General features: G+C 66.3%; 85 protein-coding genes and 1 pseudogene (1 of these 86 only partly in view). 38 read left to right on the top strand and 48 right to left on the bottom strand.

The annotated features are described in order from the left end of the window. From BW991_RS17645 to paaG, 12 genes and pseudogenes are all read right to left on the bottom strand, one after another. Window positions 1-543: pseudogene (locus tag BW991_RS17645) on the bottom strand (branched-chain amino acid ABC transporter permease); the annotation flags it as partial. Between the two features lie 136 nt (window positions 544-679). Then, the gene (locus BW991_RS17640) at window positions 680-1,828 is read right to left on the bottom strand and encodes an ABC transporter substrate-binding protein (protein WP_076603419.1); all 1,149 of its coding nucleotides are present in this window, start codon (window positions 1,826-1,828) and stop codon (window positions 680-682) included. 208 nt (window positions 1,829-2,036) lie between these two features. Next, on the bottom strand, window positions 2,037-2,678 hold the full coding sequence (locus tag BW991_RS17635) for a TetR/AcrR family transcriptional regulator (protein WP_076603418.1): 642 nt from the start codon (window positions 2,676-2,678) through the stop codon (window positions 2,037-2,039). A 38-nt stretch (window positions 2,679-2,716) separates the two neighbouring features. After that, a complete protein-coding gene (paaE, locus tag BW991_RS17630; RefSeq protein WP_076603417.1) occupies window positions 2,717-3,799 on the bottom strand; it encodes a 1,2-phenylacetyl-CoA epoxidase subunit PaaE in 1,083 nt (360 codons plus the stop codon). 40 nt (window positions 3,800-3,839) lie between these two features. Continuing rightward, window positions 3,840-4,328 (bottom strand): 1,2-phenylacetyl-CoA epoxidase subunit PaaD, encoded by a 489-nt coding sequence (paaD, locus tag BW991_RS17625; protein WP_076603416.1) that lies wholly within the window; start codon window positions 4,326-4,328, stop codon window positions 3,840-3,842. A gap of 7 nt (window positions 4,329-4,335) precedes the next feature. Beyond that, window positions 4,336-5,103, bottom strand: coding sequence for a 1,2-phenylacetyl-CoA epoxidase subunit PaaC (gene paaC / locus BW991_RS17620; protein ID WP_076603415.1), 768 nt, complete (start codon window positions 5,101-5,103; stop codon window positions 4,336-4,338). A 13-nt stretch (window positions 5,104-5,116) separates the two neighbouring features. Continuing rightward, complete coding sequence (gene paaB / locus BW991_RS17615) at window positions 5,117-5,404, bottom strand: 1,2-phenylacetyl-CoA epoxidase subunit PaaB (RefSeq protein ID WP_018989543.1); 288 nt, start codon at window positions 5,402-5,404, stop codon at window positions 5,117-5,119. A gap of 67 nt (window positions 5,405-5,471) precedes the next feature. Next, entirely contained in the window at window positions 5,472-6,473 is a 1,002-nt protein-coding gene (gene paaA / locus BW991_RS17610; RefSeq protein WP_076603414.1) for a 1,2-phenylacetyl-CoA epoxidase subunit PaaA, read from the bottom strand. A gap of 71 nt (window positions 6,474-6,544) precedes the next feature. Further along, complete coding sequence (gene paaK, locus BW991_RS17605; RefSeq protein ID WP_076603413.1) at window positions 6,545-7,867, bottom strand: phenylacetate--CoA ligase PaaK; 1,323 nt, start codon at window positions 7,865-7,867, stop codon at window positions 6,545-6,547. A gap of 124 nt (window positions 7,868-7,991) precedes the next feature. Next, the gene (gene paaI, locus BW991_RS17600; protein WP_076603412.1) at window positions 7,992-8,456 is read right to left on the bottom strand and encodes a hydroxyphenylacetyl-CoA thioesterase PaaI; all 465 of its coding nucleotides are present in this window, start codon (window positions 8,454-8,456) and stop codon (window positions 7,992-7,994) included. Further along, window positions 8,449-9,981, bottom strand: coding sequence for a 3-hydroxyacyl-CoA dehydrogenase PaaH (gene paaH, locus BW991_RS17595; protein WP_076603411.1), 1,533 nt, complete (start codon window positions 9,979-9,981; stop codon window positions 8,449-8,451). Before paaH ends, paaI begins: the two co-directional genes overlap by 8 nt. Further along, window positions 9,982-10,815, bottom strand: a complete 834-nt coding sequence (gene paaG, locus BW991_RS17590; RefSeq protein ID WP_212566918.1) for a 2-(1,2-epoxy-1,2-dihydrophenyl)acetyl-CoA isomerase PaaG — start codon at window positions 10,813-10,815, stop codon at window positions 9,982-9,984. It abuts the gene before it with no gap. A gap of 433 nt (window positions 10,816-11,248) precedes the next feature. Between paaG and paaN the strand changes: the two genes are divergently transcribed. Continuing rightward, complete coding sequence (gene paaN / locus BW991_RS17585) at window positions 11,249-12,937, top strand: phenylacetic acid degradation protein PaaN (protein WP_076603409.1); 1,689 nt, start codon at window positions 11,249-11,251, stop codon at window positions 12,935-12,937. A 71-nt stretch (window positions 12,938-13,008) separates the two neighbouring features. Here the strand turns inward: paaN and BW991_RS17580 are convergent, their stop codons facing one another. The 11 genes from BW991_RS17580 to BW991_RS17530 all read right to left on the bottom strand — a co-directional run bounded on the left by BW991_RS17580 (window position 13,009) and on the right by BW991_RS17530 (window position 30,008). After that, window positions 13,009-13,491, bottom strand: a complete 483-nt coding sequence (locus BW991_RS17580) for an oxidoreductase (protein WP_076603408.1) — start codon at window positions 13,489-13,491, stop codon at window positions 13,009-13,011. A gap of 61 nt (window positions 13,492-13,552) precedes the next feature. Beyond that, the gene (locus BW991_RS17575; RefSeq protein WP_076603407.1) at window positions 13,553-16,483 is read right to left on the bottom strand and encodes an EAL domain-containing protein; all 2,931 of its coding nucleotides are present in this window, start codon (window positions 16,481-16,483) and stop codon (window positions 13,553-13,555) included. Next, window positions 16,480-17,886, bottom strand: coding sequence for a hybrid sensor histidine kinase/response regulator (locus BW991_RS17570; RefSeq protein ID WP_076603406.1), 1,407 nt, complete (start codon window positions 17,884-17,886; stop codon window positions 16,480-16,482). The genes BW991_RS17575 and BW991_RS17570 overlap by 4 nt, the downstream gene beginning before the upstream one ends. Further along, window positions 17,883-18,989, bottom strand: coding sequence for a chemotaxis-specific protein-glutamate methyltransferase CheB (cheB, locus tag BW991_RS17565; protein WP_076603405.1), 1,107 nt, complete (start codon window positions 18,987-18,989; stop codon window positions 17,883-17,885). The genes BW991_RS17570 and cheB overlap by 4 nt, the downstream gene beginning before the upstream one ends. 22 nt (window positions 18,990-19,011) lie before the next feature. Further along, complete coding sequence (locus tag BW991_RS17560) at window positions 19,012-21,105, bottom strand: hybrid sensor histidine kinase/response regulator (RefSeq protein ID WP_076603404.1); 2,094 nt, start codon at window positions 21,103-21,105, stop codon at window positions 19,012-19,014. Between the two features lie 28 nt (window positions 21,106-21,133). Continuing rightward, a complete protein-coding gene (locus BW991_RS17555; protein ID WP_076603403.1) occupies window positions 21,134-22,585 on the bottom strand; it encodes a methyl-accepting chemotaxis protein in 1,452 nt (483 codons plus the stop codon). Beyond that, window positions 22,582-23,640 carry a chemotaxis protein CheW gene (locus BW991_RS17550; RefSeq protein WP_076603402.1) on the bottom strand — a complete coding sequence of 353 codons (1,059 nt, stop codon included), beginning with the start codon at window positions 23,638-23,640 and terminating at the stop codon, window positions 22,582-22,584. Before BW991_RS17550 ends, BW991_RS17555 begins: the two co-directional genes overlap by 4 nt. Beyond that, window positions 23,633-25,111 carry a CheR family methyltransferase gene (locus BW991_RS17545; RefSeq protein ID WP_076603401.1) on the bottom strand — a complete coding sequence of 493 codons (1,479 nt, stop codon included), beginning with the start codon at window positions 25,109-25,111 and terminating at the stop codon, window positions 23,633-23,635. Before BW991_RS17545 ends, BW991_RS17550 begins: the two co-directional genes overlap by 8 nt. Window positions 25,112-25,195: 84 nt before the next feature. After that, on the bottom strand, window positions 25,196-28,387 hold the full coding sequence (locus BW991_RS17540; RefSeq protein WP_170879129.1) for an EAL domain-containing protein: 3,192 nt from the start codon (window positions 28,385-28,387) through the stop codon (window positions 25,196-25,198). 313 nt (window positions 28,388-28,700) lie between these two features. Further along, a complete protein-coding gene (locus BW991_RS17535) occupies window positions 28,701-29,114 on the bottom strand; it encodes a hypothetical protein (RefSeq protein ID WP_139335953.1) in 414 nt (137 codons plus the stop codon). 276 nt (window positions 29,115-29,390) lie between these two features. Next, entirely contained in the window at window positions 29,391-30,008 is a 618-nt protein-coding gene (locus BW991_RS17530) for a response regulator transcription factor (RefSeq protein ID WP_084205135.1), read from the bottom strand. 360 nt (window positions 30,009-30,368) lie between these two features. Between BW991_RS17530 and BW991_RS17525 the strand changes: the two genes are divergently transcribed. Beyond that, the gene (locus tag BW991_RS17525) at window positions 30,369-32,426 is read left to right on the top strand and encodes a two-component system sensor histidine kinase NtrB (protein ID WP_076603398.1); all 2,058 of its coding nucleotides are present in this window, start codon (window positions 30,369-30,371) and stop codon (window positions 32,424-32,426) included. Between the two features lie 15 nt (window positions 32,427-32,441). On the opposite strand, the gene BW991_RS17520 is transcribed toward BW991_RS17525, so the two are convergent. The 7 genes from BW991_RS17520 to nosR form a co-directional block, all read right to left on the bottom strand. After that, window positions 32,442-34,565, bottom strand: a complete 2,124-nt coding sequence (locus BW991_RS17520; protein WP_076603397.1) for an EAL domain-containing protein — start codon at window positions 34,563-34,565, stop codon at window positions 32,442-32,444. Then, the gene (locus BW991_RS17515) at window positions 34,562-35,551 is read right to left on the bottom strand and encodes an ATP-binding protein (protein ID WP_244551751.1); all 990 of its coding nucleotides are present in this window, start codon (window positions 35,549-35,551) and stop codon (window positions 34,562-34,564) included. The genes BW991_RS17520 and BW991_RS17515 overlap by 4 nt, the downstream gene beginning before the upstream one ends. Window positions 35,552-35,583: 32 nt before the next feature. Continuing rightward, window positions 35,584-37,824, bottom strand: a complete 2,241-nt coding sequence (locus tag BW991_RS17510; RefSeq protein WP_076603395.1) for an ATPase, T2SS/T4P/T4SS family — start codon at window positions 37,822-37,824, stop codon at window positions 35,584-35,586. A 7-nt stretch (window positions 37,825-37,831) separates the two neighbouring features. Beyond that, a complete protein-coding gene (locus BW991_RS17505) occupies window positions 37,832-39,019 on the bottom strand; it encodes a sensor histidine kinase (RefSeq protein WP_076603394.1) in 1,188 nt (395 codons plus the stop codon). Next, window positions 39,016-39,669, bottom strand: a complete 654-nt coding sequence (locus BW991_RS17500) for a GTP-binding protein (protein ID WP_076603393.1) — start codon at window positions 39,667-39,669, stop codon at window positions 39,016-39,018. Before BW991_RS17500 ends, BW991_RS17505 begins: the two co-directional genes overlap by 4 nt. Further along, window positions 39,669-40,250 (bottom strand): response regulator, encoded by a 582-nt coding sequence (locus BW991_RS17495; protein WP_076603392.1) that lies wholly within the window; start codon window positions 40,248-40,250, stop codon window positions 39,669-39,671. The genes BW991_RS17500 and BW991_RS17495 overlap by 1 nt, the downstream gene beginning before the upstream one ends. Window positions 40,251-40,317: 67 nt before the next feature. Continuing rightward, complete coding sequence (nosR, locus tag BW991_RS17490; RefSeq protein WP_076603391.1) at window positions 40,318-41,625, bottom strand: response regulator c-di-GMP phosphodiesterase, NosR family; 1,308 nt, start codon at window positions 41,623-41,625, stop codon at window positions 40,318-40,320. A gap of 273 nt (window positions 41,626-41,898) precedes the next feature. On the opposite strand from nosR, the gene BW991_RS17485 reads away from it, so the two are divergent. Continuing rightward, window positions 41,899-42,219, top strand: coding sequence for a cupin domain-containing protein (locus tag BW991_RS17485; protein ID WP_076603390.1), 321 nt, complete (start codon window positions 41,899-41,901; stop codon window positions 42,217-42,219). Window positions 42,220-42,243: 24 nt separating this feature from the next. After that, window positions 42,244-43,230 (top strand): CDF family Co(II)/Ni(II) efflux transporter DmeF, encoded by a 987-nt coding sequence (gene dmeF, locus BW991_RS17480; protein ID WP_076603389.1) that lies wholly within the window; start codon window positions 42,244-42,246, stop codon window positions 43,228-43,230. 90 nt (window positions 43,231-43,320) lie between these two features. Here the strand turns inward: dmeF and BW991_RS17475 are convergent, their stop codons facing one another. From BW991_RS17475 to BW991_RS17460, 4 genes are all read right to left on the bottom strand, one after another. Beyond that, window positions 43,321-44,967, bottom strand: coding sequence for a sulfatase-like hydrolase/transferase (locus BW991_RS17475; RefSeq protein WP_076603388.1), 1,647 nt, complete (start codon window positions 44,965-44,967; stop codon window positions 43,321-43,323). Between the two features lie 123 nt (window positions 44,968-45,090). Next, window positions 45,091-47,517, bottom strand: a complete 2,427-nt coding sequence (locus BW991_RS17470; protein WP_076603387.1) for a putative bifunctional diguanylate cyclase/phosphodiesterase — start codon at window positions 47,515-47,517, stop codon at window positions 45,091-45,093. 169 nt (window positions 47,518-47,686) lie between these two features. Continuing rightward, complete coding sequence (locus BW991_RS17465) at window positions 47,687-48,091, bottom strand: tellurite resistance TerB family protein (protein ID WP_076603386.1); 405 nt, start codon at window positions 48,089-48,091, stop codon at window positions 47,687-47,689. Between the two features lie 112 nt (window positions 48,092-48,203). Beyond that, entirely contained in the window at window positions 48,204-48,950 is a 747-nt protein-coding gene (locus tag BW991_RS17460) for a TorF family putative porin (protein WP_076603385.1), read from the bottom strand. Between the two features lie 341 nt (window positions 48,951-49,291). Between BW991_RS17460 and BW991_RS17455 the strand changes: the two genes are divergently transcribed. Next, a complete protein-coding gene (locus BW991_RS17455) occupies window positions 49,292-51,952 on the top strand; it encodes a molybdopterin-dependent oxidoreductase (RefSeq protein WP_076603384.1) in 2,661 nt (886 codons plus the stop codon). A 67-nt stretch (window positions 51,953-52,019) separates the two neighbouring features. On the opposite strand, the gene torT is transcribed toward BW991_RS17455, so the two are convergent. Next, window positions 52,020-53,105 (bottom strand): TMAO reductase system periplasmic protein TorT, encoded by a 1,086-nt coding sequence (gene torT / locus BW991_RS17450; protein WP_076603383.1) that lies wholly within the window; start codon window positions 53,103-53,105, stop codon window positions 52,020-52,022. Window positions 53,106-53,296: 191 nt separating this feature from the next. On the opposite strand from torT, the gene torS reads away from it, so the two are divergent. Then, window positions 53,297-56,248 (top strand): TMAO reductase system sensor histidine kinase/response regulator TorS, encoded by a 2,952-nt coding sequence (torS, locus tag BW991_RS17445; protein WP_076603382.1) that lies wholly within the window; start codon window positions 53,297-53,299, stop codon window positions 56,246-56,248. Here the strand turns inward: torS and torR are convergent. Further along, on the bottom strand, window positions 56,245-56,964 hold the full coding sequence (gene torR / locus BW991_RS17440) for a two-component system response regulator TorR (RefSeq protein WP_212566917.1): 720 nt from the start codon (window positions 56,962-56,964) through the stop codon (window positions 56,245-56,247). The two genes, torS and torR, sit on opposite strands and share 4 nt — an antisense overlap. A gap of 193 nt (window positions 56,965-57,157) precedes the next feature. Beyond that, window positions 57,158-58,336: a porin gene (locus tag BW991_RS17435; protein ID WP_076603381.1), complete on the bottom strand. Its 1,179-nt coding sequence runs from the start codon at window positions 58,334-58,336 to the stop codon at window positions 57,158-57,160. A gap of 403 nt (window positions 58,337-58,739) precedes the next feature. On the opposite strand from BW991_RS17435, the gene BW991_RS17430 reads away from it, so the two are divergent. Further along, window positions 58,740-59,060, top strand: coding sequence for a hypothetical protein (locus BW991_RS17430; protein ID WP_076603380.1), 321 nt, complete (start codon window positions 58,740-58,742; stop codon window positions 59,058-59,060). 4 nt (window positions 59,061-59,064) lie between these two features. Continuing rightward, window positions 59,065-59,790, top strand: a complete 726-nt coding sequence (locus BW991_RS17425; protein WP_076603379.1) for a hypothetical protein — start codon at window positions 59,065-59,067, stop codon at window positions 59,788-59,790. Window positions 59,791-59,797: 7 nt separating this feature from the next. Here BW991_RS17425 and BW991_RS17420 read toward each other — a convergent pair whose 3' ends face one another. After that, on the bottom strand, window positions 59,798-60,262 hold the full coding sequence (locus BW991_RS17420) for a winged helix-turn-helix transcriptional regulator (RefSeq protein WP_076603378.1): 465 nt from the start codon (window positions 60,260-60,262) through the stop codon (window positions 59,798-59,800). A gap of 134 nt (window positions 60,263-60,396) precedes the next feature. Here BW991_RS17420 and BW991_RS17415 point away from each other — a divergent pair, with 134 nt between their 5' ends. Both BW991_RS17415 and alr read left to right on the top strand, forming a co-directional pair. Beyond that, window positions 60,397-61,698: a D-amino acid dehydrogenase gene (locus tag BW991_RS17415; RefSeq protein ID WP_076603377.1), complete on the top strand. Its 1,302-nt coding sequence runs from the start codon at window positions 60,397-60,399 to the stop codon at window positions 61,696-61,698. Then, a complete protein-coding gene (gene alr / locus BW991_RS17410; protein WP_076603376.1) occupies window positions 61,695-62,756 on the top strand; it encodes an alanine racemase in 1,062 nt (353 codons plus the stop codon). The genes BW991_RS17415 and alr overlap by 4 nt, the downstream gene beginning before the upstream one ends. 28 nt (window positions 62,757-62,784) lie before the next feature. Here alr and BW991_RS17405 read toward each other — a convergent pair whose 3' ends face one another. Then, window positions 62,785-65,925, bottom strand: coding sequence for a bifunctional diguanylate cyclase/phosphodiesterase (locus BW991_RS17405; protein WP_244551749.1), 3,141 nt, complete (start codon window positions 65,923-65,925; stop codon window positions 62,785-62,787). Between the two features lie 373 nt (window positions 65,926-66,298). Between BW991_RS17405 and BW991_RS17400 the strand changes: the two genes are divergently transcribed. Then, window positions 66,299-66,655 carry a DUF2249 domain-containing protein gene (locus BW991_RS17400; RefSeq protein ID WP_076603375.1) on the top strand — a complete coding sequence of 119 codons (357 nt, stop codon included), beginning with the start codon at window positions 66,299-66,301 and terminating at the stop codon, window positions 66,653-66,655. Between the two features lie 48 nt (window positions 66,656-66,703). Here BW991_RS17400 and BW991_RS17395 read toward each other — a convergent pair whose 3' ends face one another. Further along, complete coding sequence (locus BW991_RS17395; RefSeq protein WP_244551748.1) at window positions 66,704-67,921, bottom strand: glycosyltransferase family 9 protein; 1,218 nt, start codon at window positions 67,919-67,921, stop codon at window positions 66,704-66,706. Between the two features lie 307 nt (window positions 67,922-68,228). On the opposite strand from BW991_RS17395, the gene BW991_RS17390 reads away from it, so the two are divergent. The 6 genes from BW991_RS17390 (at window position 68,229) to BW991_RS17365 (ending at window position 78,084) form a co-directional block, all read left to right on the top strand. Then, window positions 68,229-69,635: a diguanylate cyclase gene (locus tag BW991_RS17390; RefSeq protein ID WP_076603373.1), complete on the top strand. Its 1,407-nt coding sequence runs from the start codon at window positions 68,229-68,231 to the stop codon at window positions 69,633-69,635. Between the two features lie 247 nt (window positions 69,636-69,882). Continuing rightward, window positions 69,883-72,459 (top strand): multiheme c-type cytochrome, encoded by a 2,577-nt coding sequence (locus BW991_RS17385; protein WP_076603372.1) that lies wholly within the window; start codon window positions 69,883-69,885, stop codon window positions 72,457-72,459. Between the two features lie 186 nt (window positions 72,460-72,645). After that, a complete protein-coding gene (locus BW991_RS17380; RefSeq protein WP_244551747.1) occupies window positions 72,646-73,881 on the top strand; it encodes a glycosyltransferase family 87 protein in 1,236 nt (411 codons plus the stop codon). 53 nt (window positions 73,882-73,934) lie between these two features. Further along, complete coding sequence (locus tag BW991_RS17375) at window positions 73,935-75,104, top strand: glycosyltransferase (RefSeq protein ID WP_076603370.1); 1,170 nt, start codon at window positions 73,935-73,937, stop codon at window positions 75,102-75,104. Continuing rightward, entirely contained in the window at window positions 75,104-76,957 is a 1,854-nt protein-coding gene (gene asnB, locus BW991_RS17370; protein ID WP_076603369.1) for an asparagine synthase (glutamine-hydrolyzing), read from the top strand. The genes BW991_RS17375 and asnB overlap by 1 nt, the downstream gene beginning before the upstream one ends. Further along, window positions 76,954-78,084: a glycosyltransferase gene (locus BW991_RS17365; protein WP_076603368.1), complete on the top strand. Its 1,131-nt coding sequence runs from the start codon at window positions 76,954-76,956 to the stop codon at window positions 78,082-78,084. The genes asnB and BW991_RS17365 overlap by 4 nt, the downstream gene beginning before the upstream one ends. Here the strand turns inward: BW991_RS17365 and BW991_RS17360 are convergent. From BW991_RS17360 to BW991_RS17335, 6 genes are all read right to left on the bottom strand, one after another. Next, window positions 78,030-79,163 (bottom strand): glycosyltransferase family 4 protein, encoded by a 1,134-nt coding sequence (locus tag BW991_RS17360; RefSeq protein WP_084205132.1) that lies wholly within the window; start codon window positions 79,161-79,163, stop codon window positions 78,030-78,032. The two genes, BW991_RS17365 and BW991_RS17360, sit on opposite strands and share 55 nt — an antisense overlap. Beyond that, window positions 79,141-80,388 (bottom strand): lipid II flippase MurJ, encoded by a 1,248-nt coding sequence (locus BW991_RS17355; RefSeq protein ID WP_076603366.1) that lies wholly within the window; start codon window positions 80,386-80,388, stop codon window positions 79,141-79,143. The genes BW991_RS17360 and BW991_RS17355 overlap by 23 nt, the downstream gene beginning before the upstream one ends. Further along, window positions 80,367-81,134: a class I SAM-dependent methyltransferase gene (locus tag BW991_RS17350; RefSeq protein ID WP_084205131.1), complete on the bottom strand. Its 768-nt coding sequence runs from the start codon at window positions 81,132-81,134 to the stop codon at window positions 80,367-80,369. The genes BW991_RS17355 and BW991_RS17350 overlap by 22 nt, the downstream gene beginning before the upstream one ends. A gap of 95 nt (window positions 81,135-81,229) precedes the next feature. Further along, on the bottom strand, window positions 81,230-81,898 hold the full coding sequence (locus tag BW991_RS17345) for a class I SAM-dependent methyltransferase (RefSeq protein ID WP_170879128.1): 669 nt from the start codon (window positions 81,896-81,898) through the stop codon (window positions 81,230-81,232). A gap of 104 nt (window positions 81,899-82,002) precedes the next feature. Continuing rightward, complete coding sequence (locus BW991_RS17340; protein ID WP_084205130.1) at window positions 82,003-82,932, bottom strand: class I SAM-dependent methyltransferase; 930 nt, start codon at window positions 82,930-82,932, stop codon at window positions 82,003-82,005. Next, a complete protein-coding gene (locus tag BW991_RS17335) occupies window positions 82,929-83,795 on the bottom strand; it encodes a glycosyltransferase family 2 protein (protein WP_076603363.1) in 867 nt (288 codons plus the stop codon). The genes BW991_RS17340 and BW991_RS17335 overlap by 4 nt, the downstream gene beginning before the upstream one ends. A gap of 227 nt (window positions 83,796-84,022) precedes the next feature. On the opposite strand from BW991_RS17335, the gene BW991_RS17330 reads away from it, so the two are divergent. Genes BW991_RS17330 through BW991_RS17320 form a run of 3 tightly spaced genes read left to right on the top strand, consistent with a single transcriptional unit; the run spans window position 84,023 to window position 89,648 of the window. Then, the gene (locus tag BW991_RS17330) at window positions 84,023-85,870 is read left to right on the top strand and encodes a tetratricopeptide repeat protein (protein ID WP_244551745.1); all 1,848 of its coding nucleotides are present in this window, start codon (window positions 84,023-84,025) and stop codon (window positions 85,868-85,870) included. After that, window positions 85,867-87,543 carry a tetratricopeptide repeat protein gene (locus BW991_RS17325; protein WP_076603362.1) on the top strand — a complete coding sequence of 559 codons (1,677 nt, stop codon included), beginning with the start codon at window positions 85,867-85,869 and terminating at the stop codon, window positions 87,541-87,543. The genes BW991_RS17330 and BW991_RS17325 overlap by 4 nt, the downstream gene beginning before the upstream one ends. 23 nt (window positions 87,544-87,566) lie before the next feature. Continuing rightward, window positions 87,567-89,648: a tetratricopeptide repeat protein gene (locus BW991_RS17320; RefSeq protein WP_076603361.1), complete on the top strand. Its 2,082-nt coding sequence runs from the start codon at window positions 87,567-87,569 to the stop codon at window positions 89,646-89,648. A 58-nt stretch (window positions 89,649-89,706) separates the two neighbouring features. On the opposite strand, the gene BW991_RS17315 is transcribed toward BW991_RS17320, so the two are convergent. Continuing rightward, the gene (locus BW991_RS17315; protein ID WP_076603360.1) at window positions 89,707-90,714 is read right to left on the bottom strand and encodes a c-type cytochrome; all 1,008 of its coding nucleotides are present in this window, start codon (window positions 90,712-90,714) and stop codon (window positions 89,707-89,709) included. Continuing rightward, entirely contained in the window at window positions 90,711-91,565 is an 855-nt protein-coding gene (locus BW991_RS17310) for a c-type cytochrome (protein ID WP_076603359.1), read from the bottom strand. The genes BW991_RS17315 and BW991_RS17310 overlap by 4 nt, the downstream gene beginning before the upstream one ends. Before the next feature lie 146 nt (window positions 91,566-91,711). Between BW991_RS17310 and BW991_RS17305 the strand changes: the two genes are divergently transcribed. From BW991_RS17305 to ccsA (BW991_RS17220), 18 genes are all read left to right on the top strand, one after another. Next, the gene (locus BW991_RS17305; protein ID WP_076603358.1) at window positions 91,712-92,014 is read left to right on the top strand and encodes a c-type cytochrome; all 303 of its coding nucleotides are present in this window, start codon (window positions 91,712-91,714) and stop codon (window positions 92,012-92,014) included. A 134-nt stretch (window positions 92,015-92,148) separates the two neighbouring features. Beyond that, window positions 92,149-92,850, top strand: coding sequence for a cytochrome c3 family protein (locus tag BW991_RS17300; RefSeq protein ID WP_076603433.1), 702 nt, complete (start codon window positions 92,149-92,151; stop codon window positions 92,848-92,850). Between the two features lie 174 nt (window positions 92,851-93,024). Beyond that, entirely contained in the window at window positions 93,025-94,086 is a 1,062-nt protein-coding gene (locus BW991_RS17295; protein ID WP_244551744.1) for a 6-bladed beta-propeller, read from the top strand. A gap of 294 nt (window positions 94,087-94,380) precedes the next feature. Next, window positions 94,381-95,217, top strand: coding sequence for a cytochrome c3 family protein (locus tag BW991_RS17290; RefSeq protein WP_076603356.1), 837 nt, complete (start codon window positions 94,381-94,383; stop codon window positions 95,215-95,217). Window positions 95,218-95,394: 177 nt separating this feature from the next. Continuing rightward, window positions 95,395-96,462 (top strand): peptidylprolyl isomerase, encoded by a 1,068-nt coding sequence (locus BW991_RS17285; RefSeq protein ID WP_076603355.1) that lies wholly within the window; start codon window positions 95,395-95,397, stop codon window positions 96,460-96,462. 136 nt (window positions 96,463-96,598) lie between these two features. Further along, a complete protein-coding gene (locus BW991_RS17280; RefSeq protein WP_244551743.1) occupies window positions 96,599-98,908 on the top strand; it encodes a TonB-dependent receptor in 2,310 nt (769 codons plus the stop codon). Between the two features lie 108 nt (window positions 98,909-99,016). Next, complete coding sequence (locus tag BW991_RS17275) at window positions 99,017-99,667, top strand: c(7)-type cytochrome triheme domain-containing protein (RefSeq protein WP_076603430.1); 651 nt, start codon at window positions 99,017-99,019, stop codon at window positions 99,665-99,667. Next, window positions 99,664-100,062 (top strand): c(7)-type cytochrome triheme domain-containing protein, encoded by a 399-nt coding sequence (locus BW991_RS17270; protein WP_076603354.1) that lies wholly within the window; start codon window positions 99,664-99,666, stop codon window positions 100,060-100,062. Before BW991_RS17275 ends, BW991_RS17270 begins: the two co-directional genes overlap by 4 nt. Then, window positions 100,034-101,020, top strand: coding sequence for an NHL repeat-containing protein (locus BW991_RS17265; protein ID WP_244551742.1), 987 nt, complete (start codon window positions 100,034-100,036; stop codon window positions 101,018-101,020). Before BW991_RS17270 ends, BW991_RS17265 begins: the two co-directional genes overlap by 29 nt. Further along, on the top strand, window positions 101,017-102,108 hold the full coding sequence (locus BW991_RS17260; protein ID WP_244551741.1) for a 6-bladed beta-propeller: 1,092 nt from the start codon (window positions 101,017-101,019) through the stop codon (window positions 102,106-102,108). The genes BW991_RS17265 and BW991_RS17260 overlap by 4 nt, the downstream gene beginning before the upstream one ends. Beyond that, complete coding sequence (locus tag BW991_RS17255) at window positions 102,105-103,181, top strand: cytochrome c biogenesis ResB family protein (protein ID WP_244551740.1); 1,077 nt, start codon at window positions 102,105-102,107, stop codon at window positions 103,179-103,181. Before BW991_RS17260 ends, BW991_RS17255 begins: the two co-directional genes overlap by 4 nt. 1 nt (window position 103,182) lies before the next feature. Continuing rightward, window positions 103,183-103,995, top strand: coding sequence for a cytochrome c biogenesis protein CcsA (ccsA, locus tag BW991_RS17250; RefSeq protein WP_076603353.1), 813 nt, complete (start codon window positions 103,183-103,185; stop codon window positions 103,993-103,995). Then, on the top strand, window positions 103,995-105,308 hold the full coding sequence (locus tag BW991_RS17245) for a hypothetical protein (RefSeq protein ID WP_076603352.1): 1,314 nt from the start codon (window positions 103,995-103,997) through the stop codon (window positions 105,306-105,308). The genes ccsA (BW991_RS17250) and BW991_RS17245 overlap by 1 nt, the downstream gene beginning before the upstream one ends. Before the next feature lie 182 nt (window positions 105,309-105,490). Continuing rightward, window positions 105,491-105,856, top strand: a complete 366-nt coding sequence (locus tag BW991_RS23730) for a tetratricopeptide repeat protein (RefSeq protein WP_139335952.1) — start codon at window positions 105,491-105,493, stop codon at window positions 105,854-105,856. Between the two features lie 393 nt (window positions 105,857-106,249). Continuing rightward, window positions 106,250-106,681, top strand: coding sequence for a c(7)-type cytochrome triheme domain-containing protein (locus BW991_RS17235; RefSeq protein WP_040394715.1), 432 nt, complete (start codon window positions 106,250-106,252; stop codon window positions 106,679-106,681). Beyond that, window positions 106,678-107,346 (top strand): c(7)-type cytochrome triheme domain-containing protein, encoded by a 669-nt coding sequence (locus BW991_RS17230; protein WP_076603350.1) that lies wholly within the window; start codon window positions 106,678-106,680, stop codon window positions 107,344-107,346. The genes BW991_RS17235 and BW991_RS17230 overlap by 4 nt, the downstream gene beginning before the upstream one ends. Before the next feature lie 21 nt (window positions 107,347-107,367). After that, complete coding sequence (locus tag BW991_RS17225) at window positions 107,368-108,321, top strand: hypothetical protein (RefSeq protein ID WP_244551739.1); 954 nt, start codon at window positions 107,368-107,370, stop codon at window positions 108,319-108,321. A gap of 227 nt (window positions 108,322-108,548) precedes the next feature. Continuing rightward, on the top strand, window positions 108,549-108,836 hold the beginning of the coding sequence (ccsA, locus tag BW991_RS17220) for a cytochrome c biogenesis protein CcsA (protein ID WP_084205127.1). Its footprint extends 486 nt past the window's final position; the window shows 288 of its 774 coding nt (coding positions 1-288); it begins with the start codon at window positions 108,549-108,551; its stop codon lies off the right edge, out of view.

Raw genomic sequence — 108,836 nt, 5'->3', positions numbered from 1 at the left:
GGGCGGGGTGCGCGAGCCTTCGGCGCCGAAGAACAGCAGCCCGAGGCCGACCATGCCCACGTGCACGGCGACCGACACGATCAAGAGGATCAGCACCGGCGCGGCGGCGATCGGCTGGTAGATCAGGCGGTACATCAGCGGGCCCATCGGCACCACCACGAGCAGCGCCAGCAGCACCTGCAGCGGCAGCGCGAGGGTGGTGAGCGGCAGCAGGTAGAGCAGCGCCGCGAGCACCACCGGGTAGCCGACGTTCCACGCCAGCACGCCCGCGAGGCGCCCCTTCTGGCCGCTATGCAGCGCGCCGCGCGCATCGACCGCCGCGGCGAGCACGCCCGCGCCGAGCAACAGCCACAGCGTCGCCGGCACCGTGCCGGCCTGGATCATGACGAGAGTGAGCGCGCCATAGGCGACGAACTCCCCCTGCGGAATGAAGATCACCCGCGTCACGGCAAACACCAGCACCAGCGCGAGCGCGAGCAGCGCGTAGATCGCACCGTTGGTGATGCCGTCCTGTGCGAGCAACAGCGCTATCTGGAAATCCATGGACGAACCCCGCTATCGGGAACGGCGCAGACCGCTCCCGACTCTTTCAGCAACGAATGAAAGCCCCGCGCGGCGCGGGGCGAAGCCCGGCCGTCACGGTTTCAGCTCAGGAACTCACTTGCCACTCATTTGACACTTACTTGACGAGTTTCCATGCGCCGTTCTGGATCTGCACCATCACGCGCGCGCGCTGGTCCAAGCCGAGGTGGTCGTTGGGGCTCATGCTGAAGATGCCGTGCGCGGCGGGCACTTCCTTCAGGCCTTCGAGCGCGTCGCGCAACGCGGCACGGAACTCCTTGGTGCCGGGCTTGGCCTTCTTCAGTGCCGTCGGCACCGCGGCGGCGAGCAGCACGCCGCTGTCCCAGCCGTGCGCGCCGAAGGTCGACACGCTGCCCTTGCCATGCGCGGCTTCGTACTTGGTGATGTACTCGGTCGCGCTCTTCTTCACCGGATTGGTGTCGGGCAGCTGCGCCGCGACCAGCACGGGGCCGGCCGGCAGGAAGGTGCCCTCACAGTCCTTGCCGCACACGCGCAGGAAGTCGTTGTTGGCGACGCCGTGGGTCTGGTAGATCTTGCCGGTGAAACCGCGCTCCTTGAAGGCCTTCTGCGGCAGCGCGGCCGGCGTGCCGGAACCGGCGATCAGCACCGCGTCGGGCTTCGCCGCCATGATCTTGAGCACCTGGCCGGTCACCGAGGTGTCGGTGCGGGCGAAACGTTCGTTGGCGACCAGCTTGAGCTTGCGCGCATCGGCCACGGCGGCGAACTGCTCGTACCAGCCTTCGCCGTAGGCGTCGGAGAAGCCGATGAAGGCGACCGTCTTCACGCCGCTGTTGGTCATGTGCTCGATGATCGCGGTCGACATCTGCGCGTCGTTCTGCGGCGTCTTGAACACCCAGCGCTTCTTCTCATCCACCGGATCGACGATGCGCGCAGAGGCGGCCATCGAGATCATCGGCGTCGCCGCCTCGGCAACCACGTCGATCATCGCCAGCGAGTTCGGCGTGATCGTCGATCCGAGGATGACGTCGACCTTGTCTTCCGAGATCAGCTTGCGGACGTTCTTCACCGCCGAGGTCGTGTCGGAGGCGTCGTCGAGGACGATGTAGTTGACCTTCTCGCCGGCAATCGTCGTCGGCAGCAACGCGATCGTGTTCTTTTCCGGGATGCCCAGCGAGGCGGCCGGTCCGGTCGCCGACACGGTCACGCCAACATTGATGTCGGCGTGCGCGACCGTCGCAGCGAAGGCCAGACCGATGGCAGCCATCAGGGAAGTGCGCAGTTTCATGGTGTGTCTCCTCCTCTTGGTTTATTGGCGACCGAACCTGAGGGAAGTCGCGGTCGCGTCCGGCGATTATTGCTTACGATACAAACTATTGCTAGTCCAACTATTGATCTGAATCACGTTTTCGCCACACCGGCGCCATGCCGCGCCCGAAATCCCGTCCACGCGGCCTCGCGAGCATGGTGCGCGCCGCGTGCGTCCGGCCGACGTGCTAAGCACCGGCCGCCACCCGCGACGCTGCCGCGCTGCCGTCCTCGTCGCGCATCAGGCCGCGCACGCCGTTGAGGAAGATCCCGGTGACGATGGGCGCCATGTCGTGGAAGGTGAGCGGGCCGTCGGCACGCAACCAGGTGAAGGTCCAGTTGATCATGCCGAACAGGATCATCGTGACCGCCTTGTCGAGCTTGCGCCCCTTGAGGCCCGGTTCGACCCGCGCCAGCGCGTCGGCAAAGGCCGCGACGACGCCGCGCTGCTTGGCGGCGACGCTTTCCGCCTGCTCCTCCTTGAGGAACTTCACGTCCTGCACCAGCACCATGTGATGGTCCTGCGCATGCTCGTATTCCTCCATGAAGCGCGTCACGAGCTCGGTGAAATGGGCCTCGGGGCCGAGCTTGCGCGCCTCCACGGACGCGACGATCGCCAACAGCTCGTCGATGTAGCTGTCGGCGATGTCGAACAGCAGGTGTTCCTTGTCGCGGTAGTAGTGGTACAGCAGCGGCTTGGACACGCCGCAGGCCTGCGCGATCGCCGACATCGAGGCGTTGTGGAAGCCCTTTTCCGCGAACAGCCCCGCCGCCGCGCGCAGCATCGCCGCGCGCTGCAGTTCGAAAGTGGGTGCCTTGCCTCGTGCCATGCCGGATGTCGTGCCTGTTTCGGGGCCAGCCGCGCCCCTCAACGCTCGTCGAAACTGATGACGACGCGATCGGTGAGGGGGTGCGCCTGGCAGGTGAGAATGTAGCCGGCATCGACGTCCGGCTGTTCGAGGGTGAAATTCTTGTCCATGCGCACCTTGCCCTCAAGCAGTTTCGCGCGGCAGGTGCAGCACACGCCGCCCTTGCACGAGTATGGCAGGTCCATGCCGGCGCGCAGCGCGACGTCGAGGATGGACGGGTCCTCGGCGCGGAACTCCATCTCGCGCTTGAGGCCGTCGGCGATCACGGTGACCCGCGCCTGCGTCGCGTCGCCCGGTTCGACATGATGCTCGGGGGCCGTCGCCGGCACGCCGAAGCGCTCGAGGTGGATGTGGTCGTGCGCGACGCCGGCCGCCTGCAGCGCGGCCTCGACCTCGTCGATCATCCCGCCGGGACCGCAGATGAAGGCCTCGTCGATGGTGTCGACGGGGATCAGCGTGTCGAGGAACATGCGCACGCGCTCGCCGTCGAGCCGCCCGTTGAACAGCGGCACTTCCTGCTCCTCGCGCGAGAACAGGTTGTACAGCGTGAAGCGCGACATGTAGCGGTTCTTCAGGTCCTCGAGGGTCTCGGCGAACATCACGCTCGCCTGGCGGCGGTTGCTGTACACCAGCGTGAAGCGGCTGTGCGGCTCGGCGCGCAGCGTGGTCTTCACCAGCGACAGGATCGGCGTGATGCCGCTGCCGGCGGCGAAGGCGACGTAGTGCTTGGCGTGCGCGGGGTCGAGCGGGGTGTGGAAGCGCCCTTCCGGCGTCATGATCTCCAGCACGTCGCCGTCCTTGATGCCGCCGTCGTTGGCCCAGGTCGAAAATGCGCCGCCGTTGATCTTCTTGATCGCGACGCACAGTTCGCCGTCGTCGACACCGGAGCAGATCGAGTAGGAGCGGCGCAGCTCCTCGCCGTTGACCTTGACCTTGAGGTTGAGGTGCTGGCCCTGCTCGAAGCGGTAGTCCTCGGCGAGTTCGGCCGGGATCTCGAAGCGCAGGCTCACCGCCTCGGGCGTCTCGCGCCGCACCTCGGCGACTTTCAGCGGATGGAATTTCGGCGTTCTGTGCGTCGTCATGTGGTTGTCTCCTCGATCGCTTCTCGTGGCGATTCGATTCTTAAATGGGCTTGAAATACTCGAAAGGTTCGAGGCAGCTCTGGCAGCGGTACAGCGCCTTGCACGCGGTCGAGCCGAACTGCGACAGCCGCGTCGTGTCGGTCGAGCCGCAGCGCGGGCAGGCGAGCTTGCGCGGGACGAAGCGGAGCGGCTGCGGGCCGACCGGTGCGTCACCGCCCGGGGGTGCGATGCCATAGGCGCGCAGCTTCTCCTTCGCCGGCTCGGTGATCCAGTCGGTGGTCCATGCGGGCGCAAGGCGCGTCTCGACCGAAACCTCGCCGGCACCGGCGGCGACCAGCGCGTCGTGGATGCTCTGCGAGATCACCTCGGTCGCGGGGCAGCCGGAATAGGTCGGCGTGACGACGACGTGCAGGCCGCCCTCGCGCGCGAGGACTTCGCGCACGATGCCGAGCTCGGTCACCGAGATCACCGGGATCTCGGGATCGGGCACGCCGTGGAGGACCTCCCAGGCCCGGGCTTCGGTGATCATCGCTGCATCACCACTGCGCGCCCGGATAGGTGCGCTGCAGGTACTGCATCTCGGACAGCAGGTGCCCCAGATGCTCGCTGTGGCGGCCGAACTTGCCGTAGGACTTGAACGGCGTGCGCGCGGGCACGGTCAGCGTCGCCTCGTTCAGGACCGGCACCACCGCCGCTTCCCACGCGGCTTCGAGCTCGCTCCACGCCGGGCCGATGCCGGCGGCGGCAATCGCCTCGTCGGTCGGATTCGCGGCGAAGAACTCGGCGGTGTAGGGCCACAGGTAGTCGAGCGCGGCCTGCGTGCGTTCGTGCGATTCGGCCGTGCCGTCGCCCAGACGCACGACCCAGTCGCCGGCGTGCTGCGCGTGGTAGCGCGCTTCCTTGAGGCTCTTCGCGGCGATCGCGGCGAGCTCGGTGTCACTGGAAGCCAGCAGGCGTTCCCACAGCAGCACCTGGAAGCTCGCGAAGAGGAAGTTGCGCACCATCGTGCGGCCGAAATCCGCGTTCGGCAGCTCGCACAGCGTCAGGTTGCGGTAGTGCATCTCGGTGCGCAGGAAGGCGAGCTGGTCCTCGTCGCGGCCCTTGCCTTCGAGCTGGCCGGCGCGGGTGAGCAGCATGCGCGCCTGGCCGATGAGATCCAGCGACATGTTCGCGAGCGCCATGTCCTCTTCGAGCACCGGTGCGTGGCCGCACCATTCGGACATGCGCTGGCCGAGGATGAGCGCGTTGTCGCCGATGCGGGTGACGTATTCGATGTGTGCGGGGTTGGGAGTCTGTTGCGTCATCTGTGCAGCCCTCTCACATGTGGTTAACTTCGTCGGGCAGCTGGTAGAAGGTCGGATGCCGGTAGATCTTGTCCTCGGCCGGGTCGAACAGCTCGGGCTTGGCGTCCGGGTCGGAGGCGACGATGTGGTCGGCCTGCACCACCCAGATGCTCACGCCTTCCTGGCGGCGGGTGTAGACGTCGCGCGCGACCTGCAGCGCGAGCTTCGCGTCGGGCGCATGCACGCTGCCGCAGTGCTTGTGATCGAGCCCGTTGCGGCTGCGCACGAAGACTTCCCACAGCGGCCATTCCTTGCGTTCCATGTCTCTTCTCCTCTCGTGAGGGCTGGCCGGGGCCGCCCTTTCTGTCGGTGTGTTGCGGATATTCCTGTCAGGCGGCCTGGTGTTCGCGCGCCGCGCGCTTGCGCTCGTGCTCGAGCGCGGCTTCGCGCACCCAGGCGCCGTCGTCCCACGCCTTGACGCGCGCGGCCAGCCGATCGACGTTGCCCTGGCCGTGGCCATTGACGACGTTCCAGAACTCGTCCCAGTCGATCGCGCCGAAATCGTGGTGGCCGCGTTCGGCGTTCCACTTCAGCTCCGGGTCGGGCATCGTCACGCCCAGCACCTTGGCCTGCTCGACGGTCGCATCGACAAACTTCTGGCGCAGGTCGTCGTTGGAGATGCGCTTGATGCCCCAGCGCGCGCTCTGGCCCGAATGCACGGAGTCCTTGTCGTGCGGGCCGAACATCATGATCGACGGCCACCACCAGCGATTGACGGCGTCCTGCACCATCTCGCGCTGCTCTTCGGTGCCCTTCATCATCTGCAGCAGCAGGTCGTAGCCTTGGCGCTGGTGGAAGGATTCCTCCTTGCAGATCCTCACCATCGCCCGCGCATAGGGGCCGTAGCTGCACTTGCACAGCGGGATCTGGTTCATGATCGCGGCACCGTCCACGAGCCAGCCGATCACGCCGATGTCCGCCCAGGTGAGCGTCGGGTAGTTGAAGATCGAGCTGTACTTCGCCTTGCCGGTGTGCAGGGCCTCCAGCAGCTCGTCGCGCGACACGCCCAGCGTCTCAGCCGCGGCGTACAGGTAGAGGCCGTGGCCGCCCTCGTCCTGCACCTTGGCGAGCAGGATCGCCTTGCGCTTCAAGGTCGGCGCGCGCGTGATCCAGTTGCCTTCGGGCAACATGCCGACGATCTCGGAATGCGCGTGCTGGCTGATCTGGCGGATGAGCGTCTTGCGGTAGGCCTCGGGCATCCAGTCCTTGGCCTCGATGTAGCCGCCGGCGTCGATCTTGGTGTCGAACTCGACCTGGTACGCGGGATTCTCGACCACGCGCGGGCCCTTGTCGGCGCTCTGCTGCGGGATGTCCAGTGCTTGGGTATACATTGTGTTGTCTCCTCCTCTCTCATTCCTGGCTGGGGCGAGTGCGAGGCCGCCGCAGCGGCCTCTTCAGACACTCACTCCTTGGGGCGGCGGTCGATGACGCGCTTCGCCTTGCCGATGGTCACGCGCTCGATCGAGAACGGCTCGCCGACGACGACCTTCGCCGAGACGCCGATGAAGGTCTTGATGCGATGCGCGAGCTCCTCGCCGACCGCCTCCTTCTGCTCGGGATGCCGGCCGACGACCGCATCCGGGTCCAGCTCGACCTTCACCGTCAGCGTGTCCATGTGGCCCTTCTTGTCGACCTCCAGCAGGTATTGCGAAGCGAGCTGGGGCATGTGGCAGATCAGCTCCTCGATCTGCGTCGGGAAGAGGTTCACGCCACGGATGATCAGCATGTCGTCGGAACGGCCGGTGATCTTGGCCATGCGCCGCATGGCGCGCGAGGTCGGCGGCAGCAGGCGCGTGAGGTCGCGCGTGCGGTAGCGGATCACCGGCATCGCTTCCTTGGTCAGCGTCGTGAACACCAGCTCGCCTTCCTCGCCGTCCGGCAGCACTTCGCCGGTCTTCGGGTCGATGATCTCGGGGTAGAAATGGTCTTCCCACACCACCGGGCCGTCCTTGCTCTCGACGCACTCGCTGGCGACACCCGGCCCCATCACTTCCGACAGGCCGTAGATGTCGACCGCATCGAGCCCGGAGCGCGCCTCCATCGCCTCGCGCATGCCCTGCGTCCACGGCTCGGCGCCGAAGATGCCGACCTTCAGCGAGGTCGATTTCGGGTCGATGCCCATGCGCTCCATCTCGTCGAGGATGGTCAGCATGTAGGACGGCGTCACCATGATGATGTCGGGTCTGAAGTCCTGGATCACCTGGATCTGCTTCTCGGTCTGCCCGCCGGACATCGGCACCACCGTGCACCCCAGCCGCTCGGCGCCGTAATGCGCGCCCAGCCCGCCGGTGAACAGGCCGTAGCCGTAGGACACATGCACCATGTCGCCAGCGCGGCCGCCCGCGGCGCGGATCGAGCGCGCGACGACGGTGGCCCAGGTGTCGATGTCCTTCAGCGTGTAGCCGACCACCGTCGGCTTGCCGGTCGTGCCGGAGGACGCATGCACGCGCGCGACCTTCTCACGCGGCACCGCGAACATGCCGAAGGGGTAGTTGTCGCGCAGGTCGCTCTTCGCGGTGAAGGGAAACTTCGCCAGATCCGCGAGCGTCTTCAGGTCGTCCGGATGCACGCCCTTGGCGTCGAAGGCCTGGCGGTAGTGCGGCACGTTCTCGTAGGCGTGGCGCACGCTCCACTGCATGCGTTCCAGCTGCAGCGCGCGCAGCTCGTCCTGGCTGGCTGTCTCGATCGCTTCCAGGTCGCCGGGCGACGGGGTCTTTACGGGCATTCTCTCTCCTCCTGGTTTCTTCGGTTTGCGCGGATTTCATATGAGGCCGGGATTATTCCCCGCATCCGGGGAATCCCGGGTGACCCGCGTCAAACGCCATTCACAATTCCGCTCATGATTCCATTCACAACTCGGCGACGGCCCTGCCTTTCAGCCGGTAGGACCTGCCGCGCATGACCGCGATCAGCTCGCCCTTGGGGTTGGTGACGCTGATGTCGTACACGCCGGTGCGGCCGGCGGCGAACACTTCCTTCGCCTCGGCGCACAGGACGTCCCCGGGACGGCCGGGGGCCATGAAGTCGAGGCTGATGCCGGACGCCACGGTCTGCTCGTTGTAGCTGTTGCACGCGTAGGCGAAGGCCGTGTCGGCGAGCACCGTGATGAAGCCGCCGTGGCAGATGCGAAAACCGTTGAGCATCTCCTCGCGCACCGTCATCGTCACCTTCGCGTAGCCCGGGCCGACCGCCTCGAAGCGGATGCCGTTGGCACGCAGCACGCGGTCGTTCTCCGCCATGCAGTCGCGCACGCGCTCGGCGACGACCTGGGGATCGAGCCCGTTGGTGAGATCGCGATAGCCCGCCTCAGTCATACATCGCCTCCCCGTTGCAGGCCTTGCGGCGCAGCAGCGGCGACACGCGGTAGCGTTCCTCGCCGTAGTGATCCTTGAGATTCGCGAGCACCTCGACGATGAAACCCGCGCCGAGCTGGTCGGCCCACGCGAGCGGGCCGCCCTTGGGGTAGTTGGTGCCGTAGCGCATCGCGGTATCGACGTCGCGCGCGCTCGCCACGCCCTGCAGCACCGCGTCGGCGGCCTCGTTCGCGAGCATCGCGACGGTGCGCAGCGCGATCAACCCGGCGACGTCGTCGATCACGCTGACCTTGAAGCCGGCCTTCTGGAAGGTGCCGGCGACCACGCGCAGCGCGCCCAGGCCGCACTGGTCGGCGCGCGTGAGCGCGATGCGGGTGCTGGTCGAGTAGTCGAGGCACAGGTCGAAGAGCACCAGGTTCGGCACGCGCTCCTCGGCCGCGCGCAGCGTCGCGGGGCGGCCGTCGGTGAGCGCGACGCGCGCGGCGCCGATCTGCATCCAGCCGCGCTTGCCGTGCATGCCCGCCTCGCGCCGCACCTCGATGCCGGCCGCTTCGAGGCGCGCCAGGAGCGGCGCCGCCGCGCCGATGTCACCGACCACGGTGATGCGCGGCTCGCCGTCCTGCGCCGGTTCGTCCTGCGGCACCGCCTTCGCGGCGAGTTCGCCGTATTCGTAGATGCCGCGCCCGGTCTTGCGCCCCAGTCGGCCGGCAGCGACAAGTTCCTGCTGGAACTGGCTCGGCGCGAAGCGGCGGTCGCAGAAGAAGGACTCGAACACCGACTTCGTCACCGCGAAGTTCACGTCGTGGCCGATCAGGTCCATCAGTTCGAACGGCCCCATCGCGAAGCCGCAGCCTTCGCGCAGGATCGCGTCCAGCGTCGCGGGCTCCGCCTCGTGCTCGGCGAGCACGCGCAGCGCCTCGGCGTAGTACGGACGCGCGACGCGGTTCACGATGAAGCCCGGCGTCGAGGCCGCATGCACGGGGACTTTGCTCCAGTCGCGCGCCGTCGCATACAGGCACTCGGCGACCTCGCGCTCGGTGTTGAGTCCCGACACCACCTCGACCAGCGCCATGCGCGGCGCGGGGTTGAAGAAGTGCAGACCGGCGAGCCGGCCGGGACGCGCCAGCCCGGCCGCCATCGCGTTGATCGACAGCGACGAGGTGTTGCTCGCGATGATCGCGTCCACGCCCAGCGTGCTTTCCAGCTCGGCGAAGAGCTTGCGCTTGACGTCGAGGTTCTCGACGATCGCCTCGATCGCGAGGCCGGCATCCGCCGCCTCGGCCAGCGCCGCGACCGGCACGACGCGCTCGAGCGTCGCCGCGGCCTCGGCCTGGTCGAGCCGGTTCTTCGACACGAGGAACTTCAGGTCCTTCTCGATCGCCGCGCGTCCGGCGGCGATCGCCTCGGTGCGGCCGTCGAACAGGTACACGGTGTGGCCCGCGCGCGCGGCGACCTGGGCGATGCCGCTGCCCATTGCGCCGGCGCCGATCACGACGACCTTCACATCCTTGCCGAGGGCACTCATTCAATCACCCTTGAAGTTCGGGTTGCGCTTCTCGATGAACGCGGCGACCCCTTCGCGGTAGTCGTTCGAGTTGCCGCACACGGTCATCAGGTCGCGCTCGAGGTTGAGCTGGGTCTCGAAGTCGTTGGTCGAGCTCGCCCAGATCGCCTGCTTGGTCTTCGCGTAGCCAAAGGTCGGCCCCTGCGCGAGGCCTGCCGCCACCTGCTGCACGGTCGGCATCAGCGCCTCGTCGTCCACGCATTTCCAGATCAGGCCCCAGGCCTCGGCCTGCTCGGCCGACAGCTTCTCGCCCAGCAGCGCCATGCCCATCGCACGCGCCGGCCCGACGAGGCGCGGCAGGATCCAGCTGCCGCCGGTGTCCGGCACGACGCCGAGCTTGCTGAAGGACTGGATGAAGCTCGCCGAGCGCGCCGCGAACACGAGGTCGCACGCCAGTGCGATGCTCGCGCCGGCACCGGCCGCGACGCCATTCACCGCCGCGATCACCGGCAGCTCCAGGCTGCGCAGCGCGAGCACGAGCGGCTTGTAGTTCTTCTCGACCGATTCGCCCAGATCCACCGGTGCAGCCCCCGGCGCCACGGCGCGGTCCGACAGGTCCTGTCCGGCGCAGAAGCCGCGCCCGGCACCGGTCAGCACCAGCACGCGCACGACGCCCGCACCGCGGCCTTCCTTCACCTTCGCCAGCGCCGCACGCACCTCCTCGTGCATCCGGCTCGTGAACGAGTTCAGCCGCTCCGGCCGGTTCAACGTCAGCGTCGCGATGCCTTCGGCCACATCGAGGCGGATCGTCTCGCCCTGCATGCTCCAATCCGTTCTGCCCAACTCGCTGCTCATGTCTCCTCCTGTCGTCCCTCTGCACAAACGCCCACCGATGCCCTCAGGCGGCGCTTCTGCAGAGTCTCCTTTTTCGGATCGCCCGGAAGGCTTCGAGGCCTCCCGTCGGCGGGGGTCGGTGCCCGGTACTCCGAGCTCTCTTTCTAGTCCGGCCTTTGTTTGACCGACCGGTCAATCAATAGTAAGCTTGATCCAGATCAAAAGACAACAGTTTTTTGCTTGACAAGTTTCACCGCAGCGCAGCAACCGCCCTGGCTCTATTATTAAGGCGGCAATCAACTACCCCCGTTCGCCCTGAGCTTGTCGAAGGGCAATCGCAGGGCTTCGACAGGCTCAGCCCGAACGGTATTTGGTTACCGGGTTAATAAGGGATCAACGCCACTCACACGCAGGGGCCGCAGAAGCCCCGCCCCACCACCAGAGGAGACCCTCGATGTCCCACGCCGCGTCCACCACCACGCCCGCCCAGCTGTTCGACAAGCACCACGCGACCCTCGAAGCCGCCGTCCAGGCGATCCACGCCCGCGGCTACTGGACGCCCTACCCCGAGATGCCCAGCCCCAAGGTGTATGGGGAGACGGCACAGGAGGACGGGCGCCGCGCCGTCGAGGCCACCTTCGGCCAGGATTTCGAACTCGACCAGCCCGGCCGCAGCGGTTGGATGGCGACCGAGCGCTCGCCCTACGGCGTCGAGCTGGGCGTGCGCTATCCGGTGTGCGACGCCGACGCGCTGATCGCCGCCGCGCATGCCGCGATGCCGGGCTGGCAGCGCATCGGCGCGCAGGGCCGCGCCGGCGTGTGCCTGGAGATCCTCGAGCGCATCAACAAGCGCAGCTTCGAGATCGCCCACGCCGTGATGCTCACCACCGGCCAGGGCTGGATGATGGCCTTCCAGGCCGGCGGCCCGCACGCGCAGGACCGCGGCCTCGAGGCCGTCGCCTATGCGTACCGCGAGATGAAGTTCGTGCCGCACGAGACGGTATGGGAGAAGCCGCAGGGCAAGAACCCGCCGCTGAAGATGAAGAAGCACTTCGAGATCGTCGGCCGCGGCGTCGCGCTGGTGATCGGCTGCGGCACCTTCCCGACCTGGAACACCTACCCGGGCCTCTTCGCCGCGCTCGCGACCGGCAACCCGGTCATCGTCAAGCCGCACCAGAACGCGATCCTGCCGGCCGCGATCACCGTGCGCATCGCGCGCGAAGTGCTCGCCGAGGCCGGCCTCGACCCCAACCTCGTCACGCTCGCCGCCTTCGACAAGCGCGAGGCCACGCAGGCGCTGGCGACCCACCCGGCGGTGAAGTCGATCGATTTCACCGGCGGCAACAGCTTCGGCCAGTGGCTGATCAGCAATGCGAAGCAGGCGCAGGTGTATGCCGAACTCGCCGGCGTGAACAACGTCGTCATCGAATCCACCGACCAGTACAAGGCGATGCTGCGCAACCTCGCCTTCACGCTGTGCCTGTACTCGGGGCAGATGTGCACGACGACGCAGGCGATCCTCGTGCCGGCCGGCGGCATCGCCACCGACCAGGGGCACAAGAGCTACGACGAGGTGTGCGCCGATCTCGCCGCTTCGATCGACAAGTTCCTCGCCGACCCGGCGGTCGCGACCGCCGTGCTGGGCGCGATCCAGTCGCCCGACACGCTCGCCCGCATCGCGGAGGCGCCTGAGCACGGCCGCGTCGTGCTCGCCTCCAGGAAGATCGAGCACGCCGAGTTCCCCGGCGCCGAAGTGCGCTCGCCGGTGCTGCTCGCGTGCGACGCCGCCGACGAGAAGGCCTACATGGAAGAGCGCTTCGGCCCGATCGCGTTCATCGTGAAGGTCGCCGACGGTGCCGCCGCGGTCGCGCTGTCCGAGCGCATCGTGCGCGAGCACGGCGCACTCACGGTCGGCATCTACTCGACCAGGGCGGAAGTCGTCGACGCGATGACCGAGGCGAGCTGGCACGCCGGCGTCGCGCTGTCGATCAACCTCACCGGCGGCGTGTTCGTGAACCAGTCGGCGGGCTTCTCCGACTACCACGGCGTCGGCATGAACCCGGCTGCCAACGCGAGCCTGTCGGACAGCGCCTTCGTCGCGAACCGCTTCCGCGTCGTGCAGCGCCGCTACCACGTCGAGTAAGCGGGTCCGACGGTCGAATACCTCCGTTCGCCCTGGGCCTGTCGAAGGGCTCTGTCAGGGCTTCGACAGGCTCAGCCCGAACGGTCTTTGGCTGCAGCGTCAATAAGCGACGGGAGCGCCACGCTGCGCGGACGCGCCTTCAGGATCGTGCTGGGCTCCCCGCGCAGCACCTTCAGCAATTCGGCGTGCGCCCGCTCCCGCTCGAGCCCCTGGGCCACGAGCGCCGCGATCAGTTCGCCGAAGCGCGCGCGACGCCGCAGTCCCGCCTCGCTGGTATCGCGGCGGTCGCGGAAACAGTCCATCAGGGTCGAGCCGCACACGCAGTTGCGGAACAGCTCGACGATCACCTGTCCGTCGTCGTCCACTGCCTGCTTGAGGCCGCTGCGGCCGCTGCCCACCCGCTGCGTCTGCGCAATGTAGTCATCGGCGTCGCGATAACTGCGGCCGCAGGTGGGGCAGCGCTTGGGGAACGCACCGGCGGCAAGCTCCCTCAAGCCGGCGTAAAGCTCCGCATCGATACCGAATTCCTGTCCGCCCGGGACCGTGTCCGCCATGACCTGTGCCCTGAAGGCACGCAGCCTTCCCGCGCGTGCCTTATCCGTGTCCATTCACGGATTATATTCGCGCCTCGTCGGCGCATACGCGCGCAAACGCGTCACGGATCGTGCTGCGCAGCTCCTCGTCGTCCCACGGCTTGAGCAGGAACTTGCTCACCGCCCCGTTGTTGATCGCGCGCGTTATCGCATCGACGTTGGCGTACCCCGAAAGCACCATGCGCACCGTCCCGGGGTGCAGGTCCTTCACGCGCATCAGAAACTCGCTGCCGGTCATGCCCGGCATGCGCTCGTCGGACAACAGGACGTGCACCGGGTGTCTGGCCAGGATCTCGAGCCCCTCCTGGGCCGATCCCGCGGTCAGGATGCGGTAGCCGTCGCCGCGCAGCAGGCGTTTGAGCGCATTCAGGACATTCGGCTCGTCGTCGACCAGCAGCAGGGTCGGCTCCGGCGTGCCCACGGCCACGGCCGCGCGGTTCATGCGCACCCCGCCGCGCAGCATGGCCGCGATCGCCTCGCCGGCCACCGGCCGGCTGAAATAGTAACCCTGCAGCTCGTCGCACCCGCGCCGCCGCAGATATTCCATCTGGAATTCGTCCTCGACCCCCTCGGCGATCACCTTGAGCCGCAGGCTGTGCGCGAGCTGGATCGTCGCGATGCAGATCGCGGCATCCCCGGGGTCGGTCGTCACGTCGCTCACGAAGGCGCGGTCGATCTTCAGGTAGTCGAGGGGGAAGCGCTTGAGGCAGGCAAGACTCGAATAGCCGGTGCCGAAATCGTCGAGCGCGAGCGACACGCCCAGCGCCTTCAGCTTCTGCATCGTGGCCACCGCGTCGTCGACGTCGACCATCGCCGTGCTCTCGGTGATCTCGAGTTCGAGCCGCGACGCGTCCAGCCCCTCCGCCGCCAGCGCCTCGGCGATCATGCGATCGAGGTGGCCCGAATGGAACTGACGCGCCGAGAGGTTGATCGCCACCGGCGGGACCGCGATCCCGTCGTCGAGCCAGCCCCGGATCTGGCGGCATGCGGCCCGCAGCACCCATTCGCCGATGGGGACGATCAGGCCGGTCTCCTCGGCAAGCGGAATGAACTCCATCGGCGGCACCAGTCCGAGTTCCGGATGCTGCCAGCGCAGCAGCGCCTCCATGCCGACGATGGCGCCATCGTGCAGGCTCACGCGCGGCTGGTAGTGCAGCACGAACTCGCCGCGCTCGAGCGCACCGCGCAGCGCGTGCTCGAGCGCCTGGCGCTGCAGCATGGCCGCATTCATGGCCGGGGTATCGAAGCAGTACCGGTTGCCGCCCGCGCCACGTGCCTCGAGCCGCGCGATGTTGGCATGCTGCAGCAAGACTTCCGGACTGTCGCCGTCGCCCGGATAGATGCACACGCCCATGCTTGCCGTCACGGCGAGCTCATGGCCCTCGACGGCGAAGGGCGTGGCAATGTCGTCGACAATCCTGCGCACGATCAGCGCCGCCGCATCGACGCTGGCCAGATCGCCCAGCACCACGACAAAGTCGTCCATGCCGACGCGCGCGACGGTGTCGCCCTCGCGCACCAATGCCGTGAGGCGGGCGGCGACATGCCGCAGGATGCCGTCGCCCACCACATGGCCGAACGAGCCGACGATGCCGCCGAAGCGGTCGATATCGATCGACAGCACGCCCACCGAGCGCCGGTGGCGATTGGCATTCGCCAGCGCCTGCGCAAGCCGGTCGTCGAGCAGGTTGCGGTTTGCGACCCCCGTGACGGTGTCGAAATTGGCATGTCGCTCCAGCTCCGCCTGGTAGCGGAGGCGGTCCGTCACGTCATACTGGATGCCGACGAAGTGGGTGCAGCGGCCGGTGTCGTCGCACACCGGCGCAATGTGGAGATCCGCCCAATAGATCCGCCCGTCCTTGCAGTGGTTGCGGAAGATCGCGTGCCCCTGGCGCCGCTCGCGGATCGCCGCCCGGATCTCATGGAGGCCGGGCTGGTCGTGATCATTTCCGTGCAGGAAGCGCGGATTGCGCCCCACGGCTTCTTCCGCGCGATAGCCGGTGATGCGTTCGAACGCGGGGTTCACATACACGATGGGGAGGTCCGGCTGCTGGCAGTCGACGATGGTGACCGAGTTCACGCTCGCCTCGATCGCCCTTTCGCGCAGCCGCAGGGCCTCGAGCACGCCGAGACGGTCGGTGACGTCGCGCGAGATGCCGACCACGCCGACCACCTCGTCGCGCTCGTCGCGGATCGGCGCGCGCGTCGTCGAATACCAGCGCCATTCGCCCGTACCGGGCAGGCGGACGCGGACGCATTGTTCGGATGAGGGCTCGCCGCTGCACAGCACGCGCTCGTGCTCGGCCGGATCCCACAGCCCGCCCGGCTCCGCATCCGGAAGCAGCTCCGCGACGGTGCGGCCGGTGAGCGCCTCCGGCGCATCGCAGCCGAGCAGCTGCGCATACCGGCGGTTGGCGCGGATGAAGCGCTGCCTGCCGTCCTGATAGGAGACCAGATCGGTGGTGTTGTCCATGAACTCGCGCAGCAGGCGCTGCTCGGCGAGCAGCTCGCGCTGCAGGCGGTAATGCGCATGCGCCGACTGCACCATCAGGCGCAACTGGTCCTGGTTCCACGGCTTGGTGATGTAGCCGAAGATGCGCCCCTGGTTCACCGCCCGCACCACCGCATCCAGATCGGCATAGCCGGTGACCATGACGGCCGCGGCGCGCGACATCTCCCGCGCGCGCGCGAGCAGCTCGTCACCGCACATGCCCGGCATGCGCTGGTCCGACAGCAACACCGACAGGTCCGGCAGCGCGGGAATGAGGGCCATCGCCGCTTCGGCCGAGGACACGGTGTGGACGATGCAGTCGTCCTCGAGCGTATCGACGATCGCCGCCAGGATCTGCGGCTCGTCGTCCACGGCCAGCACCACCGGGCGCTCGCTGACGTGCGCGAAGGACGCCTCCGGCGTCGTCGTGCGCCGGCCTCCAGGGGGTGTCGTATCGGTCATGTTTGCGCTCCCGTGTTCGTCGCCGCGGTGGGCACCGTCTGCCGCAGCGGCAGACGGACGACCATGCGCGTGCCGACGCCTTCCTCGCTGAACGCCTCGAGCGTTCCGCCGTGCTGACGGACGATGCCGAAGGAGATCGACAGCCCCAGCCCGGTGCCTTCGCCGACCGCCTTGGTCGTGAAGAAGGGCTCGAAGATCCGTTCGCGAACCGCGTCCGGCATGCCCTTGCCATTGTCGGCGATCTCGATGCGCATCATCGCTTGGTCCTGCATGGTGGTGATGGTGATTTCCCCGTCGCGCGCGGCGGCGTCGATCGCATCGACCGCATTGGCGAGCAGGTTCATCACGACCTGGTTGAACGGTCCCGGATAGCAGTCCAGGCTGCACTGCGCCCCGAAGCGCCGCGTCACGCGGATGCGGTCCCGCAGCCGGTGCTGCAGCAGCGTCAGCACCGACTCGATCGCCTCCTCGACGTCGATCGTGCGGATCTCGCCCGCGTCCAGCCGCGAGAAAGTGCGCAGCTTGACCACCAGGTCGCGGATGCGCTCGAGCCCCCCCGCCATGTCGGCGAGACGCTCGCCCGCCTTGTCCAGCAGGCGCGCGCGCTCGGGCGTCAGATGCGGCCGCGCCTCCTCCTCGACCTGGACGAGTGCCCGCGACACCGTCGCGTGGTGATTCAGCACGAAGGCCAGCGGGTTGTTGATCTCGTGCGCCACCCCGGCCACCAGTTCGCCGAGCGACGCCATCTTCGCCGCCTGCACGAGGCGCGATTGCGTCTCGCGCAGTTCGGCATAGGCCGCTTCGAGGGTGCGGTTCGAGTCCTCCAGCTCGCGGTTCGCCGCGAGCAGCCGGTCCTGCATGTTGCGCAGCAGGCGGTTCTGGTACACCGCGCTTTCGTACGTCGACACGAGCAGGCCGACCAGCTGGCGTGCATCGCGCGGCGTCACCGGGTGCACGTCGTCGCCGATGCGCAGCTGCATCGGGCCGTGCCCGCCGTCGCCGGGCACGGCCTGCGGCGCTTCGATCTGCGACCGCAGGCTCGCGAGCAGCAGGGCTTCGTCGAAGGGCTTGGTGACATAGCAGTCGGCGCCCGCGTTCAGGCCGCGGATGACATCGCCGGTGTCGGCCAGCGAAGTCAGCAGGATCACCGGGACATCGGCGAGGCCCGCCTCGGCGTGCAGGCGCCGGCACAGCTCGTAACCGTCCATCACCGGCATGTTGACGTCGCTCACGACCGCCACGGGGCGGCGCAGGCGAGCCAGCGCCAGCGCCGCCGCACCGTCACCGGCCAGCAGCACCTCGTAGCCGGCCCCTTCGACGATGCGCCGCAGCATCTCGGCCTGCACCGGGCTGTCCTCGACGATCAGTACCGGGCCGGGCGCTACGGGAGCGTTGCGTATCATCGTGCGGGCCCTCCTCCGCTTGCCGCCGGCGACGACGGCGATTCGCCGTTCGCCAGCCTTACCAGTGCCGGTGCGACCTGCCCGAGCGGCAGCACGAGCCTGGCGGCACCGTTCGCGATCGCCGCGCCGGGCATGCCGAAGACCACGCTCGTCTCCTCGTCCTGGGCGATCGTCGCGCCGCCCGCGGCAGCGATCTCCGCGAGCCCGGCCGCACCGTCGCGCCCCATGCCCGTCAGCACCACACCGACGGCGTCGCGTCCATGCATGCGCGCGAGCGACGCGAGCGCGAGGTCCGCCGACGGGCGATGCAGCTGGCCGCGCAGTTCCGGCGAGCAGCGCAGGCGGCCGTGCGCGTCGAGTTCCAGGTGCATGCCGTCGGGCGCAAAATACGCCGTCCCCGGCAAGGGCAGATGGCCGTCCTGCGCGATGCACACCGGAATCGGCGTCGAGCGCGCCAGCCACTGGACCAGCCCTTCCATGAAACCCTCGGCGATGTGCTGGATGCACAGCACGGGCAGCGGAAAATTGCGCGGCAGGTGGCGCAGGACGGTTTCGATCGCCTGCGGGCCGCCGGTCGAGGCGGCGATGCCGACGATGCGCGGCCGCAGTCCGGAGCGCCCCCCGACAAGCTGCGGCAGCGCGACGGGCTCGGCCGCGGGGCGGCGACGGCGGCGCAGGGCGACCACACCCGCCACCACCTTGATCTTGCTCACGAGCTCGCCGGCCAGGCCGGCGGACGCTTCGCACAGGCCGCCGCGCGGCTTTGCGACGATGTCCACCGCGCCGGCTTCGAGCATCTCGAAGATCGTGTCCGTGTGCTCGCGCTGGACAGCGATGCTGAGCACGAGGATGGGCACGGGATGGAGCGCCATCACTTCGCGGATGAATTCGAGCCCGCTCATCCCCGGCATGTGCAGGTCGGTGCACACGACGTCGGGCGTGAGCCGCGGAATCAGCGCCAGCGCCTCGGCGCCGTCACCGGCGGTGCCGCACACGCTGATCGCCGGCTCGTGTTCGAGCATGCGCCGGACGATCTCGAGCGCGAGCGGCGAATCGTCGACCAGGAGCACGCGGATCGGCCGCCGCGGCGACGCGCCTTTCATGGCCGGGACTTCCGTGTGGAGCTCAGATCAGGCGCGCGAGGCATTCGATGAGCTCCCTCTGGTCGAAACCGGGCTTCGTGATGTAGGCGTTCGCGCCGGCCTCCAGCCCCCGCATGCGATCCTCATCCGACGCGAGCGAGGTGACGAGGATGACGGGCAGGTGGGCGTGGCGGACTTCGCAGCGGATGCGCCGGGCGAGTTCAAGGCCGTCGACGTTGGGCATGTTGACGTCGGTGACCACCGCATCGAATTCGCCGCGCGCGAGCTTGCGCAGCGCATCGAGGCCATCGACCGCGGTGACGACCTCGTAGCCCGCAGCTTCGAGGATGCGGCTTTCCTGCGTGCGCGTGGTGATGCTGTCCTCGGCCAGCAGCACCCGGTTCCGCCGTTGCGCGGCCGGAGCGGGCATGGCCGTGCCCGCGGACCGTCGCCGGATCGCCGCGAACAGATCCGGCGGATCGAGCACGAAGCAGATTTCCCCGCTGTCGAGGACCGTTGCGCCGGCAACGTTGCGTACCCGCTCGAGCAGGCTGCCGGGGGCCTTGAGCACGACTTCCTGCTCGTCGACCAGCGCTTCGACCGATACCGCGAAACACCCGGCCGCCACCTCCAGGATCACGGCCATGCGGCCGCTCGCGCCCTCGTCCGCCGCGGCCGGCGCCGCGGGCCGTTCCAGCAGATCGGCGAGCGCCACCAGCGGCACCGGCCGGTCGTCGAACAGGATGGCGTCGCGCCCGTCGAGCAGCAGGATGTCGTCGGCCGCGAGCCGGCGCGATCCCCGCACGTGCTCGACCGGCAGGCCGTAGGGGCAGCGGTCGGCCTCGACGATCAGGATGCGTGCCGTGACCAGCGTCACCGGCAGGCGCAGCGTGAGCGCCAGGCCGCGCCCCGGCGCGGAATCGAGCGCGAGCGAGCCCTTCATGCGTTCGACCGCCTCGCGCACGACATCCAGCCCGATGCCGCGCCCCGAGACGTCGGTCACCTGCCGCGTGGTCGTCAGGCCCGCACGCAGCACCAGCGCACGCTGCTGCGCCGGCGTCATCGCGGCGAGGGCGGCAGCGCTTTCCAGCCCGCACTCGAGTGCCGCCTGCCGGATCGCCGCCTCGTCGAGGCCGCGTCCGTCGTCGTCCACAACGATCTCGATGGCGCTTTCGGTCCGCCGTGCCCGCAGGCCGATGCGGCCGACCGCCGGCTTTCCCGCACGCGCGCGCTCTTCCGCCGGCTCGATGCCGTGGTCGATCGCATTGCGCAGCAGGTGCATCAGCGGATCGCGGATTTCCTCGAGGATACGGCGGTCGGCGGCGACGTCCTCCCCTTCGATCACCAGCTCGACCGGCTTGCCCTGGGTACGCGCGAGTTCCTGCACCATGCGCGGAAACTGGCGGAAGATGTTCGCCAGCGGCAGCAGGCGGATCGCGCGGATGCCTTCGCCGAGCTCGCCGCTGACGCGCTGCAGCTGCGCATGGTCGTCGTCCATTGCGGCGCGCAGGCGCGCCAGCATCGCCTCGACCGGCGCCAGCCGCTCGAGCAGCGCGAGCGCGCCCGGCACGGCGGAACCCGACCCGTGCGCAACCGCCCGCCGCAACTCCTCGCACCGCTCGACGATCGCGTCGACGTCCGCGAGCCTGCGGACCATGCGCGCGCACCCGGTCGCCAGCTCGCCGGATGCGTTCAGCAGGGCATCGAGTCGGCGGGCGTCGACCCGCACCGCATCGAGCGCGGGCGATCGGGCGGGCGGGCGGGGCGACACCGGTGCCGGCACCCCCGGCGCGGTGCCCAGGCCCGTACCCGCCGAGGCGACCAGCGCATCGCCCACTGCCACGCGGATGTCGCCCAGCTGCCGCAGCATTTCCTGGACGTGTTCGGGGCCGCGCGCCTCGACATCACGGCGCGCCGCGTTGAGCATGTCCTCGAGACTGTGCGCGAGCAGTTCGACCGCGTGCAGACCGAGCATGTGCGCGGCGCCCTTCAGGCTGTGGGCATCGCGGAACAGCGCCTCGACGGCCGCGTCCTCGCCGGCGTTGCGCTCCAGCCGCAGCAGGCCGTCGTCGAGCCGCTGCAGGTAGTCGCTGCTCTCCTGCCTGAACAGATCCTGCAGGCGTTCGTCTGCAATCATGCCGCAGCGCTCCGCGTCGTCGCCACCGTCACACCATCGCCTTCAGCCCGTGCGCGACCTGCTTCAGGTTCTCGATACCCGCCTTCGTCTGCTCGGTACCCGCCGCCATCTGGCGTGAGCCCGCGGCGAGACTCAGCATCGCGTCGGTCACCTGGCTCAGCGCCGCCGCCTGCTGCTTGCTGTTGAGCATCACCTGCTGCGCGTTTTCCGAAACGTTGTTGGCCGCACCGGCGATCGCATCGAAGGCCTCGGCCACGCGGCTGGCCGTCGCCATCACCTCGTCGGCGCTGCGCGAGCCGTCTTCGGTGACCATCACCGCACTGTTGGTCGCATTCTGGATCTCGGTGACCAGTGCGTCGGCGCGCTCGGCGGATTTCTTGCTCTGCACCGCGAGCTTGCGGATCTCGCTGGCGACCACGGCAAAACCCTTGCCCTGCTCGCCGGCGCGCGCCGCTTCCACGGCCGCGTTGAGCGCCAGCATGTTCGTCTCGCTCGCGAGTTCGCCGACCAGCTTGGCGATGCCGCCGATCTGCCCCGCCTGTTCCGACAGGCTGAGAATGCGATGGGCCAGCGAGTCGATCTTCTCCTTCATCCCCGCCGTGCTCTGCGCGGCCTCGTCCGCCGCGCGGGTGCCGTGGCGGGCGAGTTCGAGCGCCTGCAGCGCGGCCGCAGCGGACGATTCGGCCTGGCTCGCCGACTGGCGGGCCGACATCCCCAGCTCCTCCACCGTCGCCGACACCTCGCTGACCGCCGCCACTTGTTGCGTGACCGTGCGTTCATGCTCGTCCACCGTCGCCGCCATCTCGGTCGACGCCGTGCTCACGTGCGCCACCGATTCGCTGATCGTGCGCGTGCTGCGCACCGCCAGCGCACGGCCGATGCCGATCGCCAGCAGGATCGCGGCCACCGTCGCGCCCAGCGTCACCGACACCAGGGTGGCCGAGGCCTCCGTCTGCTCGGCGTCCCGCTGCGCCAGTATTTCGAGCTCGTGCGCCTCGATCTGGTCGATCAGGGCATCGACGCGGACACTGAGTTCGGTGAGATTCGACTGGCGGAAGAACTGCAGCGCCTTCGCGGCGCTGCCGGCATCGACCAGTTCGCGGTACTTGCCGGTGACGCCGGCGATCTCATCGATGGTCTTCAACAGGCGGGCCAGGACCTCGCGCTGCTCGGCGCTCGTCAGGAGCTTCGCCAGCGCGTCGAGGTTCTCGGTCGCGCGCGCCATGCTCTGCGCCGCGGTCTCCAGCGCATTGCGGTCATGGGCGATCAGGTAGCCGCGCATGTCGCGCTGGTACTGCGCCAGCCCCACGTGGGCCTCCTTCCCGAGCGCGACGGCACGGCCTGCCGCGACGGCGTCCGCAGACAGCGCCTGCAGGCGTTGCGTCTGCAAATACACGGCAAACGCGACACCGACCATCAGGAGCAGCGGCACCACATAGCCCGCCAGGATGCGTTGCCGCAGATTCAGTGTTCCGATCATGGTTGTTCCCCTGCGTCTGGAGCCGCATTGCGGGGCTCCGGTCTGTCCCGGTCAGGCTCGGCGGCGACGTGCAGCACGCGCGACGCAAGCATGGCCTCGATGTCGATGATGCTGAAAATCCGTTCGTCCGCCCGCATGGGGCCGCGGCAAAACGGCAGGTCGTTGTCGCCGGGCGCGGGCACGGCGGAATCGCCCGCACCGGTCGCGACGACGTCATGCACCTCGCTGACCGCCAACCCGACCGTCAGATCGCCTGCCTGCACGACGACGACCTCGGCGAGCGGCAGCCTCGCCGGCAGGCCGAGTACCGGCCGCAGGTCGACCACGGTCAGGATGTCGCAGCGCAGGTTCATGCTGCCGAGGATGTGCGCCGGACAACACGGCACCGGCCGGACGCCGCTCAGGTGCACGAACTCGTGCACCACCCGCGCCGGAATGCCGAAGAGCCCTCCATCGAGGCCGACCAGCGCGAACGACGCACTGCCCGCCGCGGCGGGCGCTTCCTGCGGACGGGCCATCCTGCCGGCACGCGCGCGGAAGGTCTCGGCCACGCCATCCGGGCACGCCGTGCCGCCCGATGCGGCGCCGGCGGGCGGCGAGCCCGGCGCTGCCGCGCCGGCCGCCGCGCCGGCCGCGGCGAGCAGCGCGCGGGCGTCGAGCACCATTGCGAGCTCCGCACCGCTCATCGCGACACCGGACACCAGCGACGCCGCGTTGCCCAACAGGCGGTGATGATCGCGCACGTCCTCGATGTCGGCGGACGCGATCGTCGCCGCATCGAGCACCTCGCCGGCGAGAATGCCGAAGCGTTCGCCATCGACGGTCAGGACGATCACCGCATCGCCGATTCCCAGCTCCGACCGCTCCCGGCCGAAACACGGCGCCAGGTCGATCACGGAAATCACGTGCCCGCGCAGGTTGAACGCACCGATCACGCACGGCAATGCCTCGGCCACCGGCGACAGCTCGGGCAGCCAGACGACCTCCTGCACCAGCGCGGCATCCAGCGCATAGCGCACGCCGCGGTGCCGGAACAGGAGGTGCAGATCAGCCATGCGAGCCGCCCTCCGCTGCGCCGCGGGCCGCGGCCTCCCCTGCCCTGAGGCTCCGCAACAGCGTGCCCGCCGTGGTATGCGGCGGCACGGGTAGCGGCGTCTCCGACGGCATCTTTTCCAGCTCGCGCAGCGCCTGCGCACGCATCTGCCGGGCGCGCCGTGCATCGCCCGTGCGTACGCACAGATCGGCCAGCTCCAGGTGTGCGACGACGAAACCCGGATCGAGATAAAGCACCTTGCGCAGCAGTGTCCGCGCCTCGTCGATCGCGCCGCGTTCCTCGGCCAGTTGTGCGAGCAGGAAATACGGGCGCGGATCGAGGGGAGACACGGCAATCACCCGCTCGCATGCGGCCCGCGCCGCCTGCGCCGCACCGCGGTCGGCGTCGCGCCAGGCCCGGGCGAGCACCTCGTCCGGCGCGGCCTCCGGCCCCGCATCGGGCCTGGGCGCGGAGCCGCGCTGCCGCGGGGGCTGGCCGGCCGCGGGGGTTGCCGCCGGTGCCGCCGGTGCCGTCCGTGACGGAACGGAGGGCGCGGAGGGTGCGCAGGCCGGAACGGCCGGCGCCGGGCGCACGGCAGACGCAGTTGCCGGCCTGCGGTACAGCGTCGCGTCGGGCCAGGTCAGGGCCTCCAGCCCGGACGGGACGCAGCCCAGCAGCTCGCCGTGCCCCGGAACGAAGTAACCGCCGTCCGACAAGGCCGCGACCAGTTTTCCGGCAATGTGCGTCACTGCCGGGGGCGTCAGATAGATGAACACGTTGCGGCACAGGATCAGGTCGAACCCGCCGGCGTCGGCGCCTCCGCCGCCGGCTTCGTCCAGCAGCAGGTCGCGCCGCTCGAAGTCGACCATCGCCCGCAAACGCTCTTCGATCTGCCATTCGCGGCCGCATTTGCGGAAATAGCGCGCCGTGCGCGCCTCATCCAGCACGCGGAAGGACCATTGGCCATACGTGCCGCCGCCGGCACGGGCGATCGCATCGCCATTGATGTCGGTTCCGAGGATCCGCACGTCCCAGCCGGCGAGCGCCGGCGACATCTCGTCGATCAGCATCGCCAGGGTATAGGCCTCCTCCCCGCTCGCGCAGCCCGCACTCCAGAGCCGCAACGACCGCTGCGCCGAACGGCGCGCGACGATCTCGGGCAGGATGCGGGCCGCGAGCAGCCCGAACAGGCCCTGGTCGCGGAAAAAGTAGGTTTCGCCGGTGGAGAAGTGCTCCATCAGCAGTTCGCGCTCGCGGCGGCCCGGATCGCCGCCCGCCGCGAGCAGATCCGCATAGGCATCGGCGGAGGGCAGGCCCAGCTCGCGCAGCCGCGGCCGCAGCCAGCCGCACAGCTTCGCCTCGTCGCCCGCGCGCCGGCGCAGACCGATCGCATCGAGGATGCGCTGGCACGGATCGCCTGCCGCCCCCCCCGATGACGCCGCCCCCTCGCCCGTCACGGACTCCCCGATGTTTGCAACATCATGTCCGCTCATTCCGATGAACTTCCCGCAGTTCAGGACAAACGCATTGTAACAGCAGGTTACAGCAGCCGACGGAGATTTCCGGGAGGCATGGCTTCATGCTGCGACCGCGATCATCTGCAGTTCAAAACGCTCGAACGCGTCGCGCACCGCCTCCAGCAGCTCGCGGTCGTCCCACGGTTTGTGCAGGAAGCGGAAGACCGCGCCGCGGTTGATCGCGCCGGTGATCATGCCGACGTCGGCGTAGCCCGACAGGATCATGCGCACCGCCTGCGGATGCAGGGACCGCACCTGGTCGAGAAACTGGACGCCATCCATCCCCGGCATGCGCAGATCCGAGATCACCACGCCGACCGAATGCCGCGACAGCAGCTCCAGCGCCTCCACGGCACTGCCGGCGAACAGCAGCGTATAGCCCTCCCGCCGCAGGATGCGACGCAATGCCGACTGGATCGACGGTTCGTCATCGACCAACAGCAGGGTGCGTGCGGGAAGGTCCTTCTGCACCGGCAGCGCCAACCCCCGCCCGCCGGCAAGCAGGTCCGCGAACGCCGCGGGCATGATCGGCGGCGAGAAATGGTAACCCTGCATCTCGTCACAGCCGCGCCCGCGCAGGAACAGCAACTGCCCCTCGGTCTCGACCCCCTCGGCGGTCACGCGCAGGTTGAGGCTGTGGGCCAGCGAGATGACGGACACCGCGATCGCCGCATCGCTCGCGTTGGTCGTCAGGTCGGTGACGAAGGCGCGATCGATCTTCAGGTAATCGATCGGGAAGCGCTTGAGCGTGCCGAGCGAGGAATAGCCGGTGCCGAAGTCGTCGATCGCCAGCCTGACGCCAATGGCCTTCAGTCGCCGCATCATCGCGATCGCCCGTTCCGGATCGCGCATCAGGGTGCTTTCGGTGATCTCCAGCATCAGCGCGCCGGCATCGAGGCGGTAGCGCGACAGCAGGGCCGACACGTCCGCGACCAGATCGTCGCGCAGGAACTGCAGCGGCGACACATTCACCGCCACATGCGGGCAGGCAACGCCGGCATCGAGCCACTCGCGCATCTGCGCACAAGCGGATTCCAGCACCCAGCGCCCGATCGGCAGGATCAGCCCGCTTTCCTCGGCAACGGGGATGAACTCGCCCGGCGGGACCATGCCCAGTTCCGCATGGCGCCAGCGGCACAAGGCTTCGCAGCCGCTCACCTCGCCGGTGAGCAGATCGGCCTTGGGCTGGTACACCAGATACAGCTCCTGCCGCTCGACGGCACGCCGCAACTCGAGTTCGAGACGCAGGCGCGGGGCCGCACGGGCGTTCATGTTCGCATCGTAGAAGCAGAAGGTGTCGCGCCCGGTCTCCTTGGCACGGTACATCGCCACGCCGGCGTTGCGCAGCAGCGCGTCGGCGTCCTGCCCGGCGCCCCCGCTCTCGGCCACACCGATGCTGGCGGTCAGGCGCAGCTCCTCGCCGCCGACCGCGATCGGCTGCCGCACCGCTTCGAGCAGGCGGTTGGCCAGCGACACCACGGCCTGCTGGCCCGGCAGCTGATCGGCGATCAGCACGAACTCATCGCTCGCCACCCGCGCAACGGTGCTGCAAGCTTCCGCGGCAGCGGCGAGGCGGCGGGCGATGTCCGCGATCGTCGCATCGGCGGCCCCGCGACCGAAACTGTCATGCACGACCTTGAAGCGGTCCAGGTCCAACCACAGGACGAAGCAGCGATCGTCGCGCGCCGGACGCGAGAGCACCTGCTGCAGCCGGTCGGCCAGCAGGTTGCGGTTGGGCAGGCCGGTCAGCGTATCGTGGTTCGCCTGGTGGGCGAGCTGCTCCTCGTGGCGATGCCGCTCCGTGACATCGCGGAATTCGACCACCGCGTGGTCGGCGTCCTGCCCTCCGCCTGCAACCAGGCTCACGCCGGCATCGAGCCAGACCACCTCCCCCGCCGCACGCGTCAGGCGCAGCGCGACCTCGCCTTCGCGCTGCGCCGCGAGCAGCCCCGCCAGCAGCTCCCAGCCGCCCGCATCGAAACCCCGCCGCCCGAGGCCGGGCAGGTCGGCCGCGAGGAGCTCCCCCGGCGTGATCGCCAGCAATGCGAGCAGCGCGGGATTCGCACTGACGATGCCGGCCGCGCGGCCATAGCGGTAGATCATCACGCCGTTGCGGCTGGCGTCGATGGCACGGTCGCGCAGGCGCACCTCCTCCGCAGCCGTCTGCAGTCGCGTCATCGCCCGCTCGATGCGCTCCGCCATGTCGTCCAGCGTCCGCGCGAAATCCCCGAGTTCCCCGCCCTCGGGCGGCAGGGTGCAGCGGGCGTGCAAATCCCCGGCGCCGAGCCGCCGAGCCGTTTCCGCGAGGTCGCGCACCCGCCGCAACACCAGATGCTGCGCCGCCGCCCAGCCGAGAATCGTCATCAACGCCGCCATCCCGACCAGCAGCAGGACGTTGTGCCGCACCACCGTCGCGGCGGCGGTCTGCGCCGTGGCCGCCGGAATGCCCACGCGCACGTACAGATCCCCGTACATGCTGAGCACCGGCACGATCGCCGATACGCGCGAAACCTGATCGAGCCACACCGATTCGATCACCACTTCGCGGGCATCGACGATCGCCGCCTTGAACTCCTCCAGCTCCGGAATCGTGCGCCCCGCCAGCCCTTCCGGATCGGGCAGGCGGGCGAGGATCGCGCCCCGGCTGTCGAGGATCGTCACCACCGACCCGTCGGGCAGCGACAACTCGCGCAACAGCGCTTCAAATGCCATGGGCTCCGCCGCGAGCCCGACGATTGCGGTGATGTCGTCGCGCTCGTCGAACACCGGATGGGCGAACACGACGACAGGCTTGCCGGTGATGCGGCCGACGATGAAATCGCCGATCGCAAAGTCGCGGCGCTCGACGGCGCGGCGGAAATAGGCGCGATCGGACACGTAGATCTCGCCACGGTAGGATTTCGCGCTGCACAGCATCCTGCCGTCGCGGCCGGCGACGAAGAGATCGGAATAGAGTTCGCCCAGCGTCGCCACCTGTGCCAGCCAGCGGCCGCAATCGCGCGTGGAGTGCAGTCGCCGGATCTCCGGCGCGTCGGCGAGCCCCTGCAAGGCCTCGTGAGCATGCTTGAGCATGTCCCGCTGCCGCGCGGCCAGCTGGCGCGCCGTGGACAGCGCGAGCCGCTCCGAAGCGGCCATGGCCTCCCGCCGCTGATCGACCCCCGTACTGACGATGATCGCGAGGGACGGCAGGACCGCGACGAGAACCAGCAGCAGCAGGCGGACGTGCATCCGGGCAAGCCACTTGCGAATCATGATGCGCTCATTCTTATTGTCGTGGCCAACCGCCGCGAAGCGGAGCCCTCCCCGGGCCGGGCTCCCGGGCCCGGCGCACGCCTCGACGGGCGCGGGGAGACAGAAGCCGGCGATCATGTGCGTGAGCAACCGCGTAACATCATAAGACAGCCTTCCCCGCCTGCAAACACCGGAAACGGCAAGTTCCGGCACCTCGGTGGTCGCATACCGCCTGATGACTCCGCCCGGTTCGATCGGCCAGCCTGTCGATGCCCCCCGGGATCACACCCGATGTCGTTCACGCCGCCCCTCCCCCGCGGCTGCCCGCCCCGCGTCAATTCAGCGCGGGGTCATCGAGCGTGTCGAGTGCCAGGGCAATTTCAGTCGAAGAACCGAGGAAGAGCACGCGGCACAGCCTGCGCGTCCCGCACATCACGGCTTCTGCAAGCTCGTGGACGAAATCCGCGTCGCGGGCTTCCGTGAACAACGGAATCGAAATCGTACTGCCGACGAGGGTTTCGGGCTGCTGCAGGATGGTGCGAACGATTTCCGGCAAGGGCCGCTTTCCTGCCGGAAGCACGGCGCCGGCATCGGACGTCGGCGACGACAGATCGGCGCCGGAAGGCACGAATGCATCCGGGGCCCCCAACCGGCAGGCGACGGACGCCGCGCCGGCGTACCAGCACACCCAGCTGACGGGGCGCGCGACAGCCTCCTCCGCATGGGCGCAGGTGGCGTACAGTGCCATCAGCAGGCTACCGGCGACGTGCCGGCGGCAGGCAGCTCGCACGGCGGCACGCACGCGCATCAGCGATGCGGCAAGACGGCAGGCAAAATGAATATGCATAACGGCACCCTCCTCGAGTGACGAAGCATAATTTGCGAAGCATATTCGGGAAATTCGCAAGATTGCGCGACCGTCTACGTATAAGCACGTAGGCGGCACGCAGCGGGATCCGCGGCGAGGAAGGCTGTGATGTGGACGCGCCTGGCAGCCCAGGCAGCGCAGAGCGGCAAGTGCGGCTTATCCGTCGCCCAGGTCAGCCCACAGCACGAGTTGGGCAACGGTTGCGATCGATGTGACGTCGAGTTTGCGGAACAGATTGGCGCGATGGGCTTCGACGGTCCGTGCGCTGATTCCCAGCTGGGCTCCGATCTGGGGCGCCGAAAACCCTTCGGCAAGACAGCGGGCGATCTCCCGCTCACGTTCGGTCAGGCCCGCGAGTTTGGCCCGCGCCTCCGCGATCGTTGCGTTGCGGGCGCGCCGCATGCGGCTGCTGGTGATCGCGTCGCGTACCCGCTCAATCAGCAGTTCGTCACTGAATGGTTTCTCGACCACTGCGAAGGCCCCCGTCTGCATCGCGCGCACGGTGACCGGAACGTCCGCGTTGCCGGTGTAAATGATTACCGGGAGGTCGATCTGCCGTTGCCGCAGGCGTTCGAGCAGCTCGAGGCCGCCGACTTCCGGCATGCGCAGATCGAGAATGAGGCACGCCTCGTCGCATGGTTGGTAGCCAGACAGGAAAGCCGCGGCACTCTCGAAAGTCTCGACGCGAAAGCCCGCAGAGCGGAAGACCCGCTGGACCGCATTCCGAAACGACGCATCGTCATCGACGATGAATACAGACTGTTCGCTGATCATCGAATTATCCCTGTGCGGACCTCAGCCACGCGAACGCTGAATCCACCGCAGTGCTGTATACGTGGATCTACGTATGGAGCCCGGAAGTCTATCGGATTATTCGCTGCCCGGTCACGGCGTATACTCGCCCCATCAATCGGAGGGCATGCGTAGTCCCGGTACCTGCTCGGACACGCCCCCCGCCGAGACTGGCGCCGCCCGCGGCGACGGGAATATTCACCGCGCTCGTGACAATATTTTGAGCGGGATCCACGGAGGCGGAAGCCGCACCCGGGCGTACCGATGCAATACGCAACCATCGCTGGCAATGCAGTGCCGGTGAATTAGAATGTTTCCCCTTTTCGCCGCGATCGACCCGACATGTCTCGTGGGCTCAGCATCCGCCGCTACCTCGCGCTCCACGTGCTGCTCACCGGCTGCGTGATGCTTGCCCTGTCGCTGGTGTTCGTCTTTTCGCAGCAGCACACCGACCGCGCCGAACGGCGGATCTTCGAACAGGAGCTGGCACCCGCCACCGCGCTGCGCGAGGTCGAACGCCGCCTGCTGTCCGTCCACGCGCATCTGCAAGGCGTGCTGCTCGGGACCGCATCCCCCGCGAGCGTGCGCGAGCTCCTGACCACGGAAGGCGCACAGATCCGTTCCGGCTGGGAAACATTCGTGCGAGAGCACCGGAACTGGCTGCACGACGCCGACGAGGCGCAGCAGATCGCGAACTTCGAGAATACGCTGGCTGCGCTGTGGCAATTCTTCGAACGAGCGGTCGCCGCCACGCGCGCCGACGACCGCGATGAACTGGCGCGCCTGCTCCGCAACGACTGGACCACGCTGCAGCCGATGCTGTCCGGCAAGCTGCGCGAACTCGCGACGATCCAGGAGCACCATATCGGCCAGGCGCGCCAGGAGCTGATCATCTCGCGGCATCACTCGACGATACTGGTCGGCTCGCTGCTCGCCGCCGGCGTGCTGCTCCTCGGCGGCTTCGCGATCGGCCTGCTGCGCTACGTCATGCGCCGCATCGCCATGATCGAGAACGCGCTCGACCAGGTGGCCGCCGGCACGGGCGACGTGGCGATACCGCATCGTCCGGGCGAAACCGAGATGGCGCGGATTGCGGACGCGATCAGACGCACCGCCGCTCATCTCGGCGAAAGCCATGAGTCGATCACCGTCCTGATGCGCCGCCAGCAGACGATCCTGGAATCGCTCGCCGAGGGCCTCTACGGCGTCGATACCGACGGACACATCATGTTCATCAACCCTGCGGCGCTCGCGATGCTCGGATACGCCGAGCACGAGGTGCTGGGCCTGTCCTCGCATGCGCTGTTTCACCACCACCACGCGGACGGCCGGCCGTATGCACTCGCGGACTGCCCGATCGCCGCATCGCGCCATACCGGCCGGATCGGCAGGCGCGTCGGCGAGGTCTTCTTCCGCAAGGACGGGAGCAGTTTCCCGGTCGAGTTCACCAGCGGGCCGATGCGCGACGCGGACGAACCTCCCGGCTGCGTGGTGGTGTTCCGCGACATCACCGAACGTCTCGAACAGGACCGCCTGCTGCGCGACACCATCGCCGAACTGCAGGAAACGAACACGCGTCTGGGCGCGGCCCAGGGACAGCTGCTGCAGGCCGAGAAGCTTGCCGGACTGGGGCAGCTCGCCGCCGGCGTCGCGCACGAAATCAACAACCCGATCGCCTTCATCCAGTCCGACATCGGGGCTTTCGAGAAATACCTGCGCGACATCTTCACGCTGATCGACGGCTACGAAGCGCTGATCCACCGCCAGTCCGACACCGGCCTGCGCGGCGCGGCAACGCGGCTGCACGATGATGCGGATCTCGATTTCATGCGCGACGACCTGCACACGCTGATTGCCGAGAGCCGCGACGGGCTGCGGCGGATCGCCCGCATCGTTGCCGACCTGAAGGACTTCTCGCGCGTCGACGACGACCAGGAGCTGGCCGAGGCCGACCTCGTGCAAGGGCTGGAGAGCACCCTCAACGTCATGCATGCGACGATCGCCGAAAAGGCCGATGTCGTGCGCGACTATGCCCCGCTGCCGGCCGTGCGCTGCCAGGCCGGGCAGATCCATCAGGTGTTCGTCAACCTGCTGCTCAATGCGATGCATGCGATCGCGGACCGCGGCATGATCACCGTGAGCGCGCGCCAGCACGGCGACGAGGTGTGCATCGAGATCCGGGACACGGGACGCGGCATGGAGGCGCACGAGCGGCAGCGCATGTTCGACCCCTTCTTCACGACGAAACCGGTCGGCCAGGGCACCGGCCTCGGTCTGTCGGTCAGCTACAGCATCGTTCACCGGCACGACGGCCGCTTCGAGGTCGATAGCGCCCCGGGACGCGGCACCGCGGTGCGGGTGTGGCTGCCGGTCAAGGGCCCGGCGGGCGTCGGCGCATGAACATCGCCGTGCCGCTCACGCCGGGCGCCGGCCGTACAGCTCGCGCCATTCGCGCAGCGCGCCGCGGACCTCGTCCTTGAGCTGTTCGTCGTCCCAGGGCTTGCTGAGGAAGCGGTAGATCGCCCCGCGGTTGATCGCATCGGTCACCGCAGAAATTTCCGAATAACCCGACAGCACCATGCGCACCGTCCTGGGATACAGGACCTTGACCCGCGACAGGAACTCCGTGCCGCTCATTCCCGGCATGCGCTGGTCGGAGACGATCACCTGCACGGGATGTTTCGCCAGCACCGAGAGCCCCTCCTCCGCGCTGCCGGCGACGAGGATTTCGTACCCTTCGCGGCGCAGCGTGCGGCGCAACGCCGAGAGGATGCTCGACTCGTCGTCGACGAGCAGTATGGTCTCCCGCGCGTCCTGTGCGAGGGGCGCCGAAAGGTCGAGCCGCGCGCCCTCGCGCAGCATGCGCGCGATCTCGTCGGCGGGGACCGCCGGCGAAAAGCGGAACCCTTGCACCTCGTCGCAATCGCTGCGCCGCAGGAACTGCAGCTGTTCCTCGGTCTCGACCCCTTCGGCGATCACCACCTTGCCGAGCTTCTGCGACATCGCGACGGTCGCCTGGACGATGGCGGCATTGGCCGGATTGGTGACGATGTCGCGGATGAAGGACTGGTCGATCTTGACGACGTCGATCGGAAAGCGCGACAGGTAGGCGAGCGACGAGTAGCCCGTGCCGAAATCGTCGAGCGACAGGCGCACGCCGAGCTCCTTCAGCTGCGCCGTGACGCGGATCGCCGCCGTCATGTCCTGCATCATCGCACCCTCGGTGATCTCGATCTCGAGACAACGGGGGTCGGCGGCATGCGCCGCCAGCGCATCGGCGACCGTCTCGCGCAGCGCGCGCTGCCGGAACTGGCGTGCCGAGAAGTTGACCGCCATCCTGATCGGAGGCAGCCCCGCCTCGCGCCAGGCCTGCATCTGGCGACAGGCTTCGCGCAGCACCCAGGAGTCGATGGCGACGATGCTGCCGCACTCCTCCGCCAGGGGGATGAAGTCTCCCGGCAACAGCATGCCCTGTTGGGGGTGGTTCCAGCGGACCAGCGCCTCGACGCCGACGATGTGGCCGGAGTGCAGGCTCAGCTGCGGCTGGAAATGCAGCACCAGCTCGCCGCGTTCCACCACGCCCTGAAGCTCCTCGCGCAGGCGGCGCCGCTCGCCGCTGCGCTCGGCCATGTCGGCATCGAAGCGGCACGACCGGTTGCCGCCCTGCGCCTTGGCATCGTGCGTCGCACTGCGTGCGCAACCGATCAGTTCGTCGGCGGAGCCTGCATCGGCAGGGTAGAAGGCCATGCCCACCGAGGCGGTAAGTTCCATCGGACTGCCGGCGATGGTGAACGGCCTGGCGACCGTCGCCAGCAGGCGGTCGGCGATGTCGCGGCTCTCCGGCTGGGAGCCCGGGGCCGCCTTGCCGAGCAGCACAGCGAAGTTGTCGCCGCTCAGGCGTGCGACCAGATCGACGTGTCGCAGCGCATCCCGCACGCGTGCGCCGACCTCGGCGAGCAGGCGGTCGGAGTGGTCCGCGCCGAAGCGGTTGTTGATTGCACCGAAGCCGTCGAGATCGAGGTTCAGCAGCACCACTTCATGCCCGGCCCGCCGCGCCAGCTCGATCTCCGCCGACACCGCGCGCATGAACGTCGCGCGATTGGCCAGACCGGTCAACTGGTCGAAGGTGGACAGGTACTCGACGTGCTGCTCGTAGCGCTGCCGCTCGTGGAGATCCTCGCTGATGGAGACGTAGTAGCGCACCGCCCCTGCGGCGTCGCGGATCGCCGAGATCGTCCGCGCCTCGAGGTACAGCTCGCCGTTCTTGCGCCGATTGACGAACTCGCCGCGCCAGATCTCGTCGGCATCGAGCGCCTTCCTGAGGTCGCGATAGACCTCGGCGGGCGTCTGTCCGGACTTCAGGATATCCGGCTTCCGACCGATCAGCTCCTCTACCGCGTACCCCGAGATCTGCGCTGCCGCGGGATTGGCGAACAGGATGACCTCGTCCGGGCCGGTGACGATGATGCCGCGCCGCCACTGTGTGAACAGGGTGCGGAACAGGTCCTCGTCGGGATGGGGCGCGGTCACGGCACTCATGTTCCGGCTGGCTGCTGCTCCGCCTCATTCGCGTGCAGCGGCAGAACGATGCGAAAGCGCGTGCCCTCGCCCGGCTGGCTGAACACTTCGAGCGCCCCCTTGTGCCGCTTCACGATGTCGGACGAGATCGACAGTCCGAGACCGGTCCCCTTGCCCGCCGGCTTGGTCGTGAAGAAGGGTTCGAAGATGCGCGCCTGCACGTCGGGCGGCATGCCCTTGCCGGTGTCGATGATTTCGATCCACACCTGCTCTTCGCTGGCGCCGCTGCGCAGCGTGATCGTTCCCGACGTCTCGATCGCCTGCGCGGCATTGACCAGCAGGTTCATGAAGACCTGGTTGATCTGAGCCGGAATGCAGCGCACCTTGGGCAGTTCGCCGAACTCGCGCACGACCTGCGCCTTGTACTTGATTTCGTTCCACACCACGTTGAGCGTGCTCTCGAGACCGCGGTTGAGATCGGCCTCCTGCCATTCGCCCGCATCGGAACGCGAGAAATCCTTGAGGTCGTTGACGATGTGCTTGACGCGCGTCAGTCCGTCGGCCGACTCCCGCAGCAGGTCGGGAATGTCTTCGCGCAGGTAGTCGACTTCGGCCGCATCGCGCGCCGTCGCGATCGCGGCGCGCGCCGGATGCCCGGGCGGCAGCGCCTGCTCGAGCTGCTCGTAGGCGGCGAGCAGGCCGAACAGGCGGTCCACGTAGGACGCGAGCGAGCCGAGGTTCGAGCCCACGAAACCGACCGGATTGTTGATCTCGTGCGCGACGCCGGCGGCGAGCTGGCCGATGGCGGCCATCTTCTCGGATTGCAGCAACTGGCTCTGCGTCCGTTCCACGCGCGCAACCAGCTCGGCCATCAGCTCGCGTTCTCGCTCCAGTTCGCGCGTCAATTCGGCGATCCGCGCCTCGAACCCGCCGATCAGGCGCCCGAGGCGCTCGTCGACTTCCGTATTGCCCGTCATCAGGGTCTGCATCTCTAACGCCTCTGCCATCCCGGAGGCTCCTGTCGCTGATGTTGAACGAATCATTCCGGTTCCGGACCGAGGACGCGCAGGGCCTCCTCGAGCGAGGTCTCGCCGAGCGCGATCTTCTTCCGCGCATCGTCCCACAGCGACTCGTGCCCGGTTGCGCGCGCGTGGGAGGTGATTTCACGAATGCTGGCACTGCGGGTGATCAGGTCTCGCATGTTCTCGTCCGGCAACAGGATCTCGTACAGCCCGAGCCGCCCGTGATAGCCGCTGCCACCACACTGGACGCAGCCCTCCCCCACGAACGCCGCCTGCAGCGAGTCGAACCGCGGCCCGAGGCGCGCAGCCAGCGTCCGGTCGACCTCGACCTGGCGCCGGCACTGGCGACAGATCCGGCGCACCAGGCGCTGGGCGATCACGCCTTCGAGGGCACTGGCGACGATGAAGGGCTTGAGGCCGAGATCAAGCAGCCGTGCGATCGTTGCAAGCGCGGAGTTCGTATGCAGTGTCGATAGTACCTGATGCCCCGTCAATGCGGTATGGAACGCCACCTCGGCCGTCTCGTAATCCCTGATTTCGCCGATCAGCACGACATCGGGATCCTGGCGCAGGATGGAACGCAGCACGACCGGGAAGGTGAGGCCGATCTTCTCCCGCACCAGCACCTGTCCGGCATTGTCGAGGTAGTACTCGACCGGGTCCTCGATGGTGATGTAATTCTTGGCCGGCGATGCGTTCGCCTGCAGCAGCGAATACAGCGTCGTGGTCTTGCCGCTGCCGGTGGGGCCGGTCGCCAGCAGCAGCCCCTGCGGCTTGTCGACCATCACCCGCACCTTGGCCAGGCCGGCCTCGCCGAAACCGAGGCCGGCGAGGCTCAGGACCTGGGAATTGCGGTCGAGGATGCGCATCACGACCTTCTCGCCGTTGATCGTCGGCAGCGTCGAGATGCGCAGGTCGACGATGCGCAGCGGCGACTTGACGGTGATGCGCCCGTCCTGGGGGCGGCGGCGCTCGGAGATGTCGAGCTCGGCCATGATCTTCAGCCGCGACACGAGCGGGCTGTGCAGCGCGTGCGGAATCTGGATCTTGTCCTGCAGCACGCCGTCGATGCGCAGGCGCACGACGACGTGCTTGGTCTTGGGCTGAATGTGGATGTCGGAGGCGCCCAGACGGATCGCCTCGAGCAGGATCGCGTTGACGAGCCGGATCGCGGGCGGCTCGTTGGTCGACGCGAGCAACTCGTCGAGCGGCACGGCCTCGTCGTCGTCGATGACGATCTCGATGCCCTCGTAGGGATCGACGACGCCGACCATGGTCTCGAGGTCGCGGATGTCGACGCCGTCGTCGTCGCCGTAGACCTCGGCGATCTTCGCCTGGATCGCCGCCAGGTCCGCCATCACGACTTTCAGGTCGAGGCCGGCGGTGAAGCGGATGTCGTCGATCAGGCCGGCGTCCATCGGATCGGCCACCGCCAGCATCAGGCGCCGCCCCTCGAGCTTGAGCGGCATGATCAGCTGCTTGCGGCAGAAGCTGCGCGGAATCAGCTCCGCGACGGCCCGATCGACGCGGAATTCGCCGAGCGACACCTCCTCGACCAGCAGTTCCTCGCGCAGGATCTTGCGCAGCGTCTTCTCCGCCACCCAGCCGCGGTCGAGCAGCAGGCGGATCAGCGGTTCCTTCTGGATACCCTGCTGGCGGGTGAGCTCCTGCCACTGCGCGCTGGTGATCAGCCCCTTCTTGTGCAGCATCGTGCCGAGCTGGCTGCGGTTGGACACCGCCATGCGCGACAGCGCCGAGATCTCCTTGGTCTTCTTCGCGTTCTCGAGACTCAGCGCGCGGTTCTTCTGCACCAGGTCGAACTGCTCGAGCGCGAGCGAGACGGTGACGCGCAGGTCGTCGTCGTTCCACGGCTTGAGAATGAACTTGTACACCGCGCCGTCGTTGATCGCGCCCATCACCGCGCCGGTGTCGGCGTGACCGGTGAGCATGATGCGGATGGTCTCCGGGTACAGGCTCTTGACCTGCTTGAGCAGGTCGGCGCCGTTCATGCCCGGCATCATGTAGTCGCTGATGATGACCTGCACCGGCGCCTCCTTGAGCCGCGCGAGCGCCTCGGCGCCGCTGCCGGCGGTCAGGATCTCGTACGATTCGGCGCGGAAGATGCGGGTCAGCGCCTTCAGGATCGACGGTTCGTCGTCGACGAACAGGATGCGGTAGCGCGGCCGCTCCGCGGCGGCCGTCGCAGCCGGCGCGGCGGCGTCTTTCTGGCCGGTGAAGAAGGCGGCGTAATTGCTCATCGAGGTCCTAGAGCGGCAATTCCACCGTGACCCGCGCCCCGCCTTCCGGGCGCGTCGCGGCGGTGATCGTTCCGCCATGCGTGAGCACGATGTCGCGCGCGACGGTCAGCCCCAGCCCGGTGCCGCCGCCGACGCCGCGCGTCGTGTAGAAGGGGTCGAAGATGTAGGGCAGCACCTCGTCGGGAATGCCCGGCCCGGTGTCGTCGATCTGCACGACGATGTGCGAGCCGGTCGCCTGGGAGCGCAGCGTCACGGTACCGCTCTCGCCCACCGCCTGCAACGCGTTCTGCAGGATGTTGAGAAACGCCTGGTTGAGGTGCCCGGACAGGCACATCAGCGGCGGCAGCGGCGACAGCTCGCTCGTGAGCGTCACCCCCGGCGGCTTCTGCCCGGCGATCACCGCGAACAGCGACTCCAGCTGGCCGTTGATGTCGGCGAGCTGCACGTCGGGCTGATCGACGCTCGAGAACCCCTTCAGGTCCTTGACGATGCGCGCGATGCGCGCAACGCCCTGCTGCGAGTCGGTGAGCAGCTCGGCGAAATCCTCCAGCACGAAGTCGAGGTCCGCGGCCTTCCATTTCTCCGCCGGCACCATGTCGCGCAGCTGGGCGAACTGGGCGACGTAGCGTTCCGCCGTCGACAGGTTGCTGTTGACGAAGCCGAGCGGATTGTTGATCTCGTGCGCGACGCCCGCCGCGAGCTGGCCGATGGATGCCAGGCGTTCGGCCTGGTAGAGCTGGCGCTGACGCTCGTCGATGATCCTGACCTGCTCCTTGACCTTCGCATCGAGGATTTCCGCGAGTTCGCGGTATTTCGCCTCCGACGCCCTCAACGCCTCGTTCTGCTGCTGCAGTTTGGCGTAGTCGGCACGCACCGCCTCGAGATGCAGGTCGGACACCATGCGAAAGCGCGCCCGCGACAGGAGCCCCCAGCGCACGACGCGTGCGGCCCCCTTCAGCGCGACCGCGTCGCAGGCGCAGGCGAGGAAGCCGACCGGCTCGAGCTCGAGCGTCAGCGGCGCCTGCACGCACCCCACGGTCGGGGCGTTGCCGGCGAAAACGGTTCCCGCGGCGTCCAACACCGCAACGGGCTGGCCGAGCACCGCCGCGAGCTGGGTGCAGATCTCGTCGGCATCGCGCGGCGTGATCAGCTCGCCGAGCACGAACTCGCGGTCGAATCCCGGCTCCACGCTCATGCTGCGCCTCCCAGGGCGGCGGCGACGAAGGTCTCCTCGGTCAGGCCGTGGGTGCTGTCGAGTTCGAGCTCCTGCGCGTACCCCTGCCACACGCCGCGCAACAGGGTCGCGAAGGTCTGCAGCACGCCGTCGCCGCGAAGCGCCGTCGCAAACACCAGCGGCCACGGCGCCCCCGCGTAACGCTCGCGCACCTCGTCCTCGCTCAGGATCGCCGGCAGATCGCGCTTGTTGAACTGCACCACCAGCGGCAGGCGATCGACATCCAGTCCCACGCGACCGAGGTTCTCGACCAGATTCTGAAAGGATTCGCCATTGTTGATCGACTCGGTACGCTGCGAGTCGGCGACGAACACGACGCCGTCGGCGCGCGACAGCACCGCCTTGCGCGTGCCGTCGTGCGCCACCTGACCCGGCACGGTGAACAGCCGGAAGCGGATCGTCAGACCCGACGGCGCGCGAAAGCCGAGCGGCAGCAGGTCGAAGAACAGCGTACGGTCATGCTGCGTCTCGAGCGTCATCAGCTCGCCCTTCATCTCGGCGCCGACCAGGTCGTGCAGCTGCATCAGGTTGGTGGTCTTGCCGCCCTGCGCCGGACCGTAATACACGAGCTTGAAGGTGAGGCGCCCGGCGTCGCGCTCGAGTTCCGGCATCAGGAAAGCCCCTTGCCCGGGTCGTCGAGCAGGGATTCGTCGAGCAGCACCGAGCCGTCCTCGCCCCAGATGACATGGGTGATGCCCGGCTCTTCGGACTCGAGGCGCCGGCGCTCGAGCTCGGCCGCGGACAGCGTCCCCATCGCGACGCGCGCCTGATCGGCAAGGCGCTGGTTCTCGAGGGTCAACTCGCGCAGTGCGAGCGCCTGCCCGATCGCTGCGACCAGTTCGTAGTCGTTCCACGGCTTGGACATGAAGCGGCTGATGCCGGCCTCGTTGATCGCACCGATCAGGCCGTTGAGATCGGCATAGCCGGACAGGATGATCCGTGCGGCGTCAGGCTGGATCTCGCGAAAGGCCTTCAGGAAGCTGACGCCGTCCATGCCCGGCATGCGGTAGTCGGAGAGCACGAGGTCATAGGCGGTGTGGCGCGCCTTCTCGAGCGCCTCGGTGGCGACGCTGAAGGTGTCCACGCTCAGCGAGCATACGCGCTCGCCGACCACGCAGGGCGTCAGGGAAAGCACACGCCGCAAGGACTTCAGGATTGATTCCTCGTCATCGACGATCAGGATTCGGGTCATCGGTCATCCTCGCTATGACTGCGCTGAAGCACGGACAGGCCGTGCGACGACGCGTTCTTCATTTTCTTCATTTATCGCCCCGCACCTGCAGCGTCAGGGCAATACCCTCGCGACGCGCGTAATTCTGGATCTGACGCACGAGCGACTCGTCGAGGACGTAATCGGCGGCGAGCAGCAGCGCGCCATCGCGCCCGACCAGATCACGCGCGAGCACCATGCCGGGCTGCAGGTCCGCCGCCGCCACGGCGACATCGCGCGACGGCGGCTCCTGCGCGACGCCGCCGAGCAGTTCGACGAAGGCATCGACGACCTGCGGGTCGTAGCGCTTGCCGCGGGAGCGCACCAGCATCGCCAGCGCCTCGTCGCGGTTCAGGAGCTTGTCCGCCAGCGTGCCGATCTGCAGGCCGTCGTAGTCGTTGACGACGCTGAGGATGCGCGCACCGAGCGGAATCGCAAGCCCCTGCAGGCCGTCGGGAAAACCCTGGCCGTCGAAGCGCTCGTGGTGCGCGCGGATGAGGTGCGCCGCGCCCTTCAGTTCATCGAGCGGCATCAGCGCCGATTCGCCGGCCAGCGCGTGCTTGCGGTACAGCCCCATCTCCTCGCCGTTCATCCTGGCGACCGGTTTCGCGAGCATCGCATCGGAGAACCCGATTTTACCGATGTCATGCAGCAGGCCGGCAAGAAAGATGTCCTGCTGATTCTTGGCATCCACGCCGAGATGCGCGGCCAGCTTGCGCGCCTGGTCCGCGACCCGTCTCGCGTGACCCGCCACGCCGCCGCTGCGCAGCTCCATCAGGCCCGAGAAGGTCTTGATCGAGACGAGGAAGTTCTGCTTCTGCCGCTCGTTCGCCACCTTGAGCGAGGCGTTGGCCTGCTCGAGTTCGCGCGTCCGCTCCTGCACCTTCTGCTCAAGCCCGGAATTGAGCTCCTTCAACTCGGCGTTCTGCGCCTGCGTGAGGGCCTGCAGGCGCTCGTTTTCGCTTTGCAGGCGGCGCCGCTCCAGCGCGTCGCGCAGGATCAGCATCAGGTCGTTGTCATCCCATGGCTTGGAGATGTAGCGATAGATCTGGCCGCGGTTGATCGCGTCGATCGTCGAGCCGATGTCGGCATAGCCGGTCAGCAGCAACCGGACGATCCCGGGCCAGCGGTTTCGCACATGTTCGAGAAACTGCGCGCCGTCCATCTCCGGCATGCGCATGTCCGAGACGACGACGTCGACGTGCTCGCGCTCCAGCACTTCGAGGCCCGCCTTTCCGCTTTCGGCAAGGTGGATCGTATAGCCCGAAGGCCGCAGCAAACGACGCAGCGACGACAAAATGCTCGCCTCGTCATCCACCAGCAAAATGCTCGGCGCCGTACCCGACATGTCGGTCATCCCGTTTGATCTCGCTATTCTGCCGCGGTATGCCATCGGCAGAGGGGTTGCTGTCGCGCGCTGATTATATCCTGCCGCAATTCGACGAAATTGTCCCGATCGATTGGCGTCCGCGACAGTGCCGAACCATCGGTGGCCTGCGGAGTGCGGGCGCCCGGCGCTCCTGCTGCAGCGACGACGAATCGACGGTATCGTGTCGGGCGGACGCATTGGGCGGCCGGCGCATCCGCGTCCTCCCGGCAATCCCCCTACACGCGAAACGCGGACTCTACGATGCCAGACAACGGCAATCTCCTCGACCGGTTGCCACCGCCCGGTGGCGACGAAAGCTTCGACACGCTGTTCGAGCGCGCCGGCACGCGCATCGAGCGCATCGTCTCGCACGGCCACGCCAGTCCGCCGGGTTTCTGGTACGACCAGGAGCAGGCCGAGTGGGTGATCGTCGTGCAGGGCGAGGCGGTGCTCGCGTTCGCGGACGGCGAACGGCGCGAGATGCGCGCGGGCGACTGGGTCACGATCGCCCCGCACCGCCGCCACCGCGTCGAATCGACCGGCCCGGCAACCGTTTGGCTCGCGGTGCATGTAGACTCGTGACATAGCGATCACCGTCGGCACGCAATGTCCCCCGAATCCCCGCAATACTGGACCCCGAACCACAGCTTCGACGACGGCAACGTCGCCGGCGAGCGCGGCACGCGCCTCGTGCTGCTGATCACTGCGATCACGATGGTGGTCGAGATCGCCGCCGGCTGGTGGTTCAACTCGATGGCGCTGCTCGCCGACGGCTGGCACATGAGCTCGCACGCGCTCGCGATCGGCCTCTCGGCACTCGCCTACGCCGCCGCGCGGCGCTACGCCGGCGATCCGCGCTTCGCCTTCGGCACGTGGAAGATCGAGGTCCTCGCCGGTTTCGCGAGCGCCATCTTCCTCGTCGGCGTCGCGCTCGCGATGGTCATCGGCTCGGTCGAACGCCTGCTCGCGCCCCAGGACATCCGCTTCCCCGAGGCGATCACGGTCGCGGTGGTCGGCCTCGTCGTGAACGTCGTGTGCGCGCTGATCCTCAGCCGCGCGGGCGAGCACTCGCACGGCGGACACGGGCATGAGCATCACGACCACGGCCATACCCACCCGCACGAGCACGGTCACGGCCACGTTCATCACGACCTGAACCTGCGCGCCGCCTACCTGCACGTCGTCGTCGATGCGGCGACCTCGGTGCTGGCGATCGTCGCGCTGCTGGGCGGCATGCTGTATGGCTGGAACTGGATGGATCCGGTGATGGGCATCGTCGGCGCCGTGCTCGTCGCCCGCTGGTCGCGCGGGCTGCTGCGCGACACCGGCCGCGTGCTGCTCGACCGCGAGATGGACCACCCCGTCGTCGCGGAGGTCCGCCATGCGCTGGCGAACCATCCGCACTGGCCCGAGGCGCCGCGCATCGTGGACCTGCACGTGTGGCGCGTCGGCCGCAACCGCTTCGCCGCCATCGTCAGTGTGCTCACCGGCGACCCGACGATTACCCCGACGGCGATCAAGCGCGCGCTCGCCCCGCACGAGGAGCTGATCCACGTCTCGGTCGAGGTTAACCGCCCGCAGGACGCCGCCTGACTCGCGTTCGGGCTGAGCCTGTCGAAGCCCTGCCCATGCCCTTCGACAAGCCCAGGGCGGACGGATGCATCTGACCGCCGGATCAACCGCTCAGCGGTCGTGCGCGATGTCGCGCTGCACGGTTGTGCGCGCTGGCGGACGCGGCGGCAGAGGCACCGGCGTCACGACCACGTCGGCCGGCCCGGTGCCCGTGGCCAAGGGTTCGGTCACCGGCAATTCCCACAGCGCGCGGTAAGTCGCGCTGTAATTCATGAGCTGCTCGGTCATCTTCGCGATGCGATCCGGCGGACGCGGCACGTTAGCCGGCCCGATCGCGGCGTAGCCGAGGCCGGCGCGCTCGCCCTCGACGTCGAAGCCGAGCATCCTCAGCATGGTCGGCAGCATGTCGAAGTGCGTGACCTCGTCGGTGTTCTTCACGAGCTTCTTGTCGGCGCCGATCAGCAGGTTGTACACGCGCCGCTCCGGATTCTTCACCAGCTTGTCGTACGAGGTGTTGCCCATCGCGAGGTGGTCGCCCTGCACGACGACCGCGATGCGATCCGACCAACCCTTCTGGTTGATGTACTCGATGAAGTCGGCGACCTGCCCCGCGGTGCATTCGACGATGCCGTCGAAGTCCTGGTAGCCCTGGCGTTCGCAGCTCGACGAGAGATGGCCGTAGGGGTGGTGCGTGTCGATCGTCAGGACGGTGAGGTTGAAGGGCTTGCGCGACTTCATCAGCGTGTCGAGCTCGCTGCGCGCGTGGCGGAAGAGGTCGTCGTCATAAAGCCCCCAACCGCTCATCAGCTCCGGCCGCTCGCCCTGGTTCACCCACTCCTCGCGCCCCATCACCTTGCTGTAGTGGTGATCCTTGAAGAACTTGCCGACACCGGCGAAGGCGAGGCTGGAGCCGTTGAGGAAGACGTTGGTGTAGCCGTTGCCCGCGAGGATGTCGCCGAGGCAGCGCGCGCGCGGCAGGAAGCTCTCGACCTGCTCGCCCTGCGCGTTGCCGCCGAACAGTGCCACCGACTTCAGCGGCAGGCCGCACTGTGTCGCGACGATGCCGGCGATCGTGAAGTGCGCCCCCCGCATCTCGCGGTAGCTGTCGAAGGACACCACGCGCGGCTTGCCCTTGAAGGCGTTGAGCCGATGCAGGAGGTCGCGCCCGAACAGGTTGGGGTCGGAATAGGTGGTCTCGAGGCTCTCGACGTAGATCAGCACGAGGTTCTTCGGCTGCTCCTTGCCGCGCTTGACCGAAACGCGGCTCGGGTCGACGTAGGAGCCGGCGAAATAATCCTCGCCGAAGTAGGCCCGCACGTAACGCGCGAGCGAAAAGCTGTCGATGAAGAAGGCGACCCCCGCGCCGAGCACGATCAGCGGGATCGCCCGCGACACGCCGTGGCGGGTGAAGCGCGCCAGCGCACGGCCGACGCGGCGCATGCCGACACGCAACCAGTACCACCCGCGGCGCAGCCACGGCACCGGCCATTTCTCCGGATGCGCGCGCAGGTGGTTGAACCACTCGTCCAGCCCCCACAGCACCATCGCCAGGGCGACCGGCAGCGCCAGCGCGCGCCACAGGAAGCGGCGGGTCAGTTCGGGGTCGCTGGTCATCAGGCCTTCGGTACCGAAGCGCAGGTGGTAGAGCACCTGGTCTATCGTGACCGAGCCGAACTCGTCGGTGAGCCAGTCGGGCACCGCATACAGCAGGCAGCCGACGAGTATCGCCAGAGGTTTGAGGAGTTTTCGGACACGCATTGACAGGACGACTCCGGCGGGCAGGCTTCCGTGCGGCGGCGCCGCGTGCACCGGAAGGTGCGCAATATTACCGCAACGCTTCAGGCGTAGACTGGCGCGGCGGGCGCAAGTTTGCGCGCCGGTTCACGACGTCCGCGTCTGCGGCCGGCGCGAGTCGAGAAGGGCCGCGAACGCAGCGCCCGGCACCGGGGCCCCGAAAAGATAGCCCTGGCATTCCGGACAGCCCGCGTCGCGCAGGAAATCGCGCTGGTCGGTCGTCTCGACTCCTTCCGCGATCACTTCCAGCCCGAGGCTGCGCGCGAGCGCGATCGTCGCCTGCACGATCGCGGCACAGCTGCGGTCGTTGGGCACCTCGCTGACGAAGGAGCGGTCGATCTTGAGGCGGTGGATCGGGAAGCGCCTCAGGTAGTACAGGGACGAATAGCCGGTGCCGAAGTCGTCCAGCGCGAGCTGCACGCCCTGCGCGGAGAGCCTGTCCATCAGCCCGATCGCGCGCTCCGTGTCTTCCATCAGCATGCTCTCGGTGAGCTCGAGCTCGATGCGCGCGGGATCCGCGCCGGTGGTCGCGAGCGCATGGCGCACGGCCTCGTCGATGTCGCCCTGCAATTGCCGCACCGAGAGGTTTACCGCGAGGCGGAAACCGGCAGGCAGGCGATCTTCCCATTCGACCACCCTGCGGCACGCCTGCTCCAGCACCCACGCACCGATGTCGACGATCAGGCCCGTCTCCTCGGCGATCGGGATGAACTCGGCGGGCGGCACCAGGCCGCGTTCGGGCTGGCGCCAGCGCAGCAGCACCTCGGCGCCGGTCATCGCGCCGCTCGCGGTATCCACCTTGGGCTGGAAGTGCAGCTCGAACTCGTCGCGCGCCAGCGCGTGGCGCAGGTTCTCCTCCATCCCCAGGCGCTCCAGTGCGCCCTCGTTCATCGACGGCAGGAAGAAGCGGTAGCGGTTGCGTCCGGCGCGCTTGGATTGGTACATCGCGACGTCGGCGTGCTTGGTGAGCACCTCCGGCGTACTGCCGTCCTCCGGGTAGAAGCTGATGCCGATGCTGGCCCCGGTCGCGATCTCCCGCCCTTCGACGAGGAAGGGCGCGGACAGGGCGTCGAGGACGCGCTGCGCGACCGCGGCGGTGACCTGCCGGCGGTCGAAGGATTCGCCCGCGAGCAACACCCCGAACTCGTCGCCGCCCAGGCGCGCGGTCGTGTCGCAGTCGCGCACGATGCCGCTCAGGCGCGCGGCCACCTGCTTGAGCAGCGCGTCGCCGGCCTTGTGGCCGAGGCTGTCGTTTACCGGCTTGAAGCGGTCGAGGTCGATGAACAGCACCGCGAGGCTCGAGTTCTGGCGCCGCGCGAGCAGCACCGCGTTCTCCAGCCGGTCCTCGAACAGCCGCCGGTTCGCCAGCCCGGTCAGCGCGTCGTAATAAGCCAGGCGCGCGATGCGCTCTTCGCTCAGGCGCTTCTCGGTGATGTCGTAGAACATCCCGATGTAGTACACGAGCTCCTGCCGGTCGTTGTAATCCGCGCACAGGGTCAGCCACTGGCGGTACACCTCGCCGCTCTTGCGCCGGTTGGTGACTTCGCCCTGCCAGTAGCCGCGCTCGTTGACGGACCTCCACATCTCGTCGTAGAAGGCCTCGTTGTGCCAGCCCGACGACAGCAGGCGCGGGGTCCCGCCGATCGCCTCTTCGGAAGTGTAGCCGGTGATCTCGGTGAAGGCGCGATTCACCTCGATGACGCGCTGCGCCGGGTCGGTGATGACGATGCCCTCGATGCTGCGCTCGAACACGCTCGCCGCCATGTGCAGGCGCCGGTTGGCAGCCTCCAGCGCCTCGTTCTGCGCGCGCATGCTGGCCTCGTTCTCGCGCAGCGCCCCATACTGCCGGCGCAGGATGCGGTCGGCGCGGCCGACGACGAGCAGCAGCACCGCGTAGAGCGCGCCGAAGCCCAGCACGATCGCCAACAGCAGCCGCCACGAATCACGGTCGATCTCGCGGATGTCGCCCGAGACGTCGGTGTACAGCTCGAACACCGCCTTCACCTGCCCGCCGGGATCGGGGCGGATCGGGATGTAGCTCGACACCACGTTCACGTTCTCGATCTCGCCCTCGGTCGCGCTCATGCGGCCGCGATAGACGAGCTCGCTCATCGTCACGCCGTCGCGGGCCGCGAGGAAACCGGGATTGCCGCTCTTGTCCTCGCCGATCTCGCGCACGACGGTCGAGAACACCGCCGTGCCCTTCAGGTCGTACACCTTGATCTTGATCACCGGCACGCCCGCCGACAGGTCGCGGATCCGTTCGCGCAAGCGTGCCGTCAGCTCGCGGTCGCGCAGCGCGAGTGCGTCGCTGCCTTCCGAAGCCATCAGCGCCGCGCCGAACTCGGGCCAGATCGCGTTCGCGACGGTGCGCGCGAGCAGTTCGTTGCGCGTACCGGAAATTTCCGTGCGCTCGGCGATCTCGCTGCTGCGGTAGCCCCACAGGAACAGCAGCGAAATCACCAGCACGGCGATACCGCTCGCAATCGAAAAATAGCGGGTCAGTCTGAACATGCTCCCCCCCCCCCCGATCGCCTGCAGGCCTGCCCGTCATGACGGACAATCCGCGAACCCGCGTCCGCAGGGCGCGTGCAGCCGCCCGCAGTCCATCATACGACCATTCGCGCGCGCCGGCAGCGCCTGTCAGCGCGGCCCGGGCTCGATGTGCATCGCCATGGAGGAATCAGTCACGCAGGTTCTCGAGCGGGATGCCCCAGCGCGTCAGGGCGTCGCGCAGCAAGGTCTGCTCGGGCAGGCAGATGACGCCGTCGGCTTTCGACAGCACCAGCATCGCGCGGCACACCATCTCGCGCAGGACCGGATCGGTGATGCGGTCGAGCATCATCTCGAAGCGTTCGATGTCGAGCATGCGGACCGGGTCGACGCGCTCGGGCCGCTGCAGCAGGCGGCGGCAGTGGTCGATGATGGCCTGGATCAGGGCGTCGCGCTCGACCCCCAGCAGCTTCGGGATGCCAAGGCGGTCGAGTGCCTCGAGTTCGCGGCTGGCGAGCACGCCGTCCGCCAGCAGGGTGAGGGCCACCAGCTCGGTGGCCACGGCGCGTTGCGCCTCGTAAGTCGGGTCGGTCATCGGCGGGATTGCAGCAATGCGCGGTTAAGGGCAGGAAGCATAACGTGCCTATGACCGCATGCTGCAACCAATGGTTTCGGCCGCGCACGACCATCGCGCGCGGCCGGGGTGCTCAGAAGCTCTTCGACACGGCGAACACCACCCGCTCCTTGAAGATCTTGCGGCCGTCATGGCTGCCGTACACCTTGTGCCCGCGGTCGATGTCGGTGTCGTGGTAGCGCAGGTCGAAGTTGAGCCCCCACATCTGCTTGGTGACGCCCACGTTCCAGTGCGTCCAGCCCTCGGCGCCGTGGCCGGTGAGATCCTGGTAGCCGAAGGAGCCGTCGATGCCCCAGCCGTCGCCGAGCGTGACCTTCGGATGGATCGCGTAGTTCACGCCCTTCCAGCCGTTCACGCCGAACCAGTCGTCGAGCGTCGGCGTGACCTCCAGCTTCAGGTTGACCGGCCCGAAGTTGCGGTCGAGGTACATGTACAGCTCGCTGTAGTTGTAGCGGTTCGCGCCCGGGTACTGGTACGAGAAGGCCATCACGTTGTAGTTGAAGCCCGTGTCGCCGATGCTGCCGTACTTGCCGAGATAGGGGCCGACGACCGCGTAGATGTCGGGCGAGCCCTCGAACTTGTTGGTCGAACCGAAATAGCCGAGATACACGCCGGTCGAGTGCGTCCAGGTCAGCGAGGCCTGCACGGCGGGGATCTCGCCGCTGACCGTCTCCGACTCGCCGCGGAAGACGTAGTCGGTGGCGAACTTGACCGAGCCGCCGATCGTGCCGCCCAGCACTTCCGGTTTTTCCTCTGCCAGCGCGGTCTGGGACAGCACCAGCGCAGCGCCTGCCAGCAGCATCGAATAACGCGTTTTCATGATTGGACTCCCTCATCGTGGTTGCAATGTCTTCCGGATCGCAGCGGCTTTTCCGCACTCGTTCGGATTGCATGATGGGGAAGCGACATGAACGGCGGCGCCGAACAAGGTGAATGCAGATTGCGACTGTGTAAAACCGCCCTGAAGCACACATCCCTTGCGCAGCAAGGGTTTCACGGCAGCCGCGGGCACCCGCGCGTTAATGCGCGGGCGCGCTGTTAACAGTGGTTAACACATCTCCACGAAGAACCGACAAATCGGCGCCTGCTGTTCATCGGCGCTCCCTAGCATTGGGGTCGGAAAAGGCATTCGAGCAACCGGCACTGAAGGGAGATGCAATCATGAGCATGTCGAGAAGGGAATTTCTGAAGGCTTCCGTCGCGTCCGCGGTCGCCGCCAATGGGCTGGCCTGGTTCGGCGCGAGCGAGGTGTTCGGCGCCGACACCGTCGTGATCCCGAGCGCGAGCCACTGGGGTCCGTTCAAGGCGGTGGTGAAGAACGGGGTGCTGGTCGGTGTGCAGCCGCTGTCGGACATCGACGCGATGCCCACGAAAATGCTCACCGAGGGGCTGATCAGCCGCGTCTATCACAAGACGCGCGTCCAGTATCCGATGGTGCGCAAGTCCTACCTCGCCAACCCGACGGGCGACGTCAAGCCGCACCTGCGCGGCAAGGAACCCTTCGTGCGCGTGACCTGGGACGAGATCCTCGCGATCACCGCCAACGCCATCCTGACCACCGCCGAGCAGCACGGCAACGAGGCGCTCTTCAGCAGCTCCTACGGCGGCTGGTCGCATGCCGGCCTGCTGCGCCCGCAGGTGCTGCAGGGGCGGCTGTTCGGCCTGATCGGCGGGCATTCGGTGACGACCGGCGACTATTCCGGCGGCGCCTCGCAGATCAGCCTGCCGCACATCATCGGCGACATGGAAGTGTATTCGCCCCAGACCGCGTGGGAAGTGATGGCCGAGCACACCGAGGTGATGGTGTGGGTGGGCTGCGACCCGTGGAAGAACAACCGCATCGAATACACGGTGGCCGACCACCAGATGTTCCCGCGCTGGCAGCTGATCAAGGATCGCGGCGTCAAGTTCATCTCGATCAACCCGCAATACACGACCACCGACGAGGCGCTCGGCTCGGAGTGGGTGAAGATCGTCCCCAACACCGACGTCGCGCTGTTCCTCGGCATGGCCTACCACGTGTATACGACCGGCAAGTACGACAAGGCCTATCTCGACAAGTACACGGTCGGTTTCGACAAGTTCCTGCCCTACCTGCTGGGCAAGGACGCCGACGGCACGCCGCCGAAAACCCCGGAGTGGGCGGCGAAGATCACCGGCATTCCGGCGCAGAAGATCGTCGAGCTGGCCGAGCTCTTTGCCACCAAGCGCACGCAATTTGCCGGCGCGTGGGCGCTGCAGCGCGCGCACCACGGCGAGATGACGCACTGGGCGATCATCAACTTCGCCGCGATGCTGGGCAAGATCGGCAAGCCGGGCCAGGGCGTGGGCTTCAGCTGGCACTACGGCGGTGGCGGCATGCCGCAATCGACGCACCCGATGCCGGTCGGCCTGTCGCAGGGCCGCAACCCGATCAAGTCCCGCTGCCCGGCCTCGCGCATCAGCGAGATGCTGATGAACCCCGGCAAGCAATACACGCGTGACGGCGCGACGCATACCTACCCCGACGTGCACCTGATCTACAACGCCGGCAACAACTTCATGTCGCACCAGCAGAACACCAACGAACTGCTGCGCGCGATGAATGGCAAGGTGCGCACGGTCATCTGCCAGGATCCGTGGTGGTGCGCGTCGTCGCGCTTCGCCGACATCGTGCTGCCGGCGACCTCCGCGCTGGAGCGCGACGACATGAGCAGCGGCGGCACCTACAGCAACGACAAGATCTACGCGATGCGCCAGGTGATCCAGCCCTACGGCGAGAGCCTCGACGACTTCGAGATCTTCCGCCGCCTGGGCGACCTGATGGGCGTCGGCTTCCAATTCACTGAGGGCAAGACGGTGCCGCAGATCCTGCGCGAATCGTACGACCGCACCAACCCGACCGTGCCCTTCGACGAGTTCTGGGAGAAGGGTATCGTGCGCATCGACGTACCCGAGAAGATGCGCAAGTGGGTGCGTCACGGCGACTTCTACACCGATCCGGTGAAGAACCCGCTGCACACCAAGTCGGGCAAGATCGAGCTGTACTGCTCGGAGATCGACAGCTTCAAGATCCCCGACTGCCCGCCGATCCCGAAATTCCTCGAGCCCGCGGAATACCTCGGCAACGCCAAGCCCGGCCAGGTGCACGTCGTCAGCCCGCACCCCTTCAACCGCGTGCATTCGCAGATGGCGCAGGCCGACGTGCGCAAGTACGAGAACGTCAAGGGCCGCCAGCACGTGCGCATCAGCGCCGAGGACGCCAAGGCGAACGGCATCAAGAACGGCGATCTCGTCGAGCTGCACAACGAGCGTGGCGCGCTGATCGCCGGTGCGGTCGTCACCGACCAGATCATGAAGGGCGTCGTCAGTCTCGAGGAAGGCAACTGGATCCAGCTCGACTCGCGCGGACGCTGCAATAGCGGCGCGATCAACATGATCACGACCAGCGTCGCGTCGAGCGGCCTGAGCCAGGCGACGAGCGCGAACACCTGCATCGCGAGCCTGAAAAAGTGCACCGACGCCGAATCGGAGAACCGCGCCTACGAGCCGCCTCCGGTCGAGAAGGCCGCCAAGCTCGCGCTCGACGTCGCCGGCATGAAGCTCTTCGAACGCGCCGCGGCGCTCAAGGGCGCGACGATGGCGAGCATGACGCCGGGCGAGAAGCTCTTCTACGAACGCTGCACGCTATGCCATGTGCCGCGCGAACCGGGCGACTACACGAAGAAGCAGTGGCACGGCATCACGCAGAGCATGTTCCCGCGCGCCGGCCTCGACGACGCGCAGAAGAAGATCGTGCTCGACTTCCTCGAGAAGAACGCGAAGGACGCAGCGGCGATGTGAACGGAGACGCCCCGTCCGGGGCGTCTCGCTGCGAAGCCCGACCGGGAGAATCACCTCCGGCCGGGCTTTATTGCGTCGACGCGGCCGGGTAGCGGAACTGCGGCACGAAGGTGCTCGGCGCCAGCGAATCGTCGAGTTCGATGCGCTTCAGCGCGGCGCGGTCGACGACCTGCACGCGCGGGCCGACGTGCCGCGCGACCGGCCGCCCTTCGAGGAGATCGACCGCCTGTCCGATCGACAGCCGCCCCTGCAGCACCGGCGCGTCCGACGGCGCGGCGAGGATGCGGCCGCGCAGGATGCCGCGGTACACCGCCGGCGTGAAGTAGGTCGCGACGATGCCGATGCGCTCCTGCAGCCCGCGCTCGCGCAGCACGCTGATCGCTGCCTCGGCCATCAGCGCATTGCCGACCACATAGCGCACCTCCGGGTGCTCGTCGAGCGTGCCCTGCACGAGGTTGCGCTGGATCGACTTCGCGGTGTCGCCCCACGCCGTCGCGCGGATCACGATGCGGCTCCCCGCAATCGCCGCGCGAAAACCGCGGTCGACGAAGGGCACCCACCCCGCACCCTGCGGCCCGGGAAACCACGCCACCGGGATCTCGTCGCCCCGCCCCGGATGGCGCCGCACGAGGTACTCGCCGGCCAAGCGCCCCATCTCGTGCCACGACACGCCGACCTTCGCCGCGATCCCTTCGCTGGCGATGTCGTTGACCGTGGCGAGCACCGGGACGCGGCGCGCGACCTCGCCGATCACGTCGGTGAGGCCGTCGAACGACACCGTGCCGAGGATCACCGCATCGACTTGTGCATCGCTGCCGCAGGCCTTGACCTGCTCGCGCTGCAGATTCAGATTCGGATAGCCGCCGGCCTCGACGAGGCGCAACTGCACGCCGAGCCGCCGCGCCTCGTCGACCATGCCGTAATTCACCCCCAGCCAGTACGCGTCCTTGATGTGCGGGAAGGCCGCGCACAGCGTCCAGCGCCGCGTCGCCGGTTGTGCCGGCGCGTAGGGTGCCGCGACGCCCGGCTGCGAATAGTCGTACGGCGCCTCCCAGCGCGTGATCTCACGCTGCGCGGGCGCCGCGGCCGGAGCCGGAGCCCCGCCGGCCAGGCCCAGCAGCGCACTCGCGATGACGACAGGGAAACGCCGCATGGATGATTTCTCGGAGGATTCATGTGCGCCGCAACGACAGGCGCCGCCGCCGGATGGCCCAGACGCCCGCGTTGCCTGAGCCCCAGGCTTGCGCGCAAAATGGTATTCCAATCGCAATGCCGGGACAAAGTCATTTCCGCGCGACTTTCCGGCGTCCCGCCAGCCCCGCTCCGACCGGACGCACACCATAGATGAAAGCCTGGATCGCACGCCTCGATGCGCGACTCGGACTGATCGGCAAGCTCGTCGTCGTACTGGGCGCGGCCGCGCTGCTCACCTTCACCGTCGCGACGATCGCGTGGCTGAGCTTCCAGCAGGTGGTCGCGACGCAGCGCGCGATCATCGACGACGCGGTGCCGGCGATGGACGCGGTGCAGGCGGTCGCGCGCCTCAACATGCGCGTCGGGGCCGTGGTCGAACGGCTGGGCCGCGCGGAGTCGCCCGAGGAGGTCGATCGCCTGCAGCAGGCCGCGGGCGAGCAGCTCGCCGAGTTGCGCGGACTGCTGCAGCGGCTGGAGCAGCGGCATTTCGAACCCGGACTCGGCACGGCGATCGCATCGACGCTCGATGCAATCGCCGCGAACCTCGGCCGCCAGGCCGACGACGTGCGTCGCCGCCTTGCGCTCGCCCGCCGCGAACAGGAGTTGTTCGCCGGCCAGCAGCAGGCCGTGCTCGCGCTGGTGATGCTGTCCGAATCGCTCGCGGCCAACGCCTCGACGGCGACGACGGCAACGATCTCCAGCCTCTATCCGCTGATCGAGCGCAACCCGCCGAGGGAGCGCGTGTTCGAATCGCTCGACCGCCTCGTCGAGGTCAACTTCGACCGCATGGAGCGCATGGGCGAGTTCCAGCTCGCGTGCTTCAATCTCAAGACCCTGCTCGAACGCCTCGAACGCGAGGACGCACCGGACGCGCTCGCGACGCTGCAGGCAGGGTTCGACGGCAACCTCGACATCCTGCGCCGCCGCCTGGACGACATCATCGATCCCGGCCGCAAGGCGAGCGGTGTCGCGCATTTCGCAATCCTCGAGACCGCGACGCAGGCGGACGGCCTATTCGCCACCCGCGGTCAGCGCCTCGACCTGGTGCGCAGCTTCATGCAACTGCGCGACGACGGCGCCGCGCAGGCGGCACAACTGGCCGAGCAGGCGGGCGCACTGGTCGTCGCGGCGCACCGCGCGATCGACGTCGCCGGCGATCAGTCGAAGCGCGCGGTCGAACGCGGCATCATCGGCTTCCTCGCGGTCGGCGCGCTGCTGTTCTTCGCCCTCATGGCGACCCTGTGGGTGCTGTTCCGCTATCACGTGCTCGGCCGGCTGCAGGGCATGGAAACCACGGTGCGCGCGCTGGCGAGCGGCGATTACGACGTGCGCATCGCCACGCGTGCCAACGACCCGCTCGCGCCGCTCGCGCGGGCGCTGGAACAGTTCCGCGACAACGCGCGCGAGCGCGTGCGCCTGGAAGGCGAACTGCTGCGCCACCAGCACGAACTGGAAGACCAGGTCGCCGCGCGCACTGCCGAACTGCAGCAGAGCAACGCCCTGCTCGAACGCGAAGTCGCCGAACACGCGGTCGCGCGGCGCGAGGCCGAAGAGGCCAACCGCGCGAAGAGCGTCTTCCTCGCGACCCTCAGCCACGAGCTGCGCACGCCGCTCTCCGGCGTCAGCGGCAGCGTGCACCTGCTGCGCGACACCGGGCTCGACGCCCGCCAGCAGGAATACGTGCGCATGATCGGCTACGCCAACGCGACGCTGCTGGAGATCCTCGAGGACATGCTGAGCTTCTCGCGCCTCGAGGCCGGCAAGCTCGACTTCGAGCACCTCCCGTTCGCGCTGCGCGACACCATCGACAACATGCTCGCACTGCAGGGCGTCGCGGCGCGCGCGAAAGGCATCGCGCTGGTGCGCGACATCGCGTCCGACGTCCCCGACATCCTCGTCGGCGACCGGCGCAAGCTCAACCAGATCCTGCTCAACGTCATCGGCAACGCGATCAAGTTCACCGACGAGGGCTCGGTGACCGTGTCGGTGCGCGCCGACCCCGCCGCAGCGGGCGGAACCGCGCGGCTGCATTTCACCGTCACCGACACCGGCATCGGCATTCCGCCCGAGCAGTGCGCCGAAGTGTTCAAGCCCTTCGTGCAGGTCGAGGACGCCCGGCACCACCGCCCCGGCGGCACCGGTCTCGGGCTCGCGATCTGCCAGCGGCTGGTCGAACTGATGGGCGGCCACATCGGCCTCGAAAGCGCCCCCGGACAGGGAACGCAGGTCGGCTTCGACATCGCCTTCGAACTGGCCGACGCGCTGCCGCAGCAGGCCGCCGACACACGCCCCGATGCTGCGCAACGCCCGCTCGATGTCCTGCTGGTCGAGGACGACGAGATCAACCGCATCGTCTGCGTACGCTATCTCGAATCGCTCGGCCACCACCCGCTCGTCGCCGGCGACGGCGAGGAGGCCATCGCGCTGCTGGGCCAGCGCCATGCGCCGATCGACGCCGTGCTGATGGACATCAGCCTGCCGGGCGCATCCGGCGTCGAGGTGGCGCGCGATCTCCGCGCGCTCGACGGCGGCCGCTGGGCGGCGGTGCCGGTCATTGCGATGTCGGCGCACGTGTCCGCCGATGCCGTCGAACGCTACGTCGGCGCCGGCATGGCGGGCTTCCTCAGCAAACCCTTCGACCGCGCCCAACTCGCCCGCGCCCTCGCCGCCGCGACGGCCGGCGGCCCCGACGAATCCCTCCGCGCCCGCGAAACCGGGGCATGCGAATCCGGCGAGCCGGTGCTCGACGAAGACTACCTCGCCGGGGAACTCGACAGCCTCGGCGCCGCGACGCTCACGCGACTGCTGAAGCTCTTCCGCGCGGACGCCGACACCGCGCTGATCGAACTCGGCGACCATCTCGCGGCCAACGATCGGCAGGCACTCGGCAAGCGCGCGCACCGCCTGCGCAGCGCCGCCGGCAACCTCGGTTTCCTGCGGGTGATGGCGGCAACGCGCCGCCTGGAGAACGCCGCGACCGATCCGGCGACGGACGGGACGGCGCTGGCGCCGATGATCGACGGCCTGCGCGAGGACTGCCGGCAGGCCTGCGCGGTGCTCGAGGACTGGCTCGCCGCGCAGGGAGAGGGCTCAGCCGGCTAGACGGACGTGACGTCGCCCGCGAACAGATAGCCCTCGCCGCGCACCGTCACGATCAGCTCCGGCGTCTTGGGATCGTCCTCAAGCTTCTCGCGCAGGCGCGAGATCAGCACGTCGATCGTGCGGTCGTTGGGATCCCAGGCGCGGTGGCTCACGGTCTGCATCAGGCGGTCGCGGCTCAGCACCACGCCCGGCCGGCGCACGAAGCTCGCCAGCAGCTCGAACTCGCCGCGGGTCAGGCTCTCCCGGCTGCCGTCGCTGCCGACCAGGCGCCGATGGCCGATCTCCAGCGTCCAGCGGCCGAAGCGGTAGGCATTGGATTCCTGCGCCGCGGGGCGGTTGCGGTTGCCGCGCAGGACGATCTTCACGCGCGCGAGCAGTTCGCGCGAATTGAAAGGCTTGGTGACGTAATCGTCGGCACCCGATTCGAGACCGACGATCTTGTCGATGTCGTCGCTGCGCCCGGTCACGAGGATGATGCCGAGGCGCTCATCGTGGGCACGCAGTTCCCGCGCGAGCTCCAGCCCGTCCTTGCCCGGCAGGCCGACGTCGAGCAGCACGACGTCGATCGGCTCGCTGTGCAGGGTGCGCCACATGTCCTCGCCGTTCGACGCGGCCAGCACCTCGTAGCCCTCGTTGGCGAAATACGCCTCGAGCCGGGCGCGGGTCACCGGATCATCATCGACGACAAGGAGTCTGGCGGGTCGATTCTCGATCAAGGTCGGCGGGACAACGGTAAGGATGGACGGAACATCGGACGCAGCGTCAATGCGACGCGCGTCCGATTATATCGGGATTCCCTGCAGGCCCACCTGCAGCCTGCGAGCTACCCGATACCGCCCACGGAGCTTCCGCCAAGGGGGCGTCACGCAACCGGGCGCTCCACCCGGCTGCGTGCTGCGCACCCGTCCCTCAGAAGAACAGGATGCCGCCCAACGAGATCGTGCGGGTCTTCAGGTCGCCCGGGAAGATGTCCGCGCCCGTGCCCTTCTCGCGGTTGTACTCGGCCACCAGCGTGATGTACTTGTTCAGGCTGTGGTACACGCCGAGGGTCGCCGAGCGGAACTTGTTGGTCTCGGTCAGCAGCCCGCTGCTGTCGCGGTTTTCGCCGTAGTTCAGGCCCACCTTGGTCTTGCCGAACTTGTACGTACCCTGCACGAAGTAGCCCTTGCCCTTGGTCTTCTCGAAGGGCGAGAAGTACAGCGCGCCGACCGTCGACAGTCCCAACCCCTTCGCGTCGAAGCCGTAGGCCACCGCCTCGAAGTTGCCGATGCCGATCTTCGCGCCGAGCTCGTAGCCGTTGGCGTCGAAGCTGCCGTCGCCGCTGGTGCCCTGATGGACATAGCCCGCCCACAGCGAACCGGTGGTGCTCGCGCCCGCCTTCCAGTCGTAGTTCAGCATCGCCTGGAAGCCCGGATCCTTGGTCTCGTCGCCGGCGAACTTGTTCGGGTCGAAGATGCCCGCCGATGCCGAGAAGCCGCCCATCGTCGGCGTCGTGTAGGTGATCTGCGGCTGGAAGCCGGTGTACATGTAGCCGTGGCCGATCATGCCGAAGGTGGTGTTAAACGGCGTCGCCGCGTAGCTGTTGCCGCCCAGGCCCAGCAGGGTCATGTCGGAGAGGATGATCTTCTGCCCGAACAGCCCGATGTCGCGACCGAGCTTCACGGTGCCCCAGTCCGGCGCGCCGAACTGGAAGTACAGGTTGCGCGTGTCGATCTGCGAGAAGGGGCTGTCACAGCCGCTCGCCCCGCCGCAGCCCGGATTCGTCGGCAGGCCGACGACGTCCGACTTGTCGTTGATGCCGGGCGCGAAGCCGACATGCGCCTTGATGTCCAGCCCCTCGACCTTGGTCGTGAACACGAAGTTGATCCAGCCCGGCAGCAGGCCGTTGGTCAGCGCCGATTCGCGCGTCTTGACCCCGTCCACCTCCTGCGTGCGGCTCGAATAGAAACCGTTGATCGTCCCGTTGATGTCGATCGTCGAGTCGCCCTGCGAGAAGCTCACCGCGTGGGCCTGCCCCAACCCCAGCGCGCACAGTGCGCCCGCCATCGCCGTCCGCTTCAGCACACCCGATTTTGCACGAATAGTCATTGTTTCCTCCTTGGCCTCTGGTTTTGCTGCCTTGTTTGTTTGCGTTCCGCCCCTGCGCCCCTGTCCCGCAGGGCTACAACCGGTGCGTACAGCCGCGCCGGTGGGCGGGCCTGGGCGCACTTCGCAAACTCCGGGCCAATTCCGGATTGCTGCACTTTGACCGCGTTTTTAGCGATTTTCGCTACGGATTACTCCCATATCGCCACACAAAAGTGATCCGCTTTGACACAGCGCGCGAACGGCCGACGACACAGGTGTTGCAGGGTGGAGCACCTGCAACTTTCCCCGCCGGGGAAATTCGCCCGTTCGCAATTGCCAGCGCGGGCGATTTGGCGGAACATCCTTCCGACACCCGGCGTCCACCGCACACCGGCGCAGTTCTCCGCCCCAGCGTCAAACGATCATGAACTCCCCAGCCCACCCCTTCCTGCTCGCGCTCGCGCTGGCCGCCCCCTTGGCCATCCCCCTGAGCGCGGCCGCCCAGTCGCGCATCCCCTCGCTCGACCGCGACGACCGCCTCGGCGAGGTCGGCCGCGCCGCGCGCCAGAAGGCCATCGAGCGCTTCGACAGCGCCGACGCCGACAAGGACGGCAAGCTCGCACGCGAGGAGGTCAAGGACCGCTCCCCCTACCTGAGCGAGAATTTCGACCAACTCGACAAGAACCGCGACGGCTTCCTCGACTGGCAAGAATTCATCGGCCACGACCGCTGGAAAAAGGAATAGGGCGATGCGCTGCGGGTCCGGCCCTGCATCCTGGCTGCGGCTGCTCCTCGCCGCGGCGGTGCTGGCCTTCGCCGGCACGGCAGGCGCGGGCGAGCTCGGACCGCTGCTTGAACGCATCGAGCGCGCCTACGGCACGGTCACGCAGCCGAACTCCATCCTGCAGCGCGGACGCACGCTCTCGCACAGCCGTGGCGAGGGCACGCTCCTGCGCGCCTACCGCGGCGCCGAACGCTTCCGCATCGAGATCCGCTACCGTTCCGGCGTCGAGACCCGCATCATCGACGGCTCGGCGGCCTGGCAAAGCAGCAAGCCGATGAGCGAAGCCTTCCGCGGCGCGCTGATCCTGCAGGCAGCACGCGTCGCCCTGCCGTGGAACCTGCTTGCGGCACGCGAGCAACTACGCGACGGCGGCGAGCACCGTATCGGCGACGTGCGCCTGCACTTCGTCGAGATGCCGCTCGGCGACAACCTGCGCGTGGTCGCCGAAGTCGATCCCGAATCCGGGCGCATCCTGCGCTCGCGCGGCATCCTCACCCACCTGGGCGGCAGCGAGATGGTGTTCGGTACCGCGTACGAGGACTTCCGCACCACGGACGGCCGCCTCTACGCCGCCGTCGAACACCACTACGCGATGGGCCGCTACATCGGCCGCTCGGTGATCGAATCGGTCGAGTACGACACCCCGATCGCGGACTCGCTGTTCCGTCCCGAAATCCCCGGCCTGATCTGAAGCGCGATCACTCGGCGGGGATGTACAGCGTCTCCTTCAGCTCCTCCATCACCACGTAACTGCGCGACTCGGCCGCCGACGGCAGCTTGAGCAGGATGTTGCCGAGCAGGCGCCGGTATTCGCCCATCTCGGTGATGCGCGCCTTCACGAGGTAGTCGAAGTCGCCCGACACGAGATGGCACTCCATCACCTCGGGCACGAAGCTCAGCTCCTTCTTCACGCGGTCGAACACCTCCGAGGACTTCGCCGACAGCTTGATCTCGACGAACACCAGCAGGTTCTTGCCCAGCGCGTGCGGATTCACGTGCGCGTGATAGCCGGTGATCACGCCTTCGCGCTCCAGGCGCCGCACGCGCTCGGTGCACGGCGTCGCCGACAGGCCGATTTTCGCCGCCAGATCGGTCATCGAAATCCGGCCATCCTTCTGCAGCAGATCGAGGATGCGGCGGTCGATGCGGTCGAGTTCGCGCATTTCACTATCTCGGAGGAAAACACCGCCCGAATATACGGCAATTCACCATTAAACACGCAAATTCAAGTGAATTTCACTATCAAACCATCACTAGACTGGCGATATTCAATGCACCGGAATCCACGGAGTCAGTCATGCGCGTACTCGTCCTCGGCAGCGGCGTCGTCGGCACCACCACCGCGTACTACCTCGCCCGCAGCGGCGCCCAGGTCACGGTCATCGACCGCCAGCCCGCCCCCGCGCTCGAAACCAGCTACGCCAACGCGGGCCAGGTCTCACCGGGCTACTCCACGCCGTGGGCCGCGCCCGGCATTCCGCTGAAGGCGCTCAAGTGGCTGTTCCAGCGCCACGCACCGCTCGCGATCCGTGCCGACGGCAGCCTGTTCCAGCTGCGCTGGATGGCCGAGATGCTGAAGAACTGCTCCGCCGGGCGCTACGCCGTGAACAAGGAACGCATGATGCGCCTGTCCGAGTACAGCCGCGACGTCCTGCGCGAGCTGCGCACCGACACCGGCCTCACGTACGAGGAACGCACGCGCGGCACACTCCAGCTCTTCCGCAGCCAGGCCCAGGTCGATACCGCCGCGCGCGACATCGAGGTGCTGCAGGAATGCGGCGTGCCCTTCGAGATGCTCGACCGCGACGCCCTCGCCGGCGCCGAACCGGCGCTCGCCTCCGTGCGTGACAAGCTCGCCGGCGGCCTGCGCCTGCCCAACGACGAAACCGGCGACTGCCAGCTGTTCACCACGCGGCTCGCCGACAAGGCGCGCGAACTGGGCGTCGAGTTCCGCTTCGGCCAGGACATCCGCGAAGTGCTGGTCGGCGGCGGCGACGTCATCGGCGTGCAGGTCGGCGACGAAGTGCTCGCTGCCGACCGCTACGTGCTCGCGCTCGGCAGCTACTCGCGCAAGATGCTCGCCCCGCTGGGCCTCGATCTGCCCGTCTATCCGGTGAAGGGCTACTCGCTCACCGTGCCGCTCGTCGACGCCGCGAAGGCGCCGGTGTCCACCGTGCTCGACGAAACCTACAAGATCGCCATCACCCGCTTCGACGACCGCATCCGCGTCGGCGGCATGGCCGAACTCGCCGGCTTCGACCTCGCGCTCAACCCGCGCCGCCGCGAGACGCTGGAAATGGTCGTCGGCGACCTCTTCCCCGGCGGCGGCGACCTTCCCGCGGCCGAATTCTGGACCGGCCTGCGCCCGATGACGCCCGACGGCACGCCGATCGTCGGCGAAACCGCCTTTCCGCAGCTCTACCTCAACACCGGCCACGGCACGCTGGGGTGGACGATGGCCTGCGGCTCCGGGCAACTGGTGGCCGATCTGGTCACCGGCCGCCAGCCGGCAATCCGTCATCGCGACTTGGGACTCGCGCGTTATGGCAAAGTAGCGGCTTCCCGCTCACAAGGCCTTAACCTCTCTCCCGCCGCATGAGACCCGCCCGCGCCCTGATCGACCTCGACGCCCTGCGTCACAACTACCGCCTCGCCCGCAGCCGCCACGGCGGCCGGGCACTCGCCGTCGTCAAGGCCAACGCCTACGGCCACGGCGCCGTCGCCTGCGCACGTGCGCTCGCCCCGGAAGTCGACGGCTTCGCCGTCGCCTTCCTCGAGGAAGCTCTGGAACTGCGCGAAGCCGGCATCGAACAGCCCATCCTGCTGCTCGAAGGCATCTTCGCTGCCGACGAGCTCGACGAGGTCGTGCGCCACGACCTGTGGATGGTCGTGCATCACGCCGAACAGATCCGCATCATCGACCACGCGAAGCCAGCGCTGCCGCTGGACGTGTGGCTCAAGGTCAACAGCGGCATGAACCGCGCCGGCTTCATGCCGCACGAGCTGCGCGCCGCGTGGCAACGCCTCAAGGACAACGGCCGGGTCGGCAGCATCACGCTGATGACCCACTTCGCGCGCGCCGACGAACCCCACGTCCTGTCCACGCCCGAACAGGTCGCCGCCTTCGACTCCGCCACGCGCGACCTGCCCGGGCCGCGCAGCCTCGCCAACTCCGGCGCCATCCTCGGCTGGCCCGACGCCCATCGCGACTGGGCGCGCCCGGGCATCCTGCTGTACGGCGCCGACCCGATGCCCGGCGAACCGCACGGCCTGCGTCCCGTGATGACGCTGGAGAGCGCCATCATGGCAATCCGCGAGATTCCCGCCGGCGCCCCGCTCGGCTACGGCGCGCGCTTCCGCGCCGAACGCGCCACCCGCGTCGGTCTCGTCGCGATGGGCTACGCCGACGGCTATCCGCGCACGGTACCCGACGGCACGCCCGTCGCCGTCGACGGCATCCGCACGCGCCTGATCGGCCGCGTGTCGATGGACATGCTCACCGTCGACCTCACCGACCTGCCCGACGCCAAGCTCGGCAGCCGCGTCGAGCTGTGGGGCAACAACGTCCCCGTCAACCGCATCGCCGCGGCGGCGAACACGATCTCCTACGAGCTGCTGTGCAACGTCAAGCGCGTGCGCCTCGAATACACGGACTGAACCCGCGCCCTCACACGGCCTCTCCCCCTCACCCTGCCGCAGCGAGCGCGAGCCCCGCACGACCGGCCTGCGGCACCCTGCGGCACAGCAGCCCCTCGAAGGCCTCAGCGCGCAGCGGTTTGGCGATCAGGTAGCCCTGCAGGTAATCGCACCCCCGCTCGCGCAGGAAATCCGCCTGCGCCTGCGTTTCGACGCCTTCCGCGACCACCTTCAGGTCGAGGCTGTGCGCCATGTTGATGATGGCCGCGACCAGATGCGCGTCGCTGCGATCATCGGGGCAGTCGCGCACGAAGCTGCGGTCGATCTTGACGATATCGACCGGAAAGCGCTTCAGGTACGACAGCGATGAAAACCCCGTGCCGAAGTCGTCAAGCGAATATGCGACGCCCTGTTCCTTCAGCGCACGCATGCGCTTCTCGGTAGCGCTGTTGGCATCGACCATCACCGACTCGCAGATCTCCAGCGTCAGCGCCCCCGACGCCACCGCGTAGCCGTCCATCACCTCGGCGACCAGCTCGGGCAGCGCCGGATCGCGGAACTGCACCCCCGACACGTTGACGGCCAGATGCGGCAAGGCGTGGCCGAGCAGGCGCCAGGCATGCATCTGGCGCACCGCCTCGCGCAACACCCATGCACCGATCGGCACGATCAGGCCGCTGTCCTCCGCCACCGGCACGAAATCGGCGGGCGACACCGCTCCGAGCTGCGGGTGCGCCCAACGGATCAGCGCCTCGGCGCCGAACAGTTCGCCGCTGTCGGCAGCAACGATGGGCTGGTACTCGAGAGTGAATTCGTCGTGCGCGAGCGCCATGCGCAGGTCCGCCTCGATCTGCATGCGCTTGAGCGCGTCGCACTGCATCTCGCGCGCGTAGAAGTGGAAGCGGTTCTTGTCATTCTGCTTGGACTTGTACATCGCGATGTCGGCGTTGCGCAGCAGGCTGTGCACGTCCTCGCCGTCGTCCGGAAACACCGTGATGCCCATGCTGCCCGAGATCTGGTGTCGCGTACCCGCCAGCGCGATCGGCTCCTCCAGCACGCCCAGCACCTTCTCGCCGACAGTGCACAGGTCCTCGGTGTCCTGCAGATCGCCGATCACGATCGTGAACTCGTCGCCGCCCAAACGTGCCACCGTGTCCTGCTCGCGCACGCACCCCTTCAGGCGGCGCGCGACCTCGACCAGCAGCTCGTCGCCGACGTCGTGGCCGAGCGTGTCGTTAACCCACTTGAATCCGTCGAGGTCCAGGAACAGCAGTCCCGCCTTGCAACCATTGCGGCGCGCATGTGCAAGCACGCAATCGAGACGGTCATAGAGCAAGCTGCGGTTCGCCAGCCCCGTCAGCGCGTCGAAGTTCGCCTGGCGCCAGATCTCGTCCTCGTGCTGCTTGCGCTCCGTGATGTCGCTGAACATCGCGACATATTCGACGACCCCGTCCCCCTCCCCGCGCACCGCCGACATCGTCAGCCATTGCGGGTAGATTTCGCCGCTGCGGCGCCGGTTCCACACCTCGCCCTCCCACTCGCCGCACGTCTTCAGCGTCGACCACATTGCATCATGGCAGGCATCGTCATGGCGCCCGGAGCGGAAGACGGCGGACGGGTGACCGACGACCTCCTCGGCCGCGTACCCGGTGATGCGGCAGAAGGCGGGGTTGACCGACGTGATCGTGCCTTGCGCGTCCATCGTCATGATGCCCTGGCTCGACGCCGAGAACACCACCATCGCCTCGCGCATGCGCGCCTCGGTCAGGCGCCGTTCCGTGACGTCCTCCACCGTGCCCACGCAGCGCGGCGGCTCGCCGGGCAGCGCAATGCGCTCGGCGATCTCGTGCACCCAACGGACCTCCCCGTCCAGGAGCACCCGATGCTCGATATCGAAGGGCTCCCCCGCGATCACCCGTTTCCATGCCTTCCGCACCATCTCCCGATCCTCGGGGTGCACGGCCTCCAGCAGGATCTGCCATGACAGACGCAGATCGGCCGACAAGCCGAAAAGCCGGCGCGTCTCGGCCGACAATTCGAGCCTCGGCTCCTGCGGCAGATAGACCCAGCTGCCGACATGCGCAATCGCCTGCGCACGATTCAGGTCGGCGGTGCGCTCCTCGACCAGGGTTTCCAGTTCGCTTTCATGTGCCTTCAGCTCCTCGAGCAGGCGCACGAGGCTCGCCGCGAGATCCCCCACTTCGTCGTTGCCGAAGAGCCCCGCACTCAAGCCCTGCCGCGGCCGCCCGGTCAGCGCGACTTCGCGCGCCGCGCCGGCAAGCTCCTCGATGCGACGCGTCTGCGCGCGCGCGAGCGCATAGCTGGCCGCACCGACCAGCAGGATCGCGACCAGGCCCCACCCCACGTGCTCGGCAAGCAGCGCCTCGATCGGTCGCTCGAAGACCTCGGCATCCATGCTCACACTGACCAGCAGGGGCTCCGACAGGGGCAGGCCCGCGTTCACCGCGCGCGAACTCGTCACCAGCCGCGCCGAATTGCCCGGGAAGGGGCGCTGCACGAGCGTGCTCCCTCCCGCGGTCAGCGCCGCCTCCACAAGGCCGTCGTCCTGCAGATCGAAAGGCGAACCGGCACTCCGCAACCACTGGCTGAGATTCGCCTCGAACACCAGCGCCCCCTCGAAGGTACCGGTGGCGGTGACGAGGATGGGGACCGCGACGCGCAGCACGGCATCGGCGTCGCGCCGGTCGATGGCGGCATGGGTTTCGCCACGCAGCACCTTGTCCGACAGCCATGCCTCGCCGCGGAAGCTCCGCGGCGCCTTGCGCGCGGCGACGGCGTCGCCGCGGTAGTCGGTCACGACGAGGTTGTAGTCGATCGACGTCGGCAGCGTGTGCCGGGCGAGGAAGGGTCGCAGGTAAGCGTCACGCCCCTGCGAATCGAGCAGCGCGTTCGACAGCAGGGGCTGCCCCGCGAGCGTAGCCAGTTCGCGATGCGCGAGATCCAAGGTGCGCTCGATGCGTTCCGACACCGAACTTGCGATCTGAGTGAGGTGTCCCGCGGCAATTCCGTGCACCAGCGCGCGCGCGTTGAAATACGACAAGGCCGCCATCACGACCACGACCAGCGTGGTCAACGCGGCACCGTACACGGTATAGCGGCCGCGCAGGCCCAGACGCACGCGTTTCCGCAGCTCCGGCACCGGCAGCGCCGACGGCTCGCTAGCGCGCATCAGCCCCTCGACAGTCCGGGCACGTGCCCGCAAGACCGCTCCGTACGGCGCAGCGCTGCACGGCGATAGTTCCCGTCGCCTCGGGCCTCCGGCGCCCGAAAGGACTTCGCCCAGGTCGCTTCATCCTCTTCGCTCGAATATGTTCTTGTTTTATCTAAAGATAACACACGGAACGAAAACCTGCGCATTGTCATATCGCCCGCAGCAGGAGGCACCTCCGCGCCACCCCGAGACGACGGGTCGATTCTTGTTCTGGCTCAAGGCGCGCGCCCTCGCCGGCGCCTACGATCGGAACCCTGCGGCACCCCTTGTTTGCACCCATTCCGTACCTCTTTCCTGACCTTTTCGCCGCCCCACCCCGGAGACCCGACTCATGAGCGAGCTGCCCATCCTCGACAACACCGTCTTTCCCTTCGACGCCCGCGGCGTCGCCAAACGCTTCCGCCACGCCGCGATCTTCGGCGCCCTCGAATCCCTCGAGGACGGCGAGACGATGCGCTTCGTGAATGATCACGACCCCCTGCCGCTGCTCGGCCAGATCCAGCAGCGGTACGGCTCGCAGGTCGCGATCGCGTATGTTGCGCGCGAACCGGGCAACATCGTCATCGACTTCCGCATTCAGCTCCAGGCGCGCGAATCCGACCCCGCTGCGGAACCGGCACCGGCACCGGCCCGTCAGGGCGGCGGCTGCGGCGGCGGTGGCGGCGGCTGCGGCTGCTCCGGCCACTGATTCCCCTGCAGGCCCGGCCACGCGCCGGGCTCACGTGCCGCACAGCAGCTACTCCAAGGCACCGGAGCGCGCTGGCCGGACATCGAGCACGCGGCACAGCGCACCGAACACCTCCGCCACGGAAATCCGCTGCATGCACTGGTTATCGGTGCAGCGCGTACGCCGCTGATTGTCCGCATTCACGCACGGCGAACAGGCCAGCCCGGCGCTGATCACCGTCGCCTCCCCCAGCGGCCGGAACAGCACCGGCGTCTCGGGGCCGAACAGGGCGATCACGGGCAGGGCCGTAACCGCAGCGAAGTGCGCGGGTCCCGAGTCGTTGCTGACCAGCGCGGCGCCGAGCGTAAACAACGCCGGCAGCTCGCCGAGGGCGAAGCACCCTGCGATATCCACGCAACGCTCATCGCCGACTTCGGCCGCGATCGCCGCCGTCGTCGCCCTGTCGTCCTCGGCACCGATCAGCAACACGCGCACGTCTGCATAGCGTGCGAGCGTCGCGCGCACCAGCGCCGCGAAGTGCCCCTGCGGCCAGCGCCGCTGAGGCAGCATCGCGCTCGCATTGGCATTCATGAATACGAGGCGTTCGTCGCCCAGCGCCCCCCCCGGCAAGCGGCGCAGCCTTTCCCGCACCCCCGCCAGCTCGCCCCCGCCCAGCGCGCGCCGACGCACGCGCGGCACCGGCATCGCCGCCGGCATGCGCGGCGCGGGCGGCACGTCCTCGGCAAACAGGGCCTCGACCAGCATCAGGTAGTTCTGCGCCATGTGCAGCTGCGGCTTGAAGGCCAGCGGATGCGTGTACAAGTCGCCGCGATACAACCCGACCCCTTCGAAGCGGTGGAAACCCGCGCGCCGGCGCACCCCCGTGAGCAGGCACAAGGCCGCGGTCAGACGCGAGAACAGTTCGAGGTCGACGAGCGCATCGATGTGCGCCCGCCGCACGTCCCGCAGGAAACGCCAGCCATCCGCCGCCAGCACGCGCAGCGATCCCGTGCGGATCACGAATACGCGCTCGGGCGGCACCGTTCCGGCAATCGCGAGGCTGTCGCGGTTATGTGCAAAAGTCAGGCAATACGCCTGGGCGCCGCTGCGCGCAGTCAATGCCCGCATCGCCGGATCCGCAAGGACCATGCTGCCGGATTCGGCCAACTGCACAAAGAGCACGCGACGTACCGCGCGATCCTGCGCACGCGACTGCCGCCACACTCGCGCCGCCCTGCGCATTCCCGACAGCGCGGCACACAGCGGCACACCGAGCCAGCAGTCCATGCGGCGCATCGCCTCAGGTCCGGGCACAACCACCCTCCCGACGAAGCCCCCCGTTCAGCCGCGGCCTCGCGTTCATGTCAGGGGCATGCGCGAAAAAACGGTTGAAATACGCGTACAAACAGGCAATTCCGGTAATTTCGAACGGAGCGGACTATAGCGCGCTTTGCACACGCCGTCGCCTGCTCTCGCGGGCGGAATACACGTGACCGGAATCACGCCAAACACGCCCCGATCCCGCTAGAATGCCGCTGATCGCAAGCCACTGACGGTAGTGCGGTTATTGTTCACGCACTCGGGAACTGGTCGAATGAGCGAAACCCTGGCCTCAACGGAAAACCCGGCTCGCAACGCCCGCGCGTCGCTCCTGCATTCGCTCGTAGCCCAGTCGCCCGCCCTGATCGCCATTCGCGGCAACGACGGCACCTACCTCTACGCCAACGAGTCCTTCGCCCAGATGCTGAATCTCCCGGCGGAATCGTTGCCGGGGCGGCACGAAGACGACGTGCTGCGCACCGCCGGCGTGACCCGGACCCTGCGCATCGGCAACGGCGCATCCGTGGAGATCACGCACAACGAAGAGGAAGCCGTCGTGGGACTGAGGTCGCGCCGCTTCCTCGTCACGCGCTTTCCGCTGCGCGCGGGCGACGGCGAGGTCATCGCGTCAGGGATGATCGCCACCGAAATCGGCGCACGCGCCGGCACCATCGCCAACCCGGCCGAGTACGCCGAGGCGCGCCACGCAGAGCTCCTGCACGCCCTCGAACAGATGGAACGCCTGGCCTACACCGACCGGCTGACCGGCGCCTGGAACCGCCGCCATCTCGAAGACGCGGCCCTGCTGGAAATGTCCCGCGCCGAGCGCCACGGCCATGCCGTCTCTCTGCTGGTGCTCGACGTCGACCACTTCAAGGAAATCAACGACCAGTTTGGCCACGCCGTCGGCGACTACGTGCTCGTCGAACTCGTCCGCTGCATCCGCGGCGACATCCGCCGCGCCGACACCGTCACGCGCTGGGGCGGCGAGGAATTCATCGTGCTCGCGCCCGATACCGCCTTGCGCGAAGCCGAACAACTCGCGCAGAAACTGTGCGCACGCGTGGCCGAAGCGCAACTGTCGAGCGCACGGCCGGTCACCATCAGCGTCGGCGTCGCCGAATACCACTGCGGCGAAGGCTTCGAGCACTGGCTCGCACGCGCCGACCGCGCGATGTACCGGGCCAAGGACAACGGACGCAATCGCGTCGTCGCCGACCCCTATTCCGCGTTCGCCGGCGACGGTACCCGTCAGGCATGTTCGCCGGTCGAACTCGTGTGGCGCGAAAGCTACCGCAGCGGCAACGACCGCGTGGACCGCCAGCACCACCAGCTGTTCGAACACGCCAACCGCCTTCTGCACGCCGTGATGTCGCACGCACCGCGCGCAGAAGTCCTCGAAGCGATGGAAGTCCTCGTCGAGGACATCACCGCGCACTTCGCGGAAGAAGAGCAGTTGCACGACGCCATCGGCTTTCCCGCTCGCGAGGCCCATGCCGCCGAGCACGGACGCCTGCTTGCGCAGGCCGCCCGGCTGTTCGAACGCGTCCGGCAGGACGCCGACTTGCCGATCGCGGAGGTATTCCAGTTCCTCGCCTACGACGTCGTCGCCCAGCACCTCGTCGGCGCCGACCGGCAATATTTCCACTACCTTGAAACACCTTCGGGAAACCACATGTAAGCCTATTTCGGCCGTGCTTTTCATTCGCGCCGCACTGCCTGATAATGGCGGGAATACTATTGCCGTCGTCATGAATTGCGTCCCTGCCGGAACGCGACCGAACCGGAGCCCGGGAATTGTCCCCCGTGCGCACGACTCCGGCTCGGACGTCCCACGAAAGCGGTTCGCAAGCGATCAGATCCACTGCGCGGCGCGTGACTGCGAGTTGCCCGAATCCCGTGTGCGCACCCGAGACCAAAGTACTGGAATGGAAAATTACAGTCGCCCCGCCACCGGTTTCCGGCAAGTCCTGACGCTCTTCGCATGCGTGCTGTCGCTCGCAGGCGGCATCGCGCCGGCCGAAGCCCAGCAGTCGAAGATCTCCAACACCAAGCACAATCTATCCTCCTCCGGCTCCACCGCACCGGGTACGGTAAAGGCGACGACGGAAAGCCAGATCTGCGTCTTCTGCCACACCCCGCACGCCGCGAACATCGCCGCGCCAGCGCCGCTGTGGAACCGCACCCTGTCGAGCGCGACCTACACGCCCTACACCTCGAACTCGCTCGACGCCCAGACCATCCTCGGGGGCGCACTGGCGCAGCCCGGCGGCAGTTCCAAGCTGTGCCTGTCCTGTCACGACGGCACGATGGCGATCGGCACGGTCGGCGTGCTCGGCGGCAAGACCAACGTTTCGGTGACGATGAGCAATACCGACGCCGGCAAGATGCCCACCGGACTGGGGACGACCACGGGCTTCACGCGCAACCTCGGCATCGACCTGCGCAACGACCACCCGATCTCATTTACCTACGATGACGCCCTCGCCACCGCCGACGGCGAGTTGCGCCACATGGACGGTCAACAGCGCTATCCTGAAGGCTCCAGCACCAGCCCCGTCATCGGCATCCGCAGCGCCGGCGTCAGACCGGCACTGCCGCTGCAGCCGACGGGCACGGCCGGCGCCGGCCAGGTCCAGTGCACCACCTGCCACGACCCGCACCTCGACGTCCCGAAGTTCCTGCGCCTGAACCGTTTGCAGAAAGTGAACCCGGCAGGGGCCGAATTCCTCCCCGCCAACGACCAGATCTGCCTCGGCTGCCACAACAAGCTCGGCACGGCATGGTCCCAGTCCTCGCACGCATCGGAAACCATTGGCGACGAAACCTACAAGACCGACGCCGCAAACCGGCGCGAATTCCTCCTGGGCGGAAAGGCGAGCATCAAGGTATGGGAGGCCGGCTGCCTCAACTGCCATGACACTCATGCGGTACAGGGCACGCGCCGCCTGCTGCGCGAAGGCGTTCTCGGCGGCAGCGGCGGCACAGGCGCGGGCAGCTACAAACTGGGATGGGGCTCGGAATTCGACCCCAACAGCAAGTCGGCCATCGAGGAAACCTGTTACCAGTGCCACACGACCACGGCCGAGAGCATTCTGAATGCCGGGAACGGCACCGTCCCGGACATCAAGACCGATTTCACCACCCTGGCGCGCCGTATGCCGATTGCAACTTCGGAACAGGCATCCGGGGTCGAATCGCATGACATCAAGAACAGCGACTTCGTCGAGACTCAGGCGACCCTTGGCCAGACCGACCTGACCAAGCGCCACGCCGAGTGCACCGACTGCCACAATCCGCACCGTGTGACGCGCAACAGCCTGTTCAACCGCCAGGGCACCGACCAGCGCACCCACGTCCCCGGTGGTGCGAACGGCAACCTCGCCTCGGGCGCACTGCGCGGCGCCTTCGGCGTCGAACCGGTCTATACCGGTACCGGCTTCTTCGATCTGCCTAACAGCTACACGGAAAAGAAAGGGGATGGCGGAGTCGGGGCCGCCACGACCGTCGGGAGCGCATGGGTCACGCGGGAATACCAGATCTGCCTCAAGTGTCATTCGGACTACGGCTACCCCGACGACAACACCTATCCGAGCGGCACCAAGCGCCCCGAACTGGGCACCACCACCAATCTGACCCCGGCCAACCCGGACGGAGTCCGGACCAGTTACACCCGCTATACCAACCAGGCGCGCGAATTCCAGCCCAACAACGCGACCGGCGCCACCGGCGCCGGCACCTCCTACCAGACCGGCAACTATCGTTCATGGCATCCCGTGATCGGGCCGACGGGTCGTACCCTGACCAATCGCGGCATCACCGACGCGAGCCCGTGGCGCTCGCCGTGGACAAACAACGTCGGCACGCAGACGATGTATTGCACCGACTGCCACGGCTCGAACGCCAGCGGCAGCGGCACCCCCCCGATCACGCCCGATTCGGGCGTATGGGGACCGCACGGCTCGGCCAACAACTTCATTCTCAAGGGCATATGGGGCCCCACCATGGGCGCCACCGGCCGCGACAGCGGCGAAACCTCGAACCTGCTGTGCTTCAAGTGCCACGACTCTACCGTATATACGACACGCAACAATTCGGGTCGGCGTTCCGGTTTCTACGATGGCTCTTCCGGCAAAGGCAACCTGCATAACTTCCACATCGACAAGATCGGGAAACTGTATTGCACCTGGTGTCACGTCGCGGTTCCCCACGGCTGGAAGAACAAGATGCTGCTGGTGAACCTCAACGACGTCGGTCCGGAGGCCGGTCAGACTGGAAGCAAGCAGGTTGCGACCAACGGCAGCAGCAGTACATACAACGTCGGCCCCTACTACGCCAACGCGAAGCTGAAGATCGTCACCTTCGCCCAAAGCGGCAACTGGTCCGCCGGCGATTGCGGCGCGGCCAGCGGTTCAACCATCATTGCCAACAGCCAGAACAGCACTACAAACACATCCGGCACAGGCAAGAACTGGATGACCAGCACCTGCTCCAATCCGCCGTGATTTCACCGGCGTTTCAGTCCCCCGGTGCGGGCGTGACCACCCGCACCGTCGCGACACTCCGGACCTGCTCACACCTTTGCCGATGACCTCCGGCGCACGCGTCACGAGACCGCGCGTTAACGTTCGCCCGTGTCGCCCCCTCCTCCGCAGATGAAACGGCCGCTACTCGCCATCTCCGCAATGTGGATGGTTGCCGTCGCCTACGCGGCTTTCATCGGCTCGACGCTCGTCGACGGCTATCGGGCCGCAGCGCGCGGGGACGTGCCCCTTTATACCGATTACACGCCAACCTACGCCGCGTCGATGCTGGTGCAGGAAATACCCGCCGAAAACCTCTATCGGCCGAGATTCGTGGCCGAAGCGGGGCGTCGCGCTGCCGTGGCGGCCTACCCGGGCATCAACAGCGAACAGGCGCGCGGCGTCGGCTTTGCGCCGTGGATGTATCCCCCGACTTTCATCCTGCTCGTCCTCCCGCTCGCGTACCTGCCCTACCTCGCCTCGTGGCTTGCCTGGCTCGCAGCCACGGCCGTGCCGTTCCTGGCGGCGATCCGCACGATCATCCGCGGACCGGCCGCCCTGCCTTTCGCGCTCTCCGCCCCGCCGGTGTTCTTCAACGTGATGTACGGGCAGAACGGTTTTCTCACCGCCGGACTGATCGGACTCGGCCTCGCACGTCTCCGCGATCGCCCGCTATGGGCCGGAATCCTGATCGGACTCGCCAGCGTCAAGCCCCATTTAGGCATCCTGATTCCGCTCGCCCTGATCGCCGGCGGCTACTGGCGGGCGTTTGCCGCTGCCACACTGACGGTCATTGCCACCATCGTCGCCAGCCTTGTCGCCTTCGGCGACGATCCGTGGTTCGGTTTCATCGGCGCTACACTGTTCCATCTGGACGGCTTCGGCGCAGGGGCCTACAACTTCGTGCCGATGACCACGGTTCTAGCAACCGCACGCATGGCGGGTTCTTCGATGGAGTCGGCTTGGGCAGTCCAGTATGCGGCCAGCGCCGCGATGGTCGCGATAACCGGCTGGGTCTGGTGGCGCGGACGCCGCCATCCTGCTACCCACGGCCTGCAGTGCGCGGTGCTGTGCCTCGCGACACCGCTGGCGCTGCCCATGATCTACCTCTACGACCTCGTCCTCGTCGTTCCGGCCGTCGCATGGCTGTGGGTCGACCTGCGTCGGCGCGGAGCAAGACATGTCGAGTTCGCCGTCCTCGGCCTGCCGTTCGCCGCACTGCTCGCAGTCAAGTGGGTCGCAACCACATTCGGCATTCAGATCGGTGCGGCATGTGTCGCCGTGCTGCTCTCCCTCGCACTGAACCGTTTCCGGCATGCCCTGAACGACCAGGCCGACACGACCGCACTACCGGATGTCGCTACCCGGCGCGAACCGGTACCTGCCGCAATCGCCACGCAATGACCCGACAACATCCCGTACACGGTCGCGGAAGCGATACGCCCGCCAGAATCTCCGTGCTGCTGCTCACCACCTCGTATCCGTTGGATGCCGGGTCGGTCAGCGGAATTTTCGTTCAACGGCTGGCCGCAGCCCTTGACCGGCACTGCTCTCTGCGGGTGCTCGCACCCGCCGACGCGACGGCGTCCCCCGCCGACGCCGTGGCACCATTCGCGACAACCTTCCGCTACGCTCCGCGCGGGCTGCAGACACTTGCCCACGGTGCCGGCGGCATCCCTGCCGCATTGGGCGCCAGGCGAGCGAATCTCCTGCTTGTGCCGCCGTTCCTGCTCGCGATGCTTGTCGCCTGCTGGCGCCACTCCCGCGGGACCCAGATCCTGTTCGCGAACTGGTCGATCTGCGGCATCGCAGCCGGCCTGGCCGGGCGCGCCCGCGGCATCCCGGTCGTCGTCACACTGCGCGGCGAAGATGCAAACCGCGTCGACAAGGGACGCCTGTTTCGCACGATGCTCGGCCTGTGCGCCCGGCTGTGCGACCGCGTCGTCACCGTCAGCGAAGCGATGGCCGACGCGCTGCGCATAAGCGTACCGGCCATCGCGGACAAGCTCGTCACGATTCCCAACGGCGTTGCACAGGACTTCCTCGAAGTGCAGCCCGCCCGGTCGGACACCGGAGCGCTGCGCCTGCTATGCGTCGCCAGCCTGATCCCGCGAAAGTCGGTGGGCACCCTCATCCGAGCGCTGGCCGCCCTGCCCGGACATTACACCCTCAGCATCGTGGGCGAAGGCAGCGAGGAATCCGCCCTCCGGCAGCTCGCGGACACGCTGGGCGTCACACGGCGGGTTCGTTTCCTCCCGTTCCAGCCCCCTGAACGCCTGCCCGCATTGCTGGCCGAATGCGACATCTTCGTACTCCCCAGCCTCGCCGAAGGACGGCCCAACGTCGTTCTGGAAGCCTTCGCGGCGGCCCGGCCGGTGGTGGCGAGCGACATCGACGGCCTGCGGGAACTCATCGGCGCCGACGTCCGCGGCTTGCTGTTCGCGCGGGGCAATGTCGAAGGCCTGAGCGATTGCCTGCTGCGCCTTGGCGACCCCGCCATACGGACGATGCTTGGGGAACGTGCCCGCCAGTTCATCATCGATGAAGGCCTTACCTGGGATCGTGCAGCGGAACGCTACACACAATTGTTCCAGGAACTTCTCACACACAAACGGATGTCGTCCTGATGTGCGGCCTTGCCTTCCTTCATGATCACCGCACTTCCCCGGATCACGCCGCGCTGCACATGGAACGCGCCCTCGCCGCCCTGCATCATCGCGGCCCCGACGACGGGCGCGTCGAACACGCCGGCGGCGCGGTTCTGGGACACCGGCGCCTGTCGATCATCGACCTGGCCGGCAGCCCCCAGCCGATGCAGGACCCGAGCGCCCGCTACGTCCTGGCCTACAACGGCGAGATCTACAACTACACCGAGGTGCGCCACCGGCTCGCGCCACGCTGGCACTTCCGCACCCACGGCGACACCGAAGTCCTGCTCGCCGGACTGATCCTCGAAGGCGAACGCTTTCTTGAAGGGCTCGAAGGCATGTGGGCCTTCGCATTCTGGGACGCTCGGGAGAAGACGCTCCTCCTCGGCCGCGACCGCATGGGCAAGAAACCGCTGTTCGTGCAGGAACTCCCGGACGGAGGGCTGGCCTGCGCCTCCGAATTGCCCGCCCTGCGCCAGCTCGGCGACGACCCGTGGCACGAGGACATCGACAGCACCGCCGACTACCTGCGCTACGGCTACACGATGCCCGGCCGCAGCGCCTGGCGCGAAGTGCGCGAAATCCTTCCCGGCCACGTCGGACACTGGCACCCCGGCGGCACGCTGGACCAACGCGCCTGGTGGCAGCTGCGGGTCCGCCGCTTCGATGGCAATTCGTCCGCAGCGCAGCAGGCGCTACGCACGGCGATGACCGCGGCCGTCAGACGCCGCATGGTCGCGGACGTCGAAGTCGGCGCATTCCTGTCCGGGGGCGTCGATTCGACCCTGGTATGCGCGCTCGTGCGGCAGGAACTCGGCCTGCCGCTGAAGACCTTCACGATCGGCTTCACCGAGGCCGCATTCGACGAACGGCGCTATGCACGGCTCGCCGCCGACAGCCTCGACACCGACCACTACGAGGAAGTGCTCGCCGGCTGGGACGAACCCGAACTCGAACGCCTGCTGCTCAACCATGTCGGACAGCCCTTCGCCGACGCGTCCCTGCTGCCCACCGCCCTCGTTTCCCGCGTCGCTGCGCAACGGGTCAAGGTGGCCCTCTCGGGCGACGGCGGCGACGAACTGTTCAGCGGTTACCAGCGCTATCAGGCACGCAACATCCTGCGCTGGTATTCGCGCCTGCCGGCGGGTCTGCGCCACCTCGCCGAACGGGCCGTGCGCGCCCTGCCCGAACCCACCGCGCATCACAGCCGCAGCGTGCTCAAGAAAGCACACCTGTTCCTGGACGTCGTCGGCCGGCAGCAGGCCGAAACACCCTATTTCGCGCCGCTGATGTTCGCGCCCGCCCAGTTGCACCGACTGGCGCCGGACCTCGACGGCCGCGGCCATCCGCCGCCCGGCATCCCGGAAAGCACCGCGCCCGACGACATCGCCCGCATGATGTTCGCGGACGCGCTGATCTACCTCCCGCAGGACATCCTGGTCAAGGTCGATCGCGCCAGCATGGCGCATTCGCTGGAAACCCGCGCCCCCTTCCTCGACCGCGAAGTGGTCGAACTCGCCTTCTCCTTGCCGCGTACATGGCACCGGCGCGGTACCCGCGGCAAGCGGATGCTGCATGAAAGCTTCGCCGACCGCCTCCCCGCGTCGCTGTGGCGCCGCCGCAAGCAAGGCTTCGGCGTCCCCATCCACGCGTGGTTCCGCGGCGGCCTGGGCGAGCGTCTGCTCGCCCTCGCCCACGAGGACACCGGCGGGCCGCTGCACCCGGCAGCCGTCTCCATGCTGATCGCCGAACACCGGAGCGGCACCCGCGACCACGGCTACCGCCTGTGGGCGCTGTACGCCTACCTGCTGTGGAAGCGCCAGCGTCCGTGAGCATCGCCCCGGACCACCACCTCGCCCTCCTCCTGCCGGAGCTCGAGGCGGGCGGCGCCCAGCGCGTGATGCTCCTGCTCGCGCGTGAATTCGCCGCCCGCGGCCACCGCGTCGACCTCGTCCTGCTGCAGGCGACCGGCCCCCTCCTCGCAGAAATACCCGACAACGTCCGGCTCGTCGATCTCGCCGCGCACGCACACGGCCTCGGCCAGCTCGGCTTCACCCTCTCGTCGATACGCCGCCTCGGCGCGTGGCTGAAGAAGGAACGCCCCGAAGCCCTGCTCAGCACCATCACCGGCGCGAACCTCGTCGCCATTCTTGCCCGCCGCGTCGCCGGCATCCCGCTACGGCTTGCGATCCGCGAGGCCGTCACGCTGGAAAACCACACCGGCACGGTACGTCGCCGCGCCATGCGCTGGCTGTATCCGCGTGCGGATGCCGTGATCGCCCTCACCGCGGTCATGGCCGATCAGCTCATCCGCGATCTCGCCGTTCCACCCGGCAAAATCCACTGCATTCCCAACCCCGTCGATGCCGAACGCATCCGGGCACGGGGACGCGAACCGCTCGCCCACCCGTGGCTCGACGACCCGAACCTCAAGGTGGTGATTTCCGCGGGACGTCTGATTCCGCAGAAGGATTACGCCACCCTGCTGCGCGCCTTCGCGCTGCTCCCCCCCGCAATGCCGACTCGCCTTATCATCGTCGGCGAAGGTCCCGAGCGTCCACGCCTCGAAGCGCTGGCAACCGAACTCGGCATCGACACGCGCATCGACCTGCCCGGCTTCGACGCCAACCCCTGGCGCTGGATGGCACGGGCAGATCTGTTCGTGCTGAGTTCCCTCTGGGAAGGACACCCGAATGCGCTACTCGAGGCGCTGGCGCTGGGACTACCGGCGGCCGTTACCGAATATGATGCTTCCGTCCGTTCCTTGGCGGCTTCCGGCATAATCGCGCTGGTTCCACCTGCGGCCCCCCCCGCTCTTTCGGAAGAAATATACCGAATTACCGTAGAGACAATTCCTCGACGCCCCCCTATTACAGCGACGTTCGAGGCAGGAACTGCCGACGCCTACCTTGCGACCTTGGGCTGCTCGCCGATCAACTCCTCGAACAAGGCCTCGTAGCTCTGCGCGATCAACTTCATGTCGTAGGTTCGTTCCGCCAACTCGCGGCCCAGAGCTCCCATCGCGCGCAGCCCCTCACGCCCAATCCGGAAAGCCTGTTCGAATGCGGCAGTCAAGGCTGCGGCGTCATCGCCCCGGACGAGCCACCCCACGTCATCGCTCACGACGTCTTCGGATCCGCTCACCCTCGTTGCTATTACCGGCACCCCATAAGCCAGCGCCTGCAACAATACGCCAGGCATGCCTTCGTAGCGCGACGGCAGGACAAAGATGTCCGCATGCAAGAACGCATCACCGACCGTCTCGGGCGCCTTGGGGCCCAAAAACGTGACACAGTTAGTAAGTGCCATCGACTCGACACGCTCCTGCAAGGCGTGCCGCAACGGACCATCCCCAACAATCTGCATCACGAAATCATGCCGTGCCTCTTGCAGGCACCGTGCGGCTTCGAGCAAGATATCCACGCCTTTTTGCTCGACCAATCGCCCAACAAACAGCACGCGCCACGGTCCGTCGGCAGGTGGCCGATCCCGCGGCAACTCCGGCATGAGCACTCCGTTTGGAATCGATGAAATTCGCGTATCGCCGATATCAAGCAGAGGTATCTCGTCCCGGATCTGACGGCTCATTGCATTTATCGTCAATCCACCGCGTCGCAAGACCCAAGCCCAGATGGCACGGACAGGCGAGCGCAGAATGCGCCGAACATCCCCATGCTCGGCCGCGCATGCCGGACACACCACCACAGGTCGCCGAAGAAGTCTCAGGGCCCGAGCAAGGCTCGCAGCGAATGCATGCTCCCTGACAAAACGACAATAGACGACATCGAACTCGCTCTGTCGCCGCCACATCAGCCACAAGGCCACAATGAGGTAGCTCAGCCCGCGGGCCCCGCGATTCCACTGCCATAAAGGCAACCTGATCACCGTCAGCCGCCCTTCGGTAACCGGCAGGTTATTAACGCCCGCAACCAGCACCGAATGCCCGTTCTCTGCCCATTTCCGTGCCAGCTGCAAGGCCTGCACCTCAGCGCCGCCCACCACTCCCGGCGGCACGTCAGCCAATACGAGAACTCGCATTCCCAGCCTTCCTGTTAAGAGCCCAGACCATCAACCCCGCGACCAGATACTGGCTTAGCGACAGGGCGGCACCAATGCCCGGCACGCCGAACGTGCGAACCAATAACAGGCCCGCCACCAGCGTACACGCTACTCCCGCTAGCGACAGGGGTACCAACCATGTTGACAGGCCCATGACCAGGAGGCGCCGCGCAAAGACCCCGGTAAGGATGAAGCCGGTCATCCCGATCGCCAGACACAGAAAGGTATCCCGCACTGCCCGCATCCCCTCCGCGCTCTGCAATGCGAACCAGGGGCCGTCCCATGGAAACCAGCGCCACAGCCCCAAACTCACCACCAACCACAGCATGCTCCACGCTACCGACACTTGCAGGATAAGACGCCAGCGTGGCTCCTCCTCATCTGTCCCTTGCAGTCGTGCCAAATAGACCAAAGTCACACTCCCAACCCCTATTGTGGCGAGCGAGGCGACACTTGAGTACAAGCGGTCCGCGGCTTCGAATAGCGAAACACTGCCGGGATCGTGCAGCGTGGCAAGCCAGCGTACGACTAAGGGATTGAAGCCCGCGACCACCGACGCGGCGATGACGCTCGCCGCCGAAATCGGAAATCCCAGCTCACAGTACGCTCGCGAAAACGCCAGCCGAGCACGCGCGATCCATAGAAGAACCGCCGCACGCAGCGCGTCAGCAGCGGCCAGCCCAAGAAGCAGCGCCGCAAGCTGCCGCCCCGCATCCTCCACGACAACGAACAGACCGACCGGCACGAGGCGTAGCCCCCAGCTAATCCCGGGGGCACCGTATCGGTGATCGGCATTTAGTGCGGCGACCGACGGAGCGGCCAGCAGACCGGACGTGGCCATGACGCCCACAGCCAGCGAAGATACCCAGATCGGCAGATAGCCGCCTGTTATCACCGCAGCCGCGAACCCGGCGACCACTCCCCCCCCCGCCGCAATGGTCGCAAACGAAGTTATGCCTTTCCGCTCGTCCGACCGGACAAACTCGGGCACCAGCGCGCTTACGAGCCCCCCGCCGACTGACGCCTGCACGAACAAGGCAACGGCAAGCGCCAAAAAGAAACTATCCGTTTGCGCGTCGGCCTTATGTGCCGCAAATATCGCAAACGGCAGAAGAAGATTGACCGCTCGTCCGGCGATCTCACCTACCGACGACAGGCCTACGCGTCGCGCCGCGCGACCCGTTACGCTCGCCGCCGAGCCCATACAGAAATGACATCACCGCGTCCTGCCAACCGGTCCGCCAGCCATAATGCAGACTGCAGCGCAAACATGCGTACACTTCGCTTACGCATTGCGCGACGACAAGGGAGATATGTCGTCATGGAAAGAATTTCAAATCCATGCGCGCCAAGCAATATCTTTATCGCCTTTGGGGTAAAGAAGTAATGGTGATGGATGGAGTAATCGGAATAACCACGACGGTACCCGCGGATGCGATGCATGACATCCAGGACCCCGTCAAATTGACGCGGAACCTCAATATATAAAGGCGCACCGAGTGCCATGACTGATTTCAGCTCATCCATGAACCGGTCTGCGTCGGGAACGTGCTCAAGAACGTGACTGCAGTGTACAGCCGAATAAGGCTCACTTACGGGGAGCAAATCTGCCAAGACCCCATTAACGATATGAAAGCCCTTTTCGGCTGCCTTTTCAGCCGCGTAAGCGGATGGCTCGACACCATTACCCTGAATTCCATTAGCCTTGGCAGCCACGAGAAACTCACCGGTTCCACACCCGACATCAAGCAACCCCTTCGTCACTCCGAACGCGCTGAACCGATTGGCGATTCTGGAATAGCACGGCAGCAACTCCTGCTTTTCCTCCGGGTATGACAGACCGCCTTCCTGCAGCGCCTCATAGTAGTCGTTGTCATATAGTGTCTGGTAGTCTTCAGGATTTGGATAGGGCGTCATCCATCTCAAACCACACCCGGCACAACGCATCATTTTATAATTCGTTGGCGCCTGATCAAGTGCGAGTTCGTAATGCGCACGTTGATCGAGAAATGCCGAACCTTGGCAAATTGGGCAAATCTCCGACTTCAAAGTAAAGACCTCTGTTCACTCAAACATGACATACCTTGCAGGCTGTCCTTCTCCGCAATGACACGATAGCTGAATGGCATTAGCGCGGGAGCTGGCAGTACGGCGGCCGATACCCAACCGAACAGGTTTAACAATGGCACGAGCGCAACTACCACGGGCGCGAGCAATATCGCAGCTCCACGATGCTCGATCGCGCTCGCTAGTGCACTGGTGAGCGCCATGACGACCAGAGCTGTACCCAACTCGACCGGATGAACCGTTTCTCGGATTTCGGTCAATTTGAACCCCGCGGATGCAAACAATCGCTCCAACCCATACCGCGTCCAACGCTGGTAATCGTGTGGCTCATCATGGAGAGGATAAAGAAACGGCACATGCACCAGACACCTGCCGCCTTCGCGCAGAATGCGGGCAGCCTCTGCAACCGCCAGCGCAGGATCAGGCAGGTGCTCGAGCACATCCAGCAGTACAACGACGTCCACGCACGCATCGGCTATCGGCAATGCAGCTGCATCGCCCAAGATATCGGCAGAACCCGAATAACCGAGGGCGACGGTCGTCGGATAGTCGATCCCCAAGTATCGAACCGATGACGGAAGCGCGTCGCGCAGTCGGCCATTGCCGCAGCCCACATCAACGAGAGTACCTCTTGCCTGCGCATTCACCCACCTTTCGATTTCCCCCCGATGGCGCAGAACCAGCCACTGCGGATGCAGCGGGGTACGCTCGAATGGGCGGAGCCAGCGCTGCAGGATCCTGACCACCGATGTCACGATACGATACGACCGGCTGTTGGACTGCCCCCGCATCCAGGCTTCGACTCACGAGCAAAGACGAACTCGTTGCATCCGAGCGAAGCGCGCGTCACCAGTTTCCTCAACGTGAAGCCACGCCCGCAAAAAAAATCGAAGACATCCCCCGGTTTGGCGGTCTCATACGGATAGCCACCGAGCCAGTCAATCCAGTCGTGCGTTAGGGACATCCCCCGCTTCCTGCGGTACTCGGAATAGCGCAACACCGGATTCCGGTGACGCAACAGATCACCCACCAGCCCTGCTCCGGCAAAGAACGCAAAGAAGACGGGGACCACAACCATGCGCCCCGGCCATCCGGAACAATACAACCGTTTCACGCGCCCCCAGAAGCGAGAAACCAGATCCTGATCGTTGTATAGCGCGATGAACAAGCGCCCACAATGCGCCACCAATGGAGCGACGTTGGCCATCGCCTCCCACATGCTTCCAGTGTGGTGCAGGACTCCCCACGAGTAGACGATGTCGAACTGCCCCAAGCCGCCGAGATAGGCGCGATCGAGCACCGACCCTTCTTCCACCACCCAGGACTCGTCGTCACGACCATAGCGTCGACGCATCTCCCGCGTGGTCGCAACTGAGCGGGGATCGTAATCGAAAGAGCGCACCCGGGCACCGAGGCGCCACGCTGCCAGTGAGAACAACCCGCTGCCGCTACCGACGTCGAGGAAGCTCAGACCATCGAGCCGCTGCATGCCCAGCATGTCCTGCAGCGAACGTTGGGCCTCACGGATGCGGTCCTCATCAAGCACCTCGAGGAACCGCGACCAGTTTTCGCCAAAGGCAAAGCGCTCGCCACGCCGGATCTCGTCACTAGATCCACTCTGCGCGTGGCCTTCACTTACAACCGCCGTAGATTCGGCGACCTCTTGAGAGCTCTTCGTCATTTTTCCTCGGCGGAAGGTCGGTACATCAGTTGTGTGATCTGCTCGGAAACCAGGCCGATCAGGAACGTTGTCACTGCAGATGTGAGCAGGAAGATCGTCGCCAGCGACAATCGCCCGTGGGCGACAAACGTGTAGGCATAATAGCCAAGCCCCAGCAGCGCCTGCATCAGCACGACCGGCGCAAACAGCTTGAGCGGCGAATACAGCGTGCCGATCTTGAAGATGATCAGGAGAAACCGCATGCCATCCTTGAGAATCTTCACATGGCTCTTCCCGACCCGCTTCGCGGCCACGATCGGCAGATAGGCAACGGGATAGCCCGCGCGAAAGAACGCCATCGTGCTCGTCGTAGGATAGGAAAACCCGTTCGGCAAGAGATAGAGAAACTCGCGGAAGCGATGCGCCCGTGCGGCACGCAAACCCGAAGTCAGGTCATCGATGCGGTGACCGGTCATGTAACTGGCGAGGCGGTTGTAGAAACCGTTCGCAACTCCCCGTCCGACACTCGCCTGCGAGCCGCCGTCACGGGCACCGACGACCATGTCGTAACCTTCGTCGAGACGCGCGAGCAGGCGGGGAATGTCGGCCGGGTCATGCTGCCCGTCCGCATCCATGAAGACCAGCACCTCTCCATGAGCGGCCCGGGCACCACTCTTGATTGCTGCCCCGTTTCCCATGCTGTATGGATGGCTGATGACCTGAGCGCCGGCCTGCCGCGCCTCCTCGGCGGTTCCATCCGTCGAACCGTCGTTGACCACGATCACTTCCGCCTCGGGCAACCGAGCCCGGATCGCCGCGATGACACGGCCGACCACTGGCGCCTCGTTCTTGGCAGGCAAAATCACACTGATATTACGGGACATGAGTTTTCCGGTGCGCTATGCGCTCATACCGGCGAAGCAGCAACCGGCATTTCCTTGTCATTGACTGGCGGGCAATGATACATCGGCAGGCACGAGCAAGCACAATCCGGACCTACTCAGGGTCGGATATGCCAATATAGCCGGATGGAACGGGGTTTGCTTGTTACCGACCCCTGCCTCCAGGCGTTCCCACAACCCGTGCAGCCCACACTACCATCCATCGACCCGTGACCGGCCGCGAACTCAGACTTCAGGGGCAACTCATCCTTCTAGCCGCAGGCATCGTGCTGACAGCCACGATATTGTTCGCCTATCGCGGCATCGGCCTGAACAGCTTTCATTTCGACGACTGGTCGAACATCGTCGACAACGCGTCCGTGCAGATGACGCAGTTCAGCCTGAAAGGCCTGCTCGATGCGGCCCGCGGCAGCTTCCTGCCGCACCGCCCAATACCATCGATAAGCTTCGCGATCGACTGGTGGCGCGGCAACGGCACCCCGGCCCCGTTCCTGTTCACGAACCTCGCACTGCACGTCTTTGCAGGCTGGGCGGTCCTCGCGCTGCTGCTGCAGGCGGTGAACCTCGGCCGTGAAAGTGGTCGCGCAGACGTTCGCACGATACTCGCAGCCTCGATTGCCGCTGCCTGGTGGGCCCTCCAGCCCATCCATGTCCAGGCGGTCAGTTACGCAGTCCAGCGCATGACCGAGTTCGCCGCACTGTTCGCGCTCATTTGCGTGTGGGCCTACCTGCGTGCGCGGCTCGCCCGCGACACCGCAAGGACTGCGTGGGGCGCGCTCTCGTTTACAAGCCTGATCCTTGCCGCCCTGTCCAAGGAAAATGCCTGGATCACCCCTGCGCTCGTGCTGATGGCCGAATTTCTTGTACTGAGGCACAACGAGACGCTGATCCGCACCAATGCGGACCGCCTGCTGCTCGCGTTGCCGGGCCTCGCCGTGCTCGTAGCGCTCGTCGATATCGCGCTCGACGGTCCGCTCAGCCGCTGGGGCCTGTCCGGGTACGGCAATCACGCCTTCACTCTCGGTGAGCGGCTGCTGACCCAGCCCAAGGTCGTGCTCTTTCACGTTTCACAGATCCTTTGGCCGCTTCCCGGGCGTTTTTCACTCGAACACGACGTGGAAATCATCCGCAGCGCAACATCATGGCAATTCTGGCTGCCGCTGCTCGTAATTCTCGGCTGGTGCTCCGCTGGCGTGCGATACGCCTTGCTGCCGGGTTCGCGGATTGCCGGTTTCTTCATGCTCTGGATCCCCGTGACGCTCCTGATCGAGAGCTCCGTGATCCCTCTCGAAATGATCTTCGAACACCGCATGTACCTCCCGTCGGTGGGCTTTGCCGGCCTCATCGCCCTTGCCGGAACCCGGAGGTCATCCCCATCCCTGTCGGTCGCAACCTGCGCACTCGCAACCGTCGCGATCCTCTTTGCGATGTGGTCCACGCACGAGCGCCTGCCGCAATGGCGAACGGCCATCAGCCTGCTGGAAAACTCGACCCGACACGCCCCGGAATCGGTACGCGTATGGAATCAGCTGGGACGGGAATATCTCGGAGGCCGCAGACCGGATCTCGCACTGGCAGCCATCGACCGTGCAAATGCAATCGATTCGAAATGGGGCAACGGCTACCCGTTCGTCAACCGCGGAGTCATCCTGGAAGCCATGGGGCGAACCGAAGAGGCAAGAGCGGTGTACGAGGAAACCATCCGCCGGTTCCCGAAACAGGTGCTCGGCTACAACAATCGCGGCCTCCTCCGGCTGCGCTCGGGGCACCTGGAAAGCGCAATACAGGATTTCGATCGCGCCATCGCAATCGATCCGAAATACGCGCAATGCTGGACCAACCGCGGCACCGCCCGGTTTCTGCGAGGCGACATTGATGCCGCGATGGCCGATTTCGAGAAGGCAACCGAACTTTCACCCCGGGAAGCGGTAGCGTTCGATTATCTCGGCCGGATTTACGAAGCGCGCGGTCGCGCGGCGGACGCTGCGGCTGCGCGGGATCGCGCGTGCCGACTGGGCGTCGTGCGGAACTGCGGAAGAAAGCTCCCGACAAAATGATCACACGATTCTTTTCCCTTCAGCAAACGTCCGACATCCCCGCCGGCACCGGTTCGCAGCTGCTGCAGGCTGCGTTAGCGGCACTCGTCCTCGCCATCGCCACGGCCCTCGCCTATCACGGGGTAGACCAGAATGCATTCCACTTCGACGACTGGCCCAACATCGTCGACAACGCATCGCTGCACATGAAGCGGTTCGGCCTCGACGGACTGCTCGAGGCCGTCCGGGGCGCCTTTCTTCCTCGCCGCCCGGTCGCGTCACTCAGCTTCGCGGTGGACTGGTGGCGCGGAGGAGGCGCGCCGGGCGCCTTTCTGACCACCAACCTGATCATCCACGTACTCGCGGCCTGGGCGATCTTCGCTCTCCTGCTGCGCGCACTTGCGCACTCGACGCGCCCGACCACAATGGCAGTCATCTCCTGCGCGGCGGCAGCCCTGTGGTGGTCGGCACAGCCGATCCATGTCCAGGCCGTAAGCTACGCCGTTCAACGCATGACCGAGCTGGCGACACTGTTTACCGTGTTGTGCATCTGGACCTACCTCAAGGCACGTATATCGAAGGGCGGCAACGCAGCCCTCTGGGGAACACTGTCTGCGATCAGCCTGACACTCGCCGCCTTGTCCAAGGAAAACGCCTGGATCACGCCATTCCTGATCCTCCTTGCCGAACTCCTTATCGTCCGCAACGGAACATCCCTCATCCGGCGCCCGCGCGACCGCCTGCTGCTCGCAATCCCAGCAATCGCAGTAATCGGCCTCCTGGCAGACATGCTGCTGGGCGGCCCGGTCAGTCGATGGGCACTGAGCGGCTACGAAGGCCGCAGCTTTACCCTGAGCGAACGCCTGCTCACGCAACCCAAGGTCGTGCTCTTTCACGTTTCGCAGATCCTCTGGCCCCTGCCCGACCGGTTCTCGCTCGAACACGACGTCGAGATCGTTCGTTCTGCCGGCTCATGGCACTTCTGGCTTCCGATGGCCGTCATCCTTGCCTGGAGCGGCGCCGGAGCATGGTTCGCAACCCGCCAGGGCACCCGCCGCGTCGGCTTCTTCTTTCTCTGGGTTCCGGTCACGCTATTCATCGAAAGCTCGTTCGTCCCGCTCGAGATGGTGTTCGAGCACCGCATGTACATGCCCGCTGTCGGTTTTGCCGGACTCGCCGCGATCGGGCTCCTGCATGCGTCCCGCGGACCGGCCCTTCGCGCCGCCGGCGTCTGGGCCATCTACCTCCTTGCAACGGGGTTTGCCCTGTGGTCGACCAGCGAACGAATTCCGCAATGGCGCACCGAGGCAAGCCTGTATGAACAGGCAGTCCGGCTCGCCCCCGGATCGGCCCGCGCATGGAACCTTTTCGGTATCGCAAATCTCGGTCAGCGCCGCGGTGAACTGCTGACGCAGGAGCGCTACGAACGAGCGCTGGCTGCATTCGATCGCGCCATTGCGCTAAATGACCGGTACGCCGCGCCCTGGACCAATCGCGGCGTCGCGCGCTACCTGCAGGGGGATATCCCGGGCGCCGAGACGGACCTGAAGCATGCGATCTCCATCTCGTCGCGCGAAGCGGCCGCCCAACATTACCTCGGGGAACTGTACGAACGCACCGGACGGCCGCTCGAGGCCCGAACCGCTCGACGTCGCGCCTGCGCCCTGGGCGTCACCCCCGACTGCACCCGGTGAGAAATGCCGACCGCAACAGCTCGATGAACCAGACCTCTGCCCCCCTTGCCGCTGGCCGCGAGCACCCTCATTGGCTGCTCCGGACCGGGCTGGTTGCCGCCCTGATCATCCTGATCGCGCTCGCCTACCACGCCGCCCCGCAGAACAGCTTCCATTTCGACGACGCTGCCAACATCGTACGGCACGGACCGGTACACATGACCGACCCGGACATCGACGCCATCATCCGCGCCGCGCGGGACGGCCTGCTCCCCCAGCGCGTCCTTCCCAACGTAAGCTTCGCGATCGACTGGTGGCGCGGAAACGGCAGCCCCGCACCTTTCCTGGTCACGAACATCATCATCCACGCGGCGACCGCGGTTGCAACGCTTGCGCTCCTCCTGCTGGCATTCCAGCGCAGCGGCGCCCCCCCACTCACTTCATGGATCTTCGCCTCCGCCGCGACCGCGATCTGGGCCATACACCCGATCCAGGTGCAGGCGGTAACCTACGTTGTCCAGCGCATGGCCTCCATGGTCGCGCTATTCATGCTGATCACCGTGATCGCGTATGTAAGAGGCAGGCTGACCGGACGTCACGGCCTCTGGTATCCGGTCGCGATACTTGCAGCAGTCGCTGCATGGTTTTCCAAGGAAAATGCATACATCCTGCCGGCACTGATCCTGCTCGCCGAATACACGCTGTGCAGAGACCCCGGCGAAAGAATCCGCTCCCGCGCGGACATGGCGATCCTCGCCCTCCCGATCGTAATCGTCATCTACCTCATCCTTGATCTTGCGGTATTTCAGGGGCCGGTCTGGAACTATGTCGTGCCGGGCTACGCCCACAGGGACTTCACCCTGTCGGAGCGACTCCTCACGCAACCCAGGGTGATCTTCTTCCACCTTGGCCAGATGCTCATGCCACTACCGGAGCGATTTTCGATCGAGCATGAGTTCGCGTTATCGACGAACCTATGGACCCCCTGGACGACACCGCTGGCACTGGCCGGAATCCTGATCTGGATCGTTTCCGGAATCTGGCTCGCGCTGCGCAGCCGCTTTCCGGCCGTCGGCTTCCTCGTGCTCTGGGTGCCCGCCACGCTGGCAGTCGAAAGCAGCGTCATAGCGCTGGAAATCGTGTTCGAACACCGGATGTACCTGCCCTCGGCAGGGCTCGCCGGGCTGGCGGGCCTGGGACTGATGAAACTCGCGGAACGGCGACTTCGCGTCGCAGCAGTCGGTTTGGCCGGCCTGCTCACGACCGGCCTCTTCACCGCTACGCTTTACCGGATCCCCACTTGGCGAACCCCCGTTACCCTTTACGAGCATGCTGTACACCACGCGCCGGGCGTACCGCGAGCGTGGACGAATCTCGCCACTGCCTACGAGGACCAGGACCGCAGCCTCGAAGCCATCGCCGCCTACACCCGCGCATTGAGCCTTGAGCCCAATCGCGCGATCGCCCACCTCAATCGCGGCTCCAGTCACCGCAAACTTGGCAACTTTGTCGCAGCCGAAGCGGACTACCGACGATTCATCGAACTGGAACCGGACGACTATCGCGGCCCCTACGCCCTGGGAGCCCTCCACGCTGCAGCCGGCAGATACGACGAAGCGATACGATGGTTGACTGCTGCAAACCAGCTGAACGCCCGCACCCCTCTCCCGCTCCGCGAACTCGCCGATGTGTACTTCGCCGCGGGACGCCCCGACGCTACGGTCACGGCGCTCGAAGGCGCACGCGGACGCGACCCGGCCATCGCGACGGCCGAATACTTCGACCTTCTCGGCGCCGCATACGGCCGACTCGGCCGCTACGACGAAGCCATTGAAGCCTTTGGCCGCGCACTGCGCATGGAGCCCGCGCTCGTTACGGCCCTCCTGCACCGCGCTTTTGCATACTTGCGCAGCGGTAGACTCGACGCGGCACTTGCCGACTTCGACTCCGCCGCAACCGCGATGCCGGACAATGCGCGCGCGCACTACGGCCGAGCGGAAACCCTGATGAAACTCGGGCGGCACACAGAAGCACTGAACGCCGCCCGACGATCCCTTGCGCTCGATCCAGCCGAGATGCGCGCCGCCCAAATCATCGAAGCGCTCGAGACAAACGCGGCGCGTTAGGAAGGACAGCCCGGACAGCCGAATTGCGTTGACAGTCCGGCAGTCCGGTTTCGGGAAATTACTGCTTCACCGGGTGAAAGACACGCGACACGTAGGCAATGATCGCCTGGATCTCGTCGTCCTTGAGTACCGATTTCCATGCGGGCATCGACGTATTCGGCAAGCCTTCGCGGATTGTGTGCGCCAGACGCTGACGCGTCATGTTCTGCATGAACTTCGAGTCGGTCAGGTCACGCGGATGCGGCTCCATGAAGCTTCCGATCCAGTTCCGTCCGGTACCCGTCGCACCATGGCAGAACGCGCAATTCGCCTGAAACAGCGTTTCACCCCGTCTTTCCGTGGGCGACAAGCCCGACACCTTCGGCACCACGTCGTGCAATGCATACGGGCTGGCACTGGCGATGGCATCCGCCCTGGTCGGCGGCGGCGCCGAAAAATCACCCGGGTCGAAATGATTGCGCGGATAGGACAATGGACGCCCGCCCCACACCGGGCCGGGATCCTCGGTCCGGGCATGATCGTGGCACGAGATGCATGTCGTCAGGAACAGCCGCTTGCCCTTCTGTTCGGACGGGCTGAGCACCTCCCACGAGCGATCGAGCGGTATCTGGCCTGTCGCAAAAGGGAAGGCAAGCCTGTTTCGTTCATGGTTCGGCCAGCCATTCTCCGGCGTGTGATAGCGCGTGTTCACCGCCTTGTTGCGAATGAACTCAAGGCGCACGAAATCGACCACCTTCTCGATATCGCTCTCGGAGATGATTCCCTTGAACCCCTTCATTGCGGTACCGGGCTTGCCGTCGCGCACGGCGGCAATCATCTGCTCCCTCCCGATCGACTGCTCCACGTCTTTCGTGAAGTCGCGCGGCTTCGGGGTCAGGTAGGTCGCTGCGAGGGTCTTCGCATCGCCGGAATAACCGTGACAAAAATAGCAGCGGAAATTGTAGACCTTGCGCCCGGCCTCGTGCCGGGCACTGTCATTGCCTGCATCGGCGGCGATCGCCGGAGCAGCGGGCTGGATCGCACACAACGCCGCGACCAGCCCTCCCACCCAGATACTACGACTCATTTCGCCTTGGCTGCCTTGTCACCCGAACGGATGAAGGTCTGAAATACGTATTCGGAGACATTGGCAATTTCCTGCTCGGTCAGCACCTTGCTCCAGGCAGGCATCTCGGTACCATTTCGTCCGAAGAAGACGGCGGCGTAGATCGCCGGACGGTTCAGCGTCAGACGGGAACGCTCATGGAGGAAATCTCGCGGCACCGGACGAATGAAGTAGGCACGCGGACCTTGGCCGTCCCCCTTCACCCCGTGGCATTCGGCACAATTCTTCTCGTAGAACTCCTTACCCTTTGCGGCTTCACCCTTCAGTCCCGACGGATACGGCGCAGCCATGTCCGCACGCTCCTCGGGCGCCACCGGCTTCACGGGCGGAATGGGAGCTGCGATCGGGGGAACGGGGGCGCTTCCGCCACCCGCAGCGGGCACCGCCGGGGCCGAACCGCCACCAGTCGTTCCCGACGTACCGGAAATGCCCTTGATCATGCCGGCGGAGATGGCCGCCCCACGATTCACGATATCGTTATGCACGTAATCGGCCAGCGCGGCGAGCTGCTCGGCATTCAGGCGGGACTTGTAACCCACCATCGCCGTATTCGGCTTGCCATGGGTAATCACGTGCAGGATGTAGTCACGCGGCAGGGCAGCGCCCGCCTTCGTCAGGTCCCTGGGCGGCGGATTCAGGCTTTTCATGGCACGGGAGTTCCCGTCGCCGCGATCGCCATGACACACCGAACAGTATTCGTGATAAAGCACGTCGGCCTTGATCGTGCTGCCGCTGGCGCCGAAGCTCAGCGCCACACCGAAACCGATAGCGCATGCGCGCAGGACCTGCGTGAATTGCTTGTTGTGATTCACAAGATACCCCTGAGTCGAAAAACTGCAGCCTTGATGCAAGAACCGAACCGGCCGATGCGCACTACTGGCATGTCGGTTGCTTCGGTTACCGATCCAACCATGCTTACCGCCTCGGGCCAGCTTCGCGATTCATCGACGGGACCAAAATGAAATACATTCTTGCACCGGTCGGCCTGGCATTCCTTGTCCTGGCAACCGAAGTATCGGCCACCGACGGCAAGGCGGTTTATACTCAAATTTGCCGCGCCTGTCATGCAACCGGGGTGGCTGGCGCCCCGATTCTCGGCGACCGCAACGCGTGGGCCCCCCGCCTCCCGGCAGGACTCGAGGCCCTGCAACAGTCGGCACTCCGCGGCAAGGGCGGCATGCCGCCCAAGGGCGGCAATCCCGGTCTCGCCGACAGCCAGGTTCGAGCCGCTGTCGAATACATGGTTTCGCAGTCCCGCTAGGGCTGCCCGAATCGGATCCCGAACTTGAGAACGAGGTTCCACTGTTTGGAAAAACGGACGACGTAAAAGAGCGACAATTGCCAACCGCGCGCCCCCTCGCCTCCTGCCGCCTCATTGCCGCGCTGAGCGCACTGATGATCGCCAGCGCCCTGATCGGCACTGCCCCTGCGCAAGCGCAGCGGATCGACATGCGGAACAGCAAGCACAACCTGATCCAGTACGGCACCACCCAGAACGTAGACCCCCGCCAGATCTGCGTCTTCTGCCATACGCCGAGCGACACGAACCAGGACGACGCCGCCCAGCCGAAGTGGCAAAGCTCCGTACCGAAGGACAACACCTTCCTGATGTTCGACGACATCGGCCGCATGGGCAAGGAAGGCAGCGAAGCGGTCGGTTCCCAGTCCATTGCCTGCCTGTCGTGCCATGACTCTTCACAGGCATTCGGCATCGCCGGAGGCAGCATAGACCACCCGTTCGCAGTGCCCTATCGCGGCGCCCTGACACCCGAGCAGCGCAAGAAGATCCGCGAGGACCTGCAACGGGCAGGCAAGCTCATCAATACCGCAAAGCAGCTGAAATTCGACGACGGATTCCGGCAGGCCACCCGTGGCGTCATCGACAACCGTCCCGTCTGGTGGGTATCGAAGGACGCCGCCTCGGTTCAGCGCGGACGCCTCGATGTGCCGCTTTACGTGCGCATCGACGCCGAGGACCAGATGGAAATTCCCTTCGTCGAATGCGCGAGCTGCCACGACCCTCACACGGTCCGTCCGCTTTTCCTGCGCGCGGAAAGCAACCCGAGCGAGCTTTGCCTGACCTGCCACATCAAGTAGCGACACCTCCTCGCACGGAAGCTGCTAACGATTTTCCGTCACACCTTACCATTGTCGAGACCCTCCACTCTTTCCGGCCACCCCATGAATCTGTTCAATCGCAGCAGTGATGCCGCTCGCGCGCCGCGCAGACGCGCGCTTCTCCTGGCCTGTATGGTCGCCGCCAGCAGTGCCATGATGTTCAGCGGCTGCGCCCAGATCGGCGACACCACCGCCAGCCCGCCGAAAAAACGCACCCTCGTATTTCCCGGCCCTCCCGACGAACCGCGTTTCATATACGAGCGCACGATCACCAATTCTGCCGACGTCGAGAGCGACACCAGTGACGATGCGTTCAGACGGATCGTCACCGGCGCGCAGCGCACCGGGCACTTCATGTCCAAGCCTTACGCCGTCGCGGTACACCGCGGACGCGTCTTCGTATCCGACACCGCGGAACTGAGGGTGAAGGTCTTCGACGTCCCGGCCGGCAAGTACTTCACGATCGGCGAAGAGGAACCCGGCCAGCTTGCCAAACCGCTGGGTCTGGACGTCGACCGCGCCGGACGCCTTTACGTCGCGGACGCTACGCACAAGATGATCTTCATCTACAACCGCGACGGGAAATTCCTCCGCAAGATCGGCGGCAACGATCTCTTCGATCGCATCTCCAGCGTAACCGTCGATCCGTCCGGCCAGCGCATCTACGTGGTGGACATCGGCGGCGTCAAATCCGAAAACCACCGCATCCGCGTTTTCGAAACGGCGACCGGCCGCCATATCCGCGACATCGGCAAGCGCGGCTCGGGGCCCGGCGAATTCAACCTGCCGCGCGACATGGCCATCGGCAAGGATGGCCGCCTCTACGTCGTGGACGGCGGCAATTTCCGCATACAGATATTCAACGAGGACGGAACTTTCCACAGCAGCTTCGGTGCCGTAGGCCGCCAGCTGGGCAATTTCGCCCGTCCCAAGGAAATCGCAACAGACAAGGACGGCAATGTCTACGTTGCCGACGCCGCATTCGGCAACTTCCAGATCTTCGACCCCGAAGGGGAACTGCTGATGTTCATCGGCAGCCGCTCCGAGCAGGGCGGACCCGCCCAGTACATCCTCCCCTCCGGCATCGCAGTGGATGAGGATGGACGGATCTTCTTCGTCGACCAATGGTTCTCGAAAATCGACGTATTCCGCCCCTACGACCTTCCCGCCGACCAGGGATTCCTGGTGAATCGCAAAGCCGAGCCGAAGCCCTGACCCCCGTTTCCCGAGTTCAGGAATATTCCGCTGTCACTTCTCGATTTTCAGCACGAGAGAGGCCAGCCCTCGGGACACGCCAGCGCCTTGCGACCCGACGGGATTCCGTATAAATCAAATATTTCTTTTTATTTTCAATTGCTTGACAAAATTCGCAGCAAAAGTGGACCGGAATCTGCTTAGATAGCTCGCAGCATTGAATTTAGTTTTGACGGTCATCACAGGCGGCCGCCGTAGTCCCAGGTAGCCTCCCGCTTGACTCGCAAACCGTACAACCATCCATCGGGGGTTACCATGAAAAAAATTGTCAAGCAGACACTCGCTCTCGCGTCGCTCGCGCTCGTCGCCAGCGCCGCAAGTGCCGCGTTGACGGGTATTTCCAACACGAAACACAACCTGACCTCGACGGGCAATGGTCCGAACAAGCAGACCAGCACGGAACAGATCTGCGTCTTCTGCCACACGCCGCACGCTGCGAACACCGGCGTCGAGGCTCCGTTGTGGAACAAGGGCCTGCCCGCCGCCAGCGGCTACACGACCTATTCGACGGCAAACTCGTCGACGATCGACGGCGAGGTGCTCGGCGTCGGTTCCGTCTCCGCCGCCTGTCTGTCGTGCCACGACGGCACCCAGGCGATGGACAACCTGGTCAACGCCCCGGGCAGCGGCAACTACACGTCGGGCGGCTCGAACCAGGCCTATGTCTGGACAGCAGGCGGTGAACTCATCGGCGTGACCGGCAATTCGATCGCCAACCTCGGCCCGAACCTCCGCAACGACCACCCGATCGGCATCCAGTACTGCGGCGGCGGCATCACCGGCACTGGCACGACCGTGAATGGCACCTGCCGCGACACCGACTTCACCAGCTCCACCGGCGGCCTGAAGACGAAGACGATCAACACCGCGCAGGTGTTCTGGATCGACACGAGCACCGTGGATGGCGTCCGCTCCAAGACCGACATCATCCTCTACACCCGCGACTTCTCCGGTGGCGCGGTCAAGGGCCCGTCGGTCGAGTGCGCGTCCTGCCATGATCCCCACGTCGAACCGAAGGGCACCGACGGCATCAGCTTCATGCGTGTGACCACCTCCGGCAGCAAGATCTGCCTGGCTTGCCACACCAAGTAAGGGCAAAGACCGCACGGGGTCGCTCGCGCCATAGCGCAACGACTCCGTCGCGGTCAGAAAAAGGGTCAGGTGACATGGTCGCCTGACCTTTCTTTTTTGTCGGAATCGGACGAATTGTGTCAAATTTCGACATGCTCCGTAATCGACGCAATCAGACCGGCAAGACTAGAATCCGTCATGAAAATTTTTGCTCGCACCCTTACCGGCGCTCTCGCCTGTACGCTCGTCTCCTTCGGCGCCCATGCCGGCGATAATGCAAAGACTGACGCGGCAAAGCCTCCGGCAACGGCGACAAGCTCACAGCGGGCAGCCGACCCGCACGTATCGCCTCCGTTCGCCGCCGTCGTCAATGGCAAGGTGATCAGCTCGGCAGAGTTCGACACGGCCGTCCGGGAAGCGATTCGGCAGAAGTTTTATCATGGCACTCCTCCGGAAGGTGAGATCGAGCAACTGGTGCGCGACGTCGCCAACAACATGATCGACCGGATCCTGCTGCTCGAGGAAATCAAGCGACGGGACATGAAGCCCGACGCAAAAGTGGTTGACGAGAAAATCGCCAACTATGAGAAACGTTACGCATCGAGCGCACGGTGGCAGCAGGAACGTGCCCAGATACTACCCCCCCTGCGCCAACGCCTTGAAGAAGACGACATGCTGACCGCCATCGAGGCAGCCGCGCGCAACGTCGCGGCACCGTCGCAGGACAAGGTGCTTGCCTATTACAAGGCGCATCCGGAAAAATTCACGGAACCGGAGAAGATGCGCATCTCGCTTATTCTCCTGCCGGTCGATCCGTCGTCCCCGACCAAGGCATGGGAGGAGGCCGAAACCGCGGCCGGCGCGCTGCGCATGAAGCTCACCGAAGGGGGGGCGGATTTTGCCCAGCTGGCACGCGACCGTTCGGCTCATGAGTCATCCGCCAATGGCGGCGATCTGGGCTATATGCACAAAGGCATGCTACCGGAAGGGATTCAGGAGAAGATCGACACCATGAAGCCCGGCGACCTCTCGCCTCCGACGCGCGTGCTTCAAGGAATTGCGCTGTTCCGTTACGATGCCCTGCAACCGCCGAAGCACCATGACTTCGAAACCGTCAAAGCGCGCGCGACGGATCTTCTCGTGCGCGACCTGGGCGACGAAGCATGGCGCAACCTGCGCGATCAGCTGCGCAAGAAGGCAAAGGTCGAGTTGAATACACAACGCTACTCGGCACTCGCCAAGAAGACGGCGGCGGGAACGAAGTAATCCGTAGAGTCTAATGTCGGACATCGGAGCTGCCCCGAAAGCGGTCACCGCCGACAACGCGGCACGCTACCTCCTTGACGTTTGCCGTCGAGGGATTCCGCCGTTGTGCGGGGGAATACTGCTTGGAGCGACGGCCATGCCGGCGATTGCCGGGCAAGCGGCTCCAGCGGAATCACCCGCTCACCCGCGTCTGCGCTTGACGACCATTCTCGCCAGCCTGCAGCGCGACGGCGAGTCAGGCGTGACCGAATCGGCGGACCCTCCGCGTGACACGGAACAGACTAATCAGGAGCCGGCCCCGCTGACGCTGGCGTGGAATTTTCAGCTCCCGCTCAACGCTCCCGCCCTCCCTCCGTTGCCGGCCCTGCCCTCCTCCCCGGCGTCCGGAACGCCGCGTCCGGAAGAGCGACTTTCCGGAAGGGAACCGGCCGCGCTTCCACGGCGCAGAATTGCTGCCGAGAAAAACGACCTCACCTCCCGGTCCGCCGATACTGCCCGGAATCTCAAGGTCGCAGCAGCAGGCACGCCGCCCCTGCCTCCTGCCTCCGAACAGAACACCCCGGCACCCAGACCAGGAACTGCCGATGCCAAGGTTGTCGGCAGCGATGATTTCCTTCCCGCGGACGAGCTGGATACCGATCTGCTCCCGAGCCAACCACGGGCGGCAGGAACAGAACCTCCCCCCGCCAGCGCCGCGGCGCGCAATCTTGGCTGGGGACTCGCTCCAATTCGCTGGGGCGGAACGCTCTCCGCCGGTTTGCGAAATTATCGGTCGGATAATTCGACCGGCTCGACCAGCCAGGTCTATGAGGCGCGGTTGCGAGCCAATTCCTACATCTGGAAACCTTACATCGCCCTGGTATCCGGCGACTTTGCGCTCACCACGGTGCGCTCGCAGGATTCAGGAGGAGCGGTTTCGAACAATCTGATGGGGACGTCCGTTACCGGGTCGGGATCGCTGAATGTCTTTCCACAGAGCCGCTTCCCGTTCTCTGCATCACTGTCACTCGCCGACAGTCGCAGCGATGGCAGCTTTTCGGACTCCAACGTTCAGCAGCGCCGTCTCGCGCTGCGCCAGAACTACCGCCCGCAGATCGGACAATGGTCGGCCGCGGGCGGCTACGACCGCAGCGAGATCACCGGAGATTTCGGCTCCGACACCGTCGACCGGGTGTACGGCAACTTCTCGAACACGCTTGACCGACAGTCCTTCAATATCAGCGGCGACTTCTCGAAGAGTCAAGCCGTCGATCAGACGACCAAGAGTTTCTTCGTTGGAGGCGGACACAGCTTCACCTACAGTGAGGAACTCCAGTTCAACACCAGCGCGAGCTTTACCGGCCAACAGTTCGACCTGGGCACCGGGGGGGCAACCCTGAGTGCAAAGACACAGAGCGCCCAGATTTTCAGCTATGCGAACTGGGCACCTTCTGAATCGAAGTTGCGGGGCTCCGCGAACGTCCGCTATTTCCAGACGAACAACACCTTTGACGGCGCCACGTTTGACAACCGCACATTCGGCGCCGCCGCAAGCCTCAGCTACCAGGCGAGCCGCAATCTGAGTCTGTTCGGCTCGGCCGGGCTGAATTTCGACACCAACAATCAAATGAGCTCGAACGAATCGCTTGGCATAAGCTACAGCGGTGACGCGTTGCGATTCGGAAATTTCGACTACGTCTGGTTCTCGTCGCTCTCCGCGTCGAACAGCACGACCGGCGACGGGGATTCCGCCCGCACCATCAGCGGTTCGCTCGGGCACACCTTGACCCGAAGCTGGCAGCTCCCCGAAAAGACAAGCCTATACACCAGCCTGAATCAATCGCTCACGAAATCGAGGGCCACCGGCGTCGGAAGCTCGGACACAACGTCGCTTACCCACGGGGCCAGCGTCAGTCTCCAGGCGAATGCCGGCGAGGCGCTGTCTGGTTATCTGAGCGCAAGTTTTTCCGACAGCCGGACCAGGGGCGAAACCACGTCGTCGTTTCAGATGCTCAACGTCCAGCTGACGGGATTCTGGCGCATCAACGCCTACTCCGAGCTCAACTCGAACCTGACCTGGCAGATGTCGCGACAGGCATCCGACCGCAATGAAGTGGTCGTCGTCAGCGACGAATTCGGCCGTCCGGTACTCGTAGACACTTCCACGCGCAGCGGCAGCACCGGCCTCGGCGGGGGGCTTGGATATGGCCACCGGCGCGTCATGGGCGTCCGCGGGCTTCGCTACCGGCTCGATTTCCGCGCCAACACCAACCGCGACGATTCGCGTCGCTTCGGCAACGCCGATGCCCTCAGGGAACAGGATCGCGCGACGCTGGAACTCGACCAGCGCCTGCTTTACCGGATCGGGCGACTCGATACGGAGCTTCAGTACCGGGTAGCCGAAATCGAAGGGCGGCGCAATCAGCTCTTGTTCTTCAGGGTCAGCCGCGAGTTCGGCTCCTTCTGATGGCGCCGGACCGCCGAGCGATACCGACAGATGCAACCTTCGGCACAGCGGAACGACTAAATCCGATAATCTTCCGGACCGATCTGCTTGAACCGGTGCGCCGTCATCATGTCCGTTCGCCTGCCCCGCGTCCCCTTCACACGTTGCGTGAAGTGCCTGCTCGTCCTGATGCTTGTTTTCGCGCGGCCCTCGCCGGCTGACGAACGGGTCTGGGCGCCGCTCGCCAATGACGGTCTTCGCGACCCGCGCGGTCCGGCGGTCAAGATTCTGCAACAGCCGGGCGACGCCCTATTCCCGCTGTCGCCCGACAACGCCGGAAACCAGGTACGCTGGGTGAACGCCTTGAAGGAAGGTCAGATCAACCCGCGAGCGAGTCTCCGCAAGCCGCTCGTCAGCGAAAAGTACGATAAGGATGTGCTGCTGAATCTGAATGGCGGGATGCCGGTTGTACGCTTCCCCCACAGCATCCACAACGAGTGGCTCGACTGCAGCAACTGCCATGATCACTTGTTCAAGAAACAGCGCGGCGCATCGAAGATAAGCATGTTTCTGATACTTCAGGGCGAGCAGTGCGGGGTGTGTCACGGTGCGGTGGCGTTTCCGCTGACCGAGTGCGCGCGCTGCCACAGCGTGAAGCGCGCCGACGCCCTGGCGGAACTGGAACGTGAGGAAGCGGCCAAGGCGGCAGTGCCCGCCCCGCCCCCTGCGCCGACGAGCGAGCGCACGTCGGCGCCCAGAAAGGAAGGCAAGGGCAAATGAGCGAGCGGAGGCGCCCCCTCGCGTCGATCGTGGCTGCGACATTGCTCGAGCTGTCCGTAATTTTCGCTGCGCCACCAGCATTCGCGGAGTATGCTGACGTCGTTTTGAACCGAATGGCCGAGGCGGCCGGAATGCGCCCGGTCGTCTTTCCGCACTGGTTTCATCGCATACGCTTTCGCTGCAAGGTCTGCCACGCCGAATTGGGCTTCAAGATGCGCGCGGGAGCAAACCAGATAAAGATGACCGACATCATCGACGGCCGCTTCTGCGGCGCGTGTCATGACGGAGAAACCGCATGGTCCGTCGAAAATTGCGACCTGTGCCACTCCGGCAAGGCGGGGCTGCCGCCGGGGATTTTCGGCGGACATGAAACCCTTGGCCCGGGTCGCTGGTGAGCAAATCATGTGGATGAAGATAATCGGGGGAGTCCTGCTGTCGGTCGTCCTCGGGGTGCACGCACAGGCCCCCGCCGATGCCGTATCGCACGGCGGGGCAAACGAGCTGCTCGTGCCGCAGGGTGTCATCGCGGGCGGCTTCTCCGCTCCTGCCAGTCCCGTACACGGTCAGACGCCTCTCGGCCCCTACATCAAACTGGTTCGCCCATCTGCGGTCGCCGCAAACGGGCCGGACCTCTATGTGGCGGACAGTGCCCAACGTCTGCTGCTGCGCGTGGACACAGTCACCCAGGCGGTGACTCCCCTGGGCGACATTTCCCCACTGCCCGGGACACGCCTGAAGGCTGGACCGGACGGGAGCGTGTACGTGCTGCGTCCGGACCGCGGCGAAATCACCCGGCTGACGCGCGACGGCCGCCGCATCGCGGGCTTCCGTGCCAAATATGACGTCCTCCAGCCCGCAGACGTCGTCATCGAACCGACGCTCAACCGCGTCTGGATATCCGACGCAGCGGGCGGCGTATTTGCGTTCCATCCGTCAGGACGGATGAGCGAACCACTGATCGGACGTGGTGACGGCTTTGCCGGGGAATTCCCGGGCGCGACACTGCTGGCTGCCAGTCGCGAGCGGGTTACCGGTATCGATCCCCGGTGCCGCTGCATCATCGATTTCGACCACGAAGGCGGAATCATCGCCCAGTATGGTGAAAACACACTGACGTCCCCTTCCGACCTGGCGATCGACGCCCATGGCCGTACATGGGTCGTCGACCGCGGAGACAACCGCTTGAAAGTCTTCGCCGGCGGGCAATTGCTTGCGTCGATCGAACCGCGACGGCTGGGGCTGATAGAAATCACGGCGATCTCTATCGACGTCGATCGCGCATATATTTCCGACGGCCCTGCGGGCAGGATCGGTGTCTTTGCGGTTATCCCGCCGCAACGGAGAATGCCTTGAACCTCGGTCACTCCCCTTTCTACTGGTTGGTACTGACTCTCTCGATCGCCCTGAGTGGCTGTGCGACGCAGTCCATACCAGCGCGCCTCCACTACGGCCTGCTCGACGCTCCAGAAGGCAAGCGGCTCATGTGGCCAGCGGAACCGGAGATCCCCCGTTATCAGTTCGCGGGCCAGCTTACCGGCGAAGAGAACTTCGTACGCGAAGATACTGCGACCGGATTCGTCGGCTTTCTTGCCTGGGCCGTCGGTCTTTTCGAGGAGGAAAAGCCCAATGTGCTTCAACGACCGCAAGCCGTGGTCGCGGACGCGCAGGAACGGATTTTCGTCACCGACGTGAGTCGTGCGGCCGTTTTCGTGTTTGACAAACCCGCAGGCGAACTGAAGATCTGGGATCAAGCGGTTGATCTGCGTCGCTTTGTCGCGCCGATCGGCGTAGCACTTGCCGACGGAGGGGGCATCTGGGTTGCGGATGCGGAGTTGCAACTCGTAGCCCATCTCGATGCGCAAGGAAACCCGTTGCCGCCGATCGGGGCAGGGGTGCTTCAACGTCCGACGGGACTGGTGCGCGACCCGGCCACCGGGCTGCTATACGTCGCCGACACTTACGCCCACGACATCAAGGTATTCAGCGCCGACGGGCGCCTTGAGCGGGTGATCGGCGAACGGGGGGAGGCTCCAGGCGAGTTCAACTTCCCGACGCATCTCGCGATTGGCGGAGGGAAACTCTACGTTACCGACACCATGAACAGCCGCGTGCAGATACTGCCGCTGGCGGACGATTCCCCCCCCCAGATCGTGGGAAAACGGGGCCTGTACTATGGCAACCTGGTCCGTCCCAAGGGAGTCGGCGTCGACAGCGAAAACAACATTTATGTCGTGGAATCCTATTACGACAACTTGCTCGTGTTTAACGAGACCGGCGACTTCCTGATGCCGATCGGGGGCGTCGGCCAAGGTACCGGAAATTTTTACCTACCGTCCGGAGTATGGGTTGATTCGTTCAACCGGGTGTTCGTTGCCGACACCTTCAACGGCCGCATAACGATCTTTCAGTACCTTGGCGGCGCCAAGGTCGACTCGGAATGATCGGCGACGGAACAACGGCGCGCGAGTACACGACGACAGCATGGAACTCGCAGCAGACTTCCCTCCTCCACGGGAGTGATGACGGGCAGATCCGACCGGTATCCCCTTCGGCGAGATTTCTGCGCAAACTGGCATCCCTGCGTCTCACGCTGTGGCTGATCGCGCTGCTCGGCGCTGGAACGGCCTTCGCTTATCTTCGGGAGGGGGCGCGAACTTGGCCGTTGGTCATACCCTTGGTGCTGCTCGCCCTCAACCTGCTGGCTGCCGTTGCAACCAATGGCGTATTCAGGCGTCAGATCGCGCTGCTGGTTTTTCACCTCTCCCTCATCGTTCTGCTGCTACTCGTTGCCGCAGGCCGCCTGACATATCTGAACGGGCACGCGGGAGTTACCGTCGGCACCGCCTTCGACGGCGTCCTGGCCGTCTCCGAGCAGGGTCCGTGGCATGCCGGAGAACTGTCGAAGGTCAGTTTCGTCAATAAGGGCTTCACCATCGAGTATGCTCCCGGACTGCAACGTGGGGCCACGCGCAACCTGGTTGCGTGGGCGGACAGGCAGGGGCACTGGCACGAAGCGGAAATCGGCGATCAGGATCCGCTCATCGTGGAAAACTACCGTTTCTACACGACCTTCAACAAGGGCTTCGCCCCCACGTTCCGCTGGCTGCCGAAGACCGGCGAGGCGATGTACGGGTCGGTACAGCTGCCCCCATACCCCGGCAATCAATTCAGTCAGGCAGCGGAATGGACGCCTCCGGCCAGCAGCGTTTCCGTATGGGTGATGCTCGACTTCGACGAGGTCGTACTCGATCCAGAGCGCCACACCAGTTTCCGTCTGCCTGACGGATACAAATTGATCGTACGTATCGGCAGCGAGCGTCACGAAATGCATCCGGGCGACTCGATCGAGTTGCCGGACGGTCGCCTCGAATTCGACGGTCTGCGCAGCTGGATGGGGTATCGAGTGTTCTACGACTGGACGCTGCCGTGGCTGCTCGCCGCCTGCATTGTGGCCATCGCCAGTCTGGGCGTACATTTTTGGCAAAGATTCGCAGCAAAACCGTGGGACGCATGACGTGGAACGAGAACTACAGATACTCTGGGCCGCAGTAACTGCATACGTGCTCGCCGGCATCGTCGCCGTCGTCGGCGTCGTGCTGGGCAAGCGGCCTGAACGCACCGTCCTCGGACTGACGCTGACCGGGCTCGCGTTGCAGACCGTCTCCATGGGTCTGCGCTGGGAGCGTCTCGGACACGGACCGTTCATCACGATGTTCGAGATCCTCTGCTCGAACATCTGGAGCCTGATGTTCGCCTACGCCCTCGCCTACTGGCGCATCCCGCGGATTCGCGCAACCGCGGCGATCGTGCTGCCCCTGATGTTCATCATGCTCGGGTGGCTGATGGTCACCCATCCCGGCGAGGGGCACTATCCTCCGACCTACAACACCCCCTGGCTGTTTATCCATATCGGCCTGGGCAAGGTGTTCCTTGGAGCGGTTCTGGTTGCAGTCGGTTTGTCCTGCGTGATCCTGCTGCGTCAAGCCGGCATCGGAACCACGCGATTGCAGCAGTTGCCGCCCAACCCCCAACTCGACGAACTTGCCTTTCGCTGCATGGCGATCGGCCTGATATTCCACACACTGATGCTCATCGCCGGCGCCATCTGGGCGCAGGACGCCTGGGGCCGATACTGGGCCTGGGATCCCCTCGAAACCTGGGCGTTCATCACCTGGCTCACCGTCGCGTTCACGATCCACGCCCGGCTGGCATACCGGCTGTCCCCCCCGGTGCATGCCGGCCTGATCCTTGCGGTATTCGTCACTGCCTTCCTGACCTTCTTCGGCGTGCCGTTCATCTCGGCAGCCCCCCATCAGGGAGCCGTATGATGACCACAGGGTTCTCTACTCCCCCGGGCGTATCACAGCGCTGGCTGCTGCTCGCCGCGTCATCGCTGGGACTTTCCGCTGTGGCGGCCGCGGCGCTCGTACTCGCCCGAACGCCGGTCCTCACGTCTCTGGTACCGCCGGACAGCTTCCCGCGCGCCCTCGTCGTGCACGTCAATCTCGCCACCTTGCTCTGGTATTTCACGATGGCCGGAGCGATGTGGACCGAGGCCCTGCCGTCAAGCCGCCATCGTACGGCACAAGCCCTTCTCGTCGCAGGCGCGGTCGGGGCCATCGGAGTCGTCACGTCCGGTCTGTTTGCCCCTGGGAATCCAGTCCTCGCAAACTACTTCCCCTATCTCGACCACCCGATATTTCTCGGGTCCCTTGCAGTGTTCGTCTCTGCGGGACTCTGTACGGGCGGGATATCCCTGGTTCGCCCACGCGACGCCGCCGAGTGGGGTTTTGCGATCGCGCGCTGGCCATTCTGCACGGGGGCCATCTATCTCGCACTCGCCCTGCGCCAGGGAATGGGGCTTGTCGATGCGCTCTGGGGCGCCGGGCACATTCTCCAGTTCGGCTTCGTCACCCTCATGATGGCAATGTGGCTACGTCTGTCGGAGCGCACAGGCATGACGGACGTACCGCCTCGGATCGCCATCCCCTTCTTCGTCGCCGCATCCCTGCCCGCAACCATCGCTCCCGCCCTTCTGCTTGCAGGACTGGATCAGGGCACGCTCCATTCGCTCCATACCGACATCATGAGATGGACAAACTGGCCTGCAGCACTGGCATTCGGTCTTCTCCTGCTCTCGCGCAAGGAGGCCCGCAGTGCAGACAGTTTTACCGCATCGCTCGGACTATATTGCATCGGCATTCTTGCCGGAACCGCGATCGACAGCCAGACGACCATGGTGCCGGCCCATTATCACGGTACAATCGGCGCGTTCACGCTCGCCCAGATGGCGGCCGTTCTGGCCCGCATATCGCCTGCCGCGGACGCCGACCATTCCCCGCCAAGTACCCGGCCGCTCTCCGTATATACCTTCGGAATCACGACCCTGATCTGCGGTCTGGCCTGGAGCGGGATTCTCGGCGCCCCCCGCAAGGTCGCGTTCAGCGGAGAGGGCGCAGACCCGGCCGCAATTCTCGCCGCTGCCCTTACCGGGACCGGCGGCGCAATCACGATAGCGGGCGTCGGATACTTCGCATGCATTGCCGTACCTCGAATTCTCAGATTATGCAGAACACACACAGCCCCGACCTCCCGGTACAGCGCCCCCGCAACCGCCGCGATGTTCGCCGCCGCGCGATAGCCGTCACGGTACTTGCGACCCTGTGCCTCGGCGCCCTGCTGGCCTTGGATCCGGCCCCGCCCCGTGGGCTTTCCCACACACGCCTCGCATACGCGGACCTGTTCAGGGCGAAGCTCCGCGCCCCCTCAGCCGCCGATGCAACACTGAACGACGTTCGATCGAGATTCGAGCAGGGCGTCGCGATGCTTCAGATGCGTCAGTATGAATATGCACTCACGGCGTTCCATCAGGTACTGACCCTGGCCCCGCGGCTTCCCGAAGCGCACGTGAATATGGGGTTCGCGCTGATCGGTCTCGAGCAATGGAAACAGGCTCGCGATTTTTTCGAATCGGCAATCGAATTGCGGCGTGATCAGGTCAATGCGTACTACGGCCTCGCGACAACCCTCGACGAACTCGGTGACCGCCCTGGCGCGATGGGCGCCATGCAGGCCTACCTCCATCTCGCGCCGCTGGACGACCCGTTCCGGCCACGGGCGGAGGCAGCGCTGTGGGAATGGCGCTCGGAGCTTCAGCAGACTCAAGCGGACAGGCAGAAAACCCCCTGAACCGCTCCCCGGCAAACACTAACCCGGGCAGATGCGACCTGCCCGGAAATTCCCGGATTCGGGAAGCCGTTCCCGCAAACGATACAATCCGTTACATTCCCGAAACCGAAATGGCGCCCCCTTTCGGACCGCCGCTTTTCTTACCGATACGCCGATGGTAATAGAGATTAGGCCTGAATATTGCTTAGAGGACCGGTCCGACGTACTGAGGCGACCCAGGCAGGGAGGCAAGAGTCGAGAGACGGGTGACCGCGGTGCGAAAGCATGAACTTCCGATGCTCCACAAGTCCGGAGCTGCGAACGGGACGATTACACTCGTTTGGTTGCCAGCCGACTGTAACTCGTGCAATTTTGGCTGGCAGGAACGGATCACGTTATGAAGAGGGTTGAACTATGAAGCAGGTACCGTGGGTAACAAGAGTCCGTCGTGGGCTCACTGCGCTGCTGTTTGCCGTAGTGGCCATCACGCTGTGGACCCCGTCCGACAGCCGCGCCGAGTATGGCGACATCGTCATCAATAACTATGCCGACGCGGCCGGCATGCGGCCAGCGATCTTTCCGCACTGGTTCCACCGGATCCGCTTCCGCTGCAAGGTCTGCCACGCGGACCTCGGCTTCCAGTTCAAGGCGGGCGGCAACGAGATCACGATGCTGAAGATCATTGACGGCCAGTTCTGTGGCGCATGCCACAACGGCGAAGTCGCCTGGTCGGTCGAGAACTGCGACCTGTGCCATTCCGGCAAACCCAACACCCCCACGCAAGTGCACGAAAGCACCATCCAGAAACTGGCAGTTCCCGTCGGGCAAGGAGGTAGCAAGAAATGACCCGCCGTATTCCAACCCTTCTCCTGACCGTGTTCGCCGCCACTCTGTTCGGCTCGGCCCCCGTCATCGCCCAGGACGCCAAGGGCAAGCCCGCGCCAGCCGCGCCAGCCGCGGCAGCCCCCGCCGCCGCGCCGGCGGCCGCAGCGGCACCGGCGACTGACGTCAACCGCTTCAATCGCCTGCTCAAGCCGGCCAATCAGCGCAACCTGCCTCCGATGCAGGACGGCATCCACGACCCCGGCAGCGAAGGCACCGCAGCGTTGATGCCGCCGCTGTCCGCTTTCGAAACGCTTCCCCGCAGCAATGCAGGCAACCGCGTCAATTGGGTCAAGGCCCTCGAAGATCGCGCGATCAACCCGCGCTGGGACCGTGTGGATGCAAACGCAGCGCCGGTCGTGATGGATCTGAACATCGTCCGCGAAGTCAAAGGATCGATGCCGGACGTCGTCTATCCGCACAAGCAGCACACCGAGTGGCTTGACTGCTCCAACTGCCACCCGGCAATCTTCATCCCGCAGAAAGGCGCCAACCAGATCAGCATGGCCGCCATCCTTCTCGGGCAGAAGTGCGGCGTGTGCCACGGCAAGGTTGCCTTCCCGGTGTCCGAATGCCGCTTGTGCCACTCTAAGAAGAAGGACGGCCCGGTCGCCCGCTCGGGTCAGTAAGTCGTATTTGCAGTCAACAACATGCATGCCCAGGAGTCCGCAATGATGAAACCAAACTGCCGCAGGGGGATTCTTGGGCATGCTGCGCTTGCTCTGACACTGACGCTCGCCTCGGGTGGCGCGACGATGGCGCAGACCGAGCCCGTACCGCCGGGCAGCGCATCGACCCGCCTCCAGGCTAACGAGCCCGACCGAGCCCAGCTCGAGCGCCGCTTCGAATCGGTCGGAACACTGATCGAGAAATCCACTGCGGCACGCCAGATCGAATCCAGCAGCGAAGCGCCAGCCATCGAGAAGCGCAAGGCGGCCAAGGAACAGTACACACAGGCGAAGGCCGCCTTCGACGCAGGCGACCTCGCAAAGGCTTCCAGCCTGCTCTCGGCGGCAAGCAAGACGATGTTCGAAGCGGCACGGCTTGCCGCGCCGGAAAGCGTCACCGGAAAGAAAGTCGAAACGGATTACAAGAACAAACTCGAGAGTGTCCGCGCCCTGCTTTCCGCGCAGCAGCGAATTGCGTCGGAAAAGGGTAACAAGGAATCGCAGGAGAGCAGCCGTCAGGTCGAGGCACTCATCGCCGACGCTGAGCGCAAGGCCGCTGCGGGCCAATATGCAAGCGGCCGGACGATTCTCGAACAGGCATACCTCCTAGCAAAAGCATCGGTCAGCTCGATGCGATCCGGCGACACGCTGGTACGTTCGCTGAACTTCGCATCCAAGGAAGAGGAATACCACTACGAGATCGACCGCAACGAGACGCACAAGATGCTCGTCAAGGTACTGCTCGAGGAAAAACTCGCCGGAGCCCCGATGAGCCCGCGCGTCACGGAATTCCTCACGAATGCCGGAGCACTCCGCGGCGAAGCCGAAGCGGCGGCATCGCGCAAGGATTTCGAAGCAGGCATCAAGCTGCTCGAACAATCGACCACCGAACTGGTCAAGGCGATCCGCAGCGCCGGCATCTATATCCCCGGTTAAGCCCTTTCCATGCCGCGCTCGAACACGTTTTCGGGCACGGCACCCCCCTGATCCACCCCGAAGGGACGGAATTCCTGAAATCAGGAATTCCGCCTTTCCGCAGCCCTGACTGCGCCCCTTGCAGCGCAGCGGCTTGCCCGACTGAGCCCGATTTCGCGTGGTCGCAGGTGGGCATGCCGATTGCTAGATCAGTAATACGACCCCGCCATTCGAACAAGCACGACAAGATGCCCGCACTCAGCAGCACCCTCAGCTCGGACGAATCGCCGCCGTTGGCCGCATGGTCGAAAGCGACCCCGCAGCGCGGGTACGTCCATGCGGGACGGCTGTGCCCGTGGTTTGCCTGCGCGGCCGCAGTGCTCTGCTCGATCGGCCTGTTTGTCGGCCTGGCCGTCGCCCAGACGGATCCGCACCAGCACGAGCACTACCGCATCGCTTTCATACATACCCCGTCTCTCTGGTTGTCCGTCGCCATCTACTTCGTTACCGCAGGCACGGCGGGCTATGGTCTCGTA

Origin of the sequence: Aromatoleum tolulyticum, from assembly GCF_900156155.1 — a bacterium.
Lineage (GTDB): Bacteria > Pseudomonadota > Gammaproteobacteria > Burkholderiales > Rhodocyclaceae > Aromatoleum > Aromatoleum tolulyticum.
The sequence above is the reverse complement of the archived record's forward strand: the minus strand, read 5'-3'. Positions and strand labels throughout refer to the sequence as shown.

Excerpts from the sequence above, each read along its gene's own strand:
- BW991_RS17640 (WP_076603419.1), bottom strand. The coding sequence starts at position 1,828 with ATGAAACTGCGCACTTCCCTGATGGCTGCCATCGGTCTGGCCTTCGCT.
- BW991_RS17635 (WP_076603418.1), bottom strand. The coding sequence starts at position 2,678 with ATGGCACGAGGCAAGGCACCCACTTTCGAACTGCAGCGCGCGGCGATG.
- paaE (WP_076603417.1), bottom strand. The coding sequence starts at position 3,799 with ATGACGACGCACAGAACGCCGAAATTCCATCCGCTGAAAGTCGCCGAG.
- paaD (WP_076603416.1), bottom strand. The coding sequence starts at position 4,328 with ATGATCACCGAAGCCCGGGCCTGGGAGGTCCTCCACGGCGTGCCCGAT.
- paaC (WP_076603415.1), bottom strand. The coding sequence starts at position 5,103 with ATGACGCAACAGACTCCCAACCCCGCACACATCGAATACGTCACCCGC.
- paaB (WP_018989543.1), bottom strand. The coding sequence starts at position 5,404 with ATGGAACGCAAGGAATGGCCGCTGTGGGAAGTCTTCGTGCGCAGCCGC.
- paaA (WP_076603414.1), bottom strand. The coding sequence starts at position 6,473 with ATGTATACCCAAGCACTGGACATCCCGCAGCAGAGCGCCGACAAGGGC.
- paaK (WP_076603413.1), bottom strand. The coding sequence starts at position 7,867 with ATGCCCGTAAAGACCCCGTCGCCCGGCGACCTGGAAGCGATCGAGACA.
- paaI (WP_076603412.1), bottom strand. The coding sequence starts at position 8,456 with ATGACTGAGGCGGGCTATCGCGATCTCACCAACGGGCTCGATCCCCAG.
- paaH (WP_076603411.1), bottom strand. The coding sequence starts at position 9,981 with ATGAGTGCCCTCGGCAAGGATGTGAAGGTCGTCGTGATCGGCGCCGGC.
- paaG (WP_212566918.1), bottom strand. The coding sequence starts at position 10,815 with ATGAGCAGCGAGTTGGGCAGAACGGATTGGAGCATGCAGGGCGAGACG.
- paaN (WP_076603409.1), top strand. The coding sequence starts at position 11,249 with ATGTCCCACGCCGCGTCCACCACCACGCCCGCCCAGCTGTTCGACAAG.
- BW991_RS17580 (WP_076603408.1), bottom strand. The coding sequence starts at position 13,491 with ATGGCGGACACGGTCCCGGGCGGACAGGAATTCGGTATCGATGCGGAG.
- BW991_RS17575 (WP_076603407.1), bottom strand. The coding sequence starts at position 16,483 with ATGACCGATACGACACCCCCTGGAGGCCGGCGCACGACGACGCCGGAG.
- BW991_RS17570 (WP_076603406.1), bottom strand. The coding sequence starts at position 17,886 with ATGATACGCAACGCTCCCGTAGCGCCCGGCCCGGTACTGATCGTCGAG.
- cheB (WP_076603405.1), bottom strand. The coding sequence starts at position 18,989 with ATGAAAGGCGCGTCGCCGCGGCGGCCGATCCGCGTGCTCCTGGTCGAC.
- BW991_RS17560 (WP_076603404.1), bottom strand. The coding sequence starts at position 21,105 with ATGATTGCAGACGAACGCCTGCAGGATCTGTTCAGGCAGGAGAGCAGC.
- BW991_RS17555 (WP_076603403.1), bottom strand. The coding sequence starts at position 22,585 with ATGATCGGAACACTGAATCTGCGGCAACGCATCCTGGCGGGCTATGTG.
- BW991_RS17550 (WP_076603402.1), bottom strand. The coding sequence starts at position 23,640 with ATGGCTGATCTGCACCTCCTGTTCCGGCACCGCGGCGTGCGCTATGCG.
- BW991_RS17545 (WP_076603401.1), bottom strand. The coding sequence starts at position 25,111 with ATGAGCGGACATGATGTTGCAAACATCGGGGAGTCCGTGACGGGCGAG.
- BW991_RS17540 (WP_170879129.1), bottom strand. The coding sequence starts at position 28,387 with ATGATTCGCAAGTGGCTTGCCCGGATGCACGTCCGCCTGCTGCTGCTG.
- BW991_RS17535 (WP_139335953.1), bottom strand. The coding sequence starts at position 29,114 with ATGGCACTGTACGCCACCTGCGCCCATGCGGAGGAGGCTGTCGCGCGC.
- BW991_RS17530 (WP_084205135.1), bottom strand. The coding sequence starts at position 30,008 with ATGATCAGCGAACAGTCTGTATTCATCGTCGATGACGATGCGTCGTTT.
- BW991_RS17525 (WP_076603398.1), top strand. The coding sequence starts at position 30,369 with ATGTCTCGTGGGCTCAGCATCCGCCGCTACCTCGCGCTCCACGTGCTG.
- BW991_RS17520 (WP_076603397.1), bottom strand. The coding sequence starts at position 34,565 with ATGAGTGCCGTGACCGCGCCCCATCCCGACGAGGACCTGTTCCGCACC.
- BW991_RS17515 (WP_244551751.1), bottom strand. The coding sequence starts at position 35,551 with ATGGCAGAGGCGTTAGAGATGCAGACCCTGATGACGGGCAATACGGAA.
- BW991_RS17510 (WP_076603395.1), bottom strand. The coding sequence starts at position 37,824 with ATGAGCAATTACGCCGCCTTCTTCACCGGCCAGAAAGACGCCGCCGCG.
- BW991_RS17505 (WP_076603394.1), bottom strand. The coding sequence starts at position 39,019 with ATGAGCGTGGAGCCGGGATTCGACCGCGAGTTCGTGCTCGGCGAGCTG.
- BW991_RS17500 (WP_076603393.1), bottom strand. The coding sequence starts at position 39,669 with ATGCCGGAACTCGAGCGCGACGCCGGGCGCCTCACCTTCAAGCTCGTG.
- BW991_RS17495 (WP_076603392.1), bottom strand. The coding sequence starts at position 40,250 with ATGACCCGAATCCTGATCGTCGATGACGAGGAATCAATCCTGAAGTCC.
- nosR (WP_076603391.1), bottom strand. The coding sequence starts at position 41,625 with ATGACCGACATGTCGGGTACGGCGCCGAGCATTTTGCTGGTGGATGAC.
- BW991_RS17485 (WP_076603390.1), top strand. The coding sequence starts at position 41,899 with ATGCCAGACAACGGCAATCTCCTCGACCGGTTGCCACCGCCCGGTGGC.
- dmeF (WP_076603389.1), top strand. The coding sequence starts at position 42,244 with ATGTCCCCCGAATCCCCGCAATACTGGACCCCGAACCACAGCTTCGAC.
- BW991_RS17475 (WP_076603388.1), bottom strand. The coding sequence starts at position 44,967 with ATGCGTGTCCGAAAACTCCTCAAACCTCTGGCGATACTCGTCGGCTGC.
- BW991_RS17470 (WP_076603387.1), bottom strand. The coding sequence starts at position 47,517 with ATGTTCAGACTGACCCGCTATTTTTCGATTGCGAGCGGTATCGCCGTG.
- BW991_RS17465 (WP_076603386.1), bottom strand. The coding sequence starts at position 48,091 with ATGACCGACCCGACTTACGAGGCGCAACGCGCCGTGGCCACCGAGCTG.
- BW991_RS17460 (WP_076603385.1), bottom strand. The coding sequence starts at position 48,950 with ATGAAAACGCGTTATTCGATGCTGCTGGCAGGCGCTGCGCTGGTGCTG.
- BW991_RS17455 (WP_076603384.1), top strand. The coding sequence starts at position 49,292 with ATGAGCATGTCGAGAAGGGAATTTCTGAAGGCTTCCGTCGCGTCCGCG.
- torT (WP_076603383.1), bottom strand. The coding sequence starts at position 53,105 with ATGCGGCGTTTCCCTGTCGTCATCGCGAGTGCGCTGCTGGGCCTGGCC.
- torS (WP_076603382.1), top strand. The coding sequence starts at position 53,297 with ATGAAAGCCTGGATCGCACGCCTCGATGCGCGACTCGGACTGATCGGC.
- BW991_RS17435 (WP_076603381.1), bottom strand. The coding sequence starts at position 58,336 with ATGACTATTCGTGCAAAATCGGGTGTGCTGAAGCGGACGGCGATGGCG.
- BW991_RS17430 (WP_076603380.1), top strand. The coding sequence starts at position 58,740 with ATGAACTCCCCAGCCCACCCCTTCCTGCTCGCGCTCGCGCTGGCCGCC.
- BW991_RS17425 (WP_076603379.1), top strand. The coding sequence starts at position 59,065 with ATGCGCTGCGGGTCCGGCCCTGCATCCTGGCTGCGGCTGCTCCTCGCC.
- BW991_RS17420 (WP_076603378.1), bottom strand. The coding sequence starts at position 60,262 with ATGCGCGAACTCGACCGCATCGACCGCCGCATCCTCGATCTGCTGCAG.
- BW991_RS17415 (WP_076603377.1), top strand. The coding sequence starts at position 60,397 with ATGCGCGTACTCGTCCTCGGCAGCGGCGTCGTCGGCACCACCACCGCG.
- alr (WP_076603376.1), top strand. The coding sequence starts at position 61,695 with ATGAGACCCGCCCGCGCCCTGATCGACCTCGACGCCCTGCGTCACAAC.
- BW991_RS17405 (WP_244551749.1), bottom strand. The coding sequence starts at position 65,925 with ATGCGCGCTAGCGAGCCGTCGGCGCTGCCGGTGCCGGAGCTGCGGAAA.
- BW991_RS17400 (WP_076603375.1), top strand. The coding sequence starts at position 66,299 with ATGAGCGAGCTGCCCATCCTCGACAACACCGTCTTTCCCTTCGACGCC.
- BW991_RS17395 (WP_244551748.1), bottom strand. The coding sequence starts at position 67,921 with ATGGACTGCTGGCTCGGTGTGCCGCTGTGTGCCGCGCTGTCGGGAATG.
- BW991_RS17390 (WP_076603373.1), top strand. The coding sequence starts at position 68,229 with ATGAGCGAAACCCTGGCCTCAACGGAAAACCCGGCTCGCAACGCCCGC.
- BW991_RS17385 (WP_076603372.1), top strand. The coding sequence starts at position 69,883 with ATGGAAAATTACAGTCGCCCCGCCACCGGTTTCCGGCAAGTCCTGACG.
- BW991_RS17380 (WP_244551747.1), top strand. The coding sequence starts at position 72,646 with ATGGTTGCCGTCGCCTACGCGGCTTTCATCGGCTCGACGCTCGTCGAC.
- asnB (WP_076603369.1), top strand. The coding sequence starts at position 75,104 with ATGTGCGGCCTTGCCTTCCTTCATGATCACCGCACTTCCCCGGATCAC.
- BW991_RS17360 (WP_084205132.1), bottom strand. The coding sequence starts at position 79,163 with ATGCGAGTTCTCGTATTGGCTGACGTGCCGCCGGGAGTGGTGGGCGGC.
- BW991_RS17355 (WP_076603366.1), bottom strand. The coding sequence starts at position 80,388 with ATGGGCTCGGCGGCGAGCGTAACGGGTCGCGCGGCGCGACGCGTAGGC.
- BW991_RS17350 (WP_084205131.1), bottom strand. The coding sequence starts at position 81,134 with ATGATGCGTTGTGCCGGGTGTGGTTTGAGATGGATGACGCCCTATCCA.
- BW991_RS17340 (WP_084205130.1), bottom strand. The coding sequence starts at position 82,932 with ATGACGAAGAGCTCTCAAGAGGTCGCCGAATCTACGGCGGTTGTAAGT.
- BW991_RS17335 (WP_076603363.1), bottom strand. The coding sequence starts at position 83,795 with ATGTCCCGTAATATCAGTGTGATTTTGCCTGCCAAGAACGAGGCGCCA.
- BW991_RS17325 (WP_076603362.1), top strand. The coding sequence starts at position 85,867 with ATGATCACACGATTCTTTTCCCTTCAGCAAACGTCCGACATCCCCGCC.
- BW991_RS17320 (WP_076603361.1), top strand. The coding sequence starts at position 87,567 with ATGAACCAGACCTCTGCCCCCCTTGCCGCTGGCCGCGAGCACCCTCAT.
- BW991_RS17315 (WP_076603360.1), bottom strand. The coding sequence starts at position 90,714 with ATGAGTCGTAGTATCTGGGTGGGAGGGCTGGTCGCGGCGTTGTGTGCG.
- BW991_RS17305 (WP_076603358.1), top strand. The coding sequence starts at position 91,712 with ATGAAATACATTCTTGCACCGGTCGGCCTGGCATTCCTTGTCCTGGCA.
- BW991_RS17300 (WP_076603433.1), top strand. The coding sequence starts at position 92,149 with ATGATCGCCAGCGCCCTGATCGGCACTGCCCCTGCGCAAGCGCAGCGG.
- BW991_RS17295 (WP_244551744.1), top strand. The coding sequence starts at position 93,025 with ATGATGTTCAGCGGCTGCGCCCAGATCGGCGACACCACCGCCAGCCCG.
- BW991_RS17290 (WP_076603356.1), top strand. The coding sequence starts at position 94,381 with ATGAAAAAAATTGTCAAGCAGACACTCGCTCTCGCGTCGCTCGCGCTC.
- BW991_RS17285 (WP_076603355.1), top strand. The coding sequence starts at position 95,395 with ATGAAAATTTTTGCTCGCACCCTTACCGGCGCTCTCGCCTGTACGCTC.
- BW991_RS17280 (WP_244551743.1), top strand. The coding sequence starts at position 96,599 with ATGCCGGCGATTGCCGGGCAAGCGGCTCCAGCGGAATCACCCGCTCAC.
- BW991_RS17275 (WP_076603430.1), top strand. The coding sequence starts at position 99,017 with ATGTCCGTTCGCCTGCCCCGCGTCCCCTTCACACGTTGCGTGAAGTGC.
- BW991_RS17270 (WP_076603354.1), top strand. The coding sequence starts at position 99,664 with ATGAGCGAGCGGAGGCGCCCCCTCGCGTCGATCGTGGCTGCGACATTG.
- BW991_RS17265 (WP_244551742.1), top strand. The coding sequence starts at position 100,034 with ATGAAACCCTTGGCCCGGGTCGCTGGTGAGCAAATCATGTGGATGAAG.
- BW991_RS17255 (WP_244551740.1), top strand. The coding sequence starts at position 102,105 with ATGATCGGCGACGGAACAACGGCGCGCGAGTACACGACGACAGCATGG.
- BW991_RS17245 (WP_076603352.1), top strand. The coding sequence starts at position 103,995 with ATGACCACAGGGTTCTCTACTCCCCCGGGCGTATCACAGCGCTGGCTG.
- BW991_RS23730 (WP_139335952.1), top strand. The coding sequence starts at position 105,491 with ATGCTTCAGATGCGTCAGTATGAATATGCACTCACGGCGTTCCATCAG.
- BW991_RS17235 (WP_040394715.1), top strand. The coding sequence starts at position 106,250 with ATGAAGCAGGTACCGTGGGTAACAAGAGTCCGTCGTGGGCTCACTGCG.
- BW991_RS17230 (WP_076603350.1), top strand. The coding sequence starts at position 106,678 with ATGACCCGCCGTATTCCAACCCTTCTCCTGACCGTGTTCGCCGCCACT.
- BW991_RS17225 (WP_244551739.1), top strand. The coding sequence starts at position 107,368 with ATGCATGCCCAGGAGTCCGCAATGATGAAACCAAACTGCCGCAGGGGG.